Genomic DNA, 113962 nt, shown 5'->3' with positions numbered 1-113962 from the left:
ACGAGCACGCCAGTGGCCATCGGGTCCAGCGTCCCGGCGTGGCCGACGCGCCGGGTGCGCGCGAGTCTGCGCACCCGGCCCACCACGTCGTGCGAGGTCCAGCCGGCCGGCTTGTCGACGATCACCAGACCGCCCGGGCCGTCGTCGGCCTTCGTCCGCTTGCCCACCGGCTCAGGCGTCCTCGTCCTCGTCGTCGAACTCGTCGTCGCGCGGGGCCCGGTAGGGGTCCGGCTCGCCGGCGTAGCTCGCCGTGGCCGCCGCGTCCCGGACCGCGGCGTCCGAGACCGCGACCTTGGCCAGCAGGTCCTCGATCTGCCGGGCGCCCTCCGGGATGGCGTCGGCGATGAAGGTCAGCGACGGCGTGTGCTTCACGCCGGTCTGCCGGCCCACCTCGGTGCGCAGGATGCCCTTGGCCGACTCCAGGGCCGCCGCGGACTCCGCACGCTCTTCCTCACTGCCGTACACGGTGTAGAACACCGTGGCGTCGCGCAGATCGCCGGTGATGCGGACGTCGGTGATGGTGACGAATCCGAGCCGGGGGTCCTTGACCCGGTTTTTGAGGGTCTCGGCGACGATCACCCGGATCCGGTCGGCCAGCTTCGCGGCGCGCGTTCCGTTGTTCGCCATGCGAACTCACTCCTTCTTGCTCGGATTTGTCTAGTCGTCCTCGTCGCTGTGCAGCCGTCTGCGGACGCTGAGCAGCTCGATCTCCGGGCGCCACGCTACGGCGCCTTCAAGATCGTCGAGCACTTCGTTCACTCGTGCGGCGGTGGCCGCGACCACGGCGACGCCGATCTCGGCGCGCCGGTGGAGGTCCAGATAGCCGGTCTCGGCGGCGCCGACGGCGGCCCGCTTGTCCAGCTCGGCCAGGATCGGCTTGACGATCCCGCGCTTCTCCTTCAGCGAGTGGACGTCGCCGAGGAGGATGTCGAGGGTCATAGTCCCCACGAACACTGCACATCAGGGCCAACCCGGCCCAGGGGATGAGTCCCTACTTCTTCTTAAGTAGAGAGTAGTAGGGGCGGCCCGGGTGGACCGCCCCATTATCGCTACCTGTTAGACGCGCGGCTTCTCGCGCATCTCGAAGGTCTCGATGATGTCGCCTTCCTTGATGTCGTTGTACGACCCCAGGTTGATACCGCACTCGAAGCCCTCGCGGACCTCGGTGGCGTCGTCCTTCTCGCGCCGCAGCCCCACGATGGTGAGGTTGTCGGCGACGACGGAGCCGCCGCGGATGAGGCGCGCCTTGGAGTTCCGCTTGATGACGCCGTCCTGGACCATGCAACCGGCGATGTTGCCGATCTTGCTGGAGCGGAAGATGGCGCGGATCTCGGCGGTCCCGAGCTGCACCTCCTCGAACTCCGGCTTGAGCATGCCCTTCAGGGCCGCCTCGATCTCCTCGATCGCCTGGTAGATGACCGAGTAGAAGCGGATCTCGACGCCCTCGCGGTCGGCCTTGGTCTTCGCACGGCCGTCGGGACGGACGTTGAAGCCCAGGATGACCGCGTCGGAGGCCATCGCCAGGTCCACGTCGGACTCGGTGATGGAACCCACGCCGCGGTGCACGACGCGCAGGTCGACCTCGTCGCCGACGTCCAGCTTGAGCAGCGAGTCCTCCAGGGCCTCGACCGAGCCCGCACCGTCACCCTTGATGATGATGTTGAGCTGCTGGACCTCGCCGGCCTTGATGACCTTCTCCCAGTCCTCGATCGAGACGCGCTTGCGGGAGCGGGCCATGGCCGCGTTCCGCTCGCGGGTCGCGCGGCGCTCGGCGATCTGCCGGGCCACGCGGTCCTCCTCGACCACCAGGAAGGTGTCGCCGGCGCCCGGGACGCTGGTGAGACCGAGCACCTGGACCGGACGCGACGGCCCGGCCTCGGCGACGCTCTCGCCGTTCTCGTCCATCATGGCGCGCACCCGGCCGTAGGCGTCGCCCACGACCATGGAGTCGCCGACGCGCAGCGTGCCGCGCTGCACCAGCACCGTGGCCACGGCGCCGCGGCCGCGGTCGAGGTTGGCCTCGATCGCCACGCCCTGGGCGTCCATGTCCGGGTTGGCCCGCAGGTCCAGCGACGCGTCAGCGGTCAGGATGACCGCCTCCAGCAGCTGGTCGATGTTCAGGCCCTCGCGCGCGGAGATGTCGACGAACATGGTCTCGCCGCCGTACTCCTCGGCCACCAGCCCGTACTCGGTGAGCTGGCCGCGCACCTTCGTCGGGTCGGCGCCCTCCTTGTCGATCTTGTTGACCGCGACCACGATCGGCACGTCGGCGGCCTGGGCGTGGTTCAGCGCCTCGATCGTCTGGGGCATCACGCCGTCGTCCGCCGCGACCACCAGGATCGCGATGTCGGTGGCCTTGGCACCGCGGGCACGCATGGCGGTGAACGCCTCGTGACCGGGGGTGTCGATGAAGGTGATGGCCCGCTCGTTGCCCGCGACCTCGGCGACCACCTGGTAGGCGCCGATGTGCTGGGTGATGCCGCCGGCCTCGCCCTCGATGACGTTGGTCTTGCGGATGGCGTCCAGCAGGCGCGTCTTACCGTGGTCGACGTGACCCATGACGGTCACGACCGGCGGACGGACCCGCAGGTCCTCCTCGCCGCCCTCGTTCTCGCCGAAGTCGATGTCGAAGGACTCCAGCAGTACGCGGTCCTCCTCCTCGGGCGAGACGATCTGCACGGTGAAGCCGAGCTCCTGGCCGAGCAGTTCGAAGACGTCGTCGGAGACCGACTGCGTCGCCGTCACCATCTCGCCGAGGTGGAACATCACCTGCACCAGGGACGCCGGGTTGGCGTTGATGCGCTCGGCGAAGTCGGTCAGCGAGGCGCCGCGGGGCAGCCGGATGGTCTGCCCGTTGCCGCGAGGCAGCATCGCGCCGCCGAGCGACGGCGCCTGCATGTTGTCGAACTCTTGACGCCGCTGCTTCTTCGACTTGCGACCGCGGCCCGGACGACCGCCGGGACGGCCGAAGGCACCGGCCGTACCGCCGCCGCCGGCGCGACCGCCGCGGCCGTAGCCGCCACCGCCGCCGGGACGGCCGCCGTAGCCGCCGCCACCGCCGCCGGGGGCACCGCCGCCGGGACGCGGGGCGCCGTATCCGCCGCCACCGCCACCGCCGCCGGGACGCGCGCCGGGACCGCCCGCGGGGGCGCCGGGGCGCGGACCGCCGCCGGTGCGGCCGCCGGGACCGCCGGCCGGGGCGCCGGGACGCGGACCGCCGGGACGGCCCTGACCGGCACCGGGACGCGGAGCCGCACGGCCGGGCATCATGCCCGGGTTCGGACGCGGGGCGCCGGGGACGCCGCCGCCGGGACGCGGCGGCATGCCCGGACGCGGGCCGCCGTCGCGGCCGCCCTCGCCCTGCGCGCCGGCCGGCGGGCCCGGACGCGGCGCGGGCCGCGGGGGCTGCTGCATGCCGGTCGAGCCGGAGGACGTGAACGGGTTGTTGCCGGGACGCGGGCCGGCCGGACGCGGGCCCGGGGCCGGAGCGCCGCCGGGACGACCGCCCTGGCCCTGACCCTGGCCCTGACCGGGACGCTGCGCGCCGGCCGGGCCGGGACGGGCGCCGGGTGCCGGGCGCTGGCCGCGGTCACCGCGGTCGGGGCGCTCGCCACGGTCGCGGTCACGATCGCGGTCGCCGCCGGGACGCTGGCCCGGGGCACCGGGACGCGGGCTCTGACGGCCGGGGATGCTGCCGCCGCCGGCGGCCGGGGCCTGCCGCGGCGGGATCGCACCGCCGGGACGCTCGCCCTGGCTGGGACGCGCCGGCGAGGCCGGACGCGTGGGGGCCGGGGAAGGCGCCGACGGAGCTTCGGCGACCGGGGTGACCGGAGCGACCGGAGCGACCGGAGCGACCGGTGCCTCGGGAACGCTGGGCGCCGAGGTCTGGACGTCGGAAGGCTGGGCCACCGGGCTCGCAGCCGCGGCCGCCGCCTGGGCCTGCGCGGGAACCGCGGGGCCGGGCTTGGGCGCGACCGGGCCGGGGCGCGGACCGGGCTTGGGGGCACCGCCGGGACGCGGGGTGCCGGAGGACGCCGCGGTCTTCGCGGCGGGGGCGGACTGCGCGGAGGCAGTCGCCTTCGGGGCGCCACCCTTGGCGCCGCCGGATTCAGCTTGTTGGATGCTGTCGATCAGTTTACGGACGACCGGCGCCTCAACGGTGGAGGACGCCGAGCGGACGAACTCACCCAGATCTTGGAGCTTGGCCATCACGACCTTGCTCTCTACTCCGAGCTCCTTGGCGAGTTCATAGACCCGGACCTTGGCCACTTCACTCCTTCTTCGGCCCGCGTCTGTTCGCGAAGCCGTCTGGTTACTGCATGGGCGTACTCATCGCGTGGTGCTGCTCATCGAGTGCTCATCGCCTGACTCGACCTGCTTCCGACTAGTACTGGGTTCTCTCTGCTCCACGCACCTGACGCGGACAGGGATGTAGTGCTCAGCTGCCTTCCAACAACGCGCGGACCGCCGTTGTTTCCAACGGACCGTCGACCCGCAGCGCCCGCGGGAACGCCCGACGCTTCTCGGCGAGGGCCAGGCATCCCGGATCGGGGTGGAGGTGTGCTCCACGTCCGGGCGACCGCCCGCGCAGGTCGGGGACGACAGCGCCCTCGACCGCCACGACACGCAGCAGCTCCGTCTTCGCCGCTTTTGCCCTGCAACCCACACATGTGCGCACCGGTACGGAACGTGCCGATGCGGCAGGGCGTGCAGAAACATCCGTCTGGCTAGACACGTCTCAGTCTAGCGCCTGGATCACTTCGCCGTTCGCCGGGTTATTGACGGGAGGTCGGCCCCCGACCTATAGTCAACACATCGGTTGATTAACGAGATGGTTGATTAACACCATGGTTGACGACACAGAAGCGGCCCTTGACCGGGCCTTCACCGCCCTCGGCGATCCGGTCCGCCGCGCGATCGTGGCGCGGTTGTCCCGCGGCGAGGCCACGGTGAACGAGTTGGCGGACCTGTTCCCGATCACCAAGCAGGCGGTCTCCCGGCACATCGGCGTCCTGGAGGACGCCGGCCTGATCACCCGCAGCCGGGACGGCCAGCGGCGGCCCTGCCACCTGGACCCCGCGGCCCTGGAGCGGCTGACCGCCTGGATCGACGGCTACCGGCTGGCCGCCGAGAGCCGCTTCCGCAAGCTCGACGCGGTACTGGAAGCACTCAAAGAGGAGGAAGAACGATGAGCACCGATCCCGAATCCGGCACGAGCACGACCGCCGGCACCAACCCCACGACCATCGAAGCGCCCGAGGGCACGCCATTCCTGGACGTCACCCGCGACTTCGACGCCACCCCGGCGCAGGTCTTCCGCGCCTACACCGACCCGAAGCTGGTCGCGCGCTGGCTGGGCCCGCGCGACCTGGAGATGGACATCGAGGAGTACGACGCGCGCCCCGGCGGCCGCTACCGCTACGTGCACCACGGCGGTCACCTCGGCGAGCTGCGCGCCGCCTTCCACGGCGTCTTCCACACCGTCGAGGCGGACCGGCTGATCATCCAGACCTTCGAGTTCGAGGGCGTGCCGAACGAGGTGGCACTCGACATCTGCCGGTTCACCGAGGTGGACGGCAGGACCCGGGTGACGACGCGCTCGGTGTTCCCGTCGATGGAGACCCGCGAGGGCGCACTGACGTCCGGGATGACCCACGGGATCCAGGACTCGATGGAGCGGCTCACCGAACTGCTGGCCTCGGGGGTGTGAGGGCGATGAGCAGGGTCGTCATGGCCGACGCGGTCTCGCTGGACGGCTTCCTGGCCACCGCCGACGACCAGGTCGGTCCGCTGCACGACTTCTACTTCCACGGCGACACCCCGATCACCGCGGGGAACCGGCACCTGTCGTTCAAGGCGTCGGCGGTCTCGGCGAAGTACCTCGACCGGCAGTGGTCGCGGATCGGCGCGATGGTCATCGGCCGGCGACTGTTCGACATCACCAACGGATGGGACGGCGTTCCGGTCGCCGGCGACCGCGTCTTCGTGGTGACGCACAGCGTTCCCACGGACTGGGAGCACCTGGGCACCGCGCCGTTCACGTTCGTCACCGACGGCGTGGAGAGCGCCATCGCGCAGGCGAAGGAGGTCGCCGGACCGGACCGGGACGTGTCGCTCAACGGGGGCGACGTCGGCGGCCAGGCCTTCGCCGCCGGCCTGGTGGACGAGGTGGACATGGCGCTGGTGCCGGTGGTGTTCGGCAGCGGGAAGCGGTTCTTCGGCGAGCACTTCACAGAGCACGTACTCCTGGACGATCCCACCGAAGTCGTTCAGGGCGAGCGGGTCACGCACCTGCATTACAAGATCCGCAACGGCTGACCGGCAGACGGCCCACGGCCCGACCGCGCGGGGTGCACCGAGGGGGTGTCCGCCGTGCGCGGTCGGGTCGGGGTTCAGCCGGCGGCCCAGGACCCGAGCATCCGCAACGAATCCGCCGTCGCGGACCCCGGCGGCGCGGTGAAGACGATCATCGTCAGGTCCGGGTCCGCCGCGACCGTCAGCGCCTGCCAGTCCAGCAGCATCCGCCCGACGACCGGGTGGTCGAAGCTCTTGCGGAACGAGTCGGTGGCGAGGACCTCGTGGCCGCCCCACCACCGGCGGAAGTCCGGGTCCCGGTCCAGCAGCTCGCTGACCACCTCCGCCATCCGCCGGTCCCCCGGCATCAGGCCGACGCTCATCCGCATCCGGGCCACGCTGACCGCGGCGACCTCGTCCCAGTTCCGGTGCATGCCGCGGACCCGGGGTTCCAGGAACAGCATGCGGATCATGTTCCGCTCCCGCGCCGGCATCTCGGCGAAGTCGAGGTACAGCGCGACCGCGATGTCGTTCCAGGCCACGATGTCCCCGCGCGGGTCGATGACCAGGACCGGGACGTCCTTCATGGCCTCCAGCAGGTCCCGCAGCAGCGGGCTGACCGCCGGCCGGCCGTCGCGGTCGGCGTCCGCGGACCGGGTCCGGACCGGCGGTTGCGCGAGGATGTGCAGGTAGGCCCGCTCGGCGTCGGTCAGCCGCAGCGCGGTGGCGATCCCGTTCAGGACGCTGTCCGAGGCGGTGGTGACCCGGCCCTGTTCGAGCCGGGTGTAGTGGTCCACGCTCATGGCGGCCAGCTGCGCGACCTCCTCGCGGCGCAGGCCGCTCACCCGGCGGGGGTTCCCGACGGCGGGCAGCCCGACGGTCTCCGGCGCTATAGCCGCCCGCTTCGACTTCAGGAATGCTCCGAGCTCGCTCACGCATCCCAGCATCGCACCCCCGAGCGCCGCGTTCCTGGGGCAGCCGTCCCCAGGAACAGCCGAGCTCTGGTTGTGCCGTCCGGCGCGGGGCGAATCTTGAGCCATGAGCAACGCACTGAACCTCGAAACCACCACCCGCATCATCGCCGCCGGCCAGGAGGCCGCCGCCGGCATCGGCGTCGCCATGTCCATCACGATCGTCGACACCGCCGGGACCCTCGTGGCGTTCCAGCGGATGGACGGCGCCTGGCTCGGCTCCGTCGACATCTCCCAGCGCAAGGCGCGGACCTCCGCGCTGTTCCCGATGCCGAGCGCCGTCCTCGGCGAGATGTCCCAGCCCGGCGGCCCGATCTACGGCGTCGAGGCCACCAACGGCGGCCTGGTCTCCTTCGGCGGCGGGCTGCCGCTGGCCGCCGCGGACGGCACCGTCATCGGCGCGGTCGGCGTCTCCGGCGGCCTGGTCGACCAGGACGTCGCGGTCGCCGAGGCGGTCGCCAAGGCGGTCTGACGCCGCCCCGACCGCCGCATCCACCGATGATCCGCCAGTGATCCACCACTGAATGAGGGCCCTCCGATCGGAAGGCCCTCATTCGCCGTGCTCAAGTTCGCCGTGCTCAAGCCGCTCGCGCTGCGCGCGCTCGCCGTCACTGCTCGGTGACCGGCTCCGCGTCCGAGCGGATGTCGATCCGCCAGCCGGTCAGCCGCGCCGCCAGCCGCGCGTTCTGGCCTTCCTTGCCGATCGCCAGCGAGAGCTGGAAGTCCGGCACGATCACCCGTGCGCTGCGCTGGTCCAGGTCCACGACCTGCACCTTCGACACCCGCGCCGGGGACAGCGCGTTGCCGACCATCTCGGCCGGGTCCTCGGACCAGTCCACGATGTCGATCTTCTCGCCGTGCAGCTCGGCCATCACGTTGCGGACCCGCGCGCCCATCGGGCCGATGCAGGCGCCCTTGGCGTTGACGCCGGCCCGGTGCGAGCGGACCGCGATCTTGGTGCGGTGACCGGCCTCGCGGGCGATGGCGGTGATCTCCACCGCGCCCTCGGCGATCTCCGGGACCTCCAGCGCGAACAGCTTCCTGACCAGGTCCGGGTGGGTCCGCGAGAGCGTCACCTGGGGACCGCGCTGGCCGCGGCGGACGTCCACCACGTAGCACTTCAGGCGCTCGCCGTGCCGGTACTCCTCGCCCGGGACCTGCTCGGCGGCCGGGAGCGTGCCCTCGATCTTGCCGATGTTCACCAGCACCGCGCGCGGGTCGCGGCCCTGCTGCACCACGCCGGTGATCAGGTCGCCCTTGCGGCCGGAGAACTCGCCGAAGGTCTGCTCGTCCTCGTGGTCCCGCAGCCGCTGCAGGATCACCTGCTTGGCAGTGGTGGAGGCGATGCGGCCGAACTCGCTCGGGGTGTCGTCGTACTCCCGGGTGGTGCCGTCCTCGATGTCCTCCACGGCCCACACGGTGACGTGGCCGCTGGCCCGGTCGACCTGGACCCGGGCCCGGGACTTCGCGCCGTCGGTGCGCTTGTAGGCGATGAGCAGCGCGGCCTCGATGTCCTCGACCAGCTTCTCGAAGGGGATCCCGCGGTCCTTCTCCAGGTCGCGCAATGCACTCGTGGGGATGTCCATGGTCGTCAGCCCTCCTCGTCCTCGTCGATGTCCTCGATGTCGTCGGTCCCGTCAGTATCGTCGAAGCCGTCGGCGTCCTCGGCACCCTCGACGGCTTCGGCACCCGCCTCGTCGTCCTTGCGGTTGAACTCGATCTCCACCCGGGCCTTGGCGATCTCGGCGAACGCCAGCCGGCGCTCCTGGGTGGTCGAGGGCTGGCCCTTCTTCTTGCCGGGCACCTCCACCTCCAGCAGCACGCCGTCCTCGTCGCTGTCGAGGACCCGGCCGGTGGCCTCGCCGCCGTCGGCCAGCACCGCGCGCACCAGTCGGCCCTTGGCCCGGCGCCAGTGCTTGGGCAGGGTCAGCGGCCGGTCGGTGCCCGGCGAGCCGACCTCCAGCACGTAGGGCTGGTCGCCCATGACCGCGGCGCCCTCCGGGCCGTCGAGCACGTCGGAGACCACCCGGGTGAGATCGGAGACTGCGTCGAGCGACACGCCGTCGTCGCCGTCCACGACGACCTCGACACGGCGCCGGCGGGCCACCTGCGAGACGCGGACCGTCTCCAGGTCGTAGCCGGCGGCGGCGACGACCGGCTCCAGCAGCGCTTGCAACCGGTCCGCCGGGGCTCCGGTTCGGGGGGTGCTCATCGTTCTCCTTGTGCAGTTGTCGTCCGTCGTGCTGTCGCTTCGTAGCCAACACAGTATCCGTTCCGCACCAGGGCGCGCTCACGTCGGCGCGGCGTCGGGAATCGCTACACTTTGCCGGTGACCTGGGTGCCCGTGGAGCTGACGAGACGCACGATGCTCACCGCGACAGGTGTGGCGCTGTTAGGCGCGTGTGCTTCTCCTGGCGGAACCAAGGGATCCGAGGCTTCTCCGGCCAAACCGGTACCGGCCGGGCAGCCCGACCCGGTGCGCGACCGCGCGCTGTCCGCCGAGGCCGATCTGCTCACGCAGTACGACGCCACCTTGGCGCTGCCGTCGGTGGCCGCCGACAGCGGACTCACGGCGAAGCTCAAGACCATCCGTGCGGAACACGTCTCACACGCCGCCGCCATAAAGGAGGGCTACACGGCTCCCGCCGCCGCGACGCCCTCCACTCCCCCGGCCACGACCGACGCTAAAACCGACGCCAAGACCGCCGTGGCGACGCTGGCCAAGGCCGAACAGGACGCCGCGAACGCCCGGACCTCCGACATCCTCGCCGCCGACGGCGACACCGCCATGCTGCTGGCGTCCATCGCCGCCGCCGAGTCCGGCCACGCGGCGCTGCTTCTGGGTGGCTCCGCGTGAGCGCGCTGCAGACCGCGCTCGGGAACGAGCACGCGGCGGTGTACGGGTACGGAGTTCTGGCGGTCCACCTCATCGGCGCACAGCGGAACGCCGCGCAGAACGCGTACGACACACATCGCGCGCGCCGCGACATCCTCATCGGTCTGATCGAGGCGCAGGGCGACAAGCCGGTCGCCGCGGCGCCGGCCTATGCGATCCCGTTCGCTGTGAACACCGCGGCGGACGCCACGCGGTTGGCGACGCAGTTGGAGGAACGGCTCGGCGCTTCTTATGCGGACGTCGTCCAGTCCTCGTCCGGAGACACTCGACGCACCGGGTTGGAGTGGCTGACGGACGCCGCCGTCCGCGCGGTGCGGTGGCGCGGGAGTTCGGTGGCGTTCCCGGGTCTGCCGGAACGGGACTGACCCCGGGAGCCTTCCCTCAGTCGTTTCGGTCGTTTCGGTCGTTTCAGTCGGCGTTGTTGCCCAGCGCGTCGGAGAAGTTCTGGAGCTCCCCGGACAGGACCGAGGCCACGGTGTCGGTGATCATCCCCTGGGTCTGGTCGTCGTTGACCTTCGAGACCACCTGGTCGGCCTTGTTCTGCGCGTCGCGCAGATAGTGGCCCTTCATGTTGTGCTGCTGCGCCGCCTGCACCGCGTTCTCCAGATCGGTGATCGAGTTCTGCAGATTGCGGCCGGCGTTGGGGTCCATCGTGGCCGCGCCCTGCGCGATGTAGCCGTCGATCTGGCCCCGGACGCCCTCCAGATAGCCGACCGGATCCTTGCCCGGGTCGGCGGACGGCGGCAGCGTGGACGCCGGTCCGCTGGAGGACGAGGAGGTACTCGGCGTCCCCGACGGCGCTGTCGCGGAGCCGCTCGGGGCGGTGGTGACGGTGATGCCCGGCGGAGGGGCGGAGGTGGTCTGCTTCTCCGCCTGCGAGCCCTTCATGAAGACCGCGGTGCCGGCCGCCGCGATGAAGGCGATGACCAGCGCGCCGAGAACCATCCAGATCCAGTTGTAACGGCGCGGCGGGGGTGGGCCGGGGAACGTCGGCTGAGCCGGGTAGGAACCGCCGTCGTCATCGTCCGGAACGCTCTGCGCGGGAACGCGCGGGCCCATGTACGCGGGCTGTTCCTGGGCGGCCAGGTATGAGGGGCGCGGACCGGCCTCGTACGGCTGCATCACCATGGTCCGGTTCGCCGGCGGCCGCGCCGCGCCGGGGATCTCGGCCGGAGCGCCGCGCAGCTCCAGGACCGCGGCCACGGTTGCGGCCGCCGGTCTTTCCAGGGGGTCCTTGGCCAGGCACTGCCGGTAGATCCCGGCTATCTGCGGCGGCAGGCCGGCGATCGGCAGCGGCGGCGGCTGCCGGTGCAGGTGGCCCTTGACCACGTCGTCGACCGTCGCGCCCTCGAACGGCGCACGGCCGGTGACGCACCAGTAGAGGATGCAGCCGAGCGCGTACACGTCGGACGCCGGCAGCGCCCCGCGCCCGGTCAGCTGCTCCGGCGCCATGCACGCCGGCGTGCCGACCACCAGGCCGGTGCGCGCGTCGGTGTCGGAGGAGGCCTGCGCGATACCGAAGTCCAGGAGCTTGACCCCGTCGGACATCAGCATGACGTTGCCGGGCTTCAGGTCGCGGTGGATGATGCCGACCTGGTGCACCGCCTCCAGCGCGCCGGCCAGCTGCGCGCACGCCAGCCGGGCGTCGTTCTCCAGCAGCGGGCCCTGCTCCAGCCGGTCCTCCAGGTTCAACCCGGCCAGCAGCTCGGTGACCAGCACCGGCTGGAAGTCGCCGTCCCCGTCCTGCCACTCGATGTAGTCGAAGACCGTGGTCACGCGGGGATGCGACAGCCGCGCCAGCGCCAGCGCCTCCCGCCGCAGCTGCTCGCGGCCGGCGGGATGCGCGGCGGCGCCGCCGTGCAGCAGCTTCACGGCCACCAGCCGGTCCAGGCTGGAGTCCTGCGCCTCCCAGACGACCGCACTGCTGCCGGACCCGAGAGGCCTGGTCAGACGGTAGCGCTCGGCTATGACGGTGCCGGGGGTCGGTACATCCATGGGGTGATTATTGCGCGTCGCCCTTACTGGACGACGCCCTGCCACCTGTGATCGAGACGACCCGCGAGCTCGGACGCCGCACGCCGCCGCCGGGAGTCCCCCGGCGGCGGCGTGCCGTGGTCGTGGCGACGGTTCAGCCGCGCGCCAGCGCGTACACGTGCTCGACCAGGTCCGGCACCGCGACCTCGGTCTTCTCGCCGCTCTTCCGGTCCCGGACCTCCACGACGCCGTCGGCGAGGTTCTTGCCGACCACGACGATGGTCGGGATGCCGATCAGCTCGGCGTCCTTGAATTTCACACCGGGCGAGACGCTGCCCACGCGGTCGTCGTACAGGACCCGCACGCCGCGCGCGCCGAGCTCCTCGGCGTAGCGGTTGGCGGTCTCGTAGATCGCCGGGTCCTTGCCCGCGGCCACGATGTGCACGTCGGCCGGGGCCACCTCGCGCGGCCAGACCAGGCCGAGCTCGTCGTACATCTGCTCGGCCAGGACCGCGACGGCGCGGGAGACGCCGACGCCGTAGCTGCCCATGGTGACGCGGACCGGCTTGCCGTCCTTGCCCAGGACGTCGAGCTTGGCGGCGTCGGCGTACTTGCGGCCGAGCTGGAAGATGTGGCCGATCTCGATGCCGCGGTCGATGGACAGCTCGTGGCCGCAGCGCGGGCACAGGTCGCCGGCGCGCACCTCGGCGGCCTCGACGGTGCCCTCGATGTCGAAGTCCCGGCCGGCCACCGCGTAGGCGACGTGCTTGCCGGCCTCGTTGGCGCCGGTCACCCAGGCGGTGCCGACGGCCACGCGCGGGTCGACCAGGTACTCGTACCCGGCCTCCTTCAGCCCGACCGGGCCGATGTAGCCGCGGACCAGCTTGGGGTGCTTGGGGAAGTCCTCGGCCTCGAACATCTCGACCTCGCCGGGGGCCACCGCGGCCTCCAGGCGCTTGAGGTCCACCTCGCGGTCGCCGGGCAGGCCGACGATCAGGACCTTGGGCTCCTTCACTCCGGGGTAGCGAACCTTGACCACGACGTTCTTCAGGGTGTCCTTGGCCTCGATGGCGATGCCAAGTCCGTTCACGACCGTGACCAGCGAATCGATGGTCGGGGTGTCGGGGGTGTCGAGGACCTGGAGCGCGGGGTGCGCGGCAGCGTCCTGGGGCACGGCCGCGGCGGTCTCGACGGCCTCGACGTTCGCCGCGTAGCCGCAGTTGTGGCACGCCACGTAGGTGTCCTCGCCGGTGGGCGCCGTGGCCAGGAACTCCTCGGAGGCCGAGCCGCCCATCGCACCGGACACCGCCGACACGATCTTGTACTTGATGCCCAGCCGCTCGAAGATGCGGATGTAGGTGTCGCGGTGCTCCGCGTAGGAGTGCTTCAGGCCCTCGTCGTCCAGGTCGAAGGAGTACGAGTCCTTCATCAGGAACTCCCGGCCGCGCAGGATGCCGGCGCGGGGCCGCGCCTCGTCCCGGTACTTGGTCTGGATCTGGTAGAGCGTGACCGGCAGGTCCTTGTAGGACGACACCTCGCCCTTGACCATGTCGGTGAACATCTCCTCGTGCGTGGGGCCGAGGAGGTAGTCGTTGCCGCGGCGGTCCTGGAGGCGGAAGAGGTTGTCGCCGTACTCGGTCCAGCGGCCGGTCGTCTCGTAGTACTCGCGGGGCAGCAGCGCGGGGAACTGGACCTCCTGGCCGCCCATCCGGTCCATCTCCTCGCGCACGACGCGGGTGACGTTCTCCAGGACCTGCTTGCCCAGCGGCAGCCAGGAGTAGATGCCGGGGGCGACGCGGCGGACGTATCCACCACGGACCAAGAGCTTGTGGCTCGGGACCTCGGCGTCCGCCGGGTCCTCGCGCAGGGTTCGCAGGAACAGCGACGACATACGCCAGATCACGGGGTGCTCCTAGTGTTCGATCAGGTAAGGTTTTGCGCCTCGGCGGGAAACCCGCCTTAGCGCACTGCTGTCCTGCGAGGATATCCGGCTCCGGCGTGATCGCTTGCCGTTTGACCGTTCGCACACGCCTTCAACAGCGTGTAAAGACCCTCCCGTATTAACGGCGGGCAGGTTACCGTGCCGACATGGCAGCAAAGACCCGGAACGACGTCCTCCGGGTGAATATGGACCCGGCGCTCGGCGATCTGGCGCTGGCCGAGGCGCGGGACGCGCTGGCGTCCGGGGACTGGGGGCCGGCGCGGGAGGTTCTGGCCGAGACCCGGAAAGGCTTCGAGGGTCCGCGGTGGGACCGGCGCAGCCACCGGGTGCGGGTGCTCGCCGAAGCGGTGGCGAACTCCTCGTGGGTGGAGCGCTGGCAGGTGCTGGAGCCGGTGAATCCGGACGCCGCGCTGTTGCGGGCCCAGGTGGAGACCGTCCGTGCGCTGCGCGCGTCGCTGAGCGGCGGCACCGGCTACCGCGAGACCGCGGACGAGGCCCTGGACCTGTGCACGCACGCCGCCGAGATGGCCCCGGAGGACCCGACGCCGTGGGTGGTCATGCTGACGCTCGCGCGCGCCGCCGACCGCGGGCGCCGCAGCGGACACGACGAGTTCTGGAACCGCTGGCAGAAGATGCGGGCCCTGGACGCGTTCAACCGCGACGGCCAGCATGAAGCGCTGATGTACCTGTTCGGCGCCTGGTGCGGATCGCATCAGGAGATGTACGACTTTGCTTATTGGCTCGCTGGAGAAGCCCCTCCCGGTTCCCCTCTAGCCGCGCTGCCTCTGGTGGCACACGCAGAGGTCTACAGAACGGCGAACGTGGGTGTCCCCCGACCGCGCCAGTCCTCACCGCAGGCGCACTGGTCGCGGGACCTGGTCACCGCGGATATAGACCGCGTCATGCACAGCTGGCTGGGTTCCGCTATAGAGCCGCACGCGCAGGCCGATCTGGACCGGAACTACCTGTTGCACGCGATGGTGTACTCCGGGCTGGTCGACACCGACGAGACGCGAGCGTTGTTCGACGCAATCGGCTCGCACGCCATGCGCGTTCCGTGGTCCTACACCGGGGACCCTGAGTCCTCGTTCCTCTACTGGCGGGACCGGGCCTTCCACGCGGACTCACCGCGCCGCTGACGGTCTGGTCCGAATCCCGCTAGTACCGCGCACCGCGCTGCGCGACACTCGATGTATGCCCGAGCCAGCTCTCCAGAACGACTTCGATACTTACTACCGGGCGGTGGCCAGCCGCGACCCGCGGTTCGACGGCCGTTTCTTCACCGGCGTGACGACCACCGGCATCTACTGCCGACCGATCTGCCCGGCCCGCACGCCGAAGCCGGAGAACGTGCGCTTCTTCCGGGTCGCCGCGGCCGCCGAGGCCGCCGGTTTCCGCACCTGCCGGCGCTGCCGCCCGGACAAGGTGCCGGGCTCGCCGGACTGGAACGTCCGGGCCGACCTGGCCGGCCGGGCGCTGCGGCTGATCGCCGACGGCGGGGCCGACCAGCAGGACGGCGTCGCGGCCCTGGCCCGCACGCTGGCGGTGAGCGAGCGGCACCTGCACCGGGTGCTGGTCGCCGAGCTCGGAGTGGGGCCGCTGACGCTGGCCCGCTCCCGGCGCGCGCAGACCGCACGGCTGCTGCTGGAGTCCACGGCGCTGCCGGTCTCGGACGTCGCCTTCGCCGCCGGCTACGGCTCGATCCGCCAGTTCAACGACTCGGTCCGGGAGGCCTTCGGCGCCACCCCGAGCGAGATCCGCGTCCGCTTCGGCACCGGCGCCACCGCCGCCGAACTGGCAGGCAGCGCCGTGGACGGGGACGGAGCGCTGACCCTCCGCCTGACCTACCGGACCCCCTTCGACTTCCCTGCGCTCCTCGGCTGGTTCGGCGACCGGGCGATCCCCGGCGTGGACGAAGTGGCCGGCCACGGCCGCGACCTGGTCTACCGTCGCGCGCTCCGGCTGCCGCACGGCACCGGCCAGGTGGAACTGCGCGACGACAAGGGCCTAGTGCACGCCCGCCTGGTCGTCGACGACCTGCGCGACGTCGCAGTGGCCGTCCGCCGCTGCCGCGACCTCCTGGACCTGGACGCCGACCCGGCCCAGGTGGACGCGGTCCTGGCCGGCGACCCGGCGCTGGCCCCGCTGGTCGCCGCCCGGCCCGGACTCCGCGTGCCCGGCGCGGTCGACGGCTTCGAGATCGCGGTACGCGCAGTGCTCGGCCAGCAGATCAGCGTGGCGGCGGCCCGCACCATGACCGCGCGCCTAGTGCAGCGCTTCGCCGCAGTCGAGCTGGCGGCCGAAGCCGCGCTGGTGCCGGAGGCGGCAACAGGGGATGCGCGCCCGGGATCAGTGGCGGCGCTGCCGGTTTCCGGCGGTGCGGCGGTGGCAGGAGCGGGCTCGGAATCGCGGCTGGCGGCGGGCTTTGGCTCGGCGACAGGCGAGGTCTCCGGCTCGGCAGCAGGCTCGGAGTCAGGCTCGTGGCCGACAGCGGGGGCGGGCTCGGCAGCAGGGGCAGGCTCGGCCACGGGCGCGTGGCCGGCGGCAGGCTTGAAGTCGAACTCGTGGTCGGCAGCGAGCGCGAACTCGGCAGCAGGCGCAGGCTCGGCCACGGGCGTGTGGCCAGCAGCAGGCTCGGCTGCGGGCTCGTGGTCGGCGGCGGGCTCGGAGTCAGGCTCGGCAGCAGGCTCAGGTGCAGGCTCGACCGCGGGCTTGTGGCCGGCAGCAGGCTCGGAGTCAGGCTCGTGGCCGACAGCGAGCGCGAACTCGGCAGCAGGCGCAGGCTCGGCCACGGGCGCGTGGCCAGCAGCAGGCTCGGCTGCGGGCTCGTGGTCGGCGGCGGGCTCGGAGTTGGGCTCGGCAGCAGGCTCAGGTGCAGGCTCGACCGCGGGCGCGTGGCCGGCAGCAGGGTCGGAGTTGGGCTCGTGGCCGGCAGCGAGCGCAGACTCGGTCGCTCCAGCAAATCACTTTGTCGACAAGAAAGCAGACCTGAGCCCCTTCCCGCGCCCCGAGACCCTGGCCGAGGGCGACTACGAGGGCCTGGGCCTGACCCGCCGCACCGCCGCGACCCTGCGTGCCCTCGCCGCCGCGGTCGCGAGCGGCGAGCTCGTCCTGGACCGCGGGGTGGATCGGGCCGAGGCGCGGGGCAAGCTGCTCGCCGTGCCGGGCATCGGTCCGTGGACCGCCGACTACATCGCGTTGCGGGTCTTCGGCGATCCCGATGCCTTCCCGGTCGGCGACCTGATCGTCCGTCGGCAGGCCGAACGCTTGGGTCTGCCCGGCACCGAGAAAGCGCTCCTCGCACACGCCGAGGCGTGGCGTCCCTGGCGCGCCTATGCCGCTTTGCACCTGTGGGCCAGCGCTAGCGACCCCGACACCGAAGGAACCGAACAGTGAGCACCCTGACCTACACCACCGTCCCGACGCCCGCCGGCCCGTTCACCGTGCTCGCCGACGCCGACGACACCGTCCACGCCGCCGGCTTCACCGCTGACCCGGCGTTCCTGGCCGGCATGCTGCACGCCTCGGTGCCCGAGCCGGGCGCGCACGACCGCGTGGCCGAGCGGGTGGCGGCGTACTTCGCCGGCGATCTGGCCGCGCTCGACGACGTGCCCGTCGTCTACCGCGCGACCGGGCCGTTCCGCACCGCGGCGTGGGACGCGATGCGTGCGGTCAAGGCCGGCGACACCATCAGCTACACGCAGCTCGCGGCCACGGCGGGGAACCCCAACGCGGTCCGGGCCGCGGGGTCGGCCTGCGCGTCCAACGCGATCGCGCTGTTCGTGCCCTGCCATCGCATCGTGCGCAGCGACGGCTCCAGCAAGAACTTCCTGTACGGCCTGGAGTGCAAGGCCACGCTGCTGGCGCACGAGAAGCAGTACGCGGGGGTCTGAGGACACCTGACGCCGTCCGGGGCGGGGCTACAGCCCCCCGGACTCCGCCCCGGCCGGCCGGTCGCTCCGCGACGCCGTCTGGCCGGGCAGGAAGCCGGGCGGCATCGCCCCGACCGGCGCCACCTCGAACAGCACCTGGAACTCGACGCCGTACTTCTCCTCGATCCGGATGCCGATCCCCCCGCACTCGGCCCATGGGATCAATCGCATAGCGCGGAACTCCGCAGGCTCGTGCTTATAGGCCGCCATCTGCAACGGCTCTCCACCGCCGACGCGCGGCGCCACAGTCCACGCGACCGGGTTCTCCCGAGGAGAGGCGAGGCCCAGAAAGAGCGCACCGCCGTACTCGACCCATGCGACGTGCTCTTTACGCCGCCCCACCGTGAGCGTCCCGTAGAGGTACTCGACCATCTCGACCGTGTTCGCGTCCTCCCGGATCTCCCGGAAGTGGTCGTTCACGATCTTCCCCAGCTTCTCCTTCAGCGCCACATCCACATGCGCACCCTGCTCGGACGCGGTCCGCAGAGAGTAGAAGGCGATGGACGCCCTGTCGTCCACCCTGTAGTAGGCACAGGCAGGGGTCGCGTTGTAGAGCTTCACCAACAGCTTGCTCCGCGCGCCGTCCGGCAGGTTGTTCCGGATCCGGTTCAGCAACGCCAGGTTCCGGCTGACCCCGGAGGCGATGTCGATCCCCTCCCCCCGCAGGTCCGTGCTCCGCTGGCGCGCCGCGTCAGAAGTCGGATCCAGCAGCAGGATCTCGACCCGGACCTCGTTGTCCCCGGCCAGCACGTTGCGCAGCGCGGCGACACAGCGGCTCCGCTCCTCCGCCTCGTCGCCCTCCGCGGTGGTGACGTCCAGGATGTTGCTGGACGTGTCCATGATCCGCACGAGGTCGTCGCAGCGCTCCAGCCGCTCTATGAACTTCAGGTAGGGAAAACGCTCGTAGCCGGCCATCGGCACGTAGTCCGCGATGTTCCCGAACTTCTCGTTCGCGAAGGCGCGGATCGCCAGGAACACCGGCGACAAGAAGAAAGCCACAAGCAGCGCCCCGGCCACGTCGCCGGTGACCCCGCGGAAGAATTCCTTCCACTGCCCCTTGTCCGGATGCACCCAGGCCATCGTGATCGTGATCGCCACCGTCGCCAGCACCACCGAGAACGACCACGCCACCAGCGCGCTCATGCGCCGGTTCCGCATCCGCCTCAGCAAGCCCGGCAGCCGCCCTTCCCGGGCGTCGGCGGGATCCCGCTCCCGGTCGCGCTCCTCGTCCCGTTCCTGGGTACGCAGCTGCGGTGCGAAGCCGTTCTCCGGAGTAGGGAACTCTCGCGAGATCTCTTTGGGCATGACCACCCCCTTCGGTATAGGGAACGCCCATCAGAGCATTCCCAAACCGGTAGCGGGTGGAACAACTCAGAACAATGTCAGAACAGGATCGACGCGAAAGCGCCGACCTCCTCGAACCCGACCTTGCGATACACGGCGCGAGCAGGAGCGTTGTAGTCGTTCACGTACAAGCTCACCACTGACGCGAAATCGCGCAGCGCGTACTCCACGACCGCCGCCATCCCGGCCGCGGCGATGCCCTTGCCGCGCAGCGCCGGATGCGTCCACACCCCCTGGATCTGGCACGCCTGGTCGGTCACCGCGCCGATCTCCGCCTTGAACACCACGTGCCCGTCCTCGATCCAGGCGAAGGCCCGGCCGGCGTGCACGAGTTCGGAGACGCGCGCGCGGTAGGAACTGCCGTTGTCGTCCCCCACCGGCGATACGCCGACTTCCTCGGTGAACATCGCTATACACGCCGGGAGCAGCGTGTCTATCTGGTTCGGCGTCACCGGCTTCACCCGGAAGTCCGGCTCCACGGTCTCGGAGGAGCCGCGGATCTCCATCAGCGGCTGGCTGGAGCGCACCTCGCGGGCCGGGCCCCAGGTCGGGCGGACCTGCTCCCACAGCGCCAGCGCGGCCTCGGCGGGCCCGACGATCGAGGAGCAGCGGCGGCCCTGGCGGCGGGCCCGCTCGGCGAAGGCCCGCACGGCCTCCGGACCGGCCTCGACCGGGACCAGATTGGCGCCGGAGTAGCACAGCGCGTCGAGCTTGCCGTTCACCAGGTGGCCCCAGACCTCGCCGCCCAGACGCCAGGCGTCCAGGCCGGAGGCCTCGACCCGGGAGGCCACGAAGACGTTCGCGACCGGGTCGCGCGCCAGCAGCGCGCGGACCTCGGCCAGATCGGCCACGCCCAACAGCCTGGTGTTGGTCCCGCGGACCCTCGACAAAACGCTCATCGCACGATCACCAGTTCACTGTACGGCGTTTGCCCGTAGCCTGCCCTGCTCTGTAGCGGAAACGGCTGCGCACCGACCGGCCATGCGGCTGTTCGGTGCGCGGCCGCCACCGCGGAAGCGTTCTACGGAGCCGAGAAAACAGCCCCGTATAGGACGGTACTGGAAGCGGAGCTTTAAAGCGCGGCGTTCACAGACTCCACGATCTCACCGGTCTCGGCGTCGATCTCCAGGCCCATCTCGGAGGCGAGCTTGAAGGCCTCCTCGATCAGCGTCTCCACGATCTGCGCCTCGGGCACGGTCTTGATGACCTCGCCGCGCACGAAGATCTGGCCCTTGCCGTTGCCGGAGGCCACGCCGAGGTCGGCCTCGCGCGCCTCGCCCGGGCCGTTCACGACGCAGCCCATGACCGCCACCCGCAGCGGCACCTTCAGGCCGTCGAGCGCCGCGCTGACCTGGTCGGCGAGCTTGTACACGTCCACCTGGGCCCGACCGCACGAAGGGCAGGAGACGATCTCCAGGCCGCGCTGGCGCAGGCCCAGGGACTCCAGGATCTGCTGGCCGACCTTGACCTCCTCCACCGGCGGCGCGGACAGCGAGACCCGGATGGTGTCCCCGATGCCCTCGGCCAGCAGCGCGCCGAAGGCGACCGCGGACTTGATGGTGCCCTGGAACGCCGGGCCGGCCTCGGTGACCCCCAGGTGCAGCGGGTAGTCGCAGGCCTGGGCCAGCAGCCGGTAGGCGTTGATCATCACGACCGGGTCGTTGTGCTTGACCGAGATCTTGATGTCGCGGAAGTCGTGCTCCTCGAACAGCGAGCACTCCCACAGCGCGGATTCCACGAGCGCCTCGGCGGTGGCCTTGCCGTACTTCTCATACAGCCGCTTGTCCAGCGAGCCGGCGTTCACGCCGATCCGGATCGGGGTGCCCGCGGCCTTGGCCGCCTTGGCGATCTCCCCGACCTTGTCGTCGAAAGCCTTGATGTTGCCGGGGTTCACGCGGACCGCGGCGCAGCCGGCGTCGATCGCGGCGAAGACGTACTTCGGCTGGAAGTGGATGTCGGCGATCACCGGGATCTGCGACTTCTTCGCGATCATCGGCAGCGCGTCGGCGTCGTCCTGCGAGGGCACCGCGACCCGCACGATCTGGCAGCCGGCGGCGGTGAGCTGCGCGATCTGCTGGAGCGTGGCGTTCACGTCGGCGGTGAGGGTCGTGGTCATCGACTGCACGGACACCGGGGCGTCGCCGCCCACCGGGACGTTCCCCACCATGATCTGGCGGGACTTGCGGCGGATGGCAAGCGGCTTGGTCGGGAGTGCGGGCATGCCCAACGCGATGGCGGTCAAGGTCTCACCGTTCCGTGAATGGTTTTCTGCTCGCCGTCCACGCTACGGCACGTTCGCGAGGCGTTCGCACGCGCCGCGAGATTTTCACTCGGCCTTCACCGGCGCCACGGTGGCGCAGGTCACAGCTACCGCTCGGACCGGCCCGAGTCAATCCGCGATCAGCGTCAACACCTGATCGGAGTGAACGCCCGATCAGAGTGAACGCCCGATCAGCTCGGGTACTTCAGCGGGTTGGTGATGTCGGCGGCCATCAGCAGCAGCGACAGCCCGACGAACAGGACCAGGAAGGTGAACGCGGCCGGCATCAGCTTGTTCAGGTCCACGCGGCCCGGGTCCGGCCGGCCGAAGGCCTTGGCGACCTTGCGGCGGCCCGCCTCGTACAGCGCGATGGCGATGTGCCCGCCGTCCAGGGGCAGCAGCGGCAGCAGGTTGAAGATGCCGATGAACATGTTGATGCTGGCGATGTAGTACAGGAAGCCGGCGTAGCCGCTGTTCTGGATCACGCCGCTGGTCAGGCTCGCCATGCCGACCACGCCCACCGGGGCGTTGGCGTCGCGCGGCTTGTCGCTGGTGGTGGCCTGGAACAGCTTGGGGATCGAGGCCGGGATGTCGACCAGGCCGGTCACCGAGCCCTTGGCGTAGGTGCCGAAGCCGGTGAAGCCGTTGCCGACCTCGTTCAGGAACCCGGGGTGCTGATAGACCGGCGGCGGAGCCTGGATGCCGATCATCAGGCCCAGCAGCACCTTCTTGGGATCGGCCGAGACGTTGCCCACCTGGGGGGTGATCGTGGTGGTCTGCTGCTGGCCGGCGCGCACGTAGGTCACGCTGACCGGCACCGGAGCGCTGGTCGGCTTGTTGTCGCCGCCGAGCTTCGGCTGGCCGTTGTGCAGCTGGTCGGTGACGTCCTGCCAGCTGTGCGTGGCGACCCCGTTGACCGCGACGATCTTGTCGCCGTTCTCCAGCCCGGCGGCCTTGGCCGGGCTCTCGGCGTCAGCGGTGCCGCAGGCGCCGGCCGTGGTCTTCAGGCACTGGGTGACCGTGCCGACCGTCCCGGACAGGTCCTGAGACCGGATCCCCCAGGTCAGCGGCACCAGCACGAGCAGGAACAGGGCGATGAGGAAGTGGGTGAGCGAGCCGGCCGACAGCGTCAGCAGCCGCCAGCCCAGCGGCTTGCGGTAGAAGGCCCGCGGCTCGTCCTCGGGGTCGATCGGCTCCAGGTCCGTCATCCCGACGATCTTCACGTAGCCGCCGGCCGGGATCGCCTTGACGCCGTACTCGGTCTCGCCCTTGTGGAAGGACCAGATCTTCGGCCCGAACCCCAGGAAGAACTCGGTGACCTTGCCGCCGGCCTTGCGCGCGCACACCATGTGCCCGGCCTCGTGCAGCATGATCGAGGCCACGAGCGCGGCGACGAACAGGATGATGCCTAGCGGGCCCACTTATCCACCTATCGTCGTCGGCACTGGCGCCTGGGCTGTACCCGTCACCTAATCAAAGTCTTTCAGCCGGCTGTGAGTTCCCGCGCACGCGTACGCGCCCAGGAATCCGCCTCCAGGACGGCCTCCAGAGTAAGGTCCCCACCCTGAGAGCGCCCTGAACCGGCGTGCTCGGCGACCACCCGTTCGATGGTATCGACGATCGCCGGGAAGCGGAGGCGGCCGGTGAGGAACGCGGCCACACACTCCTCGTTGGCACCGTTGAAGACGGCCGGAGCGGTCCCGCCGGTTGCGCCGACCTGCTTGGCCAGCCGGACCGAGGGGAACGCCTCGTCGTCGAGAGGGAAGAACTCCCAGGTGGCGGCCTTGGTCCAGTCCAGCGCCGGGGCGGCGCCGGGGACCCGGTCCGGCCAGCCCAGGGCCAGGGCGATCGGCAGGCGCATGTCCGGCGGGCTGGCCTGGGCCAGCGTGGAGCCGTCCACGAACTGGACCATCGAGTGCACGATGGACTGCGGATGCACCACCACCTCGATGCGGTCGAAGGGCACGTCGAACAACAGGTGCGCCTCGATCACCTCCAGGCCCTTGTTCACCAGGGTCGCGGAGTTGCAGGTGACCAGCGGCCCCATGTTCCAGGTCGGGTGCTTCATGGCCTGTTCGGGGGAGGCGTCCGCCATCTCGGCCCGGGTCCGGCCGCGGAACGGACCGCCGGAGGCGGTGACGACCAGCTTGTCCACCTCCTGGGCGCGCCCGCCGCGCAGCGCCTGCGCCAGGGCGGAGTGCTCGGAGTCGACCGGGACGATCTGGCCGGGCTTGGCCCGCCGGGCGACCAGGTCGCCGCCGATGATCAGGGACTCCTTGTTGGCCAGCGCGAGGGTCCGGCCGGAGTCCAGGGCGACCAGCGTGGCCTTGAGACCGGCCGCGCCGTCGATGGCGTTCAGGACGATGTCGCACTCGCGCGCGGCGAGCTCGGCCGAGGCCTCGGGACCGGCCAGGATCTCCGGGATCTGGAACTCGCCGGCCGAGTAGCCGCGCTTCTGGGCCGCCGCGTAGAAGGCGAGGTTCAGGTCCTGCGCGGCACTGGCCTTGGCGACGGCGACCGTGCGCGCGCCGGTGGTCAGGGCCTGCTCCGCCAGGAGTTCCGGGTTCCCGCCGCCGGCCGCCAGGCCGACGATGCGGAAGCGCTCGGGGTTGCGGGAGACCAGGTCCAGCGTCTGGGTGCCGATGGAGCCGGTGGAGCCTAGGAGGATGATGTCGCGCACGGTGTGGGTCACGTCGGTCATTGTGGCTTACCGCCGCGGGGCGCAGGGCCCCCGCGGGCCGACGGCCACACGAGGTTCACACCGATGTGCTCTTTTCCGGGAGGAGCGCGGGAGGGTCGGTGTGCTCTGCGACATGGGCCCCGCGATGGTATGCCGGCCGGCGCCGCGTGTCCCGCTGCTATGGCAGCTACATCTCCATCAGGCGCAGCGACAGGCCGCCGACCGGGATCCAGTCGATCTCGGCGCCGGCGTCCCGGAGATCGGTGAGCACGAGGTCGTCGTACATCAGGTGGGCCGCGTCGTGCGGCCACAGGACCGCCCACAGCCACAATCCGCCGGCCTCGCCGAGGAACACCGCGCGGTCGCCGGTGTCCGGGACGTTCCACATGGAGGTGGAGCGGCCCGCGGCGTAGAGCTTGGCGTGGGCGGCGGTCTGCTCGAAGATCTCGCCCGGGTCCGGGCCCTCCAGCCCGGCGAAGCGCGCGCCGAGGCCGACGCCCATCTCCTCGGCGATCAGCAGCAGTTCCCCGACTCCGCCGAACGGGTTCGGGCCGGCACAGGCGACGGCGGTCGCGCGGGCCCCGGCCTCGTCCCCGGCGTAGGCCATGCCGGTGAACTCCCAGCCGGTGGGCAGCGGCCAGGGCATCCACACCGGGACCTGGCTGTTGGCGGCCGTCTCGGCCAGTTCCTTCGCGGTGGGGGGCTGTACCGGCTGCAGGGGCTGAATCGCGCCGTGCAGGTCGCACTGCCAGGTCGTGGACAGCAGGCCCGGGGCGCGCACCCGGCTCCCACAGCGTGGGCAGCTGGGCTCGGCCTTCATAGAGACTGACAGTCCTCTCAGGGCGGGCGGTCCGTCAAGCCCTGTCACCCGGATGGCGGGGGCGGTCGGGCCAGGGGCGGGGCGCGGTTCCGATTACGCGCCCCTCACTGTGTTCTCCCGCGCCCTGCCGCGCTCCAACCCCGCGCGGGCCGCCGGCTACGCCGCGGGGGTCGGGCGGCCGGGCTGCTCGCCGCCCCTGGCCTCGCCGTACGAGCGCTTGGGGACCATCACCTTGCGGCGGAAGACGCAGACCACGGTGCCGTCCTGCTTGTAGCCCTTGGTCTCGACGTAGACGATGCCGCGGTCGGTCTTGGACTTGGACTCCGTCTTGTCCAGGACCTCGGTCTCGCCGTAGATGGTGTCGCCGTGGAAGGTCGGGGCGATGTGCCGCAGCGACTCCACTTCCAGGTTCGCGATCGCCTTGCCGGACACGTCGGCCACGGACATGCCCAGGAGCAGCGAGTAGATGTAGTTGCCGACGACGACGTTCCGCTTGAAGTCGGTGGTCTCCTCGGCGTAGTTGGCGTCAAGGTGGAGCGGGTGGTGGTTCATGGTGATCAGGCAGAACAGGTGGTCGTCGTACTCGGTGACCGTCTTGCCCGGCCAGTGCTTGTACACCGCGCCGACCTCGAACTCCTCGAAATACCGGCCGAACTGCATGGAGGGGGGTCCCTTCTCACCTGGTCGCCTGGTCGCCGCCGGTCGCCCGGTCGGCGCTGCCGCTGTCCTGCGTTCTGCGGTCATCTTCGCGCAGCGGGCTACTCGCCAGTAGTACGCCGGGCGGTGAGGTCCGCCACGTTCTTGACGCGGTGCCTCCGCCCTGATGTGATGCCCCGCGTGACCGGGAGCCCGATATCCGACTACGGATACCCCACGCCCTACGGCATGAAGACGCCCCGCATCAGGACCTCGGTCGCCGGCCTCGGCGTCGCGACGATCGTCCTGCTGGCCCTGGACGCGGCGATGGCCGCGCTCGCCGCCGGGTTCCTGGTCTGGCGGCACTCGCTGCTCTCCGACTTCCTCAACGACCCGGCATCTGTGGACCCGACCAGCCTGGACGACTCCGACGCGGCCGCCCGCGACACCATGGGCTGGTTCACGCTCTTCACGCTGGCCACGATCGTGCTCTTCATCTGCTGGTTCTGGGCCGCCCGCACCAACGCCGAGGCCTACACCCCCAACCGCGGCACCCTGCACCCCGGCTGGTCGATCGGCGGCTGGTTCATCCCGGTGGCGGGCCTGATCCTGCCCTGCATCGTCGCCCGCGACACCTACCGCGGCACCATGCTCGGCCGCCAGGGCCGACCCGCCGGCGGCGGCCAGATCACCGGCTGGTGGTGGGCCGCATACGTGGCCTTCTGGATCAGCGGCCTGGCGGCGAGCGGCGAGAACGGCCAACTGCAGAACGACGCACCGGTGAACCGCGTGAGCGACACGCAGTCGGCGGTCACGGCCGGCATCGTGGCACTGACGGTCGGCGTAGCGGCGGCACTGCTGGCGATCGCCTACGTGGCGACGATCACGAAGGAACAGAAGGCACGCAACCGGGCGGGGGCTTGGTACGGCGGGCCGGGGATGCCGGCGCAGGCGCCTTACGGGCTGGCCTACGGCTACGGGATCCCGGGCTACCCGATGCCGGGCCAGGCGCCGGGCCCGGGCGGCTACCCGATGCCGGGGTACCCGATGCCGAGCCAGCCGCCGGCTCCCCCGACGCAAGAGTCCTGGGCTGTGCCGGGACCGATGCCGCCGACGCAGGACCGGATTCCGATCGCCGAGACACAGACTGCTGATGTGCAGGACATCGAGCCGCCGAAAGAACCCGGCGACTGGCTCACGCCGCCGAGCTAGCTAGCTGTACTGACCCCAGCCCCTAGTCCTCGACCCCGACCTCGGCGTCGGCGTCGCTCCCGGCGGCCTCCTCCGCGACCGAGCCGTAAGCCTCCATCTCGCCGGCGGGCATCACCTCGGAGATGTGCGGCGTCAGCTTCTTCAGGAGCAGCGCCAACTGCTCCTCGCTCAGTACGTCGCCGACCACTGTGGCGTGCGCCAGGTCGCCGATGAGGGAGGCGGCGCGGGACAGACCGGCGTCGCGGTCCCAGGCTCGGTAGGTCGCCGCGCGGGCGTAGCCGCGGGCCACGCGGGCGGCGCCGACGCGGTCGTGGCGCAGGAGTTCCAGGTCGGCGGCGTCGAGGACTTCGCGGCGGTCCACTTCGAAGATCACGTCCGGGCGCTCCAGGCCGGTCCCTATCTGGTCCACCTGCTGGCGCTCCAGGTTCGAGACCGCGGTGATCAGGCCGTTGACGTGGCGGCCGTGCGGGCCGTAGGCCCACCAGCCCGGGACCTCGGCGACCACCAGGAACTCGCGGGTGACGATGGCCTTGGCACCGACCGCGCTGGAGGGCGTGTAGTGCTCCGGGGCCGAGACCGCCTGGAGCTGGAACAGGCGGAAGCCGCCGTCGATGCCGAGGGAGAGTGTCATGTCGTCGGCGATGCCCAGGCCCGCCTGCGCGGGGTCGGGGTAGACCAGCAGCCCCACCGGGACGTCGGACTTCGGCGACGCTTCGTCGTCGTCGACGGACAGCGGGTCGTGGTCCTGCCACGTCGAGGGGATGAACGTGGTCACGCCCCGCTCGAGCGCGTCGTAGAGGTCGACCTTGTGGTGGTCCGGCCCCACGAACCGTGTCCCGTCCATCCTCGCTATGACGTAGTAAGTCGCCACTGTTTACTTCCCGCCCTATACGTTCGCGCTCTTCAACCGCCTCAAGGCACCATCCTGCCGCAACCCGACCCCGCAGCGGGACCGACCACTCAAAAACCCAGGGAGCGCACGGCGGTGGCGACCGCGTCCGGCCGGTCGGCGGCGATCAGGTGTTTGGCATCGGGTAACTCTACGACTTCGGCACCGGGAAACAACCCCGCGAAGTCGCGCTGACGTTCGACCCACTTGCGCGCGTGTCCGTCCTCTGACGCGCCCGCCGCCCCCACCAGCACCTGTACCAGAACCTCGGGGAACGGACGTTCGCAACGCAGCTCAAGTAACTCCACCGCGGCCGGACGGTACGACCACAGCTCGTTCACCACCGCCGCCGCGACCCGGCTGGAGCGGTAGACGGCGCGCCCCAACTCCCGGTCCGGATCCCGGTGCGTCGTGCTCGCGGCCTGGTAGACCAGCCGCCGCACCGCCGGCCCCAGCACCTGGTTCAGGCCGAGCATCCTGGTCCCCCGCACGAAAGCCTGCCCGAACGCCCGGCCCGGCCCGCCCGGCGCCGGCGTGATGTCCGGCTCGGCGCTGCCGTCGACGAAGACGATCCCGGCGATCCGCTCGGGATGCAGCCGCGCGAAGGCCTCGGCGTGGAACGCGCCGTAGGAGTGCGCGACCACGACGACCTTCTCCCGCGGCCCGACACCGACCGCGTCCAGCACCCGGCCCAACCGCTCCGCCTCACCGACCAGCGACTGCGGCAGCAGCCGGCCGTCCGCCCCGACCTCCGGCTGCGACCAGCCCAGACCGGGACGGTCGAAGCGCACCAGCCGATGATCCCCGGCGAGCATCGGCACCACCGGGTCCCACTCGAACCAGGCACCGGCCAACCCCTGCACGAACAGCACGACAGGACCCTGCGCACCGTCGCGGACGACGTGCAGCAGCGTGCCGTGATCGTCGACGAACCTCACCGCGCCTCCATCCGGCCATGATCCCACGCAAACCGGCGGAAACCCTCGACAACGCCGAAGCGCCCGGCTCTCCCGGCAGAGAATCCGGGCGCCACGAAAACGCTTCCGGTCACGGCTCCGAGCCGACGCCGACCTCGGCAAGCGTCGCGGCGACGGTCTCCCGCAGCGACGGAAGCTCCGCCTCCGCCAGGATCCGCAGGGCCTCGTGCAGACGGGTCCGGGCACTGTCGTGGTCCGGCGGGTTCGCGGCCAAGGCGACGCGGGCCAGGCCGTACGCGGCGCGCCCCCTGACGACCGCCTCCGAGTCCTCCTCCGAGCCGAGCACCCGCCGGTAGAGCTCGGCCGCGCCGGCCAGGTCGCCGAGGGCGAGCAGCGTGTCGCCCCGCTGTTGCGGGAGCAACTGGATCCACCGGTGGTACTCCCGTCCGTCCAGCAGAGCGGCGGCCTGGTCGAGGAACTCCAGCGAACCGGCCGGATCGCCGGCCCGCAGCGCGTTCACGCCGAGCTCGAACAGCGCCTCGACCTGCTCGCCCCAGTCCCCGGCCTCGCTGGCGATCTCGTACGCCCGGCGGTGGTTCCGGGCCCCTTCGGCGTACTCGCCCCGCTCGGTGGCCAGCATGCCCAGGACGTTGACAGCCGGGGCGAGCCGTCTGACCGCGTCGCTCTGCTCGGCGAGCGCCACGCCCTCGGCGACGGCGGCCGCCGCGCGGTCGTGCTCGCCCAGCAGGCCCAGGTTCAGGCCGATGACCACCAGGACGAACGTCTGATGGTCATCGTTCCCGGTTTCCCGGTACAGCGCCAGGGCCTCGCCCAGCCAGTCCAGGGCCTGGCGGTGGCGGCCCATCGCGCAGGCTCCGATGCCCATGTTGTGCAGGCAGTTCGCTTCGCCGAACCGGTTGCCGGTCTCCCGCATGAGGGCGAGGGCCTCGTGGAAGATCTCCATGCCCTGCCGGTACTGGCTCGTGTCGGACAGCACGCACGCCAGGTTCCCGAGGGTGAACGCGGTCTTCACCGGGTCCCCCACGATCTTGCGGAGCCGCAGTGCCTCGCGGGTGTGCAGCAGCGCCTGGTCGAGGTGGCCCGTCACGACTCCGAAGTTCCCGCTGGCGTGCTGCAGCTCGGCCTGCGCGGCGGCGTCGCCGTCGGCCTCGGCGGCGGCGAGGCCGACGGCGAGGCTCTCCTCCCAGTCCGAGTTGAGTCCGGACACGTAGTAGTAGCTCCACAGCGCCTGCGTGAACCGCCAGGCGTGCCCGGGCCACCCCTCCGCGGCCGCGTACCGCGTCGCCGCCAGCAGGTTCGCGCGCTCGGCGGACAGCCACGCGCGGGCTTCCTCCGCGTCGGCCGGCTCGGCGACCGGGAGGGAGGGCGGACGCGGCAGATCGCCGTTCCGGTACCGATTCCGGTTGACCAGGTCCGCGGCCGCGTAGACAGAGTGCAGATACCAGTCCAGCGACCGGGTCGAGGCGGCGTTCCGCTCGGCATCCGAATCAACGGTCCGAGACGTGTCGGCTGCGAAGCACCGCACCAGATCGTGCAGCTCGTAGCGGCCCGGAACCTGCTGTTGCGCCAGGTGCTCGTCCTGCAGCAGCTCCAGCAGCCGGTCGGCCTCGTCGAGGCTGATACCGGCCAGCGCCGCGACCGAGTCCACGGTGACGTCCAGCCCCGGGTCGGTGCCCAGCAGCCGGAACACGCGGCGCGCGGCTTCCGGCAGGCCCTGGTAGGACAGGTCGAGGACGGCCGTCACACCGGGCTCCGCGCCTGCTCCTTTGGCCAGACGGTCGGCCAGCTGCTCCAGGCTCCAGGCCGGACGTGAGCGGAGCCGGGCCGCGGCCAGCGCCACCGCCAGCGGAAGACCGCCGGTCAGGTCGACGATCCGCTGCGCGGCCCGCGGATCGGCTCCGACGCGGTCGGCCCCGGCGATCCGTCCGAACAACTCCAGCGATTCCCGGGGCTGGAACACGTCGAGCATCAGCACCCCGGCCTCGGGCAGCTCGGTCAGGCTCCGCCGGCTCGTGATCAGCACCAGGCAGGTCGGACCGCTCGGAATCAGATCCCGTACCTGCTCGGCCTGAGCGGCGTTGTCCAGCACCACCACGGCGGCCCGGCCGTGCAGGCGGTCCCGGAACATGGCCGCCCGTTCCTCCAAGGTCTGCGGGACGTGCTGGGCCACGACGCCCAGCTGCCGCAGAAATGTCTCCAGCACCGCGGCCGGATCGGCGGGCGGACGGTCCGGGTCGTAGCCGCGCAGGTTCGCATAGAGCTGAAAGTCGGTGTAGTGGCCGGCCCGGGCCAGCTCGTGCGCGGCGTGCAAGGCCAACTGGGTCTTCCCGACGCCCGCCATGCCCTCGATCACCCACACCCGGACCGCGGGCGTTCCGGCCGCCGGTGCCGTGGCGGCCTCGACCAGCCGGGCGAGCTCCCCGTCCCGCCCGGTGAACGTGGCCAGGTCCGGGGGCAGCTGCCGGAACGCGCCGGCCGCGCCGCCGGCCTTCGCCGAGGCGTGCACGCGGACGTACGCCGCCCGCCATCGATCGACGCCGGGCTCGTCCACGCCCAGCGCCCGGACGACGGCGAGGACCAGGTCCATGTCCAGGCGGCGGCGGTCCGGCTGGAAGAGGCCGGTGACGGTGCTGTGCGCGACGACCTGAGGGGGCCGCAGCAACGGCCCGACCCGCTTGGCCAGAATCCGGAACGACGGCGCCCCAGCCCAAAGCCGCAAACGGCCGAGTTCGTGGACGAACTCCGCAAGATCGACGATCTGGTCCGGGTCGGGCAGCGTCTCATCACTCATCGGTCCTGATTCCCCACACCTAGGTTCACACCGTTACTCATCGAGCGAGTTTACGAAACAGCCGGACTATCCGTTTACATGACAACCGGCCGTCGACACCCCGGCGGTGCAGGTGTTCAGCATGTACCGAACTGGACGGGGTTCTGGCCTGTACAACGCACGGCTGGCGAGACTTCAGAACGCGAACATCCCTTCGCACCAAAACACTGAAGGAGCTTGCCACCCATGAAGCACGGCCACGTGCGGCGGACCGCCGCTCTCGCCCTCACCGCCGCCGCCACCCTCGGCGGCGCCCTGCTCACCGCCGGCCCGGCCTCGGCGATCGACCGCGTCGGCGGCATCGGCTGCAGCACCAACGGCGTCACCATCTACGAGGGCAACACCTACGACTCCCTCGCTTGCTATGCCGGCAGCGCGGGCACCTACAACGACACCGTGGGCGGCGTGGGCGGCGTCAAGGGCGTGTGGAACCACGGCTACACCATGTACTACGTCCCCACCACCGGGCGCGACGACTTCACCAGCTTCCTGGCCAACGACGTCCGCTACCCGTACGACTACTACCTGTCGCAGAACAGGTCGGTCACCATCGAGAACTGAGAGGGCGGATTGTGACAATTCGCGACGCGGCTGTACCCATTGGCGGCGAAGCCGCAGTGTCTATGAGCGGCGCCTGGCGTCGCCAGGTGGCCCTTACAGCCAACCAGGATGCGCGGGCCACCTGTCTAGCCATGCTTGCTCCTAGACCGTTTCGCTCGTTTCGTAGTCAGCCGGCGGTTCCGTATGCCGCAAATCGTCACAATCCGCCCTCTGAGAAAGAGCTGCCGGGCGGGAACCCTCCGCCCGCCCGGCCCGACCCGGATGCGGACTCTCATGAAGCACCTCACGCGGGCCGTCATCGCGCTGGCGCCGGCCGCGCTGCTGGCCGGCTGCGGCAGCACGACCAAGCCGGCCGCCGCACTGCCGCCGCTTTCCGGGCCGGTGCCGGTGGTGACGACCCTGGAGCAGATCAGCCGGCCCGTCGATCCCTATCTCCCGACGCCGTCCGACGTCCTGACCCTGATAGCCGCGGCCAACGTCCTGAACTCCCGGTGCATGGCGGGGTTCGGACTGCGCGGCAGCAACACCCACGCCACGGACATCGACGCGCACGGGGTCCGGGTCGCGATCGCGCACACCCACCTTTACGGATTCTTCGATCCCTCGATCGTCGCCACCGACGGTTACGACGCCGTCCAACTCCCGCCCCCCGAGCCACCGGGCCTGCCGACCGCCGCACCGCTGTCGCCCGCCGCGCTGTCGGTGGAGAACGGCACGGACGACGTCGGCCATCCCGTGCCCGCCTACGCGGGCAAGCCCGTCCCGGCTCACGGCTGCAAAGCCCAGGCCCAGCAGGGCACCGGCGGAGTGTTCCCCAACATGAGCGCGGCGGGCCTGCCGGACGGGGGCCCGGTGACGCCGCTCAGTGACCCGCGAGTCCTCGCCGCGAACAAGGAGTGGAGCGCCTGCATGACGGGCAAGGGTTACCACTTCGCCACCCCGTACGAGGCGATGGACAGCCCGACTGCGCAGGACGCGCAAGTCGTCGGCCCCGACGGCCACCACACGGTGGTCCACTCCCCCGCCGAGATCGCGCAGGCGACCGCGGATGTCGGGTGCAAGCAGGCCACGAACTTCATGGGAACGGCCACCGCCGTCCGGGACGCCTACGACCGGCAGTACATCGCCACCCACGGCCCGGCGCTGGCCGAGTACCGGCAGCAGCTCGACGACCGGGTCCGGGCCGCGCAGCAGATCGTGGCGTCCTCCGGGGCACCGCCCGCGGATTGATGGCCCGGGATTGATGGCCCGGCGCGGCCACGAGAGTGTCTCGCGCACGAACCGCATCACGGCGACGCCCGCCGGTCTTCCGGAGTATCAAGCTCCGGAAGACCGGCGGGCGCGGCGCGTTTCAGAACTGAACCAGAGCCCTACTTCGCCTTGTAGTCCTCCAGCAGCCGCCGACCGATGATCATCTTCTGGATCTCGGCGGTGCCCTCGCCGATCAGCAGCATCGGCGCCTCGCGGTACAGGCGCTCGATCTCGTACTCCTTGGAGTACCCGTAGCCGCCGTGGATCCGGAAGGAGTCCTCGACGACCTCCTTGCAGTACTCGGCCGCCAGGTACTTGGCCATCCCGGCTTCCAGGTCGTTGCGCCGGCCGGCGTCCTTGACCTTCGCCGCGCGCACCATCATCGCGTGCGCGGCCTCGACCTTGACGCCCATCTCGGCCAGCTTGAACTGGATCGCCTGGTGCTGCGCGATCGGCTTGCCGAAGGTGGTGCGCTGCTGGGCGTAGGCGGCGCCGAGCTCGAAGGCGCGCACCGCGATGCCGCAGGCGCGGGCGGCCACGTTGACCCGGCCCACCTCGACGCCGTCCATCATGTGCGCGAAACCCTTGCCGGGCGCCCCGCCGAGGATCCGGTCGGCCGGGATGCGGTAGTCGGACAGCACCAGCTCGGTGGTGTCGACGCCCTTGTAGCCCATCTTCTGGATCTTGCCCGGGACGGTCAGGCCCGGCGCCACCTCGCCGAAGCCGGCCGGCTTCTCGATCAGGAAGGTGGTGAGGTTCTTGTGCGCCGCCGGCTCGCCGAGGTCGGTGCGGGCCAGCAGGGCGACCAGCGTCGAGGAGCCGCCGTTGGTCAGCCACATCTTCTGGCCGTTGATGACGTAATCGTCGCCATCGGGCACGCCCTTCGTCGTGATCGCCGCGACGTCCGAGCCCAGCGCCGGCTCCGACATCGAGAACGCGGCCCGGATCTCACCCTCGGCCATGCGGGGCAGGAAGTGCCGCTTCTGCTCGACGGTGCCGTGCTGCTTGATCATGTAGGCGACGATGAAGTGCGTGTTCAGGATCCCGGAGACCGACATCCAGCCGCGCGCGATCTCCTCGACCACCAGCGCGTAGGTCAGCAGCGACTCACCGAGCCCGCCGTACTCCTCCGGGATCATGAGCCCGAACAGGCCCATCTCCTTCATGCCCTCGACGATCTGCGTCGGGTACTCGTCGGCGTGCTCCAGATCGTTGGCGACCGGGATGATCTCCTTGTCCACGAACGTGCGGACAGTCGCCAGGATCTCCTCCTGGATGTCGGTCAGGCCCTCGGTCTGCGCCAGGCGCCCCATCTCAGGCCTCCGGACTGTGTGCATTAGGGGCAGCGAACGAGGTGGTACGAGTCATCCCGGCGGCGCGGCCCTTGCCCGCGATGACCAGGGCCATCTTGCGGGAGGCCTCGTCGATCATCTCGTCGCCCAGCATCGCCGAGCCCTTCTTGCCGCCGGCCTCGGACGTGCAGTAGTCGTAGGCGTCCAGGATCAGCTCGGCGTGGTCGTAGTCCTCCTGCGACGGCGAGTAGATCTCGTTGGCCGCCTCGACCTGGCCCGGGTGCAGGACCCACTTGCCGTCGAAGCCGAGGGCGGCCGAGCGGCCGGCGACTTCGCGGAAAGCGTCCACGTCGCGGATCTGCAGGAACGGACCGTCGATCGCCTGCAGGTTGTGCATGCGCGCGGCCATCAGGATGCGCATCAGGATGTAGTGGTACGGGTCGGCCGGGTAGCCGGGGATCAGCGCGCCGACGACCAGCGACTTCATGTTGATCGAGGCCATGAAGTCGGCCGGGCCGAAGATGATCGTCTCCAGCCGCGGGCTGGCGGCGGCGATCTCGTCGACGTTCACCAGGCCGGCGGCGTTCTCGATCTGCGCCTCGATGCCGATCTTGCCGACCTCGAAGCCCATCGTCTTCTCGATCTGCGTGAGCAGCAGGTCCAGCGCCTGCACCTGGGCCGCGTTCTGCACCTTGGGCAGCATGATCGCGTCCAGGTTCTGGCCCGCGCCCTCGACCACGGTGACGACGTCGCGGTAGGTCCACTCGGTGGTCCAGTCGTTGACCCGCACGACCCGAGCCTTGCCGGTCCAGTCCCCCTCATTGAGGAACTTCACGATCGTGTGCCGGGCCTCGGGCTTGGCCAGCGGGGCGCACGCGTCCTCCAGATCCAGGAAGACCTGGTCGGCGGGCAGGCCCTGGGCCTTCTCCAGGAAGCGCGGGTTGGAGCCGGGGACCGCCAGACACGAACGGCGGGGGCGCTGCGGACGAGCGGACTCGGACATGGGTGGGTTCCCTCCCGGGTGTGGGTACGGACCGCTGATATAGCCGTCACGTTACTGGCGGGTCACCTAGGGCGTCATCATGACGCGCGCCACTTCCCGGGGCTTCTCTGTGGGGGTCAGTGCGCGTTCCGGCCCCGGTTCGCCGTCACCACGAGCAGCAGTCCGCCCAGGATCAGCACCGCCCCGGGAATCGCCCAGACCGAGGGGATCTGGTGCAGGAAGACGGCCGCGATCACGGCCGCCATGGGCACCTCCAGCAGGATCGCGGTGGAGATCACAGTGGCGCTGGTGGTCTTCACGACGCGGTTGAAAAGCGTGTGGCCGAGGAACTGCGCCAGGAGGGTGAGCGCGCCGATCTTCAGCCACGCGTCACCACTGAACCCGACGAGCGCGGAGCCGGTCGCCGCGACGGCGCCGATGAGGAACACGGACGCCGCGCCGTAACAGAGGAAGGCGTAGGTCGGCAGCGACGCGGTCTTGCGCACCTCGCCGCCGATGGTCATGTAGACGGCGGCGAAGGCGGCGGCGGTCAGCGCCAGCAGGTCGCCCTCGAACGCCCGGAACGAGGCGTGGAAGTCCACCCCCGACAGCACGAACACCCCGGCGAACGCGACCCCGATCCCGGCCCAGGCGCGCTTGGGCACGTGATGGCCGAGGACGCGCGCGACGATCGCCGCGAAGATCGGCTGGGTCGCGGCGAAGGCCGTCGCCGACGCCACGGAGGAGAGCTTCGCGGACGGCGTCCAGGTCGCGAAGTGCGCGCCGAGGATGAGGCCGGACACCAGCGCCAGCAGGGTGGTCCGGCGCCCGAGCCCGCGCAGTTCGGCGCGCAGGTTCTTGCGCAGGAGGACGTACGGCGCGAAGACCACGGCGGCTATCGCGTTGCGCCAGAAGGCGATGGCCATGGCCGGTGCCGCCGCCGCGGCGATGAGCGGACCGGAGGTCCCGACCGCGGTGACCGCCACGCCGAGGACGGCGATGTCGGCCTTCGGCGGCCGGTGGACGGCGGAGACGCGAAGCGGGACGGACGGGGGGACGGTGAGTGCGGTGGTGGGTGCTGTGGGTGCGGCACCGGGGACGGTCGCGGCGCTGTCGGCGGTCACCTGCGGGTCCCGGTCACGTGTAAGTCCCTGTCGTCGATGGTGGTCCTGTCAGCTGATAGCAGGGTAGCTGGGGGTGGAGGGAGGCCAGCGGGGCGCTCAGCATGCGGGAAGAGCAGGGCGTTTCGAGGGCGGGCGAATGACGTGTCACGAGAAGGCGATCGCACTACGCGAGGTGTGAGACGCTACGGCCATGCCCGAGCAGCCCGAGCAGACCACGGACACCCAGCGCACGACCGCGAGCACCGAGCCCGCGACCGCCGCCGCCTCGAAGCTGGCAGCCTCGAAGCCCGCGGCCTCGCAACCCGTCGCCGGACCCAAGCCGAGCCAGACCCCCTGGGTCCCCGAGCCCGACTTCGACGCGGCCCTGATCGAGGAGGCCGCCAAGAAGTCCGGCCTGGTCTGGCTGAGCCCGGCGGGCCTGTCCGCGAAGGGCGACACCGCCCGAGCCAGCGGCCCGCAGGCGGTCTGGCACGTGTGGCACGACGGCGCCGTGACCGTCGTCGCCGGCGGCACCGAACAACCGCTGCCGCTGTACGCGGTGCCAGGGCGCGTGGTGGAGGTGGCCATGCGCAGCAAGGACCAGGGCGGCCGCCTGATCAGCTTCCTGAGCCAGGTCGAACTGGTGGTCCCGGGCACCCCCGAATGGGGCGCGGCAGCCGAGGCCCTGCACGCCGAGCGCCTGAACCTCGCCGAAGGCGACAAGTACCAGCAGCGGTGGGCCGCGGAATCGGCGATCCTGCGGATGCGCCCGCTCGGCGGCGCCGTAGCCCCCGACAGCGGCTCGGGCGCGACGCGCCCACTGCCCACCCCGGCCACCACGCTCGGCCGGATGCCGAAGATGATCGGCGGCGTGCCGCGCGAGAAGGAGAAGGCCGGCAAGGCAGTCAAGGCGGGCAAGAAGCGCCGGTAGGGCTGCGGGAAGAGCTGCGGCAGGTCCGCGACGAGCGAACAGCGCCAAGCAGCCTGCTAAAAGCGCAGCCCTAGAGCCCCAAACAACCTGCCAACAGCCACGCCGCCACCGCTCTGGCACGCCGCGCGACCTGCCAAGAGCGCCGCCGCAGCACCAAGCGATCTGCCAACAAGCCTCGCCGCAGTGAGCGCCAAGCAGTTGCCAGAAACCTCGCCGCCACCGCGCCCATACCGGCGCCGAACCCGCAGCCGCCTCGCGTCACCGACCAGCCCGCGCCCCGGCCGCCTCGACCACCCGTTCGGCAGAATCCTGGCATTCCCGCTAAATCGCCCGGGTAGCGACCGGCCATGAACCGTGCCGCGCTCGAAGCCGCCAACGCCGATCTGAACGAGCGGGGGCGCAAGGGGCGCATCGGGTTCTTCGTGTTCATGGCGCTGCTGATGCAGTTGGCGTTCGTCGTCTCGTACACCGGCGCCATGCATGGCCCGCAGCGTCCGCATCGGATGCCGGTCGGGGTCGTCGCGCCGCTCCAGGTGGTGCAGCAGCTGCAGAAGACCTCTGATCAGTCCGGGCCGTTGTTCACGCTCAAGCCGCAGGCCAGCCCGGAGGCCGCGGAGGACGCCATCAAGCACCGGCGCGTCTTCGGCGCCTATGTGCCGGCCGCGGTCGGCAGCACCGATCAGTTGTTGGTGACCACCGCCATCGGGCCGGCGGCGCCGCAGGCGCTGACCATCGCCTTCACCCAGGCCGCGCAGTCGCAGCAGCACACGTTGCAGGTGAGGGACGTGCTGCCGCCGCACCGGGGCGACGCCGAAGGCCTGGTTCCCTTCTACCTGGTCATCGCGTGGACCGTCGGCGGCTACCTGGCCTCGACCCTGGTCGGGCTGATGGGCGGCATGAAGAGTGCGACGCCGCGCCTGGCCCTGGAGCGCATCGGGATGCTCGCCGTCTACAGCGTGCTCGGGGGCATCGGCGGCACGCTGATTGTGCACACGATCCTGGGCTTCCTCGGCGGCGGCTGGTGGACGCAAGCCCTGATCGGCATGCTTGTCGTCTTCTCCGTGTCGGTCTTCGCCAACGGCCTGCAGAGCTTCCTCGGCCTGGTCGGCACCGGGATCGTGATCGGCCTGTTCGTCATCCTCGGCAACCCCTCCGGGGCGGGCCCCTGGCCGCGGAACATGATCCCGGGGTTCTGGCGGGTGATCGGGCCGTGGCTGCCCAACTTCCAGGGCACCAACGCGGTGCGCGGCGTGGCCTACTTCCACTCGCAGGGGCTCTCTACCGCGCTGTGGGTCTTCGTGATCTACGCGGCGATCGGCGTGGCGTTGTCACTGGCCGGGGCGGGACGGGACAACGCGATTCTGCGGATGAGCGAGCATTAGAGCACAATCGCGGGATGCGCGACTTCATCCAGGGCCTGCCCAAGGCCGAGCTTCACGTCCACCACGTCGGATCGGCCTCGCCGCGCGTCGTCGCCGACCTCGCAGCCCGCCACGAAGGCGCGACCGACGTGCCGGCCGATCCGGAGCGGCTGGCCGAGTACTTCACCTTCACCGACTTCCGGCACTTCATCGAGCTGTACCTGAACGTCGTGGACCTGATCCGCACGCCCGAGGAGATCAGGGACCTGACGTACGGCGTGGCCCGCGACATGGCGGCGCGGAACATCCGGTACGCCGAGCTGACCTGCACGCCGCGCTCGCACCTGCGGCGCGGCATCGACGGGGCGGCGTACCTGGAGGCGATCGAGGACGCGCGGGTGGCGGCGCACCGCGACTTCGGCCTGACCCTGAAGTGGGTCTTCGACATCCCCGGCGAGTCCGGGCTGGAGGCCGCCGAGGACACCATCGCGCTGATCGAGGCCCGCCAGCCGGAGGCGCTGGTCGGCTTCGGGCTCGGCGGCCCGGAGATCGGCGTGCCGCGGCCGCAGTTCGCGCCCTACTTCGAGCGCGCGCGGGCCCTCGGGCTGCACAGCGTGCCGCACGCCGGCGAGTCCACCGGGCCCGAGACCGTCTGGGACGCGCTGCGGCACCTGAAGGCCGAGCGCATCGGCCACGGGACCTCGCTGGTCCAGGACCCGGAGCTGATCGAGTACCTCGGCGAGCACCGGATCCCGATCGAGGTCTGCCCGACCTCCAACATCGCCACCGGCGTGGTGAAGGACCTGGACCAGCACCCGATCCGGCAGATGGTGGACGCCGGACTCGTGGTCACGGTCAACAGCGACGACCCGCCGATGTTCGGCACCGATCTGAGCCACGAGTACGAGGTCGCCGCCAAGCTCCTGGGCCTGGACGAGCGCGGCGTCGCCGAGCTGGCGAAGAACGCCGTCGAGGCCTCGTACCTGGACGCCGCCGGCAAGGCCGCGCTGGCCGCGGAGATCGACGAGTACGCCGCCCAGGCGCGATGATCGGGAATGGCAACGCCCGCACGACGAGTTGGGAACACGCATGACGCTTGAGATCTCGGACAAGGCCCGCGCCCTGCTGGAGAAGCCGGTCCTGGTGGACCTGGCCACCGTCCGGCCCGACGGCTCCCCCCAGGTGAACCCGATGTGGTTCAAGTGGGACGGCGAGCTGCTGTGGTTCACGCACACCAACTTCCGCCAGAAGTACAAGAACATCGCCCACGAGCCGCGGGTTTCGATCTCGATCATGGACCCGGACGACAAGTACGAGTACCTGGAGGTCCGCGGCGTGGTCGAGGTGATCGAGGCCGACCCCGAGGCCACGATGTACCAGACCCTGTCGGAGTGGTACGACGGCAAGGCGATCGTCCCCGGCGACGCGAAGGACCGCGTGAAGATCGGCGTGCGGCCGACGAAGCTCTCCGGGCACTGAGAAGGTAGAAAGCATCCGGCCCGGTTCGGCGAGCGATCGCCGGTCCGGGCCGTTTCGCAGCACCTGAAAAAGGGGCCTGGAACAGGCGCCTAGAGCAGCTGCACCGACTCGGCGTAGTGGCAGGCAGCCTTGTGCACCGCGTCATCGCTCGTCGCCATCCCGCCGGGACCGCGCCCGACCAGCAACGGCTCCTCGTCGATGCACTTGCGCTGCTGCTCCGAGGTCAGCGTCAGGAACTTCGGGCAGCGGGTCCGGAACCGGCAGCCCGACGGCGGGTTCGCCGGCGAAGGCACGTCGCCCTGCAACAGGATGCGCTGCCGGGTCCGCTCGCGCCGGGGGTCCGGAATGGGGATCGCGGAGATCAGCGCCTGCGTGTAAGGGTGCTGCGGGTGGTCGAAGAGCTCGTCCCGGGGGCCGAGCTCGACGATCTTGCCCAGGTACATCACCGCCACCCGGTCGGCGATGTGCCGCACCACCGACAGGTCGTGCGCGACGAACAGGTAGGCCAGGCCCAGCTCGTCCTGCAGCTCCTCCAGCAGGTTGATCACACCGGCCTGGATCGAGACGTCCAGCGCCGACACCGGCTCGTCCAGCACCAGCAGCTTCGGCCGCAGCGCCAGCGCGCGGGCGATGCCGATGCGCTGCCGCTGGCCGCCGGAGAACTCGTGCGGGTAGCGGTTGCCGTGCTCCGGCTTCAGGCCGACGGTCGCCATCAGCTCCTCGACCTTCTTGCGGCCGACGCCCTTGTCGCCGTAGAGGCCGTGGATGCGCAGCGGCTCGGCGATGATCTCGTTCACCGTGATGCGCGGGTCCAGGGAGGCGAACGGGTCCTGGAAGACCAGCTGCATGTCGCGGCGCAGGCGGCGCAGGTCGTTCTTGCCGACCGTGGTCAGGTCCACGCCGTCGAACACCACCTGGCCGCTGGTGGCCGGCTGCAGGTGCAGGACCGCGCGCGAGGTCGTGGACTTGCCGCAGCCGGACTCGCCGACCAGGCCCAGGGTCTCGCCGGGGGCGATGTCGAAGGAGATGCCCGAGACCGCCTGCACCACCCCGACCTGCTTGCGGAACAGGCCGCTGGAGCGGATCGGGAACTCCTTGACCAGGTTCTTCACCGTCAGCAGCGGGGCCGCGGCGGCGGTCGGGGCGCCGGCGTCGGTGTCGGCGGACGTCGGGGTGGTGGTCACTGCGCGGCTCCGCTCTGCGGGTGCGGGTCGTCCGGGCGCGGGTCGTCCGGGGCCGGGCCCGGGTCGGGCCGCTCGCCCGGCGCGGCGTTCGGGTCGGTGCTGAAGATGTCCATCGCGCCCTCGTGCGTCAGCAGGTCCGAGTGGTGGCACGCGGCCTCGTGGTCGGCGCCGAGCGCCGGGAGCAGGGCCGGCTCGCTCGCCAGGCAGATGTCGGTCCGGAGCGGGCAGCGCGGGGCGAAGGGGCAGCCCGGAGGCAGGTTCACCACCGAGGGCGGGGTGCCCGGGATCGGGGTCAGCTTCTCCTGGGAGCGCTGGTCCAGCCGGGGCAGGGAGCCCAGCAGGCCCACGGTGTACGGCATGCGCGGGTGGTAGTAGATGCCGTCGATGGGGCCGATCTCGACCGGCTTGCCGGCGTACATCACCAGGACCCGGTCCGCCTGGCCGGCGACCACGCCCAGGTCGTGGGTGATCAGCACCATGGCGGCGCCGGTCTCCTTCTGCGCCGCCCGCAGCGCCTCCAGCACCTGCGCCTGGACCGTCACGTCCAGGGCGGTGGTCGGCTCGTCGGCGATGATCACGTCCGGGTCGTTGGCCATCGCGATGGCGATCACCACGCGCTGCCGCATGCCGCCGGAGAACTCGTGCGGGTACTGGTCGATCCGCTTGTCCGGAGACGGGATGCCGACGATCTCCAGCAGCTCCATGGCGCGCTTGCGCGCGACGTCCTTGGAGACGTCGTTGTGCGCCAGCACCGCCTCGGACAGCTGCCAGCCGATCTTGTAGACCGGGTTGAGCGAGGTCATCGGGTCCTGGAAGATCATCGCGATCTTCTTGCCCCGGACCTCGGTCATCTCCCTCTCGGTGAGCCCGAGCAGTTCCCGGTCCCGGAACAGCACCGAGCCGGTGATCCGCGCGGTCTTGGGCAGCAGCCCCATGACCGCCATCGAGGTCACCGACTTGCCCGAGCCGGACTCGCCGACGATGCCCAGCACCTCGCCGGCGTGCAGGTCGTAGGAGACCCCGCGCACGGCCTTGACCAGCCCGTCGTCGCCGGGGAACGTGACGGTCAGGTCCCTGACCGACAGCACGGTGTCGGCGGTCGGGACTCCGCCGGCCGGGAACCCGGGGTTCTCTGGTGTCATGCGCGGGCCTTCGTCTGCGTCGGGTCGAGGGCGTCGCGCAGGCCGTCGCCGATGAAGTTCACGGTCAGCGCGATCAGGATGATGAACAGGCCCGGGAAGTAGAACAGCCAGCCCCGGCCGCCGGTGGCCGCGGTCTCGCCGCTGGTGATCAGCGAGCCCAGCGAGATGTCCGGGAACTGCACGCCGAAGCCCAGATAGCTCAGCGCCGTCTCGGTCAGCACCGCGGCGGCCACCAGCAGCGTGAACAGCACGATGATCGGGCCGGCCACGTTCGGGATGATGTGCCGGAAGATGATCCGCCGGTCGGTGGCGCCCAGCGCCCGCGCCGCCTCGATGTACTCCTTCTCGCGCACCGAGAGCACCTGGCCGCGCACCACACGGGCCGAGCCGGTCCACAGCAGGCCGGCCAGCACCACGGCCAGCAGCGCCCAGTTGTTGCCGAACTTCTTGCCCAGCAGCGCGCCGACGGCCAGCGCCGGGATGGTCAGCACCAGGTCGACCAGGCGCATCATCAGGGTGTCGGTGAGGCCCCGGTAGAAGCCGGAGACGGCGCCGTAGATCGACCCGAAGACGGTGCCGGCGATCGCCACGGTGAAGGCGATCTTCAGCGACAGCTGGGTGCCGGCCATCACCTGCGCCATGTGGTCGGCGCCGTTGGAGTCGGTGCCGAACGGGTGGCTGAGCGAGGGCGCCACCGAGAAGTCGTTGGTGAAGTCGTTCGGCCCGTACTTCCACACCACCGGCCCGATGAAGGCGAACAGGATCACCAGGACCAGCACGAACAGCGAGGCCACCGCCAGCTTGTGCTGCCGGAACCGGCGCAGCACCAGCTGCCACTGGTTGCGCGCGGCCACCGTGAACTCGTTGTCGGTCGGCTCCGGGCCCGACTGCAGTATGTCCTCGCCGCCCGGGGTGACGGCGTCTATCATCAGCCCGGGCTGCTGGCCCTGCTCGCCCAGGAACTCGGCGCCCCGGCCGCCGGGGGTCCCGGGCAGGTCCGGTTCCGCCGGTTCGTCGTTGACGTCCCGCGGCGGGATGTTGTCAGCCACGCTCATCCCTCCTAGGACAGCCGGATGCGGGGGTCGAGGACCGCGTAGAGCAGGTCCGCGATCAGGTTGAAGACGATCACCAGGGTCGCCGAGATCAGCAGCCAGGCCAGCACCGTGTTGGTGTCCTGGGTCTGGATGCCGTTGATGAACATCGTGCCCAGGCCCTGCCACTGGAAGATGCGCTCGGTGATCACCGTGCCGCCCATGATCGCCGCGACGTCCAGGGTCACCTGCGTGGTCATCGGGATCAGCGCGGTGCGCAGGCCGTGCCGCACCATGACCCGGCGCGGGGACAGGCCCTTGGCCCGGGCCAGCCGCATGTAGTCGCTGTTCAGCACGTCCAGCATCGACGCGCGCTGGAACCGGGCCCAGGTGGCGTACGAGCTCAGCGCCAGGGTGATGGTCGGCAGCAGCAGGAAGCCGAACCAGGACCCGACGCCGCCCCACTGCCCGCCGGGCGGGCCCAGGGTCTTGATGCTGGTGCCCAGCGAGTTGTTGATGTCGGTGGCCCAGATCTTCAGCAGGATCGCGAACCAGAACACCGGCAGCGACAGGAAGAAGAACCCGATCAGGGTCGCGACGTAGTCGGTGACGCTGTACTGCTTCACCGCGGTGATCACACCGACGATCACGGCCAGGATCAGCGCGATGATGATCGCGCAGATCACCAGCCGGAAGGTGACCCAGACCCGCCGGCTCAGCTCGGCGTTGATGTCGAACGCCGAACCCTGCACCGAGGGGCCGAAGTTCCCGTGGATCACCAGGTTCTTGATCCAGTTCCAGTACTGGACCAGCAGCCCGTGGTTCAGGCCGAGCGCCTTCTCGCGCGCGGCGACCTCGGCCGCCGACGGCGGCGGGTTCTTCGCCTTGAAGTCGCCCAGCGGGTCCGCACCCCAGGCGACCAGCAGGAAGACCAGGAACGTGGAAAGGATCAGGATCGGGATCGACACCAGCAGGCGGCGGATGGTGAAGGCGAGCATCTTTCGGGCCTTCTTCGGCTTAAGAGCGGACGGGACCGTAACTGCGCCGGCAGGGAGGCCGGGCGCGCTGAGCGCGCCCGGCGGTACTCTTGGCTACTTCTGGCCCCACTGCGCGATGTTGTATGTCGGCCCGATCTGCGTCGGGTTGTCACGCACGTTGCCCAGGGTGTTCTTGTACGCGATCATCGTCGGCTTCTGGTACAGCGGGAGCGTGTACGCGTCCTTGGTGATCTGCGCGTCGGCCTGGTTCAGGTCCTTCTCGCGGGCCGTCTGGTCCGGATTGACCGTGGCGTCGGCCAGCCACTTGTCCACGTTGGCGTTGCTGTAGTACCCGTAGTTGCTCTGCGGGGTGCCCTGCGGCGTGGTGGTGTACAGGGGCTGGTTCGCCGAGTTGGGGAACGGCGTGTCCACCCAGGCGAAGACGATGATGTCGTACTGGTGCTGGGCGTCGGCCTGGTTCAGCGTCTTGCCCAGGGCGTCGGTGGAGCTGACGTTGACCGTGATCCCGAGCTGCTTCATGGCCTGCGCGAACAGGTTGCAGGTGTCCTGGCGCAGCTGGTTGCCGACGGTGTAGCGCATGCTGAACGCCGGGACGGCCTTGCCGGTCGGGTCCACCAGCGCGGTGCCCACACCCTTGTATCCGGCCGAGGTCAGGATCTGCTTGGCCTTGTTCAGGTCGCCGGACTCCGGGTACATCGAGGACGTGTTGTCCTGGTAGCCGGGCTGGCCGGGCACCACCATGCGGTTGTTCAGCACCGCCGCGGCGCTGTCGAACTGCTTGATGGTGCGGTTCAGCAGGCCCAGCCGGTCGAAGGCGGTGAACATCGCCTGGCGCAGCGCGACCTTGGCCGGCTCGGTCTGGTCGGCGTTGGCCGGGCCGCCGAAGGCGGTGTTGCGCAGGTTCAGGTCGATGTGCTCCCAGACCAGCCCCTGGTTGATGTGGTAGTCCACGCCGGAGATGCTCTTGACCCGGTTCACCAGGTCCAGCTGCGGCTGCGGGTAGATGCCGTCCACCTCGCCGTTGGCCAGCGCGGTCGGCTCCTGCGAGGAGTCGGTGATCGCGCGGAAGTCGACCTCGTCCAGGTTGGCCGGCTTGCCGTAGTACTGCGGGTTCTTGATCGTCTTGATCAGGCTCTTGTCGGCCGAGACGCCGCCGGGCGGAATCTCGAACGGGCCGCCGGAGACGGTCGGCGGGTTCGTGTCCAGCCAGGTGAAGGAGGCCGCGACGTCGCCGTGCTGCTTGGCGATGTGCGAGGGCAGGATCGAGGTGAACAGGCTCTTCCAGTCCGAGAACGGCTGGTTCTGCTTGAAGGTGACGGTCACCGTCTTGCCGTTGTTGCTGCCCTCCACCGAGGCCACGTCGCTGTAGCCGGTGGTGCTGGCCACGTCGACGTTCGGGTTGGTGCCGTTCTGCGCCTGCCACAGGTAGATGAAGTCGTCGGCGGTGATCTCGGTGCCGTCGGACCACTTCGCGTTCGGCTGGATCTGGTAGACGATCTTCTGCGGCGCGGTCGCGGTCGCGTTGGTGACCACCGGGTCGCCGGCCATCAGGTCGGTGTTCAGCACCAGCGAGTAGTCCGGCTGCGGGACGTAGACGTCCGGGTAGATGCCGTTGGTGGTCTGCGCGTAGTCGAACGTGTTGCCCAGCGAGGTGAGCGGGTTCCAGTCCTGGACCGTCTTCTCGATGGTCCAGGTGATCTTCCCGCCCTGTTTGACCGTCGCGGCGTTGACCGAGTTGCGCTGTGCGATGGGGGTGCCCGTGCCCGAACCCGAGCCCGTCCCGGAGTTCGATCCCCCGCTGCTCTTGCTGCTGCTGCACGCGGTGGCGGCCAACGCCACCGCGGCCGCGATCGCCCCGGTCTGCAGCGCGAGTGTCCTCCTGCTGACGCCCATCTTTCTCCTCCTGTCGGGACACACGATGCGAACGCGCTGCTGGGAGCGCGTTCGCCACTCTATTCCCGACAAAGGGGGCATTCAGTGTGAGCATGCCAAAAGAGTGACAGATGGTGATCAAGGGCGAAGCAGAGCACGAAGGGCCGGCGCCGCACACGCGTGCGACACCGGCCCCTGACAGCCCCGCGCCGCACGCGGAAAGCGAGCGGCGCCGATCCGTCCCGGCGGATCAGTCCCGGCGGATCAGTCCTCGCGGATCCAGGACATCATCGAGCGCAGCTTCTTGCCGGTCTCGGTGATCGGGTGCGCGGCCTCGGCCTCGACGTACTTCTTGTAGTTCGGCAGGCCGGCGTCGTACTCGGCGATCCAGTTCTCGGCGAAGGTGCCGTCCTGGATCTCGGTGAGCACCTGCTTCATGGTGGCCTTGGTCTGGTCGTTGACGATGCGCGGACCGGTGACGTAGTCGCCCCACTCGGCGGTCTCGGAGACCGACCAGCGCATCTTCTCCAGGCCCCCCTCGTACATCAGGTCGACGATGAGCTTGAGCTCGTGCAGGCACTCGAAGTAGGCCACCTCCGGCTGGTAGCCGGCCTCGACCAGGGTCTCGAACCCGGCCTTGACCAGCGCCGAGGCGCCGCCGCAGAGCACCGCCTGCTCGCCGAACAGGTCGGTCTCGGTCTCCTCGGTGAAGGTGGTCTTGATGACCCCGGCCCGGGTGCCGCCGATGCCCTTGGCGTAGGACAGCGCGAGCTCGGTGGCGTTGCCGGTGGCGTCCTGCTCCACGGCGATCAGACACGGCACGCCGCGGCCCTCGACGAACTGCCGGCGCACCAGGTGGCCGGGGCCCTTGGGGGCGACCATGCAGACGTCGACGCCGGCCGGGGGCTTGATCAGGCCGTAGCGGATGTTCAGGCCGTGGCCGAAGAAGATCGCGTCGCCCTCGGCCAGGTTCGGCTCGACGGCCTCGGCGTAGACCTTGCGCTGCACCGGGTCCGGCACCAGGATCATGATCACGTCGGCCTCTTCACAGGCCTCGAACGGGGTCACGACCCGCAGCCCGGCCTCCTCGGCGGCCTGGCGGGACTTGGACCCCTCGTGCAGACCCACCCGCACGTCCACGCCGGAGTCACGCAGGGACAGCGCGTGTGCGTGGCCCTGGGAGCCGTAACCCAGAACCGCGACGCTGCGGCCCTGGATGATGCTCAGGTCCGCGTCGTCGTCGTAGTACATCTCAGCCATGGTGGTCGCTCATTTGCTTTCTGTGGGTGCGGTTGTGGTTGTCCCGGGAGCCGTTGGCAGCGTGGGCGTGGTTGCCCTCGTGGTGCGCCCGGACGTCCTCGGGGGTGATGCCGCGCAGCGGCCGGTCGGCGATCGAGCGGGAGCCGCGGCCGATGGCCACCATCCCGGACTGCACCAGCTCCTTGATCCCGAAGGGCTCCAGGACCCGCAGCAGCGCCTCGATCTTCTCGCTGTCCCCGGTGGCCTCGACGGTCACGGCGTCGACGGCCACGTCGACGATCTTGGCACGGAACAGCTGCACCGTGGCCAGCACCTCGGCGCGGGTCTCCTGGTCGCAGCGCACCTTGACCAGCAGCAGCTCGCGCTGCACGCTGGCGGCCGGCTCCAGCTCGACGATCTTCAGCACGTTGACCAGCTTGTTGAGCTGCTTGGTGACCTGCTCCAGCGGATGGTCCTCGACCGTGACCACCAACGTGATGCGGGAGACGTCCTCGTGCTCGGTCGGCCCGACCGCCAGCGACTCGATGTTGAAGTCGCGGCGGGCGAACAGGCCGGCGACCCTGGTCAGGACACCGGGCTTGTTCTCGACCAGGACGGACAGCGTGTGTCGTGACATGGTCCTCATTCCTCCCCATCACCGAAGTCGGGCCGGACGTCCTGGGCAGCCAGGATTTCATCATTCGACACGCCCGAGGGGACCATCGGCCACACCATCGCGTCCCGGTGCACGACGAAGTCCACGACCACCGGCGCGTCGTCGATCTCCATCGCCCTCTCGATCGTCTTGTCCAGGTCGTCCGGGGACTCGCAGCGCAGGCCGACACAGCCGTAGGCCTCGGCCAGCTTCACGAAGTCCGGGATCCGGCGCGAGTCCAGGTCGGTGTTGGAGTAACGCTTGCCGTAGAACAGGGTCTGCCACTGCCGGACCATGCCCAGGCTGCCGTTGTTGATCACGGCCACCTTGATCGGGATGTCGTTGATGGCGCAGGTGGCCAGCTCCTGGTTGGTCATCTGGAAGCAGCCGTCGCCGTCGATCGCCCAGACCGTGGAGTCCGGCATGCCGACCTTGGCGCCCATCGCGGCCGGGACCGCGTAGCCCATGGTCCCGGCGCCGCCGGAGTTCAGCCAGGTGTACGGGTTCTCATACGAGATGAACTGCGAGGCCCACATCTGGTGCTGGCCCACGCCGGCGGCGAAGATCGTCTCCGGCCCGGAGATCCGGCCCAGCCGCTCGATCACCTGCTGCGGCGCCAGCGAGCCGTCGCCGGGGCGCTCGTAGCCCAGCGGGTAGGTCTTGCGCCAGCCGTTGAGCTGCTCCCACCAGCCGGCGTAGTCGCCGCGCCGGCCGGTCGCGTGCTCGGCCTGGACCGCGACCACCAGATCGGCGATCACCTCGCGGCAGTCGCCGACGATCGGCACGTCGGCGGTGCGGTTCTTGGAGATCTCGGCCGGGTCGATGTCGGCGTGCACGATCTTGGCGTTCGGGGCGAAGCTGGACAGCTTGCCGGTCACCCGGTCGTCGAAGCGGGTGCCCAGCGCGACGATCAGGTCGGCCTTCTGCAGCGCGGTCACCGCCGCGACCGTGCCGTGCATGCCGGGCATGCCCAGGTGCAGCGGGTGGCTGTCGGGGAAGGCGCCGCGCGCCATCAGGGTGGTGACGACCGGGGCCTCGGTCAGCTCGGCCAGCACCCGCAACTCGGTCGTGGCCCGGGCCTTGAGCACGCCGCCGCCGATGTACAGCACCGGCCGCTTGGCCTCGGTGAGCATCCGGGCCGCCTCGCGCACCTGCTTGGCGTGCGGCTTGGAGACCGGGCGGTAGCCGGGCAGGTCCATCTCGACCGGCCAGGAGAAGTCGGTGGCGGACTGCAGCGCGTCCTTGGTGACGTCGATCAGCACCGGGCCGGGGCGGCCGGTGGAGGCGATGTGGAAGGCCTCGGCGACGGTGCGCGCGATCTCGTCGGCCCGGGAGACCAGGAAGCTGTGCTTGGTGATCGGCAGCGTGATGCCGACGATGTCCGCCTCCTGGAAGGCGTCGGTGCCGATGTGCGTGCTGGCCACCTGGCCGGTGATCGCGACCATCGGGACCGAGTCCATGTGCGCGTCGGCGATCGGGGTGACCAGGTTGGTGGCGCCGGGACCGGAGGTCGCCATGCAGACCCCGACCTTGCCGGTGGCCTGCGCGTAGCCGGTGGCCGCGTGCCCCGCGCCCTGCTCGTGGCGGACCAGGATGTGCCGCAGCCGGGTGGAGTCCAGCAACGGGTCGTAGGCCGGGAGGATCGCGCCGCCGGGGATGCCGAAGACGGTGTCGACCCCGCTCTCCTCCAGCGACCGGATCAACGAGGCGGCGCCGGAGATCGCCTGCTGATCGCTGCGGTCTGTCATGACTTTCTCTTCTCTGAAGACTCGTACTGGGCCAACAAAAAACCCCCGGAGCCGAAAGGCTCAACGAGGGGAGGCGCGTGGCTGGCTTAAGGTCAGCCCACGCGCCTGGCAAGTACGAGAATCGACTGTCGTGTCGTCATGGTCGTTACCCTCCTCCTCGCCCCTTCCCTGTGTCAAGCATTGATCGGAGCGGTCTCGCCATGCGAAATGGCCCAGGTGGCCGCGAGCGGTTCGGCGACCACCCGGTTCCGGCCCCCGGTCTTGGCCCGGTACATCGCGGCGTCCGCGCGCCGGAGCAGGTTGGACGCCGTGCCGCCGGGCTCGGAGAACGCCACGCCGATCGACGCGCCGAGGCAGTGCGCCAGCCCCTCGATGCGGTACTCCTCACACAGCCGGCCGCGGATCCGCTCGGCGACGCCCAGCGCGCCACTGACGGTGGTGCCGACCTCCAGCACGATCACGAACTCGTCGCCGCCGAAGCGCGCCACGGTGTCCCCGACCCGCAGCGAGCCGGAGATCCGGCCGGCCGCCTCGACCAGCACTCGGTCGCCGGTCTCGTGGCCGACGGAGTCGTTGACGCCCTTGAAGCCGTCCAGGTCCAGGAAGATCACCGCGACCGGCTCCCACTCGGCCTGCCGCTGGGTCAGCGCGTGCTCCAGCCGGTCGGTGAGCAGCGCGCGGTTGGCCAGGCCGGTGAGCGCGTCGTGGTAGGCGTGGTGCTGCAGGGTCGCGGCCGCGCGGCGCAGGTCCTCGGTCAGGCGCTGGTTCTCGAACAGCGTCAGCGCCTGCCGGGCGACCAGCGCGACCAGCACCGCGGCGCCGGCGATCAGCACCACCGGGTCCATGCGGCGCCCGGTGTCCAGGCCGTCGGCCAGCACGCCGCCCAGGCTGAAGGCGCCGGCCAGGTACGGCAGTATCCCGCGCACCGTCCGCAGCAGCGAGGCCCAGCGGGACGGCGAGTCGATGAAGCGCGTGCCGGAGCCGATGCCGCGCGCGGCGGGGACGTCCGGGGCCGCCAGCGTGAGCGCGACCTCGCGGCCGGTGGCGGCGTCGCAGTCGTGCAGGCCGATCGAGCAGCCGGCCCCGCACTGGTGCATCAGACCCGCGGCGTCCGCCCCGCCGGCCGCGCCGCGGCCGATCCGCTCCGGCCGCCAGCCGTCGCCGTACCAGGCCGCCACCGCGATCACCAGGTAGCCGGCGAACCAGCCGGTGTCCAGGATGCCGCCGGACCGGTAGCCGTCCCGCACCGCGGGCATGGTGAAGATCGAGTCGCAGACCACGATCATCAGGTAGCCGACCCGCACCCCGGTGCCGATCCCGCCCCGCTCCCCCGGCGTGCGCGCCCGCAGCGCCAGCAGCAGGCTGACCAACACCAGGTCGAAGGCCGGATAGCCGAGGACCAGAAAGGTCCGCACCGGGGAGTCCACCCGCTCGATGGCCAGCGCCAGCGCCAGCACCCAGGCCACCACGAACAGCGAGCCGGCCACCAGCGTGGTGTCCAGCAGCAGCCGGACCCGCACCGACAGGCTGACCTGCTCGCCGTGCGCGGTGACGAAGGCGGCCAGGGCCAGCGGCCCGAAGAACAGGAACGACCAGTCGGCCGCCGACGGGCTCGGCGGCGCGACGTCCAGGACCAGCTCGTACCAGGCCCACACCGCGTTCCCGACCGCCGCGGCCAGGCAGGACAGCCCGGCCAGCAGCCAGGAGTAGCAGCGGAAGCAGGCCATCCGGTAGAAGCGCACCATCAGGACCGTGCGATGCATGCACGCCGCCGCCGCGAGACCCGCGGCGGCGGCCAGACCCGCGTCGCCCATCAGGGCCGGGACCGCGCCGGCGGGACCGACCAGGGACACGGACGCGTGCGCGGCGATCAGAACGGCGGCGGCCGTATAGCCCGGCGGCACGCCGTGGATGCGCGCCCCGGGCAGCAGCCGCATGTGCAGGGCCGGAATCGGCCCTCGCCTGTCCAGTCCCATGGCAGTGCGTCACCAACCCTCGCTGACTTCCGACGGAAGGCTGACTCTAGGGCACTGACCCCTTACGCACCGTCATATTAGCGGGAGATAACCGAGATGAGAGCGCGAATCATCACCGATCGGGTCAATAGCCTGCCTTTCGGAGGACTTATGAAGGCCTCTTCAGAGCACTGTCTCACCGTTGGCGAGCAGACCAAAGGTCACCGCGTCGACGAGTGCCTGCCAGGACGCCGTGATGACGTTCTCGTCCACGCCGACCGTCGACCATTCCGTGCTGCCGTCCGAAGTGGTGATCAACACCCTGGTACGGGAGGCCGTGCCGTGGTCGCCGGTCAGGATCCGCACCTTGTAGTCCATCAGCTCCAGACCCGCCAGCGCCGGGTAGGCGGCGGCCAGCGCGGTGCGCAGCGCCGTGTCCAGGGCGTTGACCGGGCCGTTGCCCTCGCCGGCGGCGAGCACCTCCTCGTCCTTGACCCTCAGCTTCACCGTCGCCTGGTTGACCACCGCGCCGTCGGCCAGCTGCTCGGCGAAGGTGCGCCAGGAGAGCACCTCGAAGAAGCGCACCGGCGCGCCGGCGAGCTCGCCGCGCAGCAGCAGCTCGAAGCTGGCGTCGGCGGCCTCGAAGGAGTAGCCGTGCGCCTCCAGCTCCTTGACCCGGTTGGTCACCCGGCCCAGCGTGTCGGGGTCCGCGGACAGGTCGAAGCCCAGCTCGCGGCCCTTGAGCTCGATCGAGGCCCGGCCGGCCATCTCCGAGACCAGCATCCGCATGTCGTTGCCGACCAGCTGCGGGTCGATGTGCTGGTACAGGTCGGGGTCGACGCGGACCGCCGAGGCGTGCAGCCCGGCCTTGTGCGCGAAGGCCGACAGCCCGACGTAGGGGGCCTGCGGGTTCGGCGCCAGGTTGGTGACCTCCGCGACCGCGTGCGCGATCCGGGTCATCTCGGCCAGCCCGGACGGCGGGATCACCTCGCGGCCCAGCTTGAGCTGCAGGTTGGCGACCACGCTGAACAGGTTGGCGTTGCCGGAGCGCTCGCCGTAGCCGTTGGCGGTGCCCTGCACGTGGGTCGCGCCGGCGTCGACGGCGGCCAGCGCGTTGGCCACCGCGCAGGCGGCGTCGTCGTGGGTGTGGATACCGATCCGGGTGCCGGTGGCCTCGCGCACCTCGTGCACGATGTCCGCGAGCTGCGCCGGCAGCATGCCGCCGTTGGTGTCGCAGAGCACGACCACGTCCGCCCCGGCCTCGGCCGCGGTGCGCAGGCACTCCAGGGCGTAGGCCCGGTCGGCCAGGTAGCCGTCGAAGAAGTGCTCGGCGTCCAGGAACACCCGGCGGCCCTCGGCCCGCAGGTGCTCGACGGTGTCCCGGATCATCGCCAGGTTCTCCTCCAAGGTGGTCCGGAGCGCCAGGTCGACATGCCGGACATGGCTTTTGGCCACCAGCGTGACGATCGGCGCCCCGGACTCCCGCAGCGCGGCCACCAGCGGGTCGTCGGCGGCCTTCACGCCGGTCCGGCGGGTTTTGCCGAACGCGGCGAGCTGCGCGTGCTTCAGGTCGAGCTCTGTTTGAGCCCGCCGGAAGAACTCCGTGTCCTTCGGGACGGCCCCGGGCCAGCCGCCCTCGATGAAGCCGACGCCCAAGGAGTCCAGGTGCCGGGCGATCGTGAGCTTGTCCGCGACGGCGAGGGTCAGGCCCTCCTGCTGGCTGCCGTCGCGCAGGGTGGTGTCGTAGACGTGGAAGGACTCGTAGTCGCCTTGTGCGGACATGCCCGGGACTCCTCGGCTGTGCAGGCTTCAAGATGAAACAGAAAAAACAGGCTGTGCTCTTGTCCAAAAACAAAAAGGCCCCCCGTGGGAATCCACGAGAGGTCTGCGCGCTGGCGGTGGGCAGTGGGTTATCGCTGCTCCGGTGCCGGCGCGCACGCCGTAATGATCTGCGGCTGACGCTGCATGGCATCAACACTGCCACAACTCCTTGTGGCTGGGACAGTGCGTCTCGTCATACGGGATCGGGTGTCGTCGGCACATCCCGCATGCGCCGCAGCGGCGAGAAGAAGACCCAGGCCACGGCCGCGTAGCTGCCGGTCACCGCGATCCACAATGTGGGCCGCAGCCCGAACCAGGTGCCGACCAGACCGCCGAGCAACGCGCCCACCGGCATGGTGCCCCAGACGATGAACCGGACGCTGGCGTTCATCCGCCCGAGCAGCGCGTGCGGGGTGATCGCCTGCCGGTAGGAGACCTGCGCGACGTTGTAGACGACCGCCATCATCCCGAAGAACGCCAGGCCGGCGCCGTAAAGCAGCACGCCCCACCCCGGCGTCGCCAGCGGCGCCAGGAACGCCGGGACCCCCAGCACCAGCGGCGCCAGCCAGATGATCCGGGCGCTGCCGAAGCGCTTGGCCGACGGGCCGGCGGCGACGCCGCCGACCATCCCGCCGACCGCGGCGAGGGTCAGCAGCAGGCCGACGCCGCTCGCCTTGAGATGCAGCACCCGGACCATGAAGGGCATCTCCACGGCGAGCATCATCGAGCTGAACAGGTTGCTGGTGCCGGTGCAGGCGACGACCTTGCGCAGGATCCGGTGCTTGACGACGAAGCGCAGACCCTCCCTGATGTCGTCCCTGATCCGTCGTTCTTCATGACCGGGATGCGGAGGCGGCTCCGGCGTCCGGATCAGCAGCAGCGACAGCGCGGACAGGCCGTAGCTGGCCGCGTCGGCGATCAGCGCCCGCGCCGCACCGAGCGCCCCGACCAGCACGCCGCCCAGCGACGGCCCGGCGAACTGCGCGAAGGACTGCGTGACGCCGAGCTTGCCGTTGCCGTCGACCAGGTCTTCCCGCTCCAACAGGGTCGGCAGATAGCTCTGGTAGGCGACGTCGAAGAACACCGTCAGCACGCCGGCCAGCAGCGCGACGATCAGCAGGTGGAGGTAGGTCAGGTGCATCCCGGGCAGCGTCGCCAGCGGCACCGAGGCCATCAGCAGCAGCCGGCCCAGGTCGCACCACATCATCAGCCGGTGCTTCGCGGCCCGGTCCACCATGGCTCCGGCCGGCAGTGCGACCAGCAGGAACGGCACCGTGCTCATCGCAGTGAGCAGGCCGACCTGGAAGGTGCTGGCGTCCAGCAGGACCACGGCGGCCAGCGGCAGCGCCAGCACGGTGATCGAGCTGCCGATCTCGCTGACCGACTGCCCGCCCCACAGCAGCAGGAAGTCGCGGTGGCGCCACAACGAACGGCGGGGCGCGGAGTCGGTCAGAGTCTGTGTCACCTTTAAAGGCTGTGTCACTCCCCGACCTTCTCGCGCGCCCCGCTCGGTTTCAACCGAACAGCGGCGAAAACCCCACCGCTAGGCGATCTTGCGCAGCCAGTGGTGCAGGTCGGGGGCCTTGCCGGTCTGGATGTCGAGCAGCGCCTCGCGGATCTTCAGCGTCACCGGGCCCGGCTCGCCGTTCCCGATGGTGAACTCGCCGTCCTTGCCCTTGACCTTGCCCAGCGGGGTCACCACGGCCGCGGTGCCGCAGCCGAACACCTCGGTGATCTCCCCGGACGCCACGCCGTCGCGCCACTGCTCGACCGAGATGGTGCCCTCCTCGGCCGGGATGCCGAGGTCGGCCGCCACCTTGAGCAGCGAGTCGCGGGTGATGCCGGGCAGCAGCGAGCCGGTCAGGGCCGGCGTCATCAGCCGCGCGTCGGCGCCCTGGCCGTAGACGAAGTAGAGGTTGTTGCTGCCCATCTCCTCGACGTACTTGTGCTCGAAGCCGTCGAGCCACACCACCTGGTCGCAGCCCTGCTCCACGGCCTGGGCCTGGGCCAGGAAGCTGGCCGCGTAGTTGCCGCCGCACTTGGCCTCGCCGGTGCCGCCCTTGACCGCGCGCACGTAGTCCTCGGACAGCCACACCGTCACCGGCTTGACGCCGCCGGCGAAGTAGGAGCCGGCGGGGCCGGCGATCAGCATGAACAGGTACTCCTTGCTCGGCGAGTTCACGCCGAGGCCGACCTGCGTGGCGAACATGAAGGGGCGCAGGTACAGGCTGCGGCCCTCACCCTCGGGCACCCACTCGCGGTCGGTGCTGACCAGTGCGTCGATCGCGGCCAGGAACAAGTCCTCGGGCAGCTCCGGCATCGCCATCCGGGCGGCGCTGCGGTTGAAGCGCGCGGCGTTGGCGTCGGGGCGGAAGGAGACGATCTGGCCGTCGTCGGTCCGGAACGCCTTCAGGCCCTCGAAGATCTCCTGGCCGTAGTGCAGGACAGAGGCCGCCGGGTCCAGGCTCACCGGGCCGTAGGCCTCCAGGACGGCGTCGTGCCAGCCCTCGCCCTCGGTGTAGCGGATCGTGACCATGTGGTCGGAGAAGATCTGGCCGAACCCGCCGACCGCCTTCAGCGCCTCGCGCTCTTCGACGGGTTTGGGGGTGCTGCTCGGCCTCAGTTCGATGGCCAGTGTCGACAACAATTCAGATGACATCTCGCGCGTCCTCCTTGACGGCCTCGACGGCCAGCTCTGGCCCGGTGCAGCCGAGGTGCGCAGCTCGCAGCGCCCCTCCCAGGGAAAATCCCATTATCTGAGACCGTACCCCAGGAGCGGGGCGAGGCATACCTCGGCTCACGCCCTGGCGCGGGCGTGACGCAAACCGGCCTGGCATCCTTCTGCCGCCAGGCCGGTCTCCGGGTGTGGATGTATTACAGCGGCGTGTTACAAACCGGCGGCCTTGGCCGCCAGCGCGTCGCCGATCTCGGAGGTCGTCCGCGGCGCGGTCTGCGTGGCGCGCTCGGTGAGGTCGGCCTCGACGGCCGCCTCGATCCGGCGCGCGGACTCGGTCAGGGCCGGGCTGGCCTTGGTCCGTCCGAGGTGGTCCAGGAGCAGGGCGGCGGAGAGTACCGCGGCGGTCGGATCCGCCTTGCCCTGCCCCGCGATGTCCGGCGCCGAGCCGTGTACGGGCTCGAACATCGACGGGAACGTGCCGGTGACGTCCAGGTTCCCGGAGGCCGCCAGCCCGATGCCGCCGGTGACCGCGGCGGCGAGGTCGGTGATGATGTCGCCGAACAGGTTGTCGGTGACGATCACGTCGAACCGCTCCGGCTGGGTGGCCAGGAAGATGGTCGCGGCGTCGACGTGCAGGTAGTCGGTGGCCACCTCGGGGAACTCCGCGGCGACCTCGGTGAAGATCCGGCTCCACAGGGAGCCGGCGAAGACCAGCACGTTGGTCTTGTGGACCAGCGTCAGCTTCTTGCGCGGCCGGGCCTGGGCCCGGGCGAAGGCGTCGCGCACCACGCGCTCGACGCCGTAGGCGGTGTTCAGGCTGACCTCGGTGGCCACCTCGTGCACCGTGCCCTTGCGGATAGTCCCGCCGTTGCCGGTGTACGGCCCCTCGGTGCCCTCGCGGACCACGACGAAGTCGACCGCGCCGGGCTCCTTCAGCGGACCCGGTACGCCCGGGAACAGGCGCGAGGGCCGCAGGTTGACGTGGTGGTCGAACGCGAAGCGCAGCTTGAGCAGCAGCCCGCGCTCCAGCACGCCGGAGGGCACGCTCGGGTCGCCGATCGCGCCGAGCAGGATCGCGTCGTAGCCCTTGAGCTCTTCGAGCACCTCGTCCGGAAGCGTCTCGCCGGTGGCGTGGTAGCGGCGGGCCCCGAGGTCGTACTCGGTGCCCTCCACCTTCACGTCCTGCGGCAGCGCGGCCTGCAGGACCTTCAGGGCCTCGGCGGTGACCTCGACGCCGATGCCGTCGCCGGGGATCACGGCCAGCCGGATGGAAGAGGGTGCTGTCATGGTCCTACGGTAGACCGTGTCTCGATGGGCAAGCTGCGAGCGTTCGCTATCTGGACAGCGAGCCTCAGCGGCTGCGCCGGTCCAGCGCCTGCTGCAGCGCTTCGCGGGCGGCCGCGGCCGCCTCGGAGGACGCGGCGGAGGTGTGACGGGGACGGCGGGTGCGGGTCATGGCGGACTCCAGACAGACGCGAGATGCGGAATTGTCGTCGTAATGGGGAGGACGACTCCGAAGGGGTGCCGGAGTACAGCTGAGAATCGACTACCGCGGTAAGGGTGGCCTGCGGCGCTAGGAAAACACTAGGACATCCGACTAAATCTTGTCTGCGTCGCGGGCGGATGTTCTTACGATGTGAGACCACCGCGAAGCGCCCCACTCCGTCCCCGTTCGCCGCCGGAGTGCCGCTTCGGCCCCGCGGGCGAAGAATCGGGAGCTATGAGCCAGGCCTCCGCGCACAGCCACGGCACCCGCGCGCACCAGCCCGAACAGTCCCGCGAACGCTACGGCGACCGCCTCTTCCGCCCGGAGCGCCTGACCACGGAGCTCCCCCGCCTGTCGGCCCTCGCGGCGATGTACGACGACCACACCTTCCGCTGCCTGAAGGCCCTCGGCGTGTCCCCCGGATGGCGGTGTCTGGACGTCGGCACGGGCCCGGGCCACGTGGCCCGCCGACTGGCCGCGGCCGTGGCCCCGGAGGGCACCGTGACGGCGCTGGACCGCAGCACGCGGATGCTGCGGACCTACGCGAACCCCTCGAACCTCGAAGCCCTGGAGGCCGACGCTCTGGAGGTCGAACCGGGCCGGTTCGACCTCGTGCACTGTCGCGTCATGCTGATGCACACCCCGCAGCGCGCCGCCCTGCTGGCCCGCCTGGCCTCCTGGGTCCGTCCCGGCGGCTGGCTGATGGTCGGCGACGACGTGGACTTCGCCACCCACTCCTCGGCGCACCAGGCGCTCCGTCAGGCCTTCACCGCGATGCGCCGCATGCTGAACACCACCATCGGCACCGACTTCCACTTCGCCCGCGACTACCCGGGCCGGCTGCGCGAACTGGGCCTGACCGACATCGGCGTGGACGCCGCGACCCCGGTGCTGCGCGCCGGCGCCGCGGCGAACGAATTCTGGCTGCGGACCTGGGACCAGCTGTGGCCGCGGATGGAACTGGACGAGGCGGTGTACCGGGAAGCGCGCCGGCTGTTGCAGGATCCTGAGGTGGTGGACCTGTCGCTGACGCACATCACGGCTTGGGGGCGGCGGCCGCGCACGGGCTGAGGCGCCGAAACGCGAGTGGCCCCGCCGGTTCGGCGGGGCCACTCGCGTCAGTCACATCAGTGCGTCAGTCCTCAGCGAACCGCGCGCGGTGCTCAGTTCTCCAGCGAGATGCTGTGCACCGCCGTCGCGCCGATGGCGGCCTTGATCTCCTCCAGCAGCCCGGCCGGCACCACCGAGTCGACGGTCAGCGCGACCAGCGCCTCGCCGCCCTTGGCGGCGCGGGCGACCTGCATGCCGCCGATGTTGATGCCCGCGGCGCCCAGGACGCCGCCGAGCTGGCCGACCACGCCGGGGCGGTCGGTGTAGCGCAGGAAGAGCAGGTGCTCGGCGATGGTGACGTCGAGCTGGAAGCCGTCCACCTCGACGATCTTCTCGATCAGGCGGGGGCCGGTGACGGTGCCGGAGACCGAGACCACCGAGCCGTCGGCCAGGACGCCGCGGACCGTGGTCATGTTGCGGTAGTCCGGGCTGTCCGAGCTGGTGGTCAGGCGCACTTCCATACCGCGCTCGGTGGCCAGCAGCGGGGCGTTCACGTAGGACACCGAGTGCTCGACCACGTCGGCGAAGACGCCCTTGAGCGCGGCCAGCTCCAGCACCTTCACGTCGTGCTGGGTGATCTCGCCGCGGACGATCACGTCCAGCTGGGTCGGCGCGGCGCCGGCCAGGGCGGTGAACACCCGGCCCAGGCGCTCGGCCAGCGGCAGACCGGGGCGCACGTCCTCGGCGATGGTGCCGCCCTGCACGTTCACCGCGTCCGGGACCAGCTCTCCGGCCAGCGCCAGGCGCACCGACTTGGCCACGGCGATGCCGGCCTTCTCCTGGGCCTCGTCCGTGGAGGCGCCCAGGTGCGGGGTCACGACGACCTGGTCCAGGTCGAACAGCGGGGACTCGGTGCACGGCTCGGTGACGAACACGTCCACGCCGGCGCCGCCGACCCGGCCCTCCTTGATCGCGATGGCCAGCGCGGCCTCGTCCACGATGCCGCCGCGGGCCGCGTTGATGATCCGCACGCCCGGCTTCACCTTGGTCAGCGCCTCCTCGCCGATGAGCCCGAGGGTCTCCGGGGTCTTCGGCAGGTGCACGGTGATGAAGTCGGACTCGGCCAGCAGCTCGTCCAGGCTCACGACCTTCGCGCCGAGCTGCCCGGCCCGGGCCGGCTGCACGTACGGGTCGTAGGCCAGCAGCCGCACGCCGAACGGCGCCAGCCGCTGCGCGACCAGCTGCCCGATCCGGCCGAAGCCGACGATGCCGACGACCTTCTCGTCCAGCTCCACGCCGGTGAACTTGCTGCGCTCCCACTTGCCCGACTTCAACGAGGCGTTGGCCTTGGGGATGTGCCGCGCGGTGGCCAGCAGCAGCGCGATCGCCAGTTCGGCGGCCGAGGTGATGTTCGAGGTGGGGGCGTTCACCACCATGACGCCGGCCTTGGTGGCGGCGCCGACGTCGACGTTGTCCAGCCCCACGCCGGCCCGGGCGACCACCTTCAGCTTGCCGGCCACGGCCAGCGCCTCGGCGTTCACCTGGGTCGCGGAGCGGACCAGCAGGGCGTCGGCCCCGGGCAGCGCGGCGAGCAGGTCGGCGCGGTCGGCGCCGTTGCAGTGCCGGATCTCGAAATCGGGGCCGAGCGCGTCGACCGTGGCCGGCGACAGTTCCTCGGCGATCAGGACGACGGGTTTCTCGGACACCACAGGCTTCGTCACGACAGCTCTTCCTTCTCGCAGGTCAGGAGTGAATTCGCCCGGATTCCACGACGCTGTGATGTGGGCTGTACGCGATTCAATATAGCCCTTGGGTGGTGCCTCTCACGTCTGTCGCCGCGTAATGAGACGGGGTGTCGGTTGTACAGAATGGAGTGTTGTGCGTGACGCAGCGCATACAGGGCGGCCGCCGACGCCGCGCTGGGAAGACGTAGCATCGTGTGCATGAGTATCACCGTCGAGCACGGGATCACCGAGGACGCCATCCACAAGGCGCTCTCGCGTGTCCAGGACCCTGAGATCCACCGGTCGATCACCGAACTGGACATGGTGAAAGAGGTCCACGTCGCCGCCGACGGCGCCGTCCAGGTGGCCATCTTCCTCACGGTCGCCGGCTGTCCCATGAAGGACCGGCTGACCAACGACATCAAGCGCGAGGTCGGCACGATCTCCGGCGTCACCGCCGTCGAGGTCGAGCTGGACGTGATGAGCTCCGAGCAGCGCGACGCGCTCAAGACCAAGCTGCGCGGCGGCCAGGTCGACCGGGAGATCCCGTTCGCCCAGCCCGGCAGCCTGACCCGGGTCTACGCGATCGCCTCCGGCAAGGGCGGCGTCGGCAAGTCCTCGGTGACCGTGAACCTGGCCGCGGCGCTGGTCGCGAAGGGTCTGAAGGTGGGCGTCGTGGACGCCGACATCTACGGCCACTCGATCCCGCGCATGCTCGGCGTGACCGAGCCCCCGACCCCGATCGACGACATGATCCTGGCGCCGACCGCGCCCTCGGGCGTGAAGGTCATCTCCATCGGCATGTTCACCCCGGGCAACTCCCCGGTGGTGTGGCGCGGCCCGATGCTGCACCGCGCGATCCAGCAGTTCCTGGCCGACGTCTACTGGGGCGACCTGGACGTGCTCCTGCTGGACCTGCCCCCGGGCACCGGCGACATCGCCATCTCGGTGGCCCAGCTGGTCCCGAACGCGGAGATCCTGGTGGTCACCACCCCGCAGCAGGCCGCCGCCGAGGTGGCCGAGCGGGCCGGCACCATCGCGGTGCAGACCCGCCAGCGCATCACCGGCGTGATCGAGAACATGTCCTGGATGCCCTGCCCGCACTGCGGCGAGCAGGTGGACGTCTTCGGCAGCGGCGGCGGCGAGACCGTGGCCGAGGCGCTGACCCGGGCCACCGGCACCAAGGTCCCGGTGCTCGGCCAGATCCCGATCGACGTGCGGCTGCGCGAGGGCGGGGACAACGGCCAGCCGCTGACCGCCTCGGACCCGGAGTCGCCGGCGGCGCAGGTGCTCATCGGGATCGCGGACAAGATCGCCACCCGGAGCCGCGGGCTGGTGGGGATGTCGCTGGGCGTCTCGCCGGTGCGGAAGTAGGCGGAAGCAGCTCGGCGGCTCGCAGAACTCGGCGACTCGCAGAACGCTGAGTGCGTGCCACGATGAGGCATGCGCTCAGCACCTCCTCTCGGCGACGAACTGACCGCCCGCCTCGGCAGCCCGAAGCGGGTGCGATCCCTGGCCAGCAGCCCGCGCTCGGAGGTCTGGCGCGCCACGCTCGACGGCACGCCGGCGGTGATCAAGCAGCTCGTCGCGGGCCCCGGTGCGCAGGAGCGCTTTGCCCACGAGGTCGCGGCGCTTCAGGCCGCGTCGGCCGTGCGACCGGCAGTGGTGCCGCAGCTCCTGGGCACCGATCCGGCCGAGCGCGTGCTGGTGACGGAGTACATCGAGGAACAAAAACCCGCCGCGGACTGGGTCATCGGCTACGCGGCGGCACTGGGCCGCTTGCACAGCACACCGACCGAGGGTGTTGATCTGCCGACCTGGTCCGGGCCGACGACCGCGGACATCGAGGCGTTCCAGAAGCTGGCCGCATGGCTCGGCACGCCGGCCGCGGACACGGTCGGCACCGAACTCGACGCCATGTTGACCCGGCTCGCGACCCGCTCCGCGCGCGCAGATCTGCTACACGGCGACCCCTGCCCGGCCAACGACCTGCACACCCCGAACGGGGTCCGCTTCGTCGACTTCGAGCAGGCCGCGCTTGGCGACGGCACCGTCGAGCTGGCCTACCTCCGCATCGCTTTTCCGACCTGCTGGTGCGCGACCGCGCAGCCGCCGGAGCTGATCGCCGAAGCCGAGGCGGCCTACGCCGCGGCCACCGGCCGCACGATCGACGAGCACGAACTCGCCGACGCCTGCGCGGGCTGGACGATCCGCGGCGACGCCCTGGTCCAGCGTGCCCACCGCGAGACGACGGACCACCTCGCGCGGCTGACCGTCGAGGACTGGACGTGGTGGACGGTCAGCGCCCGCGACCGGCTAGCGTACCGGCTCGGCGTCGTCGGCAGGCTCGGCGAGGGACCACTCCGCGAGACGGCACAGCTCGCCGAGCGGATGCGCGCGGCGATGCTCCAACGCTGGCCCGGGTTGCGGCCCCTGCCGACGACGCGGCCCTGACAACAGGCATTGCTCCAGAAACGCCCGAGAGCGGGTCTCAGAAACCTGAGACCCGCTCTCGCCATGTGTCCGCACCGCCGGAAGGACCCCCGATCCCGCCGGCGGCAGCCGGGTAACCGTTTGCGCGGCTTGCGCCTCCGGTACCGGTGTTCCGTCAGTTCAGGAACATCCCGGCGAGCGTCCGGCGCGCACGGCGCCCGCTCTCCCGGCGCAAACGACTCGCCTCTCGCAGCAGCCGCTGGCGGTCAGCCTGGTCGCGCAGCTCCTGTGATCGGTATCGTGCGGCTTCTTCGTATTGGAATAGCATCTTGAAACTCCTTGTGGGATCGCCGGTCTCGGCGGTCGCTGAAATCTGTCTCGGGTACTGCTGGAACTGCGTGTCCTGCTGGGCCTGCTGCGGGCTCGCGGCACGGCGGCCGGGGTTCTGCAGCATGCGCTGACGCGGAAGACCGTGGACGCTCATGCCGGGATCGCGACCTTCTTGGCGGCCTCGACCGCGGCGGCGGCCTCGGCGGCGATCTGGGCCTCGACCAGGGCGGCGTCCTTGCGGGGACGCCCACGCGGCCGCTTGCGGGCCACGATCACACCCTGGACGAAGAGCTCACCGCCCCAGACCCCCCACGGCTCGCGGCGCTCCAGAGCGCCGGCCAGGCAGGCGGCCTTCACCGGGCACTCGACGCAGATCGCCTTGGCGAACTCGACGTCGGCCGGGGTCTCGGCGAAGAACACCTCGGGGTCGTAAGCCCGGCAGGGCAGGGTGGTGTCGGTCTGCTCGACGACCGTGTCGAACACGTTCTGCACTGTGAGTCACCTCGTCAGTCGGAATCTTCCGGCTTGAGTTCTTCAGGCCGGTCTCTTGCGGTACCGCTCCCGCTCCGGGGTCACCGTCACGGGCCGTACTGTCGTGCTGGGAAACACGAAGGCCGCGGATCCCTTATCGGGATTCCGCGGCCTCAAGTCCTGCCGGGCTGAAGATAACTTTCTTCATCCAGGTGGACTGGAAGTGCGGAAGTCCCTGTGGCTCATCGGCTTGGAGCCGTTGTCGCCCTTGCTGCTGTCGTCGCCGTCGTAGTCGCGCTCGGAGATGCCACTGCCGTCGGTACCGCTGCCGTTCAGCGCCTGCGGGTCGCCCAGGACCCGGCCCGTCAAGGGAGCCGGAGCCGGCTGGAAGACCGGACGCGGACGCTCTTGTCCCAGCTGACCGACATAGCCGTGCCGCTCCAGCAGGCCTTCGCCCAGGGCGACGAGCCCCAGGAAGCCGGCCGCACCGGCCAGGCCGGTACCGGAGACGGACTCCACCTGCCAGACGGCGGCGGCCGAGCCGAAGCACTCCTGCCCCGACACCAGGCGGCAAGCGGCGGCGAACTCCTCGAACGCGCGGTAAACCGGCGCAGGGTTCATCGCCTGCACGTCGTCGACAACAACGTCGGTCATGTTCCTCATCGAAATTCGCCTCCTTCACTTCGCTTGGTGTGGACGGAGCCGCTGGCAGTCGGCACCACACGTCTTACAGATGGAATGTTCAGTTGAGCTGCACACAGTGCTACGCCCGGGCGATCTCTCGCCCGCATCGGAAGGTTAAGTGATCCCCATACAGGGCCGCAAACTATTTTTGACCTGCGGTTACGCCCTTGAGCCCGAACTTTCGGCTCCGATGGCCCCCACCGGCGGTCGACACAGTTGCCCCCAACTTCGACGCTGACCATGCTGTCAGAACCGCACGGGGCTGTCACCCCTTTCACACCAACTTTCTGGAAAACTTCGGGGGAAGATGGGCGAGTATGGGGCGAGGATGAGTGGCGACGGGGCGCACCACCGCTAGAGGGCTACGGATACAGGGGCGGGATGGACAGGAACCACGGTGCCGTCGGCGACCCGGAGGACGACGACGTCTTCGGCCCGGTCGAGGACGGCGAAGAAGTCTTCGAGTGGATCGACGACGAGAACGACCCGGACGAGTCCGACGAGCCGAAAGCCAAGCAGCCGACCCTGACGTTCCGGGAGCGCGTGGCCGCCGCCCGCGCGGGCGGACGCCGCCTGCGCCGCTCGCGCCGGGAGATCACAGCCGTCGCCGCGGCGGTGGTCCTGGCCTGCGCCATCGGCGGCGCCTGCACCGCCTGGTTCGACAACGTCGCCGGTGCGGCCGACCGCGCGGAGGTCGTCTCGCTGGCCGTGGACTCCGTGGTGAACGGCGACCCCTCGGTCGCCTCCTACAACTCCCAGGACTCCTCGGCCGTCGGCCAGTACGTCGTCGAGATCGCCAACAACGGCCCGGACGCGGTGATCCTGGACTCCGTGGGCGTCGACGCCGGCACCCTGATGACCAGCAGCGGCTGGAAGCCGGTCGGCGGTTCGCCCCGGATCCCCGGCGGCGGCACCGCCAAGGTCACGCTCACCACCAAGCTGTTCTGCCCGATGGTGCTCATGGCCCAGCAGACCGGGATGTTCGGCGCGACCGCCGGCACCGGGGGCGGGCCCTCGCTGGCGTTCCCGGCGCTGCACGTCGCGGTCCGCGACGGCGACGGCGACCTGCGCTCCCTGACCCTGCCGACCCGGATCGCGACATCCGCCCCGCCGTCCGCGAACAGCGGTCTGATGACGTTCACCAGACCCGGCAGCGCGTCCGGCCCGCAGATCGTCTCCGCCGACGCCGGGGCCTGCGGCCAGTTCACGGCCGACCGCGCCCAGCGCCTGGCCCTCGGCGGCACCGCCCGGTTCACGACCGACGTCGCCTTCACCTACGTCAAGGTCCACTCCGCCGCGTCCGGCGGGATGTTCACGCTCGATTTCACGGTGAAGAACACCAGCGACCACGCCGTGACCCTGACCAAGCGCGCCGACGTGTCCTTCCTGGACGACAACCAGCTGCGCACCGACTGGCTCCCCTCGCCGCTCAAGATCGCTCCGGGCGCGAGCGCGGCGGCCCAGTTGACCATCGACATCCGCGACTGCACCAGCGTCCTGGCCGGCGCCTCGGTGCTCGGCGAGACCATGCTCGAAGTGGACGACCTGAACGGCAGCCCGCCCCAGCCGGTGTTCATAGACCAGGCGCTGTCCGGCTCGCTGCGTCTGGCCGCGGACATCGTCCAGCAGGAGAAGGCGGCGTGCGCATGACCGACCTGATCGAGTCCGAGGACGAACTGCTCGACCCGCCGGCCGGCCCGGCCGCCGCCGCGCCGCCGCACCGCCTGGCCTCCGCCCTGCACCGGCTGCGCCAGCGCACCCCGCTGGGCGCCGGGGACGAGATCGACCCGGAGCGCCGCCGCCGTCTGGGTCTGGCCGCCCTGCTCGCGGTCGCGATAGCGGCCGGCGCCGGGGCGACCGGCGTGGCGGTGCACAGCCGCGACCTCGGCGACGCCCAGACCCGCACCCGGGACCGGGTCCTGCTGCACCTGTTGGGCGGCGGCGCCAGCATGAGCTTCGGCGGGGACAGCATCTCCCAGGGCATCGGCCTACCCGGCTCCCTCCAGACCCCGCTGTCGGCCGACTTCACCGTCGCGGTACGCAACGACGGCGCGAAACCGCTGCAGGTCACCGCCGTCGGGATCGCGGTGCCCGGGGTCGACGTCGTCGCCGCCGCGCCGGCCACGACCGTCGCCCCCGGCGACTCGGAGGTCCTGACCAGCCGCGTCGCCGTGCACTGCACCGCGGCGGACCTGCCGAGGTACCCCTCCGGCGTGACGCTGACCGTGCGCACCCCGGCCGCGGCCGGCAAGGCCGCCGGTGCCCCGGCCGCCGTGCCGCTGGCCTTCGACGCCGGGCACCCCACCGCCGCCCCGATGGCGTCCAACGGCTTCTTCACCGAGGTGGACGGTTTCAGCACGGCCACGACCAGCAGCTTCTACCAGCTCTGCGGCGAGGTGCTGACCATGATCCCGCCCCGGGTGAGCGCCACCGCGAGCCCCGGCGACGCGAGCCCGCGCAACCCCGTGGTGGGCTACTCCCTGCACATCGACAACAGTCCCGACGCCGCGCAGATGGCGGTGGTGCTGGCGAAACCGCCGGCCATCCCCGGCGTGAGCGCGCAGACCGATCTGGCCGGACCGGAGCAGATCGGGACCCAGGGCCTGGACGTGAACGTCACCGACCGGATCACCGACTGCGACGCGTTCGGCACCTACCTGGCGGTCCGGGGCGGCGCCACGCAGGCCGCGGAGGCGCTGAACGCGGCCACGCCGATCGGGCTGCAACCGGTCGATCCGCGGTTCCAGACCGCGCCGACGCCCCTGTCCACCACGGCTCAGGCGGTCTTCGACGGGGTCACGCCGGGCACGGCCGACCTGCAGTCGACGCTGCTGACTCAGCTGGCGGCGGTCTGCCCGATGCTGTGACCGTGGCTCTCGATCAGCCCCAGCACCTCCTCGCCGTAGCGGTCCGCCTTCGCCTTGCCGACCCCGGCGATCCGGGTCAGGGCGGCCGGCGTGGCCGGCCGGGACTCGCCGATCGCGGTCAGCGTGGCGTCGGTGAAGATGCAGTACGCGGGCAGCTTCTGCTGCTTCGCCTGCCCCGAGCGCCATTCCCGCAGCGCCTCGTACAGCTCCGGGCTCAGGTCGCTGGGACAGGTCTCGCAGCGGCCGATCTTGCGCTCGGCCGGGTCGATCAGGGACCTGTGACACACCCGGCAGGTGATCGGTTCCACTGTCCGGCGCGACGGCCGGTCCTCGGCATCGCTCGAAGCGCCGGGACTCCTGCGCCGCGCTGAGCCGCCGCCTCTTATGACGCCGCCCGCCGCGCCCTCGCGGGTGTCGCGCCCCACGCCGCCGCGCAGGCCGTCCAGGAAGCGCGAGGGACTGCGTGAGGCCCGGCCGCCCGGCGAGCGCGCCAGCGACCAGGACAGGAACAACCGCTCCCGGGCGCGGGTGACCCCGACGTACAGCAGCCGCCGTTCCTCCTCGATCTGCTCCGGGGTCTCGGCGTACGTGATCGGCATCATGCCCTCGGTCATGCCGACCAGGAAGACCGCGTCCCATTCCAGGCCCTTGGCGGCGTGGAAGGTGGACAGCGTCACGCCCTCGACGGTCGGGGCGTGCTGGGCGTCGGCGCGCTCGCGCAGCTCGGCGCTGAACCGGTCGAGGCCGGCGTCCGGATGCGTGCGGCCGTACTCCTCGGCCAACGAGACCAGCGCGGCCAGCGACTCCCAGCGGTCGCGCAGGCGCCCGGCGCCCTTGGGCGCCAGCGGGGTCCAGCCGTGGCTGGAGAAGATGGCGCGGACCTCGGAGGCCAGGTCGCCGGCCTCCTCGTCGTCCTGCGCGCCGCGGAGGCCAGGCAGCCCGGGCAGCGCGTCGGAGGCGTGGTCGGACCGGGCCTTGGCGGCCCCGCGCAGCCAGACCTGGATCGCCTCGCGCACCTCGGGGCGCTCGAAGAAGCGCTCGACGCCGCGCAGTATGTAGGGCACGCCGGCGTCGCTGAGAGCCTGCTCGTACTCCTCGGACTGGGCGTTGATGCGGTAGAGCACGGCGATCTCGGAGAGCCGGACGCCGGCGTCGACCAGCTTCTTGATCTCCCGCGCCACCTCGCGCGCCTCGGTCTCGGCGTCGGGGTGCTCGGCGAACTTCGGCCGCGGGCCGTCGGCCCGCTGCGCGATCAGCTGGACCCGGGCCTTGGCGGCCCGGCCCTCGGCCCGGTCCAGCAGGGCGTTGGCCAGCGCGACGACCTGCGGCGTGGAGCGGTAGTCGCGGACCAGCTTGACCATGGTCGGGTCGTCGAAGCGGTCGGCGAAGTCCAGCAGGTAGCGCGGGTCGGCGCCGGTGAAGGAGTAGATGGTCTGGCTGGCGTCGCCGACCACGCACACGTCGGCCCGGTCCCCCAGCCAGCAGTCCAGCAGCCGCTGTTGCAGGGGGTTGACGTCCTGGTACTCGTCGACGGTGAAGAAGCGGTACTGGTTGCGCACGGTCGCGGCGATGTCCGAGCGCTCCTCCATGATCCCGATGGTGAGCAGGAGCACGTCCTCGAAGTCGATGGCGTTGCGGTCCCGCTTGGCGCTCTCGTACTCGGCGTAGACCTTGGCCACCTCGGCGGCGTCGCGCGGCGGCGTCCGCAGCGCCTTGGCCGCGGCCGCGGCGTAGTCGTCGGCCACCACCTGCGTCGACTTCGCCCACTCGATCTCCCCGGCCAGGTCCCGCAGCTCGGCGCGCTCGGCGTTCAGCCGCAGCCGCCGCACCGCCTCGGAGACCAGCGGGATCTTGGAGTCGATGAGCTGCGGATTGGGCCCCCCGACGGCCTTGGGCCAGAAGTACTGGAGCTGCCGCAGCGCGGCGGCGTGGAACGTCCGCGCCTGCACTCCCCCGGCGCCCAGCTGCCGCAGCCGCCCCCGCATCTCCCCGGCGGCCCGCTGGGTGAAGGTGACGGCGAGCACCTGGCTGGGGATGTACTCCCCGGTCGCCACGCCGTACGCGATGCGGTAGGTGATGGCTCGCGTCTTACCGGTCCCGGCCCCGGCCAGCACGCACACCGGACCATGCAGCGCCTCGACCACGGCACGCTGCTCCGGGTCGAGCGCGTCGAGCAACGCGGCGACGGGAACCGGTCCGGAGCCGGATTGAGTCTGCGGCATCCGTCCATGTTCGCATCCGTCACCCACACCAGAACGCGGCCATGCGGAAGAATCAGGCCCTCCCGCTGGTTGCACCCCCTGGATGTTCCCGACAGCCGATGAGGAAGTGGAAGATGAACGACCAGATCACGATGTACTCGACGACCTGGTGCGGTTACTGCCGCCGGCTGAAGAGCCAGCTCGAACGCGAGGGCATCGGGTACACCGAGGTCGACATCGAGCAGGTCCCGGACGCCGCGGACTACGTGATGAGCGTCAACGGCGGCAACCAGACCGTCCCGACCGTGGTGGTCAAGCCGCTCGGCGGCGGCGAGCAGGTGGCGATGACCAACCCGAGCCTGGCTCAGGTGAAGGCCGCGCTCGCGGGCTGATCCCAGCGCACGCGCGACTTCCGGGTCCGCTCAAGCCTCCGGTTCACCGGCCGGAGGCTCTTCCTCGTCCGCGAGCGGCTCCCCCTTCGCGAAGTTCACGTCCGGCTCCGAGGCGGGATTGATCCAGGCCCGCACGGTGATATCCGGCGACCAGAGCTTCGGTTCCTCGTTCCACGCCTGCACGGCGGCGTAGAAGTCCCGGTTGTGCAGCCCGACGGACAGGCTCGGAAAGGTCTGAACGGTCGTGGAATTGTCCTCAAGGTAGTGGCCCCAGGACTTGCCGCACTTGCAGAAGCGCTTCTCGGGGAAGAGCTTCACGATGTCGTGGCAGTGCGCGCAGTACATCAGTTTCATGGCCGCACGGTAGCGGGGTGCCGCAGCACAGCGGCACCCCTTTTCCGCCATGATCCCTACCGTCGGCTGGTGCGGAAGAGGCGTATCAGGCGGCGGATGATGAAAACGATGAACACGATGGCCTCCCAGGCCTTCCGAATGTGCGCTGACGTCCCCGTTCTCGGGTTCGTCTGCGAAGTTACCGAGCGTCGCGGCGGGCGGCGTCAACCCACGGGTTGACCCCGGGGTGGAACGCGGGTGGAAGGGTCGGACCACCTTCGGGTGGGATATGCGGACTCTGCGTGACGAGACTGTCACCGCACGACTACACCTGAAGTCATGACCAAGACAGCAGGCGTCTTTCTCGCCCTCATCGTCGTGGGCATCGCGGTGACCACGCACACGCACGCGTCAGGCCCGGTGTGCCCGGCGACGAGCGGGCATGCGGCTTCGAGCAGCAGCGGAGGCGGGAGCGGCCGCTAGCCGCAGGCTCAGGTGCTCAGGGGCCCAAGCCTCCGGAGGCTCAGCGCCCCGCCTCAGGGCGCCGGCGAACCGTTCGCGATGTTGTAGAGCTGCTTCGCGCTCGCGTCCAGATACGGCCCGGCGAGCCAGTTCCCGCCGTGCGCGTTGTGCGCGCTGCCGACCGACGTGTTGGTCACCAACGACAGCTCGCCCGAGGACTGCCCCGGCGCCCGTGCGAACCAGCCGCCGCCGGAGGCGCCGCCGGTGAGATCGCAGCCGGCGCGGTACTCCTTGGCCTGCGGACCGAGTTCGGTGACGTTCAGCAGCTGGACCGAGTCGGCCGTGCATCCCCACTGGGACATGCCGTTGAAGGGCTGCGCGGCCGGGTAGCCGCGGATCGAGATCTGCGGCGTCTTGCCCTGCGTGGACGGGGCGTTGAACCACATCGGGACCGGCTTGGCGCCCGCCGACTCCACCGCCGAGTCCAGGGTCTGGCCGTCGCTGTTGCGGCCCACCTCGATCACCGCGTAGTCGTGCGCCAGGTCGCCGCCGTGCTCGTCGCCGGTCTTGACCCACTCCGGCGAGGTCCAGACGTGGACGGCCGGGAAGGTGCCGAGCGGGGCGTACGCCGACAGGTCGCTGGGGTCGACGTTCGGGTCGCCGGCGGCGTTGTCGAAGGCCGGGACGAACACCATGTCCAGGTGCCAGGTCCCGCCCTTGCCGTCGTGGACGCAGTGCCCCGCGGTCCACACCAGGCTGGCGTTCTGGCTCTTGATCACGGTGCCGGAGCACACGTAGTAGTTCCCGGAGTTGGCGTCACCCGACCGGTAGAAGAAGAGCTTGCCGGTGACCGCGCCGCTGGGCGTGGTGTACGGGCCCCGCAGCTGGTGCGCCGCGACCGGCTGCGGCAGCGGGGCGTTGTCGAACGAGGGCAGCGGCTGCTGCCCGGTCAGCCCGCCGTCCTTGCCCTGATGGGCGCCTCCGGCCGCGGACGGCGCGTTCGGGCGGAGCACAGAGCCGACGAAGTCCTTGCCGAAATCGCCGGTGGCGGACGACTCCCCGATGACCCCCGAGCTGGAGCAGGCGGCGGTCAACGATGCCACGGTCGTCAGTGCGACCAGCGTCGACAGCACTCGGCTCTTGATCACCCGGCCCCCGCGTGGGCGTATCAGCATGGCGTCGCCTCCCCTCCCTTCAACGCCGACGACACTACCAATGGTTCTCTAAAAGAAGCCTGAGTCGCCGGCGAAACCCATGAGGATGGAGTCTCAGCGCGCCACCGGATCGCCGCCGTACCAGTGGTTGACCAGGCGGCGCGAGATCGAGATCTCGGTCGGCAGCATCAGGAGTTCACCGGTGTTGACGGCCTCCTTCAGCTCTGCCCGCGAATACCACTTGGCCCAGTCGAGTTCGGCGCCGTCCAGATGCAGTTCGGGGTCGTCGACGGTGGCGGTGAAGCCGAGCATCAGGGAGCGCGGCAGCGGCCACGGCTGGCTGCCGAGGTAGCGCACGGAGGTGACGCGCAGCCCGGCCTCCTCCGCGCACTCGCGCGCGACCGCGGCCTCCAGCGTCTCGCCGGGCTCGACGAAGCCGGCCAGCACCGAGGCTCGGTTCGGCGGCCACGCCGCGTTCCGGGCCAGCAGCAGCCGGTCGTCCGGGTCGGTGACGGCCATGATGACGGCCGGGTCGGTGCGCGGGTAGTGCTCGGTGCCGCAGTGGTCGCATTTGCGGACCGAGCCTGCGTAGGTCACGCGCGTCGGATGCCCGCACACACCGCAGAAGCCGTGCGTGCGGTGCCAGTTGTCCAGGCCGACGGCGTGCGCCAGCAGGCCGCCGTCGCGGTCCGGCAGCGCCGCCGCGACCTCGCGGACGTGCCGCAGCTCGCCCAGCGCCGGCGCCTCCTCGGCGGCCGGCGGCCGCGGTGAGGTCAGCGCCGCGCCCGGGGTGGAGGCGGAGCCGGCGGTGGAGGCCGTCGGCTGGCCGTCCGGGCCCGGCGTGCCGACGCTGACCGCGAAGTAGGCCACGTCCTCGTCGTCCAGCCCGAGGAAGTAGCGCTGCGCGCCCGGATAGAGGGCGTCGAAGACCGCGCCGGAGTGGAAGACCAGACCCGCCTCCGGGTCCAGGACCGCCTCGGCCCGGCTGTCGTCGACCGCGAACACCCGGGTGCCGGGGTCGGCCCAGGCCGCCGCCAGCCAGTCGTCGTCGGTGCGCCGCTCGGCGGCGCGGTCGACGACCGACCGCGCCAGGAGCATCCGCCCGAGTTCGCCTTCGAAGTACCGTGCCTGGCCGCTCATCGCGCGTCCTCCCCGAACCGTCCCGGCCGCCGTCAGCGCTTCTCGTCCGACGCCTCGGCCAGGTCCGACCACAGGTAGGCGGCCGCCTCGGCGCCCTTGAGGAGCAGCGGCATCGTCATGCTCTCGTTCGGCGAGTGCCAGCCGTCCGAGGGCAGCGACACCCCGAGGAACACCACCGGCGCCTCGATGACCTCCTGCAGGTCGGCCTCCGGGCCGGAGCCGCCCTCGCGGGTGAAGAGCACCTCGCGCGGGTCGTCGGGCTCGCCGAAGGCCTTGCCCATGGAGCGGGTGATCGCCTGCACGGCCGGGTGGTCCAGCGGGGTCATGCAGGGCTTCACGCCGTCGGACTCCCAGTGGTGCTCGCCGGTGAGGCCGGCCGGGATGTTGGCGTAGAACCAGTCCTCGAACCTCTTCGCCACGTCCAGCGGCTCCTGGCCGGCGACCAGGCGCATGGAGATCTTGGCGTGCGCCGCGGCTGGCACGATGGTCTTGTGGCCGGGGCCGGTGTGCCCGCCCCAGAAGCCGTTCAGCTCGAACGTCGGCCGCGCCCAGACCCGCTCCAGCGTGGTGAACCCGGCCTCGCCGGCGGTCGCGGTGGACTTGGCGTTGCCCAGCCAGGCCTGCTCGTCGAAGGGGAGCTTGGCGAACATCTCGCGGTCGGTATCGGTGAGCTCGACGACGCCGTCGTAGAAGCCGGGGACGACGACGCGCTTGTTGTCGTCGTGCACCCGGCCCAGCAGGCGCACCAGTTCCGTCAGCGGGTTCGGGATCGCGCCGCCGAACGAGCCGGAGTGCACATCGTTGGCCGGGCCCCGCAGATCGATCTGACCGGAGATCATGCCCCGCATGCCGGTGCAGGTGGACGGCGTCTCGCGGTCCCACATGCCGGTGTCGGAGACCACGACGACGTCCGCCTTCACGCGGTCGCGCTTGTCCTCCAACAACGCCCGGAAGTTCGGCGACCCCGACTCCTCCTCGCCCTCGGCGATGATCTTCAGGTTCACCGCCGGCGCGGTCCGGCCGGTGACGGCCAGGTGCGCCCGCAGACCGAGCAGGTGGAAAGCGAGCTGTCCCTTGTCGTCGGCGGCACCGCGCGCGTAGAGGCGGTCCCCCTTGACCGTCGGCTCGAACGGCGGCGTGTCCCACAGTTCCAGCGGCGTCACCGGCTGCACGTCGTGGTGGCCGTAGACGGCGACGGTCGGCGCACCGACGTCCCCGGACGGCCACTCGGCGAAGACCGTCGGCAGCCCCTTGCCGCCGGCGGTCTCCCAGATCTCCACGGTCGGAAAGCCGATCTCCCGCAACTTCGCCGCCAGCCACTCCGCCGACCGCCGCACCTCCGGCGCACTCTCGGGATCCGACGAGATGGACGGGATGCGCAGCCACTCGTTGAGCTCGGCGAAGAACTCGTCGGCGTGCTCGGCTACATACGGACGGACGGCTTTGTCCGAGGCAGAAGTCATGCCTGCACCTTACTCCTGCCCCGGACCGTCGATCTTGGGGGAACCGCTCAACCAACCAGGTCCGCGGGGACGCCCTGCAACGCGACCGGCCGGATGAAACGCCGGATCGCCTCAGTGCCCACCGACGTGCTCCAGGACGCCGACGTGGCCGGCCACGGCCCGCCGTGCTGCATCGCCTCGACCACGGCCACACCGGTCGGAACGCTGTTCCAGACCACGCGTCCCGCCTTCGCCACCAGCGACGGCAGCAGGGTACGGGCCGCCTCGCGGTCGGAGTCGCTGGCGTCGTCGGCGATGATCGTCGCGGTCAGCTGGCCTTCCATCGAGTCGGCGAGCGCCGGGTACTCCGCCGGGTCCGCGCGGACGATCACCGTGGCCGGGCCGAAGTGCTCCTCGCGGTAGTCGCCGGCGAAGTCCTTCGCAGAGATCTGCGCCGCGAACGGCTTCCCCGCGCGCTCGGCGTCCGCACCCGCGCCGGTGATCTGCTCCTGCCACCGCCGGTGCGCCGCGGCCATCCCGTCGGTGAGCATCGGGATCGGGCCGTTGTCGCCGATGAGGGCGCCGGTCAGATCGCCCAGCGCCTCGCCGTCAGCGCTCTCCGGGACGAACACCACGCCCGGCTTCGTGCACAGCTGGCCGGCCGAGCCGGTCACCGCGCCGGCCAGGGTGGCCGCCCACTTCTCGCGGGCCGCCTGGTCGGCGATCGCGCCGGGTAGCACGAACACCGGGTTCACGCTCCCCATCTCCGCGTACACCGGGATCGGCTCCGGGCGCGCGGCGGCGGCGTCCATCAGCGCCCGGCCGCCGCCGAAGGAGCCGGTGAAGCCCACCGCCTTGATCGCGGGGTGCTGGACCAGCTCGATGGACAGCTTGTTGGGGTCGCCGTCGGTGGACTCGGCGTCCAGGAAGCCGAAGGTGCCCTCCGGTGCGCCGGCTCCGGCGACCGCCGCGCTCAGGATCTCCGCGATCCGGCGCGACAGCCGCGGCTGGGCCGGGTGCCCCTTCACGACCACCGGGCAGCCGGCGGCCAGGGCGGACGCCGTGTCGCCGCCGGGGACGCCGAAGGCGAACGGGAAGTTCGACGCCGCGAACACCGCGACCGGTCCGAGCGGGACGTCCACCGTGTACACGTCGGCGCCGCCGAGCGCGGCGCCCGGCGAGCTGCGGTGCGACAGGTGCCGGCCGGCCGCCACGTGGTCGCCGTACAGCCGCAGCTGCCCGGTGGTGCGGGTGACCTCGCCGTCCAGCCGCGCCTCGGTCAGCCCGGTCTCGGTGCCGGCCAGGGCGACGAGCTCCGCGCGCGCCGCGTCCACGGCGTCGGCGCACGCGTGGAGCAGGTCGCGTCGGCGCTCGGCGTTCCAGGACCCGTAGACGCCCGCCGCGGACGCCGCAGCGTCGGCGGCCTGATCCAGTGTCGTGTGATATGTCACCGGACCAGGGTAACCCCGGTCCGGTCCAGCGCCCAAGCCCTCGCCACCGAGCAGTACCGCTATTCGGACAGCGCCATGAGCAGTCGCGTCCAGCGGCACAGCCGGCCGCGTCTACTTGGTCGGCGCGGACTGCGCCCAGAACGTCGCCGAGTCCGCCTTCAGCTTGCTGATGAACGCCTGCGGCGCGAGCTTGCCGGTCATGAACGCGACCGCCGCGGGCTGGAACACCGTCGTGTACCACTTGGAGTCGTCCCGCATCAGCGCGTCCTGGTCCGGGAAGACCGTCCGATTGGTAAGCGCGGTCTGCACCGTGGCCAGCACTCCCGGCGCGGGGATGTCGATCCGCGGCGTCATGTTGCCGGCCTCCGACGAGATCTTCGACAGCCGGTCCTTGGCCATGAAGTAGAGGACGAACTTCTCCGCGGCCTCGGAGTTCTTGCCGGCCTTCGGCACCGCGAACCCGAAGAAGTTCACGCCCGCGGAGTTGTCCGAGCGCACGCCGCCCAGGTCCGGCATCGCCGGGAACACGAAGCTGTCCACGTTCGTGGTGCGCTTGGTCTCGCTCGGCACCCATGTACCGCCGAGGATCAGCGCGGCCTTCCCGGCGGCCCACGCGTTCTGCTGGTCCTTGGCGTGCGTGCTGGTGGCCCCGGTGTCCTCGGTGTTCCAGCCGGACGCGAAGTAGCCGCCCTTGACCAGCGTCTCAAGCTTCTGCGCGCCGTCCAGCAGCCGCGCGTCGTCCCAGCGGCTGTCGGCGCCGGCCCCGACGGGGCGCTCCTCGGCGGTGCGCTTGAACTGGCCGGGGCCGAGTTCGCGCTCGAACATCCACTCCACCCAGTACGCGGCGTTGCCCCCGCTGGCGTCCAGGGCCAGCGGTGCCTGCCCCCGGCCCTTGATCTGGTCCAGCAGGCCCGTGAAATCGTCCCAGGTCCGCGGCGGGTTCAAGGACAGCTGCGGGTACTTGCCCTTGTCGAAGAACACCGCCTCGGAGGCGACCTCGTAGGGCACCATCACGAGCGAGCCGTTCGCGTCGGCCATCAGCGGCATGTACTTGTCCGGCACGATGTCGGTCAGGTTCTGGTTCTCGCCGGGCACCGGCCGCTGGTACAGCGTGGTCAGGTCGGCCACCGACACGCCCGAGGCCGCCGCGCCCAGAATGGTGTTGATGCTGCCGTCCGACAGGTCCGGCGCCGGCTTGCCGGCCTTGACGGCCGCCGCGACGTCGTCGAGTACCGGCCGGCCGTGCCACTGGACGGTGACCGTGACCCCGGTGGCGGCCTGGTATCCGGCCAGCGCCTCCTTGATCACCGCGGCCTGCGGCTCGTCCTCCTTCCACATGGACCAGTATGTGAAGGACTTGGCGCCCCCGGACGCGCCCGACGACGTGCTGTTCGAACAGGCTGGAACGGTCGCGGCCATGACGAGCACCGCGGCTGTCACGGCTATGTTCCGCCTCTTATGTCTTCCCCTGGACTGCGATGGCATGACGGCAGGGTACGACGATAGGGAAAACGCTTACAACGCGGGGCGACCGCCCCGTTCGAGTGCCGTTCACCCGGTAGGCGAAACCGCGTCCGCCCGGTACTCCGGACCGGGCGTCTCAGCCGTCTCCGAAAAGCTCCTCAAGCTCTTCGCGCTCGGCCAGTCCGGTCGGGCGGATCGTCTTCCCGTCGCGCACGTAGACGAACGCCGCAGACACCTGGGACACCGGCACGCCGCGCATCTCCGCCCAGGCCAGACGGTAGACGGCGAGCTGGACCGGATCGGCGTCGTGCGACCGGGAGGTCTTCCAGTCGACGACCTCCCAACCGTCAGCCGTCTTATAGACAGCGTCGATGCGTCCGCGCACCACCCGACCGGCCAGCACCACCTGGAACGGCTGCTCGACGGCGGTCGGCACCGAATCGGCCCACGGCGTCCGCAGGAACGCCTCCTGAAGCTCCTTGAGGTCCACCTCGTCGGCGATCTCCTCGTCGGCGGCGCCTGGCAGGTCCTCGTACTCGAACAGCGCCTGCTGCCCGAACAGCGACTCGATCCAGGCGTGGAACTTGGTGCCCAGCCGGGCCGAGGGCTGCGGCGGCTGCGGCATGGGACGGGCCAGCTCGCGGCGGAAGCGCGAGGGGTCGTTGCGGTACCGCAGCAGCTGGGAGGCGGACATCGAGGAGGGCAGTGGGGCGTAGCGCTGGATGGAGTCGCCGCGCTTGAGCTCCTCCAGGAGGGCTTCGAGGTCGCGGTCCCAGGAGGCGATGGCCGCGCGGTCCTCGGCGGTGGCGGCGGTCTCGGCGTCGACCGGGTGCGGTTCGGCGGGTCGCTCGGCGGCGCGCTGGCCGGGTACGGCGGCGGTCTCCTCCTCGACCTGAGGTTCCTCAGCAACTGGTTGATCCTCGGACTCGTCGAAGCCCGATTCCTCGTACTGCGGCTCTTCGAAATCCGGCTCCTCGAAATCCGGTTCGTCGAAGTTCGGCTCGTCGGCGTCCGACGGCAGCTCGTCCGATGGCAGGTCGTCGGACTGCGCGGTCTCCATCGGCTCGCCGTACACCGCCGCCTGCCGCCGCCACAGCGCGGCCATCACCATCTCGGCCCCGACCCGCCGCCGCTCGGCCGCCTCGGCGTCCGGCAGCACCGGCCAGTGCGCCTCGGTCGCGCCGAGGCTGGGGTTCACGGCGTCCGGGTCCGGCTCGGCGGCCCAGACGACGATCTCGCCGTGGCCCTCCTGGCAGTGCTCGAACAGCCCGGTCAGCCAGGTGTCCGGCCCGCGGCGCCGCTTCTGCGTCGGCCCCCACCAGTGCCCGGAGGCGATCAGGTGGTAGCGCGGCCGGGTGACCGTCACGTACTCCAGCCGCAGGTCCTCCCAGGACTCGTACTCCTTGGCCTGCTCCTTGAAGGACTTGAACGCGGCGGTGTTGCCGGCGTCGTCCAGGCTCGGCAGGTGCTCGGCGTCGCCGCGCAGCGGATAGGGCAGCACCGCGCCGGACCCGATCCACGACTCGCGCGGCTTCTGCGCGGCGCCGGCCAGGTGCGGAACGAACACCGCGTCCCACTCCAGGCCCTTCGACTTGTGCATGGTCAGCAGCTTCACCGAGTCGCCCTGCGACGGCAGCGAGGCGTCGATCCCCCGCTCGTGCCGCTCGGCCGCCTTCAGATAGGCACGGAAAGCGGTTACTGACTGGTCCCCCTCCAGGTCCTGGAAGTCGGCCGCCCGGCTGAGGAACGCCGCCAGCGTCTCCGCCGAGCGCTGCGCCACCAGCTTCGGCGACGCCGCGACCTCCACGTCCAGCCCGGTCACCGAGATCACCCGGTGCAGCACGTCCAGGACCGGCTCGGACAGCCGGCGACGCAGGATCCGCACCTCGGAGGCGAACCGCGCGAAGCGCACCCGGGCCGCCTCGGAGAACGGCAGATCAGGGCCCGGATCCGCCATGGCGTCGGACAGCGACACCACCTCGGTCGGATCCGACCCCGCGACCGCCTCGGCCAGCCGGTCCCGGCCGGCCCGGTCGGCGTACTCCGTGGGGTCGCGCACCAGCTCCCGGGCGCGCATGCCGAGCAGCGCCAGGTCCCGCGCACCGATCCGCCAGCGCGGCCCGGTCAGCAGCCGGACCAGCGAGGCGTTGGCGATCGGCTCGTCCAGCACGTCCAGCATCGCGATCAGGTCCGCGACCTCCGGCAGGTGTACGAGCCCGGAGAGCCCGACCACCTCGACCGGCAGCCCCTGCGCGTGCATCTCCTCGTACAGCGGCGGGATCTGGTTGCCCTTGCGTACCAGCACCGCGATCTCGCGCAGCGCGATCCCGCCCCGGTAGTGCGCGTCGGCGACCATCCGCGCGACCCACTTCACCTCGTCCTCGGCGGTCTCGGTGAGCCCGACGCGGGTCCAGCCCTGGTTCGCCTTCTCCTCCGAGGGCCGCAGCTGCCGGACGCCGGTGTGCCGCTGCCGCAGCGGGTCCGAGACCACGTTCGCGAACTCCAGCAGATGACCGCCGCTGCGCCGGTTCTCGCTCAGCGCGTAGCCGCGCGAGCGGGAACCGTCGGCCTTCGCGAAGTGGTCCGGGAAGTCGTCGAGGTTCGCCACCGAGGCGCCGCGCCAGCCGTAGATGGACTGGCAGGGGTCGCCGACCGCGGTCACCGGATGGCCGCCGCCGAACAACCCGACCAGCATCCGGCGCTGCGCCACCGACGTGTCCTGATACTCGTCGAGCAGGACCACCCGGAACTTCTCACGCTCGATCGCCCCGACCTCGGGCCGCTCCTCGGCCAGCCGCGCGCCGAGCACCATCTGGTCGCCGAAGTCGATCAGGTCGCGCCGCACCTTCAGGTCCCGGTAGCGCTCGACCAGCTCGGACAGCTCGACCCGCTGCCGGGCGACCTCGGCGGCCTTGAGGAAGTCGGTGTAGCCGCGCTTGGCCTTGCCGTTCCGGGGGTCCCGGAACGACTCCGCCTGCCCGATGAACGCCTCCTCGTGCTCGCGCAGCTGCTCCGGGGTCACCAGGTGCTCGGACAGCTCGCCGTCCAGGGCCAGCACCTTGTCCGCGAGGTCGGCGACCTTGCCCTTGAAGTAGCGCAGCTCCTTGGGCCCGCGCACCGCGGTGACGGCGAGCTGGTAGCGCGTGGCGTCGGCCAGCAGCCGCGCCGAGGGCTCCAGGCCCAGGCGCAGGCCGTGCTCCTTGATCAGGCGGTCGGCATAGGCGTGGTAGGTCGAGACCGTGGGCTCGCCGACCGATTCCTCGATGTCGTTGTCAGGGTTGTCGAGCTCTTCGTCTTCCAGCTTTCGCAGAGCCTTGCGGATCCGCTCCGACAGCTCTGCGGCGGCCTTGTTGGTGAACGTCAGCCCGAGCACCTGGTGCGGCCCGACCTGCCCGGTTCCGACCAGCCACACCACGCGCGCGGCCATCACGGTGGTCTTCCCCGACCCCGCGCCGGCCACGATGACGGCCGGTTCGAGCGGCGCCGTGATGGCTTCGAGCTGTTCTTCCGTGTAAGGAACCCCGAGCAGTGCTTTGAGATCTTCGGTGTCCCGGATCAAAGGAGTTGCTTTCCCTCGGGCTGTTTCGGGCAGCACTTGCGGAAGACGCAGGTGCCGCACTGTTTCTCGCCGTACGCGGCGAAGTTCTCGTCCAGGACTCGCGCCGCCATCTTCGCGAGCTTCTTCTCGATCGGCGTCTCGCCGGGCTGCTCCAGCGAGGGGTCCTGCTCGGCGGTCTTGGGCAGCCCGGCCGCGTCGCCCTCGCGCAGGAACACCAGCTCGGCGCCGCCGGACTCGTTCGAGACGCCCTGTATCGCGCCCTCGCGCACCGCCAGCTGGTAGACGGCGAGCTGCGGGTGTTCCTGGGCCTCGTTCTTGGTCGGCACATTCTTGCCGGTCTTGAAGTCGACCACGTAGACCAGCCCGGCCTCGTCGGTCTCCACCCGGTCGAAGGAGCCTCGGATACGCAGGTCGAAGCCCTCTCCTTCGCCCGCTTCCTCAGAGGTGACGTTGAGCCGCACGTCGAAGTCCTGCTCCGAGGAGTGCAGCAGCCGGCCGCGGTCGGTGACGTGCCAGGCCAGGAACCGCTCCAGCGCGGCCCGCGCCTCCTCCTTCTGCTGCGGCGACTGCCACTGCGCCTCGAAGGACAGCCGGTCCCAGACCCGGTCCAGCCGCTCCATCAGGACGTCCAGCCGGGCCGGGGTGTCGCCCTTGGCGACCTCGTCGGCCAGCACGTGCACCACGTTGCCGAAGCCGAGCGCGACGGTCTTCTGCTCGTGCGCGGCGGCCTCGTGGTCCAGGAACCAGCGCAGCGAGCACTCGTCTATGGCCGCGACCTGGCTGGCGGACAGCAGCAACGGCTTGTCCGGATCGCGCACCGGCTGCTCGGAGGAGGTCTCCTCGACCAGGCCCCACCACTTGTCGGGGTGCGCGGAGGGCACCAGCGGCCGGCCGTCCCCGGCCTGCGCGTCGGCCAGCCGGGCCAGCCGCTCGGCCGCGGCCTGCCGCAGCTGGTCGGAGCTCTTCGGATCGGTCAGGACCCGGCGCAGGTCGGCGACCAGGGCCGGGATGGCCAGCGCGCGCTTGCGCAGGCCGGGCAGCGGCTGCACCTCGACGCCGAGTTCGTAGACGAAGCGCGAGGGCGCCTCGGCCGCGGCGTCGTCGCCGATCAGGGAGCTGTCGACGGCGGTGACGACCAGCCGCTCGCGGGCCCGGGTGGCGGCCACGTAGAACAGCCGGCGCTCCTCGGCGAGCAGCGTCCCCGCGGTCGGGATCTCCTCCATCGACCGCAGGCCGTTGCGGCCGATCAGGTCGGCCTGGAGCAGCGAGCCGCGCAGCCGGAGGTCCGGCCACAGGCCGTCCTGCACTCCGGCGACGATCACGAAGCGCCACTGCAGGCCCTTGGACTTGTGCGCGCTCATCAGCCGCACCGCGCCGCCGCGCGAGGACTGCGCCGCCATCGAGTCACCGGCCAGCTCCTGCGCTTCCAAGTCGGCGATGAAGTTGCGGACGCCGCGGCCGGTCGCGCGGTCCTCGGCGCGCGAGGCGTAGTCGAAGAGCACGCACACCGCGTCCAGGTCGCGGTCGGCCGAACGGCCGGTGCTGCCGCCGCGCTGCGCGGTGCGCTCCAGGCGCTCCGGCCACTTGGTGGCGCTCCACAGCTGCCACAGCGCCTGTTCGACCGAACCGCCGCCGCGCAGGATCTGGCGGGTGCGCAGCAGGAGCATGCCGAGCTGGTAGGCGGGACGTGCGACGTCCTCCTCCATCGCGATCAGGCGCGCGGGCTCGGCGAGGGCTTCGCGGAGCAGAACCTCGCTGGGCCGGACGCCGTTGACGGTCGCGTCGGTGATCTCACGAGGCTCCGGCGCGACAGCGTTCTGGTTCGCCACCCGCTCCTCGGCGCGCAGCGCGCGGGCCAGCTTGCGGAGTTCGAAGGCGTCCATGCCGCCGAGCGGCCCGGACAGCAGGGACCGCGCGACCTCAGGAGTCAGCGCGTTCTCGTTGTCCGCGACCCGCAGCGCCTGCAACAGCACCGAGACCGAGGGCTCGGCGGCGAGCGGCAGCTCGTCGCCGGAGGTGTCGACCGGCACGCCGGCGGTGATCAGCGCGCGCCGCAGCGCCGGGATCGAGCGGGTCGCGGAGCGGACCAGGACGGCGATCTCGTCCCACGGAACGCCGTCCTCCAGGTGCGCGCGCCGCACCATGTCCACGATGTTGTCGAGCTCGGTGTTCGGCGTCGGGAAGGTGAACACCTGGAGCGAGCCCTCGATCGGCGCGCCGTCCACGACCGGCCCCTCGGCCGCCAGGTCGCGGTGCTCGCGCACCTTCTCGACCGGCAGCAGCGGGATCGGCATGCGCCGGGTGAGCTCGCGCGAGGCCTTCAGCAGCGCGGGGCCGCAGCGGCGCGAGGTGCGCAGCACGGCGGTGTCGGCAGGCGTGCCGTCCATGTTCCGGAAGGACTCGGGGAAGTCGAGGATGCCGCGCACGTCCGCGCCGCGGAACTGGTAGATCGACTGGTCCGGGTCGCCGAACACCACCAGGTCGGCGCCGTCCCCGGCCAGCGCCTGCAGCAGCCGCACCTGGGAGGGGTCGGTGTCCTGGTATTCGTCCACGAACACCGCGCGGAAGTCGTGGCGCAGCTCGCGGCGGACGTCGTCCTGCCCGGCCAGCAGCACCGCGCGGTGCACGAGCTCGCCGTAGTCCAGGACGCCCTGGACGTCGAGCACGTCGAGGTACTCCTCGAAGAACGCCGAGGCCGCGTACCAGTCGCCGCGGTCGGCCCGCCGCGCGGCCTCGGCCAGCTCGGTCGGGTCCAGACCGAGCTCCCGCGCGCGGGCCAGCACGGTCCGCAGCTCCTCGGCGAAGCCGCGGGTGGCCAGCGCCGCGCGCAGGTCCTGGGGCCACTCGATGCGCTCGCCGAGAGCGCCGCCACCTATCCCCGCATCGATGCTCCCGGAGACCAGGTCGCGGACGAACACGTCCTGCTCGGGGCCGGAGAGCAGCCGGATCGGCTCGGTGAACAGCTCGGGGTCCTGGAAGCGGCGGACCAGCGCATAACAAAAGGAGTGGAACGTGGTAGCCAGCGGCGCGACGCCGGACATCGACAGCCGGCGGCCGATGCGGTCACGCAGTTCGGAGGCGGCCTTGCGGCTGAATGTGAGGATCAACACCTGGTCGGGGCGCAGCGCGGCACGATCGGGGTCGGTCTTGGAGATGACCGCCTCGACCAGCGTGTGCGTCTTCCCGGTGCCGGGTCCGGCGAGCACCAGCAGCGGCCCGCCGGGGTGGTCGACGACGCGGCGCTGCGCCGGGTCCAGCGGGGGTCCGCTGACCTGGGACGGCGCCTGCGTGTCGAACAACGTTTCGAATCCTTCGCCGGTGGGTATACCCGAGCGATACACCACGGTCCTCTATGACAACACAGACCACCGACTGTCACGCCCGATTCGGCAATCGATCACGCCTGCGCGCCGATCATGCCGTACCGGCGAACGCGAAGGACCCGCGGGTTCGGCCGCAGGTCCTTCATTCTCTTAAGCGCACCCTCCGCGCTCTCCTGTCCGCGCCTATTCGCTGCGCAGCACCTCAGCGATCGACGACCGCGCCGCGGACCGGGCCGGGACCAGCGCGCCGAGGACCGCGATCCCCACGCCGGCCAGGAACATCCAGGCCAGCAGCGGCGCCGAGTAGACGTGGACCATGCTCGGCGCGAGGTCCAGGCCCTGAGCGCGTTCGATCATCGAGACGATCAGCGCGTGCAGGCCGTAGCCCAGCGGCAGCCCGACGATCCCGCCGAGCAGCCCGAGCAGCCCCATCGAGGTCACGATCATCCCCACCACCTGGCGCGGGGTCATGCCCACCGACTTCAGCATGCCGATGTCGCGGCGGCGCTCGCGGGTGTTCAGCAGGACGGTGTTGAACACACCGAGGGCGGCGACCAGGCTGAGCACGATGGTGATGACCGCCGCGAACACCTCCAGCTCGGCGTTCGGATTTCCGTAGTCGCGGACGCTGACGTCCCAGCTCGGGTCCAACGCCTTCAGCTTCGCCGCCAGCGCCTGCCGGTCCGCGCCGGCCGCGGCGTGCACCTCGAAGCTGTCGGCCTGACGGCCCGGAGACAGCTGCTGCAGGGTGCTCCAGTCCGCCTGGAACATGCTGTCCCCGCCGGTGATCCCCTCGCCGACGATGACGTCCCGCGCGGTGCGGCCGTTCGACTCGATGGTCAGGGTCTGGCCGACGGCCAGGTGGTGCCGGTTCAGGAACCGGGCCGGGGCCACGATCTGGTTCGGGCCGTTCAGCCAGTGCCCCTTGACCATGGTCCAGCCCATCATCGCCGAGTCGCCGCCGTAGTAGTGCACGTCGACCTCGCTGGTCATCCCGGCGATCCCGACCATGTCGCCGGTCTGCGACGCGACTCCGTCCACGCCGGGGACGGCGCGCATCGCCTGCTCCAAGGCGGCCGGGCCCACGGTCACCGACTTGGCCGGGTCGTGCCCGACGTCCACGGCCACCGCGCCGATCCGGTCCGAGGCCGCGCTGGTGTCGCTCATGGTGCGGGCCAGACCGTTGGCGAAGACCACGGTGGTCACCCCGAGCAGCACCGCCGCGAAGGTCAGGGCGCTGCGGGCGGGCCGGGTGAACGGCAGCCCCAGTCCCATGCTCACCGAGCGCGGCAGCCGGGAGCCGGCCAGCTTGCGCTGCACCTTCAGGCCCCGGCCGCGCTTGGGCGCCGAGCCGGCCGAGATCGCGGCGATCGCCGACATCCCCGCCGCGCGCCGGGCCGGGAGGTAGGCGGCCAGTGCGACCAGCAGCGGCACCCCGAGCAGGCACACCACGTCCACCAGCGGACTGATCTGCTGCTGCCCACCGAGCCCGTTGAACGCCTTGTTCAGCAGCGGCGACCCGACCACCAGCCCGATCGGCAGCCCGATCACGGTCCCGACGACCGCCGGCACCGCCATGGTCGCCACATAGACCCGGACCACCTGGCGCGGGGTGAAGCCGATGGTCTTGTAGATCCCGATGTCCCGGTATCCGGAGACCACCGCCCCGCTGACCACGTTCAGCACGATCAGCACCGCGACCGCCACCGCCAGCACGCCGAACGCGATCAGCATCGGCAGCAGGCTCTGCAGCTTGGCCAGCATCTCGGCGCGGGTGGTGTGCCAGGACTGGAAGCCGGTGAGAGCGCCGGCCGGCAGGTTCCCGGTCGCGGCGGCCACGTCCGCCTTGACCTGCGCGTCGCTGCCGGCGTGCGCGAACCGGTAGAGCATCTCCAGGTGGTCCGGGTGCAGGGCCGCCATCTGGGCGGGCACGACCCACGCGTCAGCGGTCTGGGAAACGGAGTAGGCGTAGCCGACGATGGTGAAAGTGGGCAGGCCCGGGCCGGTGATGGTCGAGGCGTCCTGCCCCGGCGGCGCAGGGAGGACCTGACCGATCGGCTGGTCCAGCACGATCTCCCCCGGCGCGCTGGGCCAGCGGCCCTGCCACAGCCGGACGCGGTCCACGTCGCCGGGTCCGGGCTGCGAGCGGCCGACCACGGTCATCTGCAGGGGACCGCCCATGTGCGGCATCTGCATGCTGACCTGCGCCGCCTCGAAGGGCCCGGCGGCGCCGGTGACCCCGGCGGCGTGCGCGGTCGCGGCGAGTTGCCGGCCGGTGGCCTTCGCGCCGTCGAAGGCGACGACGGCGTGGGCCCCGTTCTGCTGTCCGAAGGCCTGCTCGAACGGCCCGGTCGAGGCCTCCAGCAGCCCGAGCCCGAGTACCGCGCTCATCGCGGACAGGGTGACGACGAGTCCGATGACGAAGGTCTGGACCTTGCGTCTCTTCACGGCCGCGCGCGAGGCGCGCCAGACCGGTCCTTTGGCAAGTCTCATGGCGCTCACGCGGTCCTCTCCACAGCGCGCTCGGCCACGATCCGGCCGTCGGCGACCTCGACCAGGCGGCTGGCGCAGCGGGCGGCCAGGCGCGGGTCGTGGGTCACCATCAGCAGGGTCTGCCCGAGCTGGTTCAGGTCGATCAGCAGGTCCATGACCTGCTCGCCGGAGCGGCTGTCCAGCGCGCCGGTCGGCTCGTCGGCGAGCAGCAGGGCCGGCCGGTTCATCAGGGCCCGGGCCACCGCGACGCGCTGGCGCTCGCCGCCGGACAGCTGCTGCGGATAGGTGTTCTTGCGGTCGGCGATGCCCAGCTCGCCGAGCAGTTCCAGCGCGCGGCGCCGGGCCTGGCCGGCCGGGACGCCGGACAGCTGCGCGGCCAGCGCGACGTTGTCCAGCGCCGGCAGGTCGTCGATCAGGTTGAAGAACTGGAAGATCATCCCGATCCGGCGGCGGCGGAACAGCGCCAGGCCGGTCTCGTTCAGTGCGCCGAGGTCTTCGCCGTGCACGACGACCTGGCCGGAGCTGGGCCGGTCCAGGCCGGCGACCAGGTTCAGCAGCGTGGACTTGCCGCAGCCGGACGGGCCCATCACGGCCACGGCCTCACCCTGGCGGATGTGCAGGGTGACGCCGTCGAGGGCGGTGGTGTCCCCGAATTCCTTGCGGACGGTGTCGAGGCGGACGATGGGCCCGGTGGCCTCTGCGGTCTCTGCGGACTCGGCGGCGGTAGCGGTCATGTGATCAACGTATGGTGGGGGCGCACCTCGGCGGATCGGTCCGTGGTGGTAATCGTCCGGGCCTCTCATCCTGGGGATGTAGACATGCTGTGGGTGCTGGTGGGGGCGCTGCTCGTGGCGTCTGCGGCGGCGGGGTGGTTCGCGCTTCTGCTGCGCCGGGAACGCGGGCGGTTCGCCCGGGCCATCGAGGAACGCGGGTGGCTGCTGGAGAAGGAGCGGGAGAGCGCCGCGCAGCAGGCCGTGGACGGTGAGCGGGCGCGGATCGCGCGGGAGCTGCACGACATCGTCAGCCACAACGTGAGCATGATGCTGATCCAGGCGGGGGCGGCGCGGCAGGTGCTGGCGGCCGCCCCGGACCGGAGCGAGGCCGCCGAGCAGGCGGACGCGTCGGGGGTCGCCGAGGACGCACTGCTGGCCGTGGAGAGCGCGGGCCGCGAGACGATGACCGAGCTGCGGCATCTGCTCGGCGTCCTGGCACCGGCCCAGGATGGCCGCGATGACGGCCCCGGCCTCGCGCCACAGCCGACGCTGGCCCGGCTGTCAGCACTCGTGGACAAGATCGCCTTCGCCGGGCTTCCGGTGGATGTGCGGATCTCCGGGGAGCCGCGTGCGCTGCCCGGCGGCATCGATTCGACGGCGTACCGGGTCGTGCAGGAGGCGCTGACCAACGCGCTCAAGCACGGCGGGTCGAACGCCGAGCTGACCGTCCGCTACGACGACCGCTATCTGCGGATCGAGGTTCTGACCACCGGGAACGGCTCACTGACCGGGCTCGGCGGGACCGGCACCAGCGCTGCCACAGCCTCCGCCTCCGGCGAGTCGCTCGGCACCGGCCGCGGCCTGATGGGTCTCAAAGAGCGCGTCGCGGTCTACGGCGGCGATCTGGACGCCCGCCGTCGCCTCGGCGGCGGCTTCCGAGTCCGCGCGAAGATACCTTTGGACGCACCATGAGCCCCCGTGTCTTGATAGCCGACGACCAGTCCCTGGTCCGCACCGGCTTCCGCATGATCCTGACCGCCAACGGCATCGAAGTCCTCGGCGAGGTCTCCGACGGCTTGGAGGCGGTGGAGGCCGCCGCCACGTTGAAGCCCGACGTGGTGCTGATGGACATCCGCATGCCGAACCTCAACGGCCTGGAGGCTGCGCGCCGGATCCTGGCCGCCGACCCGCGGATCCGGATCCTGATGCTCACCACCTTCGACCTCGACGAGTACGTCTACGAGGCGCTGGCCGCCGGCGCCTCCGGCTTCCTGCTGAAGGACGTCACCCCCGAACACCTGGTGGCCAGCGTCCGCCTGGTGGACACCGGGGATGCGCTGCTGGCCCCGTCGATCACCCGGCGTCTGGTGGAGAAGTTCGCGGCCCCGGGCGGCGGTCCGGCGGGCGCACCGACGAGAACCCCCGCCGTCCACCGCGACCTGGCCGCACTGACCCCGCGCGAACGCGAGATCCTCGCCCTGATGGGCCGCGGGCTGTCCAACACCGAGCTGGCCACACGCCTGGTCCTGTCCGAGGCGACGGTGAAGACGCACGTCGCGCACATCTTCACAAAACTTTCGCTCCGCGACCGGGCGCAGGCGGTGGTGGTCGCTTACGAGACCGGACTGGTCGCGCCCGGCGACGAGGACTGAGGCCGGCTGCGGCGGAGCCGGCGGCCAGGACTTCGGCGGGCTGCTAGACCCGGCCCGGCAGCAGCCACCGCGAACGCCCTGCGCCACCGCCGCAGCCACAGCACGGCCAGCGCTGCCCAGCCCGCGCGCGGGGCCTGGCCCCGCTCTGTTCTGCTCAGTTCTGCTCTGCCCTGCCATGCCGCCTTACTCCGCTACTCCCCCGCGAAGTCCTTCGGCACCTCGTCCATCGCCCCGCGCCCCGGCGTCCCGTCATCCGCCGGCGACCAGCGGGCCCTGACCATGTCGATCCGGCCGCCGTCCGGCTTCAGCGGCGTGCCCTCCTCGCGGTAGTTGGCCAGCGCCTCGCGCTCGTGCCCGGGCAGGAAGCCGCCGTCGCTGCGCACCACGCGCCACCAGGGGGAGCCGCCGCCGTACTTGGCCATCGCGGTGCCGACCTGGCGCGGGCCGCCCTCGCCGAGCCAGTCGGCGACGTCGCCGTAGGCCATCACCCGGCCCGGCGGGATCCGGTCCACCACTTCGAACACCCGGTCCACGTACGGAGGCAGTTCGGGTGGTTTGCTCACTTCCATCACTCCTGTCGAGGTAATCCGCCGCGCCCCGGGGAACCCCCTCGTGGGACGATCAACCACAGTCGCCGCACTCGCGGGGCGCCAGGGACTATCGTCCTTGTGTCCGACACGGCGCACCACGACGACAACAAGAGCAGAAAACAGGTGGACAGTGGCAGGGGAGCCCGGCACCACCTCACCGACCCGACCGGGTCCGGTCGAGGCCGCCACGCCTGCCCTCAGCCTGCCCGCCGCGGGGTCGGGAGGTCCGGGTACGCCCCGGAAGTCCGGATCCGACGATAGCCCGGCCGCATACCGCACCCGGCCGCCGACACCCGGCCGGCCGGGGTCCGCACCGGTCATCGACGAGCCTCCGGAGCCGCGCCGCATACGCCGCCCGGCCGACCTGCTCCGCGCGGCGGCCAGCTTCGTCTTCATGCTCCTGTTCCTGGGCATCGGGATGGTCGCCGGCGGCACCACCCGAGGCGCGGAGTCGGACATCTCCAAGCTGTCCGCCGATCAGAAGCTCCCGCTGGGCCTCGTACTAGCGGTGACGTCGATGCTCCTCGCGGTGGTTCCCATCGTGCTGGCGATCGACCGGCTGTACCAGCGCGACTCGCGGCGCGTGGTGGACTCGGTGCTGGCCGCCGCGATGGCCTACCTGGGCGCGGTCGGGCTGAACGCCCTGGTCGCCTCGCCGCACATGCCGAAGACCATCCGGGACGCGCTGACGCTGCCGACCAACGCCGCCGGGGACACCGCGGCGTTCCACATCTACCTGACGACCGTCGTGGCGTATCTGACGATCATCGGGTTCTCCAACCGGCACAACTTCCAGACCGCGACGTGGATCGCGCTGATCGCCTACGGCGTCGTCACCCTGATCCAGGGCGACGCGACGATCATCAGCCTGGCCGAGACCGTCCTGCTGGGCCGTCTGGTGGCCTTCGGCTGGCGCTGGGTCCGCGGGGTGATCAACGACCGGCCGACCGGCGAGGCGGTGCATCAGGCGCTGTCCGCGGCCGGGCTGGACCCGCTGTCGTGCCGCCGGGTGCCGGACACGGAGGACGTGCGGCGGTACGCCGTGGCCACGGTCGACCGCGGCGACATCGACGCCATCGTCCTGGACCGCGACCAGCAGGCCGCCGGCCTGGTGTACCGGCTCTACCGCCGGGCCCGGCTGCGCGGCCCGGCGCAGCGCCGCAACCTGCTGAGCCTGCGCCGGATGCTGGAGCAGGAGGCGCTGATGTCGTACGCGGTCACCGCCGCCGACATCCGCACCCCGCGCCTGCTGGCCGTGCGCGACCTGGGCCCGGACACCGGCATGCTGGCCTACCAGCTGGTCCCGGGGCGCACGCTGGAGCAGCTGACCGCCGACGAACTCACCGACGACCTGCTCAGCCAGCTCTGGAGCATGCTCGCCGAACTGCACGAGCACCAGCTGGCGCACCGCCGGCTGTCGGCGCACGCGTTCCTGATCGACGAGGACGGCCGGCCCTGGCTGACCGACCTGCGCCTGGGCGAGGTCGCGGCCGGCACGCTGTCGCGCCGCCTGGACACCGCCGAGATGCTGACCGTGACCAGCCTGTACTTCGGCTACGAACGCAGCGTCGCGGCCGGCGTGACCCGCCTGGGCGAAGACCACATCGCCGCGGCGCTGCCGATGCTCCAGCCGGTGATCCTGACCCGCAACACCCGCGCCGCGCTGAAGAAGTCGAAGGGCCTGCTGAGCAACATCCAGGAGGCGGTCCAGGCCCTGCACCCCTCGGTGGAGCCGGAGCCGGTGAAGCTGGAACGCTTCGGGCCCCGCACGCTGTTCTCGGTGGTCGGCCTGACCTTCGCGGCGTACCTGCTGCTGGCCTCGAACTACTCGTGGTCCGGCCTCAGCGCGGTGAACTGGTGGTGGACCGGCGCGGTGGCCCTGGCCTCGGCGGGCACGTACGTCGCGGCGGCGATGGCCCTGGACGGCTTCGTCCCGGAGAACCTGCGCTGGCACCGCACGGTGCTGTCCCAGGTGGCGGCATCGTTCGTGACCCTGGTGGCCCCGGCGGCGGTCGGCGGCGTGGCGGTGAACACCCGCTACCTGCAACGCACCGGCATCCCGACCCGCGCGGCGGTGACGGCGGTCGGCGCCCAGCAGATCATGGGCCTGGTCCAGCACCTCCTGCTGATCCTGATCTTCGGCGTCATCGCCGGCAGCTCCGGCGACAACAGCGGCGGCGGCTCCCACGCCTCCAGCGCCACCCTGATCGCCATCATCCTGGCCCTGGCCCTCCTGGTCCTCCTGATCGCGACGATCCCCCAACTCCGCCGCTTCGCGGTGAACCGCCTCCGCCCCCTGGTGGCCGGCATCATCCCGCGCATGATGGACGTGGCGCAGAACCCGATCAAACTCGCCACCGGCCTCGGCGGCACCGTCCTGCTGTCCCTGCTGTACATCTTCGCCCTCTGGGCCTCCATCCAGGCCTCGGCGACGGACGACCGAGCAGCGAAGATCAACTTCGCGGTGGTGGCGGTGGTCTTCCTGACAGCCCAGGCGGCGGGCTCGATCGTCCCGACCCCGGGCGGCGTCGGCGGCGTCGAAGGCGCACTGATCGGCGCGCTGACGACGTTCGGCCGCCTGGACACCGGACTGGCGACGACGGCGGTGCTGCTCTTCCGGCTGATGACGTTCTGGCTGCCGGTGCTGCCGGGGTGGATCGCCTACAACTACATGACGAGGCGCGGGGAGTTGTAGCGGTCACCTGATCGTGGGATTCGGGTTGATGGGCGGGGACGGATCCGGGCATACTAGCTATCAGTAGGGCGCTGCATCCACGGAGGGTGCGGAAGTGAAGCCGGGAGCGACCGATGGAATCGGGTGCCCGGCTTTGCGCTTTTCAGGGGTCGACATCAACGATCCGTGTGACGGCTTCGAGATGGCGCCAGCTCGTGGGGTCACCGTTCAACCACCAGGCCACTGCGCCGGCCACACAGTCGGGCGCCCACAGCGCGGGTTCGGCTTCAGAATCTTGAAAGTCCATGCGCACATCTGCGCCCGGCCGGCCAGCCCGCCGCCAAGCCTGTAGGACCTTCAGATCGTTGTCATCCTGTTCCCGCCGAGAATCGAGAATCACTCTCGCCACATTGTGATCGCTGACCGCCGCAAGCAGGCTCGCCAGGCAGAGCCGGCGCACACGCTCGCTGGCGACACCGAGTTCGTGCAGGCAGACCGCGACCACCGGTCGAATCGGCAAGGAGGCGATGGCCGCGGCCAGCATCGGCTGCCGGTCGGCCTGCTCGTAACGCCAGTGGATGCTCTTGGCCTTGCCCTTCCTCAGCAACCTCAGCTCGTCGCGAACATCATCAAGGTCACTGTCATCGACCAGCACCGCGGCGAGCACATAGAAGCACACTCCTTCGCCTCGACGGCGACGCATACTCTCATCCACATAAGCCGTCAGCACCACGCCGATCAGCGTATTGACCCACAAACACGTCGACCGCCGCCCCAAGCGTGAGGCGACGGTCAACTCCACTCAAACGAGCGAAAAATCAGTGCGAAGCCGATCAGTACGAAGGCTTCTCCGGCTCGATCTGGTTCACCCAGGCCAGGACGCCGCCGCCCACGTGCACCGCGTCCTTGTAGCCCGCCGCGTGGACCACGGCCAGGGCTTCGGCCGACCGCACGCCGCTCTTGCAGTGCAGGACGATGCGCTTCGTCGGGTCCAGCTTCTCCAGTGCGCCGCCCATCAGGAACTCGCCCTTGGGGATCAGGGTGGCGCCGGGGATGTTGACGATCTCGTACTCGTTCGGCTCGCGGACGTCGATGAGCTGGATCTTCTCGTCGGTGTCCAGCCACTCCTTGAGCTGCGTGACGGTGATGGTCGAGTCCTTCGCCGCGTCGGCCGCCTCCTCGGAGATGGCGCCGCAGAAGGCCTCGTAGTCGATCAGCTCGGTGACGGTCGGGTGCTCGCCGCAGACCGCGCAGTCCGGGTCCTTGCGGACCTTCACCTGGCGGTAGGTCATCTCCAGGGCGTCGTAGATCATCAGGCGGCCGACCAGCGGTTCGCCGATGCCGGTGAGGAGCTTGATGGCCTCGGTGACCTGGATGGAGCCGATCGAGGCGCACAGCACGCCCAGGACGCCGCCCTCGGCGCAGCTGGGGACCATGCCCGGCGGCGGGGGCTCGGGGTACAGGCAGCGGTAGCAGGGGCCGTACTCGGACCAGAAGACCGAGGCCTGGCCGTCGAAGCGGTAGATCGAGCCCCAGACGTAGGGCTTGTTCAGCAGCACGCAGGCGTCGTTGACCAGGTAGCGGGTCGCGAAGTTGTCCGTGCCGTCGACGATCAGGTCGTACTGCGCGAACAGCTCCATCACGTTCGTCGAGTCCAGGCGCTCCTCGTGCAGGTTGACCCGCACCAGGGGGTTGATCTCCTTGATCGAGTCGCGGGCGGACTCGGCCTTGGAGCGGCCGATGTCGCTCTGGCCGTGGATGACCTGGCGCTGCAGGTTGGACTCGTCGACGACGTCGAACTCGACGATGCCCAGCGTGCCCACGCCGGCCGCGGCCAGGTACAGCAGCGTCGGGGAGCCCAGGCCCCCGGCGCCGACGCACAGCACCTTGGCGTTCTTCAGCCGCTTCTGGCCCGCCATGCCCACGTCGGGGATGATCAGGTGGCGCGAGTAGCGGCGCACCTCTTCCACGCTCAGGTCCGCGGCCGGCTCGACCAGCGGGGGTAGGTTGCTCACAACATCTCCCAGAGAAGTCTTCGAAGCGCCTGGGGGTAATCCGCGGCATTCAACGACAACCGTCGCATGCCCCGCTCGATTCCCGGACCCGCCGTCCACTTCGCGAGACCGCCGCCCGGGCGCTTTCCAGCGGCCCCCGCCCGCGATCAACGTGCCTGGCCACGGCTTGACGGACCGGCGGCGGACCGACGATGGACCACCAGTCGACCATCCATGGACCGACCGGGTGGAAACAACCTACTCGCGCGTAGACTGCTGACCATGACCACTACCGACGCCGCCTACGCGGACACCGGCACGTCCCGGCAACGGTCTGCCAGGCTGCCTCGGAGTGCCCGCCGCAACCAGCTCCTGGGCGCGGCCGAGGAGGTGTTCGTCGCGCAGGGCTACCACGCCGCCGCGATGGACGACATCGCCGAGCGCGCCGGCGTCAGCAAGCCGGTGCTCTACCAGCACTTCCCGGGCAAGCTCGAACTCTACCTGGCGCTGCTGGACAAGCACTGCGACGCCCTGGTCTCGCAGGTGCGCGGGGCCCTGGCCTCCACCAGCGACAACAAGCTGCGGGTGGCGGCCACCATCGGCGCCTACTTCGACTACGTCGAGCACGAGAGCGGCGCCTTCCGCCTGGTCTTCGAGTCCGACCTGAACAACGAGGCGGCGGTCCGCGAGCGCACCCACCGGGTCACCCAGGAGTGCGCCGAGGCGATCCGCGACGTCATCGCCACCGACACCGGCCTGTCCGACGAGGAGTCGATGCTGCTGGCCGTCGGCCTGACCGGGATCGCGCACGTCACCGCCCGGTACTGGCTGTCCACCGAGGGCGGCCAGATCCCCCGCGACGCCGCGGCGCGGATCGTGTCGCAGCTGGCGTGGCGCGGCATCGGGAACTTCCCGCGCAAGGATTCTGTCTAGATAGCTGGCACGCTAGGACCGTCGGCGACGATGTCGCAGTCTCCGGCGTGCCGCTACGAGCACTCGTCGAGTACTTAAGGAAGCCTTCGTGGAAATCAAGATCGGCATCCAGAACACAGCCCGTGAGCTGAACCTGGAGTCCAACCAGTCGTCCGAAGAGGTGGAGGCCGCCGTGGCCGCCGCGCTCAAGGACGGTGGCGTGCTGAGCCTCACGGACGACAAGGACCGCAAGGTCCTGGTCCCCGGGGACAAGATCGCCTACGTCGAGCTCGGCGAGCCGACCGGCCGCCGCGTCGGCTTCGGGGCGATCTGACCCGATTCGGGAGTTTTCGGTGGGGTAGAAGAGGCGCATGTCCTTTTTCGCTCTACTGTGGCTGGCGGCCCTGGGGCTCGGTATCGGCGCCCTGGGCCGCGCCGTCGTCAAGAACGGCACCCCGATGGCGACGTGGATGACCACCGTGGTCGGGGTGGTCGGGGCCGTCGGCGGCGGCTCGATCATCCACGCGATCCTCGGCGACGGGCACACCTTCGTCGCCACCATGCTCGGCGCCGCCCTGGCCGCGCTGCTGGTCATGGCGATCACGAGCTGGCAGCGGACCCGCGGCGAGGGCTCCTGAGCCGCCAGCCGGCTGCGAGAGGCCGACGATCCGGCCGCCGGTTAGGTGTTAACCCCCCGTACCACACCGGTCACGCGCTGAGCCCGAGCGTCGCCATCCGCGCGCCGTGCGCCTCGGTGAGCCGGGTCAGCATCTTCCCCACCTCGGCCAGGTCGACCGCCGTGGCGCTGTCCGGGGCGGCCAGCAGCCCGGCCAGCAGGGCCGCCAGCGCCGCCCGCCGGGCCGCGATGTGCTGCGCCTGGGTCAGCGCCTCCCCCATGATCCGGCGGCCCCACAGCGCCAGCCGGCCGGAGATCTTCGGGTCCTCCTCGATGGCCGCGCGCACGTGTTCCACCACGAACGCGCTGTGCCCCAGGTCCTCCAGCACGCCCTCGACCACGGCCCGCGACTCCGGGTCCAGGTAGCGCGCCGCCTCGCGGTAGAAGTCCGCGGTGAGCGTGTCGCCGATGTAGGCCTTGACCAGGGACTCCAGCCAGCCGGAGGGCTTGGTGTGCTCATGGAAGGCGTCCACCGGGGCGGCGAACGGCTCCATCGCCTCGGTCGGGTCCGCGCCGAGCTCGGTCAGCCGGTCCCGGACCCGCCGGAAGTGGTCGAACTCGGCCGCCGCCATGCCCGCGACCTGCGCCTTGCCGTCCAGCGTGGGGGCCAGGCCGGAGTCGGCGGCCAAGCGCTCGAACGCCGTGAGCTCTCCGTATGCGACCAGCCCCAGAAAGTCAATGACAGCTATCTCATAGGACATGGCGGTCGCCGGAGAAGTCATAGGGGCAGTTTATTCAGGTGTTTCCCGTCGGGTACACTGTGTGTGACTAGCAGGATGCCCGGTCGGTGGCCCGATCGGCTCCGACCCACTGCGGCAACCGGATCCACAGAGGATCCCTCCGAGCCGCGAGGCCGCTCGCTCCTCCAGATGTCTTGATCGACGGAGTCGACGCGAGCACGTACGCAAGCTGCACACATAGCACCGTGCTAGCCCCTCGCGCAGTGCCGCTCAACAGAAGAGGCATACATCATCAGCGCTGTCACGAACGACATCGAAGACACGAACGACACCGAAGACGGTACCGGCGCGGCCGGGACCACCCCCGAGACGGCCGAGACCCCCGAGATCCCGGAGATCCCCGAGCCGATCGAGAAGACCTTCCGCGACCTGGGCGTCGACGAGCGGATCGCCGAGGCCCTGTCGGCCGGCGGCATCAACACGCCGTTCCCGATCCAGGCCGCGACCATCCCCGTCGCGCTCACCGGCGCCGACGTGATCGGCCAGGCGAAGACCGGCACCGGCAAGACGCTGGCGTTCGGCATCCCGGTCCTGCAGCGGATGGTGCGCGAGATCGCCGCCGCCGCGGCGGCCGCGGAGACCGCCGCCGCCGGGACCCTGGACGAGGGCGCCGCCGCGACGGCCGACGCCTCCACCGACTCCCTCACCGCCACCGACGCCACCGACGCCGCCACGGCCCCCGCCGCGACCGGCGCCGGCGCCAACGCCGCGCGCGGCGGACGCCGTCCGCGCGGCCGCGGCCGCAAGCCGGCCGGCGGCCCCGCCCCGACCGGCGTCCCGGGCCGTCCGCTCGGTCTGGTCGTCGTGCCGACCCGCGAGCTCGCCGTCCAGGTCACCGAGGACCTCGCGGCGGCCGGCAAGGTCATGGCCGCCCGCGTGCAGTCCGTCTACGGCGGACGCGCCTACGAGCCGCAGATCGCCGCGCTGTCGGCCGGCGTCGACGTGGTCGTCGGCACCCCGGGCCGGCTGCTCGACCTGGCCAAGCAGGGGCACCTGGACCTGTCCGGGGTGCGCATGCTGGTGCTGGACGAGGCCGACGAGATGCTGGACCTGGGCTTCCTGCCCGACGTCGAGCGGATCGTCACCCAGGTCCCGGACGACCGGCAGACCCTGCTGTTCTCCGCGACGATGCCCGGCCAGGTCATCGCGCTGGCCCGGCAGTACATGAGCCGCCCGACCCACATCCGCGCGGCCGACCCGCACGACACCGGCTCCACCGTGCTCAACGTCACCCAGCGCGTCTACCGGGCCCACGCCCTGGACAAGACCGAGATGCTGGCCCGCATGCTGCAGGCCGAGGGCCGCGGTCTGACCATGGTGTTCTGCCGCACCAAGCGCACCGCCGCCAAGGTCGCCGAGGAGTTGGACGACCGCGGCTTCGCCGCCGCGGCGGTCCACGGCGACCTCGGCCAGGGCGCCCGCGAGCAGGCGCTGCGCGCCTTCCGCAACGGCAAGGTCGACGTCCTGGTGGCCACCGACGTGGCGGCCCGCGGCATCGACGTCGAGGGCGTCACCCACGTGGTGAACTTCCAGTGCCCCGAGGACGACAAGACCTACCTGCACCGCATCGGCCGCACCGCCCGCGCGGGCGCCTCGGGCACCGCGGTCACCTTCGTGGACTGGGACGAGGTCCCGCGCTGGAACCTCATCAACAAGACCCTCGGCCTGGACCACCACGAGCCCCGCGAGACCTACTCCACCTCGGACTGGTTCTTCGAGGAGCTGAGCATCCCGGCCGACTCCAAGGGCCGGCTGCTCAAGTCCGAGCAGACCCGCGCCGGCCTGGCCGCCGAGGAGGTCGAGGACCTGGGTGAGACCGGCCGCGGCGCCGGCGTCCGGGCCCGCGGCGGCGCGGCCCACACCGAGCGCACCGAGCGCCCGGCCCGCGCGAAGCGGGAGCGGGTGCGCACCCGGGGCGGCCGTCGGTCGGCCGACGAGCTGAACGGCGCCGAGGAGGCGCTGTCCGGTTCGGACGCGGCCTCCGAGGTGCTGGACGAGACCTCGGGCGCCGACAAGCCGAAGCGGAGCCGCACCCGGACCCGCAGCCGGGGCGGCGCGAAGATCGAGAACGCGGCCGCCGAGACCGCTGAGGCGAACGGCGTCACGGACGCGGTCGTGGCAGCGGCCGAAGTCGCCGGCGACGAGACGGAGACGCCGAAGCGCACGCGGACGCGGAGCCGGTCGAAGGCCGCTGAGACGGCCGGGCCGGACAGCATCGTCACCGAGGCCGCCACGGCCGAGGCCGGGACCGACGAGGCCGAGAAGCCGAACCGGACCCGCGCTCGGAGCCGGAAGCCGGAGACCGCCGAGGCGGCCACCGACACCACCGAGCCGGTCACCGAGGTCACCCTCCCGAAGCAGTCGAGCCGCAGCCGGTCGAAGACCACCGAGCCGGCCGCCGAGGAGACCGCCGAGCCGAAGCGCACGCGCTCTCGCAGCCGGTCGACCGTCGTGGTCGCCGACGCCGTCGAGGCCGGCGCGAGCGACGCCGTCAAGCCGAAGCGCAGCCGCCGCGCGCTGGCCGACGCCGAGGGCCTGACCGCCACCGGCGTCGCCGTGACCGGCAACTACAACTCGTAGTCGCTTCCGCTCGTAGCACCCGCCGACGGCCCGAGACCTCCCAAGGAGGCTCGGGCCGTCGGCTTTTCATCGTTCTGGACGTGTCGATGTCCCTGGACGGCTTCACCGCCGGGCCGTTCAGCAGCGCTCTTGAGTGGTCAACTACGCTCGTCCCCATGAGCACGCCGCCCTTCGTCGACCTGCCGCCCCACACCGTCGCGGTCCAGCTGCCGACCGCGGGCGGACCGCTCGCGGCGCTCCGCGCCACCCCGCCCGCCGGGACGGCGCGGAACGGAATCGCGGTGCTCGTGCCCGGCTACACGGGGTCGAAGGAGGACTTCATCGCGGTCCTGGCGCCGTTGGCGGAGGCCGGGTACGAGGTCGTCGCGCTCGACCAGCGCGGCCAGAACGAGTCGGCGGGCCCTGAGGATCCGGGCGCTTACACGCTCACGCGGCTCGCCGCCGACCTCGCCGACGTCATCGACGGGCTCGGCACCGACCCCGGCCCCGGCCCTGTCCACGTGATGGGCCACTCCTTCGGCGGCCTCGTAGCCCGCGAGCACGCCCTGGCCCACCCCAACCGCGTCCGCAGCCTCGCCCTCCTGGACTCCGGCCCGGCCGCGATCCCGGGCCGCTCCGCCGAGCAGGCCAAGCTCCTGGTGGCCGCCGCCGGCTTCATGACCTCGGCGGAGATCTGGGCCGAGATGCAGAAGATGGCCGCCGCCGAGGGCGCCCCGCAGCACCCTGACCCGCACGTCCGCGCCTTCCTGCAGCGGCGCTTCGAGAACAACGACACCGGAATGCTCGTCGGCATGGGTACCTCGATCCTGACGGCCGCCGACCGGACCGCCGAGCTCGCCGCCGCCGGGCTGCGCCTCCTGGTGGCGGCCGGAGTCGGCGACGACGCGTGGCCGGTCCAGCTCCAGAAGGAGACCGCCACGCGCCTGGGGACCGACCTCGTCCTGATCGAGGACGCCGCGCACTCCCCCGCCGCCGAGAACCCGGCGGCCACCGCGCGGCTGCTCGCCGACTTCTGGGCTCAGAACGACTGAGGCCGAATCAGAGCACGAGGCCGGAACCCGGCGTCAGAACCCGGCGTCAGAACGGCCGAGTCCCGCTCGACCGCGCCACCAGCTCCTCGTAGACGGCCGGATCCGTGGTCTCGTCGCCGAGCCGGATGGTCGGCTTGCGCGCCCCGTGCCAGTCGGACGAGCCGGTGGTCAGCAGCCCCAGCTCCTTGGCCAGCGCGCGCACCCGGTCGCGCTCCTTGGGCCCGTGGTCCGGGTGGTTCATCTCGATGCCGTCCATGCCGGCCTCGGCGAACGCCGCGATGTCCGTCTCGGACACCACCGGGCCGCGGCGCCAGGCCATCGAGTGCGCCATCACCGTCACCCCGCCGGCCGCCTTGACCAGGGTGATCGCGCGGACCGGGTCCATGTCCAGCTTCTCCACCCGGGCCCGGCCGCCCTCGCCGAGCCAGTCCGGCGTGAACGCCGCGTCGACCGAGGCCACCACGCCGACCTCGACCAGCGCCGAGGCCACGTGCGGCCGGCCCACCACGCCGCCGTCGGCGATCTCCTGCACGCGCTCCCAGGTGATCGGCGCCCCGAGCTCGCGCGCCTTCTCCACCATCGCCTCGGCGCGGTGCGTCCGGGACTCGCGGATCTCGGCGAGCGCCGCGGCCAGGTCCGGGTGCTCGGGGTCGAACATGTACCCGAGCATGTGCAGGCCGATCCCGTGGATCTTGCAGGAGATCTCCACGCCGGGCACGACGGTCTGAATGTACGACCAGACCCCGGCCTCGACGCCGTACCGCAGCGCCCGGCGCGCCTCGGACCAGCCGGCCGTGCCGTCGTGGTCGGTGATCGCGACCACGTTCAGGCCGGCCGCCTCGGCCATCGCGACCAGTTCGGCCGGTTCGTAGGTGCCGTCGGAGGCGGTGGTGTGAGCGTGGAGATCAATGCGCATGCCCTCACGCTACTCACCTTGTGATGGTGCCGCCGTCCACGACCATCGACTCCCCGTTGACGAACGACGCCTCGTCCGAACACAGCCACACCGCCGCCTCGGCGATCTGCTCCGGCTGCCCCATGAATCCCCCGGTGTTCTCCCGAGCCTGCATGTTCACTGCCGGCCGCTCCTCGGCGGACGTGCGGATCATCGGGGTGTCGACGACCCCGGGGCAGATCGCGTTGATCCGCAGCCCGGCGTTCCGGTACTCGCGCGCCGCGGTCTTCGTGAGCCCGAGCACCCCGTGTTTCGACGAGCAGTACGGCGACAGGTACGGCACCGCCACCAGCCCCGCCGCCGAGGCGATGTTCACGATCGTCCCGGCCTTGTTCGGCAGCATCGCGCGGATCTCGTGCTTCAGCGACAGGAACACCCCGGTCAGGTTGACGCCCAGGACCCGGTTCCAGTCCTCCAGCGTGGTGTCCGCGATCTTCGCCCCGGTCCCGGCGACCCCGGCGCAGTTCACCGCCGCGTCCAGCCGTCCGTACTCGGCGAGCGCCGCGGCGACAGCCGCCTCGACCTCCGACTCCACCACCACGTCCGCGCGCACGAACAACGCCGTGCCGCCGGCCTTGCGGATCAGCTCGACCGTCTCCGGCCCCGAATACTCCCCGGTGTCGGTCCGGTCCACCACCACGACCGCCGCCGCGCCCCGCGCCGCGAACATCTCCGCGGTCGCCCGGCCGATTCCGCTAGCGCCGCCGGTCACCATCACGATCTTTCCCACAGGCGTCATGCGCGCAAGGTAGGCCTCAGGGCGCCAAGCGTCCATGCCCACAGCGGTAATAGGCTGGTCGGCGTGGATCAGGACCTCCCGACCCGGGACGACACCAGGGCCGCGCACGTCTTCAACGACCATCGCAGGCTACTGACGTCGGTCGCCTACCGCGTCCTGGGCCGCTGGAGCGACGCCGAGGACGTGGTCCAGGACGCCTGGCTGCGCTGGAGCGCCGCCGACTACGCCTCGGTCGAGGACCCGCGGGCCTTCCTGGTCACCGTCACCACCCGGCTGGCGATCGACCAGCTCCGCAAGGCCCAGACCCGCAAGGAGTCCTACGTCGGCCCCTGGCTCCCGGAGCCGGTCCTGACCCGGGACGGCGCCGACACCGCCCCGGACGCCGCCGACCGCGTGGTCCTGGACGACACCGTCTCGCTGGCCATGCTGCTCGTGATGGAGACGCTGTCGCCGCTGGAGCGCGCCGTCTTCGTGCTGCGCGAGGCCTTCGACTACAGCTTCGCCGAGATCGCGGCGATGCTGGACCGCACCGAGGCCGCGGTGCGCCAGCTGCTGGTCCGGGCCCGCAGCCACGTGCACGACAAGCGCCCGCGCTACCCGCTGGACGACGTCAAGCGGCAGAGCATCGCCGAACGCTTCCTCGCCGCCTGCACCGGCGGCGACGTCGCGCCGCTGCTGGAGATGCTGTCCCCGGAGGTCACGGTCATCGCCGACGGCGGCGGTGTGGTCAGCGCGGCGACGCGGCCGGTGGTCGGGCTGGACCACGTGTCCCGGTTCCTGCTGGGCATCGTCCAGAAGTACGCGAAGTACATCGAGGACGGCATGGACATCCGCGTCGAGATCGCCCCGACCGCGGTCAACGGCGCCCCGGCGATCATCGCCTACGCCGACGACAAGGTGCTCTACGTCTACACGCTGGACCTCGACGAGGACGGCAGGATCCGCACGGTCTTCGGGATGGCCAACCCGGAGAAGCTGGACGGTGTCCGAGCCCTGGAAACCGCTGTGGACTGACCTGGGCCGATCCCGCCCGACCGGCTGTGACCGGGCTCACAGCGAACCGTGTCACAGATCCGGGCCCGGGCCCGTCCTTGCGATCGAACACGGCGGAGAGAACCGCCGAGCCGATCCCAAGGAGCTCATGATGCGTATCCTGCTCGCCGGTGCCAGCGGCGTCTTCGGCCGCGTCCTCACCCCTGCCCTCATCTGTACTAGCCAAGAAATCTGTGCCGGTCACGAGGTGGTCGGCATCACCCGCACCCCCGACGGCGTCCGCGTGATCGAGGGCATGGGCGCCGAAGCGGTCGTCGCCGACGTGCTGGACCGCGACCAGCTGCTCGCCGCGCTGAGCGGCCGGCACTTCGACGCGGTCATCAGCCAGCTGACCGCCCTGAAGAAGCCGCCGATGCGCAACAAGGACATGGACGTCACCAACGTCCTGCGCACCGTCGGCACCGAGAACCTGATGGCGGCCGCCAAGGCGACCGGCGCCGCGCGCTTCCTGACCCAGTCGATGATCTTCGGCTACGGCTACGGCGACCAGGGCGCGACCCCGCTGACCGAGGAAGCGTTCTTCGGTCCCTCGCCGCGCAAGTCCTTCGCCCGGCACGGCGAGGCGATGCTGCGCAACGAGCAGATCGCCTTCTCCGAGCCCGGCATCGACGGCATCGCACTGCGCTACGGCCTGTTCTACGGCGGCCCCGCGACGAACGCCTACGTGGACTTCCTGAAGGCCGGCAAGCTGCCGCTGGTCAAGGCCGGCACCAACGGCTTCATCCACCTCGCCGACGCGGCGGGCGCGACCGTCGCCGCGGTGGAGCGGGGCAAGGGCGGCGAGGCCTACAACATCGTGGACGACACCCCGGCGCCGTTCGCGGACGTGGCCATGGAGATCGCGAAGGACTTCAGGACGAAGAACCCGCGCATCGTCCCGGCCTGGATGACCAAGCCGCTGCCCTACCTGAACGCCTTCATCACCGGCCGCTGGGTCATCAGCAACGCCAAGGCCAAGGACCAGCTGGGCTGGCAGCCGCAGTACCCGTCCTACCGCGAGGGCGTGAAGGCGGACGCCGACGCCGCCGGGGTCTGAAGCAGGACCTCCGAGCAGGACAGCCGAAAAAAGGGAAACGCCCCTGACCCGGTGAGGGAGTCGAGTCAGGGGCGAGCGTGTATCGGTCTGCGGGCCGGGGTCGCTACAGGTCGATCCCGGTCAGCACCAGTACGCGCTCATATGTGTAGTCCTCCATGGCGTACTTGACGCCTTCGCGGCCCACGCCGGAGCCCTTCACACCACCGTACGGCATCTGGTCCGCACGGAAACTCGGGGCGTCGCCGATGATGACCCCGCCGACCTCCAGATCGCGGTGCATCCGGAACGCGGTGTGCAGGTCGTTGGTGAACACTCCGGCCTGCAGGCCGAATTGCGAGTCGTTGACCAGGCGCACCGCCTCGTCCGCGCCGCTGAACGCATGCAGCACCAGCACCGGGCCGAAGACCTCCTCGGTCACCACCTTGGAGTTCGCCGGGGCGCCGGCGATGACGGTCGGCTCGTAGCTCGCGCCGTCCCGGACGCCTCCGGTGAGCAGCGTGGCCCCGGCCCCGACCGCCTCCTCGACCCAGGCCTCGACGCGCTCGGCGGCGGCGGTGCTGATCATCGGGCCGACGTCGGTCGCGCCGTCGGCCGGGTCGCCGGTCTTCTGCGCCTCGACGGCCGCGACCACCTTGTCCACCAGCCGCTCGTAGACCGCGCGGTCGGCGAACACCCGCTGCACCGAGATGCAGGACTGGCCGGCCTGGTAGTTGGAGAACGCGGCGATCCGCTGCGCGGCCCAGTCCAGGTCCTTCTCCGAGGAGTAGTCGGCCATCACCACGGCCGCGGCGTTGCCGCCGAGCTCCAGCGTGACGTGCTTGTGCGGCACCTCGGCCTGGATCATCGCGCCGACCGGGCCGGAGCCGGTGAAGCTGACCACCGGCAGCCGCGGGTCGGTGGTGAGCCCGGCCATCCGGTCGTTCGGCACCGGCAGCACCGACCAGGAGCCGGCCGGCAGGTCGGTCTCGGCCAGCAGCTCGCCGAGCAGCAGGGCGCTGAGCGGGGTGGCCGGCGCCGGCTTCAGGACGATCGGAGCGCCGACCGCGATCGCCGGGGCGACCTTGTGCGCAACCAGGTTCAGCGGGAAGTTGAACGGCGCGATGCCCAGCACCGGCCCGCGCGGGAAGCGGCGGGTGATGGCGGTGCGGCCGGCGGCGTTGGGGTCGGTGTCCAGGCGCTGCAGCTCGCCGTTGAAGCGGCGCGCCTCCTCGGCGGCCCAGCGGAACACCGACACGGCGCGGCCGACCTCGGCCTTGGCCCACTTCAGCGGCTTGCCGTTCTCGGCGGTGATGAGCGCGGCGATCTCCTCGGCGCGCTCGGCGATGCGCCGGGAGACGTGGTCCAGCGCTGCCGCCCGGCGATAAGCGGGCTGGTCGGCGGTCTCCTTGGCCGCCTCGGCGGCCGCCGCCACCGCCTGCTCGACCTGCTCCTCGGTGGGCACCGAGACGGTCGCCACCAGGCGGCCGTCGTACGGCGAGCGCACCTCGTAGCTGTCGGTCCCCGTGACCTGCTTACCCGCGATCCAGAACGGCGTTGCCTGCTCAGTCATGGCACTCACAGTAGGCGCGGGCGGCCGTTTCCGCCGGTGTACGCGATGGCCAGTCGACGGCGGTGGCTACGCCGTTCGGGCCAGAATGCGGCCGGACCGGCCGCGATGGGCGTCGACGCGGGTGCGGGGCAGAGCCGCCGGCCCTCGTCATGCTCGCCACGCTCATCACCGGGAGCCCCGGAGACTCACCGCGCGGCCGGCCACAGGCTGAACTCGTTGCCGTCGGGATCCAGCATCAGCACCTCGCCGGCACCCGGTCCGACGCCGATCCAGGTGGCGCCGAGCGAGACCAGCCGGTCGGTCTCCGTCTGCTGAGAGCTCTCGGCGGCGGCGAGGTCGAACCGCAGCCGGTTCTTGCCGTTCTTCGGTGTGAAGGGCGGACCGCCCCAGGTGATCTTCGGGCCGCCGTGCGGGGAGCGGATCGCCGTCTCCTGGTCCTGGTCCCAGACCAGCGGCCAGTCCAGCGCCCGGCTCCAGAAGTACCCGACTTCCTGTGAACCGTCGCTCGCCAACGCCCCGATGAACCCGCACTCCGCGAGGAACTTGTTGCCCGCCGCGATGACGCAGAACTCGTTGCCCTCCGGATCGGCGAGCACGACCTGCGTCGCCTCCGGGCCCTGCCCGACGTCGTGGTGCCGGCCGCCGAGTTCGAGCGCGCGGGCCACGGTTTCCTTCTGGGCCTCGGGAGAAGCGCTGGTCAGGTCGAAGTGCATCTGGTTCTGCCGGACCTTCTCCGCCTCCGACGGCAGGAACCTGATCCGGAAGCCGGTGTCGTCGGCGGGGACGAGGGCGACGCCGTCGCCCTGATCCTCCGCTCGCTCCCAGCCAAGAAGGCCGGACCAAAACCGGGCGAGCAAGAGCGGATCGTGCGCGTCTATACACAGCGCGACAAGCTGGGCACCCATCTCTCGACTTAACCACTTCGAGAACTGCGACGCGACTGCATTTCGGCCCGCATGCCCCGGGGCCGGTCGGTTACTGCCCTTCGCGCACCCGCAGCGCGAACCATAACTCCATCCGCGCGTCGGCCGAATCCGCGGCTGTCAGGTCCTTGCCCAGCAGCTCGCCGGCCCGCGCGATCCGTGCGCGCACGGTGTGCCGGTGCACCCCGAGCTCCGCGGCTGCCGAGTCCCACTGGCCGTTGTGCGCCAGCCAGGCGCGCAGCGTCGGCACCAGTTCCGAGCGGTCCGCCTCGACCAACGGCCGCAGCACGCCGGCCGCGAAGTCCCGGACTCCCTGGTCCGCGAACAGCGTCGCGAGCCCCGAGCCGGACTCGGCGAAGTACACGGCGGACTGGCCGCTCTTGCGCGCCGTCGCCAGCGCCTCGCCGGCCTGCCGGTAGGCACGCCCGAAGTCCGCGTAGCCGACCGCGTCCGAGACGCCGCCGGTGAAGCCCTCGTAGTCGGCGGAGGCGACCAGCACCCGCTCGCCGTCCTCTTCGAGCACGAACACCCGGTCCGAGACCGCTTCATCGCGGACCGAGTCCCGCGCGATCCGCACGGGCTCGGCCGGCAACGGCACCCGCAACTCCCCAGCGGCCTCGTACGCCGCGTCCACGTACCCGGCGAGCAGCAGCCGCACCACCGCGCGCCGCAGCGTCAGCTCGGCGACGGTGACGTCCTTGGTCGGCTGCTCGACCCCGAGCGTGAGCAGGGTGAGCGCCACGGCCAGGATCTGGCGGCCGGTGATGTCCGGTCCGCTCGTGCGGCCCAGCATCCCGACGGTCAGGAAGCCCATGGGCCGCTTGCCGGCCCCGAGCGCGTGCACCTCGACGTGCCCTGATTCGGTCAGTATCGACGAACTGCTGGGCACCGGCCGGCCGCGCAGCCGGGCCAGCTCCGGCGCCAGGTCCAGGTCAGGCACCGGGCCCGCGCTGTGCAGCACCGATCCGTCGGCCCCAGCCAGCACGGCCCACGCGCCGGGCCCGAGGCCGCGCACCAGCGAGCGCACCAGGGACCGCTGCGGCTCGTGCGCGAGCGCCGACTTCACCAGGTCCTGCTGCGTCCGGTACCCCTCGGTGATGGCGCGGTACTCCTCGGCCGCGAGCGCCTTCGACACGGACTTCGCGATCGCGATGAACGGCGTGGCCTTGGGCACCTCCAGGACCGGGAGGCCGTGCGCCGACGCTGCGACGACAAACCGGTCCGGCACAGACGCGTTGTTCAGCCCGACACCGAATCCCAGGCCCGCGACCCCGGCGCGCACCAGCCCCGACAGGAAGGCCTCCAGGTCGAATCCCGGGTCGGCCAGGCGCAGCCCGGTGGTCAGCAGCAGCTCGCCGCCTTCCAGGAACGGCGCCGGGTCGTTCAGCTCCGTGGTGTGCACCCACCGGACCTCGCGCGCGGTGTCCCCGGCCGGTCCCTCGGAGGTGAGCAGTCGCAGGCCCAGAGGTCGGTCGGCGAGCAGGGAGGCGATCGTCGGCGGCACAGCCCCAGCCTACGTCGCGATGCTCGGCGGGCATCGCCGCAGATCGCCCTTCGAACAACGGTGCGCGAGCCCCGTACCATGGAGCACGCCATGACGACCACCACCACGCCGGCCGAGGCCGCTCCCTCCGCCGAGGCGCCGCTCCAGCTCACCACCGAGGCCCCGCGCACCCTCTCGTTCAGCGACCAGTCCGCGTTCTGGGCGAACCTGGGCGTCAGCCTGATCGGGTTCTCCTCGGCCGCGGTCGTGCTGGTCCCCACCGGCTACTCGCCGCTGCCGGTCCCGGCCTCGCTGCTGGCGCTCGCGCTGGGCACCGTGGCCGGCATGGTGATGACCGCGCTGGCCGGCGTGGTCGGCACCCGCACCGGCGCCCCGGCGATGGCGGTGCTGCGCGGCTTGTTCGGCACCAAGCTGTCCTGGCTGCCGAGCCTGGCGAACATCTTCCAGCTGATCGGCTGGGGGGTGTACGAGATCACCGTCATCGTGCAGGGCGTGGACGCCATGACCGGCAAGGTCCCGCGGCCGCTGGTCGTGGTCGCGGCCGGGGCGCTGTGCACGTCGATGGCGATCTGGCCGCTGGCGGTGCTGCGCGTGCTGCGCAAGTACGTGACAGGCGCGGTCGCCGTCGCCATGCTCTACTTCACGGTCCAGCTGCTGCGGAACCCGATCCCGCACCAGAGCGGCACCTCCTGGAGCGGCTTCTTCCCGGCCGTCGACGCCGCGCTCGCGCTGTCGGTGTCCTTCCTGCCGATGGCCGCCGACTACATGCGGCACGCCCGCAGCTCCCGCCAGGCCGGAGGCTCGGCGGTGCTGGGCTACAGCATCACGCAGTTCTGGTGCTACGCGATCGGCATCGTGGCCCTGTTGCAGGCCCCGAACGCCGACGTCTTCCACACCATGCTCGGCGTGACCGCCGGCTGGCTGTTCTTCCTGGTGCTGGTGCTGCGCGAATCGGACCAGTCCTTCGCGAACGTGTACTCCACCGCGATGTCGATCCAGAACCTGCTGCCCCGCGTGGACCGCCGGATCCTGGCCGGCGGGGTCGGCGCCCTGGTGACGGTGATCGCGCTGTTCGTCCACGACCTCGGCGGCTTCGCGAACTTCCTCGGGCTGATCGGCTCGGTCTTCGTGCCGCTGGCCGCCGTGCTCGGCGTCGACTACTTCCTTGGCCGCGGCCGCCAGGGCCGCTGGGACCTGTCGGAGCGCTCCCCGGCGCGGCCCGCGATGCTGGTGCCGTGGGCCCTGGGCTTCGTGGTCTACCAAGTGCTGAACCCGGGCTCGGTGGACTGGTGGGCGCACGGCTGGATGCACGTCCAGGACTGGGTCCACGTCCACCCGGGCTGGTGGGCCTCGGCCTCGCTGTACTCGTTCGCGGTGGCGGCGCTGGTCACCGGCGCGATCGTGGCGCTGGACCAGCGCCGGGCGCCGGGGGTCTCGATCCCGGCGCAAGCTGAGGGCTCTGCGTGAGCGACGACGACTTCGTCTTCGGCATGGGGGCGGAATCGATCGTGCGGCGCGACTGGCCGAGCCTGACCACGGAGGAAGTCGAGGCGGTGCTCGGCGAGGAGATCGCCGAGATCGAGTGGCGCAGCCCGCGTCCGCTGTCGACGACCGCGCGCATCCGCATGTCCGACGGCCGGCGGCTGATCGTGAAGCGGCTGCCGTCGGCCCTGCGCACCCCGGAGGCGCTGGCCGAGGAACACGGCTTCATGGACCATGTCCGCGAGCGCGGCATCCCGGTCCCCGCCGCCTGGACCGCCGGAACCCGCGGCGACTTCGTCTACGAGGCCCAGAAACTCGGCATCGGCGAGGACCTGTATCAGAGCACCTTCTCCTGGTCGCCCTACACCCCGAGCTCCCACGCCGGTCCCGCCGGAGCAATGCTCGCCCGCCTGCACCTCGCCGCTGAAGGCTATGAAGCCCCGTCCCGACCCTGGCGCCCGCTGAAATCGGGTTTCTCGCTCTTCGGCTCGGCGGACCCGATCGCCGCCATCGAGCAGATCGCGGCCCGGCGCCCGCACCTCGGCGCCTTCCTGGCCGCTCGCGACTGGCACTCCGACGTGGAACGCCTGCTGCTCCCCTTCCACCAGCGGCTGGACCAAGACCTCGCCCCGCTGTGGACCCACAACGACTGGCACGGCACGAACCTGCTGTGGTCCGCCACCGGCCGGCAGGCGTCCATCGCCTCGGTCCTCGACTTCGGTCTCTCCGACCGCACCACCGCCGCCTATGACCTCGCGATCGCGATCGAACGCTTCGCCGTGGACTGGGTCGGCCTGCGCGACGGCGGCCCCGCCAACATCGCCGAGCACGAACTCCGGTCCTTCCTGCGCGGCTACACCTCGGTCCGGCCGCTCAGCGCCGCCGAGTCCGCCGCACTCCCGAACCTCTTCCCGCTCTGCCACGCCGAATACGAGCTCTCAGAGATCGACTACTTCCTCTCGGTCGTCCCGGGCGGCAGCGAGAAGAACGCCGAGATCGCCTACCGCGACTGGCTCCTCGGCCACGCGAAATGGGCGCTGTGCCTATTTAAGAGCGGAGCCGAGGAAGGACAGACCTTCCTCGGACTCCTCGGAGGGGACACGCCGGTCTGAAACCGGCCCCTCTCAGTGCCCCTCAGCCTCCTGAGTGTGCTTCGACATCGTGAAGGCGACGGCCCAGGCGACCACCAGGATCGCCGCGCTGATCGCGAACACCAGGGTCGCGGCGGCCGGGACGCTGGTCATCATCGCGCCCGCCTTGTCGAAGAACACCGTGCCCAGCGCGGCGATCCCGAAGGCGCCGGCGAGTTGCTGCATCGCGTTGAGCAGGCCCGAGGCCGAGCCGACCTCGGCGTCGTCCAGGTCGCCCAGCACGGTGCCGAAGATCGGGCCGAAGATCAGGCCCATGCCCATGCCGGAGACCAGCAGCGGGACGATCAGGGTCCAGCTGGTGGTGGTCGCGCCGTAGGTGTGGACCAGCAGCGCGGAGATCACCGTGCCCAGGGACATGACCAGCATGCCGGCCTGGAGCGTGCGGCGCGGGCCGACCTTGGGCATCAGGCCCTGCGAGGCGCCCATGGAGATGATCGTGCCGATCGACCAGGGCAGCATCGTCAGCCCGGCGTGCAGCGCGCTGTAGTGCAGGCCGACCTGCAGGAACAGGGTGTAGACGAAGAACACGCCGCTCATCGCCGCCGCGAAGGAGAACAGCACCGCGATGCCGCTGACGAACGAGCGCTTGCGGAACACGGTCGGCACCACGAACGGGTCGCGGCCGAGGGCGTTGCGGCGGCGCTGGTGCAGCGCCATCACCCCGAAGGTGGGGACGGACGCGGCCATCATGCCGAACATCCACGCCGGCCAGCCCGCCTCGCGGCCCTGGACCAGCGGGTAGACCAGCAGCATGATGCCGACGGTGGCCAGCAGCATGCCGACGATGTCGAGCTTGGGCTTGGCGCCGTCGGCGGCGTGCTCGTCCCTGGGCAGCACCTTGCTGCCGAAGGCCAGCGCGGCGATCCCGACCGGCACGTTGACCAGGAAGATGGCCCGCCAGCTGAGCCCGAACAGGTCGGCGCCGACCAGCCAGCCGCCCAGGATCGGGCCGAGGGTCGCGGCCAGGCCCATCATCGGGCCGAAGATGCCGAAGACGGAGTTCATCTTCTCCGCCGGGACCATGGCCCGCAGCATGCCCAGGCCCTGCGGGATCATCACCGCGGCGAAGGCACCCTGCAGGATGCGCGCGCCGATCAGCTCGCCCGAGCTCTGCGCCACGGAGCACAGGATCGAGCCGACGAGGAAACCGCTGATGCCGACCTGGAACATCCGCTTGCGGCCGAAGACGTCGCCGAGCCGGCCGCCGGTGGTCAGCATCACGGCGAAGGCCAGCGTGTAGCCGGCGACGATCCACTGCAGGGCCGAGGTGGAGGCGCCGAGGTCGGTCCGCAGGACCGGGCTGGCGATGTTCATGATCGTGGTGTCCAGCAGGTCCATGATGTCGGCGCCGATGATCGCGAACAGCGCGAGGATCACGGCCTTGCCGAGCTTGGACTTGGTAGGACTCGGCGCTTCCGATGAGCCAGGAGGCGCGCTGTCGGAGTGGTCGACGGTCTGGTTCGAGGTATCGATTGTGCTGGTCATGGTGGTCCCCCTCCGGGAGAAAAGGTGGTTGAACGTAGTTCGTGACGAGCGAACGCCGTTCGCTGTGCTGCGTCATCACGATATATCTCGTGTGCTGGATGTCAAGCTATATCGCGAACTCCGGATCTCCATCCGATCCGCTCACGAACGCCGTTCGACTTCCTACGAACATCGTTCTACACGCGAACACCGTTCGAGTCAAACGCTGTTCGCGCTTCCGAACACCGTTCGTCAGGCGTACAGTGTTCGGGAGAAGGAAGGGAGCCAGACCTGATGGCGAATCCAGCAGCACCGAACGAGACTCCGGAAGCGCCGGTCCCCCCGTGGGAGCGCACGCGCAAGGTCAAGGCGACCGCGCGCACGCCGCTGAGCCAGGAGGCGATCGTCGAGACGGCGCTGCACATCCTGGAGTCCGACGGCTACGACGCGCTGTCCATGCGCCGCGTCGCCGCCGATCTGGGCACCGGCGCCGCGTCCCTGTACGCGCACGTCGCCAACAAGGACGAGTTGCTGAAGCTGGCCATCGACCGGGTGTTCGCCGAGGCCGAGATCCCCGAGCCGGACCCCGAGAACTGGGTGGAGCAGCTCCGGGACGCGATGCGCCAGACCCGACGGATCCTGCAGGCTCACCCCGGCCTGGCCCGCTCCATGCTCGGCCGGGTCCCGATGGGACCGAGCGGGATCCGCCTCGTCGAGGGCTTCATGGGGCTGCTGCGGGCCGGAAACCTGCCGGACAAGGTGGCAGCGTGGGCCGGGGACGTCATCTCGCTGTACGTGGTCGCGAGCGTCTTCGAGGACGACGTCCGGTACTCCGTCCACGGCGAGACCTCGCAGGAGGACGTCGAGAAGTGGGCCGGGGAGATGAAGGCCTACGTCAAGTCCCTGCCGGTCGCGACGTTCCCGAACTTGGTGGCGCTGGCCGACCCGATGTTCGAGACCGGGGGCCCGGACGGACGGTTCGAGTTCGGGCTCGACCTGATGCTGCGCGGTCTGGCCTCGCACGCTCAGCACTGACTCCCACGCTAAGTACTGACTCTCACGCTCGGTACTGACTCCCACGCTCAGCACAGATCCGGCGCACCGACAGCGAAAGCAGGCGTGGCCTGGCGAATCAGTCTTTTGTGCTTTTCAGGGCAGACATCTTCAAAAGGGTTACCTAGTCTC

Annotated in this window: 97 protein-coding genes and 2 pseudogenes (1 of these 99 cut by a window edge); 37 read left to right on the top strand and 62 right to left on the bottom strand. The window is 70.9% G+C overall.

Annotated features, from left to right (window positions below):
• The 5 genes from truB to ABH935_RS14785 form a co-directional block, all read right to left on the bottom strand.
• A protein-coding gene (truB, locus tag ABH935_RS14805; RefSeq protein ID WP_370378444.1) for a tRNA pseudouridine(55) synthase TruB crosses the window boundary here: on the bottom strand, window positions 1–167 show its 5' end (the start). The gene continues 751 nt to the left of window position 1, outside the view; the window shows 167 of its 918 coding nt (coding positions 1–167); it begins with the start codon at window positions 165–167; its stop codon lies off the left edge, out of view.
• Between the two features lie 4 nt (window positions 168–171).
• Window positions 172–627, bottom strand: a complete 456-nt coding sequence (gene rbfA / locus ABH935_RS14800; RefSeq protein ID WP_370378443.1) for a 30S ribosome-binding factor RbfA — start codon at window positions 625–627, stop codon at window positions 172–174.
• A gap of 30 nt (window positions 628–657) precedes the next feature.
• The gene (locus ABH935_RS14795) at window positions 658–954 is read right to left on the bottom strand and encodes a DUF503 domain-containing protein (protein ID WP_370378442.1); all 297 of its coding nucleotides are present in this window, start codon (window positions 952–954) and stop codon (window positions 658–660) included.
• Between the two features lie 102 nt (window positions 955–1056).
• Window positions 1057–4269 (bottom strand): translation initiation factor IF-2, encoded by a 3213-nt coding sequence (infB, locus tag ABH935_RS14790; RefSeq protein WP_370378441.1) that lies wholly within the window; start codon window positions 4267–4269, stop codon window positions 1057–1059.
• Window positions 4270–4438: 169 nt separating this feature from the next.
• Window positions 4439–4666, bottom strand: a complete 228-nt coding sequence (locus tag ABH935_RS14785) for a YlxR family protein (protein WP_323747791.1) — start codon at window positions 4664–4666, stop codon at window positions 4439–4441.
• Between the two features lie 181 nt (window positions 4667–4847).
• Between ABH935_RS14785 and ABH935_RS14780 the strand changes: the two genes are divergently transcribed.
• The 3 genes from ABH935_RS14780 to ABH935_RS14770 are packed head-to-tail and all read left to right on the top strand — an operon-like array spanning window position 4848 to window position 6318.
• Window positions 4848–5192: an ArsR/SmtB family transcription factor gene (locus tag ABH935_RS14780; protein ID WP_370378440.1), complete on the top strand. Its 345-nt coding sequence runs from the start codon at window positions 4848–4850 to the stop codon at window positions 5190–5192.
• On the top strand, window positions 5189–5710 hold the full coding sequence (locus ABH935_RS14775) for an SRPBCC family protein (RefSeq protein ID WP_370378439.1): 522 nt from the start codon (window positions 5189–5191) through the stop codon (window positions 5708–5710). The genes ABH935_RS14780 and ABH935_RS14775 overlap by 4 nt, the downstream gene beginning before the upstream one ends.
• Window positions 5711–5715: 5 nt before the next feature.
• Window positions 5716–6318, top strand: coding sequence for a dihydrofolate reductase family protein (locus ABH935_RS14770; protein WP_370378438.1), 603 nt, complete (start codon window positions 5716–5718; stop codon window positions 6316–6318).
• 74 nt (window positions 6319–6392) lie between these two features.
• On the opposite strand, the gene ABH935_RS14765 is transcribed toward ABH935_RS14770, so the two are convergent.
• Window positions 6393–7229, bottom strand: coding sequence for a helix-turn-helix transcriptional regulator (locus ABH935_RS14765; RefSeq protein WP_370378437.1), 837 nt, complete (start codon window positions 7227–7229; stop codon window positions 6393–6395).
• A gap of 103 nt (window positions 7230–7332) precedes the next feature.
• Between ABH935_RS14765 and ABH935_RS14760 the strand changes: the two genes are divergently transcribed.
• Complete coding sequence (locus ABH935_RS14760) at window positions 7333–7737, top strand: heme-binding protein (RefSeq protein ID WP_370378436.1); 405 nt, start codon at window positions 7333–7335, stop codon at window positions 7735–7737.
• A gap of 136 nt (window positions 7738–7873) precedes the next feature.
• Here ABH935_RS14760 and nusA read toward each other — a convergent pair whose 3' ends face one another.
• Together nusA and rimP are read right to left on the bottom strand one after the other, a co-directional pair.
• A complete protein-coding gene (nusA, locus tag ABH935_RS14755) occupies window positions 7874–8851 on the bottom strand; it encodes a transcription termination factor NusA (RefSeq protein WP_370378435.1) in 978 nt (325 codons plus the stop codon).
• Between the two features lie 5 nt (window positions 8852–8856).
• The gene (gene rimP / locus ABH935_RS14750) at window positions 8857–9477 is read right to left on the bottom strand and encodes a ribosome maturation factor RimP (RefSeq protein ID WP_370378434.1); all 621 of its coding nucleotides are present in this window, start codon (window positions 9475–9477) and stop codon (window positions 8857–8859) included.
• 117 nt (window positions 9478–9594) lie between these two features.
• Here rimP and ABH935_RS14745 point away from each other — a divergent pair, with 117 nt between their 5' ends.
• Entirely contained in the window at window positions 9595–10122 is a 528-nt protein-coding gene (locus ABH935_RS14745) for a hypothetical protein (RefSeq protein WP_370378433.1), read from the top strand.
• Window positions 10119–10526 carry a ferritin-like domain-containing protein gene (locus ABH935_RS14740; protein ID WP_370378432.1) on the top strand — a complete coding sequence of 136 codons (408 nt, stop codon included), beginning with the start codon at window positions 10119–10121 and terminating at the stop codon, window positions 10524–10526. Before ABH935_RS14745 ends, ABH935_RS14740 begins: the two co-directional genes overlap by 4 nt.
• A 43-nt stretch (window positions 10527–10569) precedes the next feature.
• On the opposite strand, the gene ABH935_RS14735 is transcribed toward ABH935_RS14740, so the two are convergent.
• Window positions 10570–12156 carry a serine/threonine-protein kinase gene (locus tag ABH935_RS14735; RefSeq protein ID WP_370378431.1) on the bottom strand — a complete coding sequence of 529 codons (1587 nt, stop codon included), beginning with the start codon at window positions 12154–12156 and terminating at the stop codon, window positions 10570–10572.
• A gap of 133 nt (window positions 12157–12289) precedes the next feature.
• Window positions 12290–14038, bottom strand: a complete 1749-nt coding sequence (locus ABH935_RS14730) for a proline--tRNA ligase (protein ID WP_370378430.1) — start codon at window positions 14036–14038, stop codon at window positions 12290–12292.
• A 185-nt stretch (window positions 14039–14223) separates the two neighbouring features.
• Between ABH935_RS14730 and ABH935_RS14725 the strand changes: the two genes are divergently transcribed.
• From ABH935_RS14725 to ABH935_RS14715, 3 genes are read left to right on the top strand one after another with little or no spacing between them, the layout of a single operon-like run.
• A complete protein-coding gene (locus ABH935_RS14725) occupies window positions 14224–15216 on the top strand; it encodes a hypothetical protein (RefSeq protein WP_370378429.1) in 993 nt (330 codons plus the stop codon).
• A 55-nt stretch (window positions 15217–15271) separates the two neighbouring features.
• Window positions 15272–17473, top strand: coding sequence for a DNA-3-methyladenine glycosylase 2 family protein (locus tag ABH935_RS14720; RefSeq protein ID WP_370378428.1), 2202 nt, complete (start codon window positions 15272–15274; stop codon window positions 17471–17473).
• Window positions 17470–17970: a methylated-DNA--[protein]-cysteine S-methyltransferase gene (locus ABH935_RS14715; RefSeq protein ID WP_370378427.1), complete on the top strand. Its 501-nt coding sequence runs from the start codon at window positions 17470–17472 to the stop codon at window positions 17968–17970. Before ABH935_RS14720 ends, ABH935_RS14715 begins: the two co-directional genes overlap by 4 nt.
• A gap of 27 nt (window positions 17971–17997) precedes the next feature.
• Here the strand turns inward: ABH935_RS14715 and ABH935_RS14710 are convergent, their stop codons facing one another.
• The 3 genes from ABH935_RS14710 to ispG all read right to left on the bottom strand — a co-directional run bounded on the left by ABH935_RS14710 (window position 17998) and on the right by ispG (window position 21574).
• Window positions 17998–19314, bottom strand: a complete 1317-nt coding sequence (locus tag ABH935_RS14710) for a DUF5919 domain-containing protein (RefSeq protein ID WP_370378426.1) — start codon at window positions 19312–19314, stop codon at window positions 17998–18000.
• 77 nt (window positions 19315–19391) lie between these two features.
• Entirely contained in the window at window positions 19392–20252 is an 861-nt protein-coding gene (locus ABH935_RS14705) for a GNAT family N-acetyltransferase (RefSeq protein WP_370378425.1), read from the bottom strand.
• Between the two features lie 173 nt (window positions 20253–20425).
• The gene (gene ispG / locus ABH935_RS14700; protein WP_370378424.1) at window positions 20426–21574 is read right to left on the bottom strand and encodes a flavodoxin-dependent (E)-4-hydroxy-3-methylbut-2-enyl-diphosphate synthase; all 1149 of its coding nucleotides are present in this window, start codon (window positions 21572–21574) and stop codon (window positions 20426–20428) included.
• Between ispG and ABH935_RS14695 the strand changes: the two genes are divergently transcribed.
• Window positions 21573–21770 (top strand): hypothetical protein, encoded by a 198-nt coding sequence (locus tag ABH935_RS14695; RefSeq protein ID WP_370378423.1) that lies wholly within the window; start codon window positions 21573–21575, stop codon window positions 21768–21770. The genes ispG and ABH935_RS14695 overlap by 2 nt on opposite strands.
• A 34-nt stretch (window positions 21771–21804) precedes the next feature.
• On the opposite strand, the gene ABH935_RS14690 is transcribed toward ABH935_RS14695, so the two are convergent.
• The 4 genes from ABH935_RS14690 to ABH935_RS14675 form a co-directional block, all read right to left on the bottom strand.
• Window positions 21805–23034 (bottom strand): RIP metalloprotease, encoded by a 1230-nt coding sequence (locus ABH935_RS14690; RefSeq protein WP_370378422.1) that lies wholly within the window; start codon window positions 23032–23034, stop codon window positions 21805–21807.
• Window positions 23035–23096: 62 nt separating this feature from the next.
• Window positions 23097–24314: a 1-deoxy-D-xylulose-5-phosphate reductoisomerase gene (dxr, locus tag ABH935_RS14685; RefSeq protein WP_370378421.1), complete on the bottom strand. Its 1218-nt coding sequence runs from the start codon at window positions 24312–24314 to the stop codon at window positions 23097–23099.
• 166 nt (window positions 24315–24480) lie between these two features.
• Window positions 24481–25113, bottom strand: coding sequence for a DUF6758 family protein (locus tag ABH935_RS14680; protein ID WP_370378420.1), 633 nt, complete (start codon window positions 25111–25113; stop codon window positions 24481–24483).
• Window positions 25114–25269: 156 nt separating this feature from the next.
• Window positions 25270–25773 (bottom strand): MaoC family dehydratase, encoded by a 504-nt coding sequence (locus ABH935_RS14675; RefSeq protein ID WP_370378419.1) that lies wholly within the window; start codon window positions 25771–25773, stop codon window positions 25270–25272.
• A gap of 177 nt (window positions 25774–25950) precedes the next feature.
• Here ABH935_RS14675 and ABH935_RS14670 point away from each other — a divergent pair, with 177 nt between their 5' ends.
• Entirely contained in the window at window positions 25951–26961 is a 1011-nt protein-coding gene (locus tag ABH935_RS14670) for a DUF4328 domain-containing protein (RefSeq protein ID WP_370378418.1), read from the top strand.
• 22 nt (window positions 26962–26983) lie between these two features.
• Here the strand turns inward: ABH935_RS14670 and ABH935_RS14665 are convergent, their stop codons facing one another.
• The 3 genes from ABH935_RS14665 to ABH935_RS14655 form a co-directional block, all read right to left on the bottom strand.
• Window positions 26984–27805 (bottom strand): hypothetical protein, encoded by an 822-nt coding sequence (locus ABH935_RS14665; protein ID WP_370378417.1) that lies wholly within the window; start codon window positions 27803–27805, stop codon window positions 26984–26986.
• A gap of 116 nt (window positions 27806–27921) precedes the next feature.
• Window positions 27922–28788 carry an alpha/beta fold hydrolase gene (locus tag ABH935_RS14660; protein ID WP_370378416.1) on the bottom strand — a complete coding sequence of 289 codons (867 nt, stop codon included), beginning with the start codon at window positions 28786–28788 and terminating at the stop codon, window positions 27922–27924.
• Between the two features lie 109 nt (window positions 28789–28897).
• The gene (locus tag ABH935_RS14655) at window positions 28898–31579 is read right to left on the bottom strand and encodes a tetratricopeptide repeat protein (RefSeq protein WP_370378415.1); all 2682 of its coding nucleotides are present in this window, start codon (window positions 31577–31579) and stop codon (window positions 28898–28900) included.
• A gap of 225 nt (window positions 31580–31804) precedes the next feature.
• On the opposite strand from ABH935_RS14655, the gene ABH935_RS14650 reads away from it, so the two are divergent.
• Both ABH935_RS14650 and ABH935_RS14645 read left to right on the top strand, forming a co-directional pair.
• Window positions 31805–32179 (top strand): hypothetical protein, encoded by a 375-nt coding sequence (locus tag ABH935_RS14650; protein WP_370378414.1) that lies wholly within the window; start codon window positions 31805–31807, stop codon window positions 32177–32179.
• Window positions 32180–32452: 273 nt separating this feature from the next.
• Window positions 32453–33409 carry a hypothetical protein gene (locus ABH935_RS14645; RefSeq protein WP_370378413.1) on the top strand — a complete coding sequence of 319 codons (957 nt, stop codon included), beginning with the start codon at window positions 32453–32455 and terminating at the stop codon, window positions 33407–33409.
• Between the two features lie 140 nt (window positions 33410–33549).
• On the opposite strand, the gene ABH935_RS14640 is transcribed toward ABH935_RS14645, so the two are convergent.
• The 3 genes from ABH935_RS14640 to ABH935_RS14630 all read right to left on the bottom strand — a co-directional run bounded on the left by ABH935_RS14640 (window position 33550) and on the right by ABH935_RS14630 (window position 36828).
• Window positions 33550–34743, bottom strand: a complete 1194-nt coding sequence (locus ABH935_RS14640) for an acyl-CoA dehydrogenase family protein (protein ID WP_370378412.1) — start codon at window positions 34741–34743, stop codon at window positions 33550–33552.
• A gap of 1 nt (window position 34744) precedes the next feature.
• The gene (locus ABH935_RS14635; protein ID WP_370378411.1) at window positions 34745–35725 is read right to left on the bottom strand and encodes a CoA ester lyase; all 981 of its coding nucleotides are present in this window, start codon (window positions 35723–35725) and stop codon (window positions 34745–34747) included.
• Window positions 35726–35841: 116 nt separating this feature from the next.
• On the bottom strand, window positions 35842–36828 hold the full coding sequence (locus ABH935_RS14630) for a DMT family transporter (RefSeq protein WP_370378410.1): 987 nt from the start codon (window positions 36826–36828) through the stop codon (window positions 35842–35844).
• A 190-nt stretch (window positions 36829–37018) separates the two neighbouring features.
• Between ABH935_RS14630 and ABH935_RS14625 the strand changes: the two genes are divergently transcribed.
• The 4 genes from ABH935_RS14625 to ABH935_RS14610 all read left to right on the top strand — a co-directional run bounded on the left by ABH935_RS14625 (window position 37019) and on the right by ABH935_RS14610 (window position 40578).
• Window positions 37019–37738 carry a hypothetical protein gene (locus tag ABH935_RS14625; RefSeq protein WP_370378409.1) on the top strand — a complete coding sequence of 240 codons (720 nt, stop codon included), beginning with the start codon at window positions 37019–37021 and terminating at the stop codon, window positions 37736–37738.
• 347 nt (window positions 37739–38085) lie between these two features.
• Complete coding sequence (locus ABH935_RS14620) at window positions 38086–39120, top strand: DUF3533 domain-containing protein (protein WP_370378408.1); 1035 nt, start codon at window positions 38086–38088, stop codon at window positions 39118–39120.
• A 14-nt stretch (window positions 39121–39134) separates the two neighbouring features.
• The gene (locus tag ABH935_RS14615) at window positions 39135–40148 is read left to right on the top strand and encodes an adenosine deaminase (protein WP_370378407.1); all 1014 of its coding nucleotides are present in this window, start codon (window positions 39135–39137) and stop codon (window positions 40146–40148) included.
• A 40-nt stretch (window positions 40149–40188) separates the two neighbouring features.
• Window positions 40189–40578, top strand: coding sequence for a PPOX class F420-dependent oxidoreductase (locus ABH935_RS14610; RefSeq protein ID WP_370378406.1), 390 nt, complete (start codon window positions 40189–40191; stop codon window positions 40576–40578).
• 89 nt (window positions 40579–40667) lie between these two features.
• Here the strand turns inward: ABH935_RS14610 and ABH935_RS14605 are convergent, their stop codons facing one another.
• From ABH935_RS14605 to ABH935_RS14545, 13 genes and pseudogenes are all read right to left on the bottom strand, one after another.
• On the bottom strand, window positions 40668–41762 hold the full coding sequence (locus ABH935_RS14605) for an ABC transporter ATP-binding protein (RefSeq protein WP_370378405.1): 1095 nt from the start codon (window positions 41760–41762) through the stop codon (window positions 40668–40670).
• On the bottom strand, window positions 41759–42904 hold the full coding sequence (locus ABH935_RS14600; RefSeq protein ID WP_370378404.1) for an ABC transporter ATP-binding protein: 1146 nt from the start codon (window positions 42902–42904) through the stop codon (window positions 41759–41761). Before ABH935_RS14600 ends, ABH935_RS14605 begins: the two co-directional genes overlap by 4 nt.
• A complete protein-coding gene (locus ABH935_RS14595; protein ID WP_370378506.1) occupies window positions 42901–43833 on the bottom strand; it encodes an ABC transporter permease in 933 nt (310 codons plus the stop codon). The genes ABH935_RS14600 and ABH935_RS14595 overlap by 4 nt, the downstream gene beginning before the upstream one ends.
• A 131-nt stretch (window positions 43834–43964) precedes the next feature.
• Window positions 43965–44933: an ABC transporter permease gene (locus ABH935_RS14590; RefSeq protein ID WP_370378403.1), complete on the bottom strand. Its 969-nt coding sequence runs from the start codon at window positions 44931–44933 to the stop codon at window positions 43965–43967.
• A 93-nt stretch (window positions 44934–45026) separates the two neighbouring features.
• Complete coding sequence (locus ABH935_RS14585) at window positions 45027–46826, bottom strand: ABC transporter family substrate-binding protein (protein ID WP_370378402.1); 1800 nt, start codon at window positions 46824–46826, stop codon at window positions 45027–45029.
• Window positions 46827–47069: 243 nt separating this feature from the next.
• Window positions 47070–48065 (bottom strand): ketol-acid reductoisomerase, encoded by a 996-nt coding sequence (ilvC, locus tag ABH935_RS14580; RefSeq protein ID WP_370378401.1) that lies wholly within the window; start codon window positions 48063–48065, stop codon window positions 47070–47072.
• Between the two features lie 106 nt (window positions 48066–48171).
• Window positions 48172–48681 (bottom strand): annotated as a pseudogene (gene ilvN, locus ABH935_RS14575) (acetolactate synthase small subunit); the annotation flags it as partial.
• 5 nt (window positions 48682–48686) lie between these two features.
• On the bottom strand, window positions 48687–50447 hold the full coding sequence (locus tag ABH935_RS14570; RefSeq protein WP_370378400.1) for an acetolactate synthase large subunit: 1761 nt from the start codon (window positions 50445–50447) through the stop codon (window positions 48687–48689).
• 173 nt (window positions 50448–50620) lie between these two features.
• Window positions 50621–52423 (bottom strand): diguanylate cyclase, encoded by a 1803-nt coding sequence (locus ABH935_RS14565; protein WP_370378399.1) that lies wholly within the window; start codon window positions 52421–52423, stop codon window positions 50621–50623.
• A gap of 162 nt (window positions 52424–52585) precedes the next feature.
• Window positions 52586–54184 carry a citramalate synthase gene (gene cimA / locus ABH935_RS14560; RefSeq protein ID WP_370378398.1) on the bottom strand — a complete coding sequence of 533 codons (1599 nt, stop codon included), beginning with the start codon at window positions 54182–54184 and terminating at the stop codon, window positions 52586–52588.
• A gap of 232 nt (window positions 54185–54416) precedes the next feature.
• A complete protein-coding gene (locus ABH935_RS14555; RefSeq protein WP_370378397.1) occupies window positions 54417–55688 on the bottom strand; it encodes an MFS transporter in 1272 nt (423 codons plus the stop codon).
• A 78-nt stretch (window positions 55689–55766) separates the two neighbouring features.
• Window positions 55767–56882: a branched-chain amino acid aminotransferase gene (locus ABH935_RS14550; protein ID WP_370378396.1), complete on the bottom strand. Its 1116-nt coding sequence runs from the start codon at window positions 56880–56882 to the stop codon at window positions 55767–55769.
• 228 nt (window positions 56883–57110) lie between these two features.
• A complete protein-coding gene (locus ABH935_RS14545; RefSeq protein ID WP_370378395.1) occupies window positions 57111–58187 on the bottom strand; it encodes a 3-isopropylmalate dehydrogenase in 1077 nt (358 codons plus the stop codon).
• 433 nt (window positions 58188–58620) lie between these two features.
• Between ABH935_RS14545 and ABH935_RS14540 the strand changes: the two genes are divergently transcribed.
• A complete protein-coding gene (locus ABH935_RS14540) occupies window positions 58621–59457 on the top strand; it encodes a class I SAM-dependent methyltransferase (protein ID WP_370378394.1) in 837 nt (278 codons plus the stop codon).
• Between the two features lie 92 nt (window positions 59458–59549).
• Here the strand turns inward: ABH935_RS14540 and serA are convergent, their stop codons facing one another.
• Window positions 59550–61142 (bottom strand): phosphoglycerate dehydrogenase, encoded by a 1593-nt coding sequence (gene serA, locus ABH935_RS14535; RefSeq protein ID WP_370378505.1) that lies wholly within the window; start codon window positions 61140–61142, stop codon window positions 59550–59552.
• Window positions 61143–61379: 237 nt separating this feature from the next.
• Here serA and ABH935_RS14530 point away from each other — a divergent pair, with 237 nt between their 5' ends.
• On the top strand, window positions 61380–62534 hold the full coding sequence (locus tag ABH935_RS14530; RefSeq protein WP_370378393.1) for an Mrp/NBP35 family ATP-binding protein: 1155 nt from the start codon (window positions 61380–61382) through the stop codon (window positions 62532–62534).
• Window positions 62535–62603: 69 nt separating this feature from the next.
• Window positions 62604–63614, top strand: coding sequence for an aminoglycoside phosphotransferase family protein (locus tag ABH935_RS14525; protein ID WP_370378392.1), 1011 nt, complete (start codon window positions 62604–62606; stop codon window positions 63612–63614).
• Between the two features lie 154 nt (window positions 63615–63768).
• On the opposite strand, the gene ABH935_RS14520 is transcribed toward ABH935_RS14525, so the two are convergent.
• From ABH935_RS14520 to ABH935_RS14510, 3 genes and pseudogenes are all read right to left on the bottom strand, one after another.
• Entirely contained in the window at window positions 63769–64077 is a 309-nt protein-coding gene (locus ABH935_RS14520; protein WP_370378391.1) for a hypothetical protein, read from the bottom strand.
• Between the two features lie 77 nt (window positions 64078–64154).
• Window positions 64155–64415 (bottom strand): annotated as a pseudogene (locus tag ABH935_RS14515) (WhiB family transcriptional regulator); the annotation flags it as partial.
• Window positions 64416–64598: 183 nt separating this feature from the next.
• The gene (locus tag ABH935_RS14510; protein WP_370378390.1) at window positions 64599–65048 is read right to left on the bottom strand and encodes a hypothetical protein; all 450 of its coding nucleotides are present in this window, start codon (window positions 65046–65048) and stop codon (window positions 64599–64601) included.
• A 411-nt stretch (window positions 65049–65459) separates the two neighbouring features.
• Between ABH935_RS14510 and ABH935_RS14505 the strand changes: the two genes are divergently transcribed.
• Window positions 65460–66728 carry a hypothetical protein gene (locus ABH935_RS14505; protein ID WP_370378389.1) on the top strand — a complete coding sequence of 423 codons (1269 nt, stop codon included), beginning with the start codon at window positions 65460–65462 and terminating at the stop codon, window positions 66726–66728.
• Window positions 66725–67945, top strand: a complete 1221-nt coding sequence (locus ABH935_RS14500) for a hypothetical protein (RefSeq protein WP_370378388.1) — start codon at window positions 66725–66727, stop codon at window positions 67943–67945. Before ABH935_RS14505 ends, ABH935_RS14500 begins: the two co-directional genes overlap by 4 nt.
• Here the strand turns inward: ABH935_RS14500 and ABH935_RS14495 are convergent.
• Window positions 67915–70167: an ATP-dependent DNA helicase UvrD2 gene (locus tag ABH935_RS14495; protein ID WP_370378387.1), complete on the bottom strand. Its 2253-nt coding sequence runs from the start codon at window positions 70165–70167 to the stop codon at window positions 67915–67917. The genes ABH935_RS14500 and ABH935_RS14495 overlap by 31 nt on opposite strands.
• Before the next feature lie 113 nt (window positions 70168–70280).
• Between ABH935_RS14495 and ABH935_RS14490 the strand changes: the two genes are divergently transcribed.
• A complete protein-coding gene (locus ABH935_RS14490; protein WP_370378386.1) occupies window positions 70281–70538 on the top strand; it encodes a mycoredoxin in 258 nt (85 codons plus the stop codon).
• 30 nt (window positions 70539–70568) lie between these two features.
• On the opposite strand, the gene ABH935_RS14485 is transcribed toward ABH935_RS14490, so the two are convergent.
• Window positions 70569–70892, bottom strand: a complete 324-nt coding sequence (locus tag ABH935_RS14485; protein ID WP_370378385.1) for a hypothetical protein — start codon at window positions 70890–70892, stop codon at window positions 70569–70571.
• A 318-nt stretch (window positions 70893–71210) separates the two neighbouring features.
• Here ABH935_RS14485 and ABH935_RS14480 point away from each other — a divergent pair, with 318 nt between their 5' ends.
• Complete coding sequence (locus ABH935_RS14480) at window positions 71211–71354, top strand: hypothetical protein (RefSeq protein WP_370378384.1); 144 nt, start codon at window positions 71211–71213, stop codon at window positions 71352–71354.
• Window positions 71355–71407: 53 nt separating this feature from the next.
• Here ABH935_RS14480 and ABH935_RS14475 read toward each other — a convergent pair whose 3' ends face one another.
• The 9 genes from ABH935_RS14475 to ABH935_RS14435 form a co-directional block, all read right to left on the bottom strand.
• Window positions 71408–72508 (bottom strand): serine protease, encoded by a 1101-nt coding sequence (locus tag ABH935_RS14475; protein WP_370378383.1) that lies wholly within the window; start codon window positions 72506–72508, stop codon window positions 71408–71410.
• 93 nt (window positions 72509–72601) lie between these two features.
• The gene (gene nudC, locus ABH935_RS14470) at window positions 72602–73627 is read right to left on the bottom strand and encodes an NAD(+) diphosphatase (protein ID WP_370378382.1); all 1026 of its coding nucleotides are present in this window, start codon (window positions 73625–73627) and stop codon (window positions 72602–72604) included.
• A gap of 32 nt (window positions 73628–73659) precedes the next feature.
• Window positions 73660–75090, bottom strand: coding sequence for a dipeptidase (locus ABH935_RS14465; protein WP_370378381.1), 1431 nt, complete (start codon window positions 75088–75090; stop codon window positions 73660–73662).
• Window positions 75091–75137: 47 nt separating this feature from the next.
• The gene (locus tag ABH935_RS14460) at window positions 75138–76520 is read right to left on the bottom strand and encodes an aldehyde dehydrogenase family protein (RefSeq protein ID WP_370378380.1); all 1383 of its coding nucleotides are present in this window, start codon (window positions 76518–76520) and stop codon (window positions 75138–75140) included.
• A gap of 111 nt (window positions 76521–76631) precedes the next feature.
• Window positions 76632–77960, bottom strand: a complete 1329-nt coding sequence (locus ABH935_RS14455) for an ABC transporter substrate-binding protein (RefSeq protein WP_370378379.1) — start codon at window positions 77958–77960, stop codon at window positions 76632–76634.
• 160 nt (window positions 77961–78120) lie between these two features.
• On the bottom strand, window positions 78121–81543 hold the full coding sequence (locus ABH935_RS14450; RefSeq protein ID WP_370378378.1) for a UvrD-helicase domain-containing protein: 3423 nt from the start codon (window positions 81541–81543) through the stop codon (window positions 78121–78123).
• Window positions 81540–84842 carry an ATP-dependent helicase gene (locus ABH935_RS14445; protein WP_370378377.1) on the bottom strand — a complete coding sequence of 1101 codons (3303 nt, stop codon included), beginning with the start codon at window positions 84840–84842 and terminating at the stop codon, window positions 81540–81542. The genes ABH935_RS14450 and ABH935_RS14445 overlap by 4 nt, the downstream gene beginning before the upstream one ends.
• 207 nt (window positions 84843–85049) lie before the next feature.
• Window positions 85050–87359 (bottom strand): FtsX-like permease family protein, encoded by a 2310-nt coding sequence (locus tag ABH935_RS14440; RefSeq protein WP_370378504.1) that lies wholly within the window; start codon window positions 87357–87359, stop codon window positions 85050–85052.
• Window positions 87360–87364: 5 nt separating this feature from the next.
• Window positions 87365–88093 (bottom strand): ABC transporter ATP-binding protein, encoded by a 729-nt coding sequence (locus ABH935_RS14435; RefSeq protein WP_370378376.1) that lies wholly within the window; start codon window positions 88091–88093, stop codon window positions 87365–87367.
• An 84-nt stretch (window positions 88094–88177) separates the two neighbouring features.
• On the opposite strand from ABH935_RS14435, the gene ABH935_RS14430 reads away from it, so the two are divergent.
• On the top strand, window positions 88178–89044 hold the full coding sequence (locus tag ABH935_RS14430) for a sensor histidine kinase (protein WP_370378375.1): 867 nt from the start codon (window positions 88178–88180) through the stop codon (window positions 89042–89044).
• Window positions 89041–89724 carry a response regulator gene (locus tag ABH935_RS14425; RefSeq protein ID WP_370378374.1) on the top strand — a complete coding sequence of 228 codons (684 nt, stop codon included), beginning with the start codon at window positions 89041–89043 and terminating at the stop codon, window positions 89722–89724. Before ABH935_RS14430 ends, ABH935_RS14425 begins: the two co-directional genes overlap by 4 nt.
• A 191-nt stretch (window positions 89725–89915) precedes the next feature.
• Here ABH935_RS14425 and ABH935_RS14420 read toward each other — a convergent pair whose 3' ends face one another.
• A complete protein-coding gene (locus ABH935_RS14420) occupies window positions 89916–90293 on the bottom strand; it encodes an MGMT family protein (RefSeq protein WP_370378373.1) in 378 nt (125 codons plus the stop codon).
• A gap of 415 nt (window positions 90294–90708) precedes the next feature.
• On the opposite strand from ABH935_RS14420, the gene ABH935_RS14415 reads away from it, so the two are divergent.
• On the top strand, window positions 90709–93009 hold the full coding sequence (locus ABH935_RS14415; protein WP_370378372.1) for a lysylphosphatidylglycerol synthase domain-containing protein: 2301 nt from the start codon (window positions 90709–90711) through the stop codon (window positions 93007–93009).
• A gap of 142 nt (window positions 93010–93151) precedes the next feature.
• On the opposite strand, the gene ABH935_RS14410 is transcribed toward ABH935_RS14415, so the two are convergent.
• Together ABH935_RS14410 and moeZ are read right to left on the bottom strand one after the other, a co-directional pair.
• Complete coding sequence (locus ABH935_RS14410) at window positions 93152–93790, bottom strand: hypothetical protein (protein WP_370378371.1); 639 nt, start codon at window positions 93788–93790, stop codon at window positions 93152–93154.
• 31 nt (window positions 93791–93821) lie between these two features.
• Window positions 93822–95003, bottom strand: coding sequence for an adenylyltransferase/sulfurtransferase MoeZ (gene moeZ / locus ABH935_RS14405; protein ID WP_370378370.1), 1182 nt, complete (start codon window positions 95001–95003; stop codon window positions 93822–93824).
• Window positions 95004–95264: 261 nt separating this feature from the next.
• Here moeZ and ABH935_RS14400 point away from each other — a divergent pair, with 261 nt between their 5' ends.
• The 3 genes from ABH935_RS14400 to ABH935_RS14390 all read left to right on the top strand — a co-directional run bounded on the left by ABH935_RS14400 (window position 95265) and on the right by ABH935_RS14390 (window position 96532).
• Window positions 95265–95915 carry a TetR/AcrR family transcriptional regulator gene (locus tag ABH935_RS14400; protein ID WP_370347112.1) on the top strand — a complete coding sequence of 217 codons (651 nt, stop codon included), beginning with the start codon at window positions 95265–95267 and terminating at the stop codon, window positions 95913–95915.
• A gap of 88 nt (window positions 95916–96003) precedes the next feature.
• Complete coding sequence (locus ABH935_RS14395) at window positions 96004–96228, top strand: DUF3107 domain-containing protein (protein ID WP_370378369.1); 225 nt, start codon at window positions 96004–96006, stop codon at window positions 96226–96228.
• 37 nt (window positions 96229–96265) lie between these two features.
• Window positions 96266–96532 (top strand): hypothetical protein, encoded by a 267-nt coding sequence (locus tag ABH935_RS14390; RefSeq protein WP_370378368.1) that lies wholly within the window; start codon window positions 96266–96268, stop codon window positions 96530–96532.
• Window positions 96533–96602: 70 nt separating this feature from the next.
• Here the strand turns inward: ABH935_RS14390 and ABH935_RS14385 are convergent, their stop codons facing one another.
• Together ABH935_RS14385 and ABH935_RS14380 are read right to left on the bottom strand one after the other, a co-directional pair.
• Window positions 96603–97292: a ferritin-like fold-containing protein gene (locus ABH935_RS14385; RefSeq protein ID WP_370378367.1), complete on the bottom strand. Its 690-nt coding sequence runs from the start codon at window positions 97290–97292 to the stop codon at window positions 96603–96605.
• A gap of 206 nt (window positions 97293–97498) precedes the next feature.
• Complete coding sequence (locus ABH935_RS14380) at window positions 97499–97810, bottom strand: hypothetical protein (protein ID WP_370378366.1); 312 nt, start codon at window positions 97808–97810, stop codon at window positions 97499–97501.
• Here ABH935_RS14380 and ABH935_RS14375 point away from each other — a divergent pair.
• Window positions 97698–99890 carry a DEAD/DEAH box helicase gene (locus ABH935_RS14375; protein ID WP_370378503.1) on the top strand — a complete coding sequence of 731 codons (2193 nt, stop codon included), beginning with the start codon at window positions 97698–97700 and terminating at the stop codon, window positions 99888–99890. The two genes, ABH935_RS14380 and ABH935_RS14375, sit on opposite strands and share 113 nt — an antisense overlap.
• 155 nt (window positions 99891–100045) lie before the next feature.
• On the top strand, window positions 100046–100921 hold the full coding sequence (locus tag ABH935_RS14370; protein WP_370378365.1) for an alpha/beta fold hydrolase: 876 nt from the start codon (window positions 100046–100048) through the stop codon (window positions 100919–100921).
• 46 nt (window positions 100922–100967) lie between these two features.
• On the opposite strand, the gene ABH935_RS14365 is transcribed toward ABH935_RS14370, so the two are convergent.
• Window positions 100968–101837, bottom strand: a complete 870-nt coding sequence (locus ABH935_RS14365) for a PHP domain-containing protein (protein ID WP_370378364.1) — start codon at window positions 101835–101837, stop codon at window positions 100968–100970.
• Between the two features lie 13 nt (window positions 101838–101850).
• The gene (locus ABH935_RS14360) at window positions 101851–102615 is read right to left on the bottom strand and encodes an SDR family oxidoreductase (RefSeq protein ID WP_370378363.1); all 765 of its coding nucleotides are present in this window, start codon (window positions 102613–102615) and stop codon (window positions 101851–101853) included.
• Window positions 102616–102678: 63 nt separating this feature from the next.
• Between ABH935_RS14360 and ABH935_RS14355 the strand changes: the two genes are divergently transcribed.
• Together ABH935_RS14355 and ABH935_RS14350 are read left to right on the top strand one after the other, a co-directional pair.
• Window positions 102679–103629 carry an RNA polymerase sigma-70 factor gene (locus ABH935_RS14355; RefSeq protein ID WP_370378362.1) on the top strand — a complete coding sequence of 317 codons (951 nt, stop codon included), beginning with the start codon at window positions 102679–102681 and terminating at the stop codon, window positions 103627–103629.
• A 130-nt stretch (window positions 103630–103759) separates the two neighbouring features.
• Window positions 103760–104704 carry an NAD-dependent epimerase/dehydratase family protein gene (locus tag ABH935_RS14350; protein WP_370378361.1) on the top strand — a complete coding sequence of 315 codons (945 nt, stop codon included), beginning with the start codon at window positions 103760–103762 and terminating at the stop codon, window positions 104702–104704.
• 103 nt (window positions 104705–104807) lie between these two features.
• Here the strand turns inward: ABH935_RS14350 and ABH935_RS14345 are convergent, their stop codons facing one another.
• From ABH935_RS14345 to ABH935_RS14335, 3 genes are all read right to left on the bottom strand, one after another.
• Window positions 104808–106253, bottom strand: a complete 1446-nt coding sequence (locus tag ABH935_RS14345) for an aldehyde dehydrogenase family protein (protein WP_370378360.1) — start codon at window positions 106251–106253, stop codon at window positions 104808–104810.
• Window positions 106254–106438: 185 nt separating this feature from the next.
• Window positions 106439–107158, bottom strand: a complete 720-nt coding sequence (locus tag ABH935_RS14340) for a VOC family protein (RefSeq protein ID WP_370378359.1) — start codon at window positions 107156–107158, stop codon at window positions 106439–106441.
• A gap of 70 nt (window positions 107159–107228) precedes the next feature.
• Entirely contained in the window at window positions 107229–108680 is a 1452-nt protein-coding gene (locus tag ABH935_RS14335) for a PucR family transcriptional regulator (RefSeq protein ID WP_370378358.1), read from the bottom strand.
• Between the two features lie 90 nt (window positions 108681–108770).
• Here ABH935_RS14335 and ABH935_RS14330 point away from each other — a divergent pair, with 90 nt between their 5' ends.
• Both ABH935_RS14330 and ABH935_RS14325 read left to right on the top strand, forming a co-directional pair.
• Entirely contained in the window at window positions 108771–110147 is a 1377-nt protein-coding gene (locus tag ABH935_RS14330) for a cytosine permease (protein WP_370378357.1), read from the top strand.
• Window positions 110144–111274, top strand: coding sequence for a phosphotransferase enzyme family protein (locus ABH935_RS14325; RefSeq protein WP_370378356.1), 1131 nt, complete (start codon window positions 110144–110146; stop codon window positions 111272–111274). The genes ABH935_RS14330 and ABH935_RS14325 overlap by 4 nt, the downstream gene beginning before the upstream one ends.
• A 12-nt stretch (window positions 111275–111286) precedes the next feature.
• Here the strand turns inward: ABH935_RS14325 and ABH935_RS14320 are convergent, their stop codons facing one another.
• Window positions 111287–112798, bottom strand: a complete 1512-nt coding sequence (locus ABH935_RS14320; RefSeq protein WP_370378355.1) for a DHA2 family efflux MFS transporter permease subunit — start codon at window positions 112796–112798, stop codon at window positions 111287–111289.
• Window positions 112799–113071: 273 nt separating this feature from the next.
• On the opposite strand from ABH935_RS14320, the gene ABH935_RS14315 reads away from it, so the two are divergent.
• The gene (locus ABH935_RS14315) at window positions 113072–113812 is read left to right on the top strand and encodes a TetR/AcrR family transcriptional regulator (RefSeq protein WP_370378354.1); all 741 of its coding nucleotides are present in this window, start codon (window positions 113072–113074) and stop codon (window positions 113810–113812) included.
• Window positions 113813–113962 lie beyond the last annotated feature (150 nt).

This window comes from Catenulispora sp. GAS73, assembly GCF_041262085.1.
Lineage (GTDB): Bacteria > Actinomycetota > Actinomycetes > Streptomycetales > Catenulisporaceae > Catenulispora.
The sequence above is the reverse complement of the archived record's forward strand: the minus strand, read 5'-3'. Positions and strand labels throughout refer to the sequence as shown.

What these genes read in the sequence shown, in the direction of transcription:
- rbfA (WP_370378443.1), bottom strand. Translation starts at nt 627, where the DNA reads ATGGCGAACAACGGAACGCGCGCCGCGAAGCTGGCCGACCGGATCCGG.
- ABH935_RS14780 (WP_370378440.1), top strand. Translation starts at nt 4,848, where the DNA reads ATGGTTGACGACACAGAAGCGGCCCTTGACCGGGCCTTCACCGCCCTC.
- ABH935_RS14775 (WP_370378439.1), top strand. Translation starts at nt 5,189, where the DNA reads ATGAGCACCGATCCCGAATCCGGCACGAGCACGACCGCCGGCACCAAC.
- ABH935_RS14770 (WP_370378438.1), top strand. Translation starts at nt 5,716, where the DNA reads ATGAGCAGGGTCGTCATGGCCGACGCGGTCTCGCTGGACGGCTTCCTG.
- ABH935_RS14760 (WP_370378436.1), top strand. Translation starts at nt 7,333, where the DNA reads ATGAGCAACGCACTGAACCTCGAAACCACCACCCGCATCATCGCCGCC.
- nusA (WP_370378435.1), bottom strand. Translation starts at nt 8,851, where the DNA reads ATGGACATCCCCACGAGTGCATTGCGCGACCTGGAGAAGGACCGCGGG.
- rimP (WP_370378434.1), bottom strand. Translation starts at nt 9,477, where the DNA reads ATGAGCACCCCCCGAACCGGAGCCCCGGCGGACCGGTTGCAAGCGCTG.
- ABH935_RS14735 (WP_370378431.1), bottom strand. Translation starts at nt 12,156, where the DNA reads ATGGATGTACCGACCCCCGGCACCGTCATAGCCGAGCGCTACCGTCTG.
- ABH935_RS14725 (WP_370378429.1), top strand. Translation starts at nt 14,224, where the DNA reads ATGGCAGCAAAGACCCGGAACGACGTCCTCCGGGTGAATATGGACCCG.
- ABH935_RS14720 (WP_370378428.1), top strand. Translation starts at nt 15,272, where the DNA reads ATGCCCGAGCCAGCTCTCCAGAACGACTTCGATACTTACTACCGGGCG.
- ABH935_RS14710 (WP_370378426.1), bottom strand. Translation starts at nt 19,314, where the DNA reads ATGCCCAAAGAGATCTCGCGAGAGTTCCCTACTCCGGAGAACGGCTTC.
- ABH935_RS14705 (WP_370378425.1), bottom strand. Translation starts at nt 20,252, where the DNA reads ATGAGCGTTTTGTCGAGGGTCCGCGGGACCAACACCAGGCTGTTGGGC.
- ABH935_RS14695 (WP_370378423.1), top strand. Translation starts at nt 21,573, where the DNA reads ATGCCCAACGCGATGGCGGTCAAGGTCTCACCGTTCCGTGAATGGTTT.
- ispG (WP_370378424.1), bottom strand. Translation starts at nt 21,574, where the DNA reads ATGCCCGCACTCCCGACCAAGCCGCTTGCCATCCGCCGCAAGTCCCGC.
- dxr (WP_370378421.1), bottom strand. Translation starts at nt 24,314, where the DNA reads ATGACCGACGTGACCCACACCGTGCGCGACATCATCCTCCTAGGCTCC.
- ABH935_RS14680 (WP_370378420.1), bottom strand. Translation starts at nt 25,113, where the DNA reads ATGAAGGCCGAGCCCAGCTGCCCACGCTGTGGGAGCCGGGTGCGCGCC.
- ABH935_RS14675 (WP_370378419.1), bottom strand. Translation starts at nt 25,773, where the DNA reads ATGCAGTTCGGCCGGTATTTCGAGGAGTTCGAGGTCGGCGCGGTGTAC.
- ABH935_RS14665 (WP_370378417.1), bottom strand. Translation starts at nt 27,805, where the DNA reads ATGGACGGGACACGGTTCGTGGGGCCGGACCACCACAAGGTCGACCTC.
- ABH935_RS14655 (WP_370378415.1), bottom strand. Translation starts at nt 31,579, where the DNA reads ATGAGTGATGAGACGCTGCCCGACCCGGACCAGATCGTCGATCTTGCG.
- ABH935_RS14650 (WP_370378414.1), top strand. Translation starts at nt 31,805, where the DNA reads ATGAAGCACGGCCACGTGCGGCGGACCGCCGCTCTCGCCCTCACCGCC.
- ABH935_RS14645 (WP_370378413.1), top strand. Translation starts at nt 32,453, where the DNA reads ATGAAGCACCTCACGCGGGCCGTCATCGCGCTGGCGCCGGCCGCGCTG.
- ABH935_RS14640 (WP_370378412.1), bottom strand. Translation starts at nt 34,743, where the DNA reads ATGGGGCGCCTGGCGCAGACCGAGGGCCTGACCGACATCCAGGAGGAG.
- ABH935_RS14635 (WP_370378411.1), bottom strand. Translation starts at nt 35,725, where the DNA reads ATGTCCGAGTCCGCTCGTCCGCAGCGCCCCCGCCGTTCGTGTCTGGCG.
- ABH935_RS14625 (WP_370378409.1), top strand. Translation starts at nt 37,019, where the DNA reads ATGCCCGAGCAGCCCGAGCAGACCACGGACACCCAGCGCACGACCGCG.
- ABH935_RS14620 (WP_370378408.1), top strand. Translation starts at nt 38,086, where the DNA reads ATGAACCGTGCCGCGCTCGAAGCCGCCAACGCCGATCTGAACGAGCGG.
- ABH935_RS14615 (WP_370378407.1), top strand. Translation starts at nt 39,135, where the DNA reads ATGCGCGACTTCATCCAGGGCCTGCCCAAGGCCGAGCTTCACGTCCAC.
- ABH935_RS14610 (WP_370378406.1), top strand. Translation starts at nt 40,189, where the DNA reads ATGACGCTTGAGATCTCGGACAAGGCCCGCGCCCTGCTGGAGAAGCCG.
- ABH935_RS14600 (WP_370378404.1), bottom strand. Translation starts at nt 42,904, where the DNA reads ATGACACCAGAGAACCCCGGGTTCCCGGCCGGCGGAGTCCCGACCGCC.
- ABH935_RS14595 (WP_370378506.1), bottom strand. Translation starts at nt 43,833, where the DNA reads ATGATAGACGCCGTCACCCCGGGCGGCGAGGACATACTGCAGTCGGGC.
- ABH935_RS14590 (WP_370378403.1), bottom strand. Translation starts at nt 44,933, where the DNA reads ATGCTCGCCTTCACCATCCGCCGCCTGCTGGTGTCGATCCCGATCCTG.
- ABH935_RS14585 (WP_370378402.1), bottom strand. Translation starts at nt 46,826, where the DNA reads ATGGGCGTCAGCAGGAGGACACTCGCGCTGCAGACCGGGGCGATCGCG.
- ilvC (WP_370378401.1), bottom strand. Translation starts at nt 48,065, where the DNA reads ATGGCTGAGATGTACTACGACGACGACGCGGACCTGAGCATCATCCAG.
- ABH935_RS14570 (WP_370378400.1), bottom strand. Translation starts at nt 50,447, where the DNA reads ATGACAGACCGCAGCGATCAGCAGGCGATCTCCGGCGCCGCCTCGTTG.
- ABH935_RS14565 (WP_370378399.1), bottom strand. Translation starts at nt 52,423, where the DNA reads ATGGGACTGGACAGGCGAGGGCCGATTCCGGCCCTGCACATGCGGCTG.
- cimA (WP_370378398.1), bottom strand. Translation starts at nt 54,184, where the DNA reads ATGTCCGCACAAGGCGACTACGAGTCCTTCCACGTCTACGACACCACC.
- ABH935_RS14550 (WP_370378396.1), bottom strand. Translation starts at nt 56,882, where the DNA reads ATGTCATCTGAATTGTTGTCGACACTGGCCATCGAACTGAGGCCGAGC.
- ABH935_RS14545 (WP_370378395.1), bottom strand. Translation starts at nt 58,187, where the DNA reads ATGACAGCACCCTCTTCCATCCGGCTGGCCGTGATCCCCGGCGACGGC.
- ABH935_RS14540 (WP_370378394.1), top strand. Translation starts at nt 58,621, where the DNA reads ATGAGCCAGGCCTCCGCGCACAGCCACGGCACCCGCGCGCACCAGCCC.
- ABH935_RS14530 (WP_370378393.1), top strand. Translation starts at nt 61,380, where the DNA reads ATGAGTATCACCGTCGAGCACGGGATCACCGAGGACGCCATCCACAAG.
- ABH935_RS14525 (WP_370378392.1), top strand. Translation starts at nt 62,604, where the DNA reads ATGCGCTCAGCACCTCCTCTCGGCGACGAACTGACCGCCCGCCTCGGC.
- ABH935_RS14520 (WP_370378391.1), bottom strand. Translation starts at nt 64,077, where the DNA reads ATGAGCGTCCACGGTCTTCCGCGTCAGCGCATGCTGCAGAACCCCGGC.
- ABH935_RS14510 (WP_370378390.1), bottom strand. Translation starts at nt 65,048, where the DNA reads ATGACCGACGTTGTTGTCGACGACGTGCAGGCGATGAACCCTGCGCCG.
- ABH935_RS14505 (WP_370378389.1), top strand. Translation starts at nt 65,460, where the DNA reads ATGGACAGGAACCACGGTGCCGTCGGCGACCCGGAGGACGACGACGTC.
- ABH935_RS14500 (WP_370378388.1), top strand. Translation starts at nt 66,725, where the DNA reads ATGACCGACCTGATCGAGTCCGAGGACGAACTGCTCGACCCGCCGGCC.
- ABH935_RS14495 (WP_370378387.1), bottom strand. Translation starts at nt 70,167, where the DNA reads ATGCCGCAGACTCAATCCGGCTCCGGACCGGTTCCCGTCGCCGCGTTG.
- ABH935_RS14490 (WP_370378386.1), top strand. Translation starts at nt 70,281, where the DNA reads ATGAACGACCAGATCACGATGTACTCGACGACCTGGTGCGGTTACTGC.
- ABH935_RS14485 (WP_370378385.1), bottom strand. Translation starts at nt 70,892, where the DNA reads ATGAAACTGATGTACTGCGCGCACTGCCACGACATCGTGAAGCTCTTC.
- ABH935_RS14480 (WP_370378384.1), top strand. Translation starts at nt 71,211, where the DNA reads ATGACCAAGACAGCAGGCGTCTTTCTCGCCCTCATCGTCGTGGGCATC.
- ABH935_RS14475 (WP_370378383.1), bottom strand. Translation starts at nt 72,508, where the DNA reads ATGCTGATACGCCCACGCGGGGGCCGGGTGATCAAGAGCCGAGTGCTG.
- nudC (WP_370378382.1), bottom strand. Translation starts at nt 73,627, where the DNA reads ATGAGCGGCCAGGCACGGTACTTCGAAGGCGAACTCGGGCGGATGCTC.
- ABH935_RS14465 (WP_370378381.1), bottom strand. Translation starts at nt 75,090, where the DNA reads ATGACTTCTGCCTCGGACAAAGCCGTCCGTCCGTATGTAGCCGAGCAC.
- ABH935_RS14440 (WP_370378504.1), bottom strand. Translation starts at nt 87,359, where the DNA reads ATGAGACTTGCCAAAGGACCGGTCTGGCGCGCCTCGCGCGCGGCCGTG.
- ABH935_RS14435 (WP_370378376.1), bottom strand. Translation starts at nt 88,093, where the DNA reads ATGACCGCTACCGCCGCCGAGTCCGCAGAGACCGCAGAGGCCACCGGG.
- ABH935_RS14430 (WP_370378375.1), top strand. Translation starts at nt 88,178, where the DNA reads ATGCTGTGGGTGCTGGTGGGGGCGCTGCTCGTGGCGTCTGCGGCGGCG.
- ABH935_RS14425 (WP_370378374.1), top strand. Translation starts at nt 89,041, where the DNA reads ATGAGCCCCCGTGTCTTGATAGCCGACGACCAGTCCCTGGTCCGCACC.
- ABH935_RS14420 (WP_370378373.1), bottom strand. Translation starts at nt 90,293, where the DNA reads ATGGAAGTGAGCAAACCACCCGAACTGCCTCCGTACGTGGACCGGGTG.
- ABH935_RS14415 (WP_370378372.1), top strand. Translation starts at nt 90,709, where the DNA reads ATGCTCCTGTTCCTGGGCATCGGGATGGTCGCCGGCGGCACCACCCGA.
- ABH935_RS14400 (WP_370347112.1), top strand. Translation starts at nt 95,265, where the DNA reads ATGACCACTACCGACGCCGCCTACGCGGACACCGGCACGTCCCGGCAA.
- ABH935_RS14390 (WP_370378368.1), top strand. Translation starts at nt 96,266, where the DNA reads ATGTCCTTTTTCGCTCTACTGTGGCTGGCGGCCCTGGGGCTCGGTATC.
- ABH935_RS14385 (WP_370378367.1), bottom strand. Translation starts at nt 97,292, where the DNA reads ATGACTTCTCCGGCGACCGCCATGTCCTATGAGATAGCTGTCATTGAC.
- ABH935_RS14370 (WP_370378365.1), top strand. Translation starts at nt 100,046, where the DNA reads ATGAGCACGCCGCCCTTCGTCGACCTGCCGCCCCACACCGTCGCGGTC.
- ABH935_RS14365 (WP_370378364.1), bottom strand. Translation starts at nt 101,837, where the DNA reads ATGCGCATTGATCTCCACGCTCACACCACCGCCTCCGACGGCACCTAC.
- ABH935_RS14360 (WP_370378363.1), bottom strand. Translation starts at nt 102,615, where the DNA reads ATGACGCCTGTGGGAAAGATCGTGATGGTGACCGGCGGCGCTAGCGGA.
- ABH935_RS14350 (WP_370378361.1), top strand. Translation starts at nt 103,760, where the DNA reads ATGCGTATCCTGCTCGCCGGTGCCAGCGGCGTCTTCGGCCGCGTCCTC.
- ABH935_RS14345 (WP_370378360.1), bottom strand. Translation starts at nt 106,253, where the DNA reads ATGACTGAGCAGGCAACGCCGTTCTGGATCGCGGGTAAGCAGGTCACG.
- ABH935_RS14340 (WP_370378359.1), bottom strand. Translation starts at nt 107,158, where the DNA reads ATGGGTGCCCAGCTTGTCGCGCTGTGTATAGACGCGCACGATCCGCTC.
- ABH935_RS14330 (WP_370378357.1), top strand. Translation starts at nt 108,771, where the DNA reads ATGACGACCACCACCACGCCGGCCGAGGCCGCTCCCTCCGCCGAGGCG.
- ABH935_RS14320 (WP_370378355.1), bottom strand. Translation starts at nt 112,798, where the DNA reads ATGACCAGCACAATCGATACCTCGAACCAGACCGTCGACCACTCCGAC.
- ABH935_RS14315 (WP_370378354.1), top strand. Translation starts at nt 113,072, where the DNA reads ATGGCGAATCCAGCAGCACCGAACGAGACTCCGGAAGCGCCGGTCCCC.